Annotated in this window: 105 protein-coding genes (2 of these 105 running past the window's edge); 64 read left to right on the forward strand and 41 right to left on the reverse strand. The window is 57.1% G+C overall.

What is annotated here, in order from left to right; genetic code table 11:
* On the reverse strand, positions 1-488 hold the 5' portion of the coding sequence (queG, locus tag AC007G_RS18140) for a tRNA epoxyqueuosine(34) reductase QueG (protein WP_142630551.1). 652 nt of this gene lie to the left of the window's left edge; only the first 488 of its 1,140 coding nucleotides appear in the window; it begins with the start codon at positions 486-488; the stop codon falls past the left edge of the window.
* Positions 489-501: 13 nt separating this feature from the next.
* Between queG and nnr the strand changes: the two genes are divergently transcribed.
* From nnr to rlmB, 19 genes are all read left to right on the forward strand, one after another.
* On the forward strand, positions 502-2,037 hold the full coding sequence (gene nnr / locus AC007G_RS18145) for a bifunctional ADP-dependent NAD(P)H-hydrate dehydratase/NAD(P)H-hydrate epimerase (protein WP_180888771.1): 1,536 nt from the start codon (positions 502-504) through the stop codon (positions 2,035-2,037).
* Positions 2,006-2,464, forward strand: a complete 459-nt coding sequence (gene tsaE / locus AC007G_RS18150; RefSeq protein ID WP_032689837.1) for a tRNA (adenosine(37)-N6)-threonylcarbamoyltransferase complex ATPase subunit type 1 TsaE — start codon at positions 2,006-2,008, stop codon at positions 2,462-2,464. Before nnr ends, tsaE begins: the two co-directional genes overlap by 32 nt.
* Positions 2,465-2,475: 11 nt before the next feature.
* Positions 2,476-3,807: an N-acetylmuramoyl-L-alanine amidase AmiB gene (amiB, locus tag AC007G_RS18155; protein ID WP_032697148.1), complete on the forward strand. Its 1,332-nt coding sequence runs from the start codon at positions 2,476-2,478 to the stop codon at positions 3,805-3,807.
* Between the two features lie 10 nt (positions 3,808-3,817).
* Complete coding sequence (mutL, locus tag AC007G_RS18160; protein WP_479466634.1) at positions 3,818-5,680, forward strand: DNA mismatch repair endonuclease MutL; 1,863 nt, start codon at positions 3,818-3,820, stop codon at positions 5,678-5,680.
* Positions 5,673-6,623, forward strand: coding sequence for a tRNA (adenosine(37)-N6)-dimethylallyltransferase MiaA (miaA, locus tag AC007G_RS18165; protein WP_032689833.1), 951 nt, complete (start codon positions 5,673-5,675; stop codon positions 6,621-6,623). The genes mutL and miaA overlap by 8 nt, the downstream gene beginning before the upstream one ends.
* 92 nt (positions 6,624-6,715) lie before the next feature.
* A complete protein-coding gene (gene hfq, locus AC007G_RS18170) occupies positions 6,716-7,024 on the forward strand; it encodes an RNA chaperone Hfq (RefSeq protein ID WP_004857035.1) in 309 nt (102 codons plus the stop codon).
* Positions 7,025-7,278: 254 nt separating this feature from the next.
* Complete coding sequence (hflX, locus tag AC007G_RS18175) at positions 7,279-8,559, forward strand: ribosome rescue GTPase HflX (protein WP_004857038.1); 1,281 nt, start codon at positions 7,279-7,281, stop codon at positions 8,557-8,559.
* Between the two features lie 65 nt (positions 8,560-8,624).
* Positions 8,625-9,881: an FtsH protease activity modulator HflK gene (hflK, locus tag AC007G_RS18180; protein ID WP_004857040.1), complete on the forward strand. Its 1,257-nt coding sequence runs from the start codon at positions 8,625-8,627 to the stop codon at positions 9,879-9,881.
* Positions 9,882-9,883: 2 nt separating this feature from the next.
* Complete coding sequence (gene hflC / locus AC007G_RS18185; protein WP_032689832.1) at positions 9,884-10,888, forward strand: protease modulator HflC; 1,005 nt, start codon at positions 9,884-9,886, stop codon at positions 10,886-10,888.
* A 220-nt stretch (positions 10,889-11,108) separates the two neighbouring features.
* Positions 11,109-11,306 (forward strand): DUF2065 domain-containing protein, encoded by a 198-nt coding sequence (locus AC007G_RS18190; protein WP_032689831.1) that lies wholly within the window; start codon positions 11,109-11,111, stop codon positions 11,304-11,306.
* Positions 11,307-11,408: 102 nt separating this feature from the next.
* Complete coding sequence (locus AC007G_RS18195; protein WP_004857049.1) at positions 11,409-12,707, forward strand: adenylosuccinate synthase; 1,299 nt, start codon at positions 11,409-11,411, stop codon at positions 12,705-12,707.
* Positions 12,708-12,934: 227 nt separating this feature from the next.
* Complete coding sequence (gene nsrR / locus AC007G_RS18200) at positions 12,935-13,360, forward strand: nitric oxide-sensing transcriptional repressor NsrR (protein ID WP_032689830.1); 426 nt, start codon at positions 12,935-12,937, stop codon at positions 13,358-13,360.
* A 38-nt stretch (positions 13,361-13,398) separates the two neighbouring features.
* Positions 13,399-15,855, forward strand: a complete 2,457-nt coding sequence (gene rnr / locus AC007G_RS18205; RefSeq protein WP_032689829.1) for a ribonuclease R — start codon at positions 13,399-13,401, stop codon at positions 15,853-15,855.
* Positions 15,856-16,139: 284 nt separating this feature from the next.
* Complete coding sequence (gene cuyA / locus AC007G_RS18210; RefSeq protein ID WP_032698333.1) at positions 16,140-17,156, forward strand: D-cysteate sulfo-lyase; 1,017 nt, start codon at positions 16,140-16,142, stop codon at positions 17,154-17,156.
* Positions 17,149-17,856: a cysteate racemase gene (cuyB, locus tag AC007G_RS18215; protein WP_046853217.1), complete on the forward strand. Its 708-nt coding sequence runs from the start codon at positions 17,149-17,151 to the stop codon at positions 17,854-17,856. The genes cuyA and cuyB overlap by 8 nt, the downstream gene beginning before the upstream one ends.
* 74 nt (positions 17,857-17,930) lie before the next feature.
* Positions 17,931-18,938, forward strand: a complete 1,008-nt coding sequence (locus AC007G_RS18220; RefSeq protein ID WP_032689826.1) for a taurine ABC transporter substrate-binding protein — start codon at positions 17,931-17,933, stop codon at positions 18,936-18,938.
* Positions 18,935-19,705 (forward strand): ABC transporter permease, encoded by a 771-nt coding sequence (locus tag AC007G_RS18225; protein WP_479466635.1) that lies wholly within the window; start codon positions 18,935-18,937, stop codon positions 19,703-19,705. Before AC007G_RS18220 ends, AC007G_RS18225 begins: the two co-directional genes overlap by 4 nt.
* Complete coding sequence (locus AC007G_RS18230; RefSeq protein WP_032697153.1) at positions 19,705-20,481, forward strand: ABC transporter ATP-binding protein; 777 nt, start codon at positions 19,705-19,707, stop codon at positions 20,479-20,481. Before AC007G_RS18225 ends, AC007G_RS18230 begins: the two co-directional genes overlap by 1 nt.
* Before the next feature lie 133 nt (positions 20,482-20,614).
* Positions 20,615-21,346 carry a 23S rRNA (guanosine(2251)-2'-O)-methyltransferase RlmB gene (gene rlmB, locus AC007G_RS18235; RefSeq protein ID WP_004857074.1) on the forward strand — a complete coding sequence of 244 codons (732 nt, stop codon included), beginning with the start codon at positions 20,615-20,617 and terminating at the stop codon, positions 21,344-21,346.
* Between the two features lie 153 nt (positions 21,347-21,499).
* Here rlmB and AC007G_RS18240 read toward each other — a convergent pair whose 3' ends face one another.
* On the reverse strand, positions 21,500-22,792 hold the full coding sequence (locus AC007G_RS18240; RefSeq protein ID WP_099001399.1) for an MFS transporter: 1,293 nt from the start codon (positions 22,790-22,792) through the stop codon (positions 21,500-21,502).
* A 196-nt stretch (positions 22,793-22,988) separates the two neighbouring features.
* On the opposite strand from AC007G_RS18240, the gene AC007G_RS18245 reads away from it, so the two are divergent.
* Positions 22,989-24,626, forward strand: a complete 1,638-nt coding sequence (locus tag AC007G_RS18245; protein ID WP_479466636.1) for an isovaleryl-CoA dehydrogenase — start codon at positions 22,989-22,991, stop codon at positions 24,624-24,626.
* Here AC007G_RS18245 and yjfN read toward each other — a convergent pair.
* Together yjfN and bsmA are read right to left on the reverse strand one after the other, a co-directional pair.
* Entirely contained in the window at positions 24,617-24,892 is a 276-nt protein-coding gene (gene yjfN / locus AC007G_RS18250) for a DUF1471 family protease activator YjfN (protein WP_047663823.1), read from the reverse strand. The genes AC007G_RS18245 and yjfN overlap by 10 nt on opposite strands.
* 138 nt (positions 24,893-25,030) lie before the next feature.
* A complete protein-coding gene (bsmA, locus tag AC007G_RS18255) occupies positions 25,031-25,339 on the reverse strand; it encodes a biofilm peroxide resistance protein BsmA (RefSeq protein WP_032689819.1) in 309 nt (102 codons plus the stop codon).
* 209 nt (positions 25,340-25,548) lie between these two features.
* Between bsmA and yjfP the strand changes: the two genes are divergently transcribed.
* Positions 25,549-26,265, forward strand: coding sequence for an esterase (gene yjfP, locus AC007G_RS18260; RefSeq protein WP_180888768.1), 717 nt, complete (start codon positions 25,549-25,551; stop codon positions 26,263-26,265).
* A 69-nt stretch (positions 26,266-26,334) separates the two neighbouring features.
* Here yjfP and AC007G_RS18265 read toward each other — a convergent pair whose 3' ends face one another.
* Positions 26,335-26,610, reverse strand: a complete 276-nt coding sequence (locus AC007G_RS18265) for a YdgH/BhsA/McbA family protein (protein ID WP_004857116.1) — start codon at positions 26,608-26,610, stop codon at positions 26,335-26,337.
* A gap of 348 nt (positions 26,611-26,958) precedes the next feature.
* On the opposite strand from AC007G_RS18265, the gene rpsF reads away from it, so the two are divergent.
* The 4 genes from rpsF to rplI are packed head-to-tail and all read left to right on the forward strand — an operon-like array spanning position 26,959 to position 28,397.
* Positions 26,959-27,354 (forward strand): 30S ribosomal protein S6, encoded by a 396-nt coding sequence (gene rpsF, locus AC007G_RS18270; protein WP_004098001.1) that lies wholly within the window; start codon positions 26,959-26,961, stop codon positions 27,352-27,354.
* 5 nt (positions 27,355-27,359) lie between these two features.
* Entirely contained in the window at positions 27,360-27,674 is a 315-nt protein-coding gene (gene priB / locus AC007G_RS18275; protein WP_004857121.1) for a primosomal replication protein N, read from the forward strand.
* A gap of 4 nt (positions 27,675-27,678) precedes the next feature.
* Positions 27,679-27,906 carry a 30S ribosomal protein S18 gene (rpsR, locus tag AC007G_RS18280; RefSeq protein ID WP_000135199.1) on the forward strand — a complete coding sequence of 76 codons (228 nt, stop codon included), beginning with the start codon at positions 27,679-27,681 and terminating at the stop codon, positions 27,904-27,906.
* A gap of 41 nt (positions 27,907-27,947) precedes the next feature.
* Positions 27,948-28,397: a 50S ribosomal protein L9 gene (gene rplI / locus AC007G_RS18285; RefSeq protein ID WP_004857125.1), complete on the forward strand. Its 450-nt coding sequence runs from the start codon at positions 27,948-27,950 to the stop codon at positions 28,395-28,397.
* 254 nt (positions 28,398-28,651) lie between these two features.
* On the opposite strand, the gene AC007G_RS18290 is transcribed toward rplI, so the two are convergent.
* The gene (locus AC007G_RS18290; RefSeq protein ID WP_032697163.1) at positions 28,652-29,320 is read right to left on the reverse strand and encodes a LysM-like peptidoglycan-binding domain-containing protein; all 669 of its coding nucleotides are present in this window, start codon (positions 29,318-29,320) and stop codon (positions 28,652-28,654) included.
* Positions 29,321-29,676: 356 nt separating this feature from the next.
* On the opposite strand from AC007G_RS18290, the gene fklB reads away from it, so the two are divergent.
* Both fklB and cycA read left to right on the forward strand, forming a co-directional pair.
* Positions 29,677-30,297: a BamJ family beta-barrel-assembly machinery protein gene (fklB, locus tag AC007G_RS18295; RefSeq protein ID WP_015585317.1), complete on the forward strand. Its 621-nt coding sequence runs from the start codon at positions 29,677-29,679 to the stop codon at positions 30,295-30,297.
* 306 nt (positions 30,298-30,603) lie between these two features.
* Positions 30,604-32,007: a D-serine/D-alanine/glycine transporter gene (gene cycA / locus AC007G_RS18300; protein ID WP_004857136.1), complete on the forward strand. Its 1,404-nt coding sequence runs from the start codon at positions 30,604-30,606 to the stop codon at positions 32,005-32,007.
* 135 nt (positions 32,008-32,142) lie between these two features.
* On the opposite strand, the gene ytfE is transcribed toward cycA, so the two are convergent.
* The 4 genes from ytfE to AC007G_RS18320 all read right to left on the reverse strand — a co-directional run bounded on the left by ytfE (position 32,143) and on the right by AC007G_RS18320 (position 35,691).
* Positions 32,143-32,805 (reverse strand): iron-sulfur cluster repair protein YtfE, encoded by a 663-nt coding sequence (gene ytfE, locus AC007G_RS18305; protein ID WP_032689816.1) that lies wholly within the window; start codon positions 32,803-32,805, stop codon positions 32,143-32,145.
* An 82-nt stretch (positions 32,806-32,887) separates the two neighbouring features.
* Positions 32,888-33,862 carry a DMT family transporter gene (locus AC007G_RS18310; RefSeq protein WP_032689815.1) on the reverse strand — a complete coding sequence of 325 codons (975 nt, stop codon included), beginning with the start codon at positions 33,860-33,862 and terminating at the stop codon, positions 32,888-32,890.
* 75 nt (positions 33,863-33,937) lie between these two features.
* Positions 33,938-34,762 carry an AraC family transcriptional regulator gene (locus AC007G_RS18315; RefSeq protein WP_032689813.1) on the reverse strand — a complete coding sequence of 275 codons (825 nt, stop codon included), beginning with the start codon at positions 34,760-34,762 and terminating at the stop codon, positions 33,938-33,940.
* A gap of 80 nt (positions 34,763-34,842) precedes the next feature.
* Complete coding sequence (locus AC007G_RS18320) at positions 34,843-35,691, reverse strand: SDR family oxidoreductase (RefSeq protein ID WP_032698318.1); 849 nt, start codon at positions 35,689-35,691, stop codon at positions 34,843-34,845.
* 90 nt (positions 35,692-35,781) lie between these two features.
* Between AC007G_RS18320 and AC007G_RS18325 the strand changes: the two genes are divergently transcribed.
* The gene (locus AC007G_RS18325; RefSeq protein ID WP_479466645.1) at positions 35,782-36,162 is read left to right on the forward strand and encodes a winged helix-turn-helix transcriptional regulator; all 381 of its coding nucleotides are present in this window, start codon (positions 35,782-35,784) and stop codon (positions 36,160-36,162) included.
* A 109-nt stretch (positions 36,163-36,271) separates the two neighbouring features.
* Here the strand turns inward: AC007G_RS18325 and AC007G_RS18330 are convergent, their stop codons facing one another.
* Positions 36,272-38,215, reverse strand: coding sequence for a bifunctional 2',3'-cyclic-nucleotide 2'-phosphodiesterase/3'-nucleotidase (locus AC007G_RS18330; RefSeq protein ID WP_064384612.1), 1,944 nt, complete (start codon positions 38,213-38,215; stop codon positions 36,272-36,274).
* A 189-nt stretch (positions 38,216-38,404) separates the two neighbouring features.
* On the opposite strand from AC007G_RS18330, the gene cysQ reads away from it, so the two are divergent.
* Positions 38,405-39,148, forward strand: coding sequence for a 3'(2'),5'-bisphosphate nucleotidase CysQ (gene cysQ / locus AC007G_RS18335; RefSeq protein ID WP_032689810.1), 744 nt, complete (start codon positions 38,405-38,407; stop codon positions 39,146-39,148).
* On the opposite strand, the gene AC007G_RS18340 is transcribed toward cysQ, so the two are convergent.
* Positions 39,138-39,695 carry a YtfJ family protein gene (locus AC007G_RS18340; protein ID WP_180888765.1) on the reverse strand — a complete coding sequence of 186 codons (558 nt, stop codon included), beginning with the start codon at positions 39,693-39,695 and terminating at the stop codon, positions 39,138-39,140. The genes cysQ and AC007G_RS18340 overlap by 11 nt on opposite strands.
* 319 nt (positions 39,696-40,014) lie before the next feature.
* Here AC007G_RS18340 and AC007G_RS18345 point away from each other — a divergent pair, with 319 nt between their 5' ends.
* On the forward strand, positions 40,015-40,221 hold the full coding sequence (locus tag AC007G_RS18345) for a DUF1107 domain-containing protein (protein ID WP_004857160.1): 207 nt from the start codon (positions 40,015-40,017) through the stop codon (positions 40,219-40,221).
* Between the two features lie 65 nt (positions 40,222-40,286).
* Here AC007G_RS18345 and araC read toward each other — a convergent pair whose 3' ends face one another.
* From araC to msrA, 5 genes are all read right to left on the reverse strand, one after another.
* Entirely contained in the window at positions 40,287-41,159 is an 873-nt protein-coding gene (gene araC / locus AC007G_RS18350; RefSeq protein WP_032689808.1) for an arabinose operon transcriptional regulator AraC, read from the reverse strand.
* 30 nt (positions 41,160-41,189) lie between these two features.
* The gene (locus AC007G_RS18355) at positions 41,190-43,199 is read right to left on the reverse strand and encodes a beta-galactosidase (RefSeq protein WP_047663830.1); all 2,010 of its coding nucleotides are present in this window, start codon (positions 43,197-43,199) and stop codon (positions 41,190-41,192) included.
* 18 nt (positions 43,200-43,217) lie between these two features.
* The gene (locus AC007G_RS18360) at positions 43,218-44,450 is read right to left on the reverse strand and encodes an oligosaccharide MFS transporter (protein WP_032689806.1); all 1,233 of its coding nucleotides are present in this window, start codon (positions 44,448-44,450) and stop codon (positions 43,218-43,220) included.
* 198 nt (positions 44,451-44,648) lie between these two features.
* Positions 44,649-45,992 (reverse strand): polyamine export protein PaeA, encoded by a 1,344-nt coding sequence (gene paeA / locus AC007G_RS18365; RefSeq protein ID WP_032689805.1) that lies wholly within the window; start codon positions 45,990-45,992, stop codon positions 44,649-44,651.
* A gap of 172 nt (positions 45,993-46,164) precedes the next feature.
* The gene (gene msrA, locus AC007G_RS18370) at positions 46,165-46,803 is read right to left on the reverse strand and encodes a peptide-methionine (S)-S-oxide reductase MsrA (protein ID WP_032689804.1); all 639 of its coding nucleotides are present in this window, start codon (positions 46,801-46,803) and stop codon (positions 46,165-46,167) included.
* Positions 46,804-47,012: 209 nt separating this feature from the next.
* Between msrA and tamA the strand changes: the two genes are divergently transcribed.
* Genes tamA through AC007G_RS18385 form a run of 3 tightly spaced genes read left to right on the forward strand, consistent with a single transcriptional unit; the run spans position 47,013 to position 52,866 of the window.
* Positions 47,013-48,746, forward strand: coding sequence for an autotransporter assembly complex protein TamA (gene tamA, locus AC007G_RS18375; protein ID WP_192480297.1), 1,734 nt, complete (start codon positions 47,013-47,015; stop codon positions 48,744-48,746).
* Complete coding sequence (gene tamB / locus AC007G_RS18380; protein ID WP_128319691.1) at positions 48,743-52,519, forward strand: autotransporter assembly complex protein TamB; 3,777 nt, start codon at positions 48,743-48,745, stop codon at positions 52,517-52,519. Before tamA ends, tamB begins: the two co-directional genes overlap by 4 nt.
* 2 nt (positions 52,520-52,521) lie before the next feature.
* Entirely contained in the window at positions 52,522-52,866 is a 345-nt protein-coding gene (locus tag AC007G_RS18385) for a gamma-glutamylcyclotransferase family protein (protein ID WP_004857174.1), read from the forward strand.
* Between the two features lie 660 nt (positions 52,867-53,526).
* Here the strand turns inward: AC007G_RS18385 and ppa are convergent.
* Positions 53,527-54,054, reverse strand: a complete 528-nt coding sequence (gene ppa, locus AC007G_RS18390) for an inorganic diphosphatase (protein WP_004857176.1) — start codon at positions 54,052-54,054, stop codon at positions 53,527-53,529.
* Between the two features lie 403 nt (positions 54,055-54,457).
* Between ppa and ytfQ the strand changes: the two genes are divergently transcribed.
* The 4 genes from ytfQ (at position 54,458) to yjfF (ending at position 59,089) form a co-directional block, all read left to right on the forward strand.
* Positions 54,458-55,414, forward strand: a complete 957-nt coding sequence (ytfQ, locus tag AC007G_RS18395) for a galactofuranose ABC transporter, galactofuranose-binding protein YtfQ (protein WP_004857179.1) — start codon at positions 54,458-54,460, stop codon at positions 55,412-55,414.
* 152 nt (positions 55,415-55,566) lie between these two features.
* Positions 55,567-57,069, forward strand: a complete 1,503-nt coding sequence (ytfR, locus tag AC007G_RS18400; RefSeq protein WP_479466638.1) for a galactofuranose ABC transporter, ATP-binding protein YtfR — start codon at positions 55,567-55,569, stop codon at positions 57,067-57,069.
* 9 nt (positions 57,070-57,078) lie between these two features.
* Complete coding sequence (gene ytfT / locus AC007G_RS18405; protein WP_004857188.1) at positions 57,079-58,104, forward strand: galactofuranose ABC transporter, ATP-binding protein YtfT; 1,026 nt, start codon at positions 57,079-57,081, stop codon at positions 58,102-58,104.
* Entirely contained in the window at positions 58,091-59,089 is a 999-nt protein-coding gene (gene yjfF, locus AC007G_RS18410) for a galactofuranose ABC transporter, permease protein YjfF (RefSeq protein WP_032689799.1), read from the forward strand. The genes ytfT and yjfF overlap by 14 nt, the downstream gene beginning before the upstream one ends.
* A 39-nt stretch (positions 59,090-59,128) precedes the next feature.
* Here yjfF and fbp read toward each other — a convergent pair whose 3' ends face one another.
* Positions 59,129-60,127 carry a class 1 fructose-bisphosphatase gene (fbp, locus tag AC007G_RS18415; protein WP_032689798.1) on the reverse strand — a complete coding sequence of 333 codons (999 nt, stop codon included), beginning with the start codon at positions 60,125-60,127 and terminating at the stop codon, positions 59,129-59,131.
* Positions 60,128-60,302: 175 nt separating this feature from the next.
* Here fbp and mpl point away from each other — a divergent pair, with 175 nt between their 5' ends.
* Positions 60,303-61,676 (forward strand): UDP-N-acetylmuramate:L-alanyl-gamma-D-glutamyl-meso-diaminopimelate ligase, encoded by a 1,374-nt coding sequence (gene mpl, locus AC007G_RS18420; RefSeq protein WP_032689797.1) that lies wholly within the window; start codon positions 60,303-60,305, stop codon positions 61,674-61,676.
* Positions 61,677-61,743: 67 nt separating this feature from the next.
* The gene (locus tag AC007G_RS18425) at positions 61,744-62,322 is read left to right on the forward strand and encodes a GNAT family N-acetyltransferase (protein WP_050500288.1); all 579 of its coding nucleotides are present in this window, start codon (positions 61,744-61,746) and stop codon (positions 62,320-62,322) included.
* 1 nt (position 62,323) lies between these two features.
* Here the strand turns inward: AC007G_RS18425 and AC007G_RS18430 are convergent, their stop codons facing one another.
* Both AC007G_RS18430 and yjgA read right to left on the reverse strand, forming a co-directional pair.
* Positions 62,324-63,532: an aldose 1-epimerase family protein gene (locus tag AC007G_RS18430; RefSeq protein WP_142630528.1), complete on the reverse strand. Its 1,209-nt coding sequence runs from the start codon at positions 63,530-63,532 to the stop codon at positions 62,324-62,326.
* A gap of 420 nt (positions 63,533-63,952) precedes the next feature.
* Positions 63,953-64,504, reverse strand: a complete 552-nt coding sequence (yjgA, locus tag AC007G_RS18435) for a ribosome biogenesis factor YjgA (protein ID WP_004857200.1) — start codon at positions 64,502-64,504, stop codon at positions 63,953-63,955.
* Between the two features lie 95 nt (positions 64,505-64,599).
* On the opposite strand from yjgA, the gene pmbA reads away from it, so the two are divergent.
* From pmbA to AC007G_RS18495, 12 genes are all read left to right on the forward strand, one after another.
* A complete protein-coding gene (gene pmbA / locus AC007G_RS18440) occupies positions 64,600-65,952 on the forward strand; it encodes a metalloprotease PmbA (protein ID WP_004857202.1) in 1,353 nt (450 codons plus the stop codon).
* A 106-nt stretch (positions 65,953-66,058) separates the two neighbouring features.
* The gene (cybC, locus tag AC007G_RS18445) at positions 66,059-66,448 is read left to right on the forward strand and encodes a cytochrome b562 (RefSeq protein WP_032689794.1); all 390 of its coding nucleotides are present in this window, start codon (positions 66,059-66,061) and stop codon (positions 66,446-66,448) included.
* A gap of 300 nt (positions 66,449-66,748) precedes the next feature.
* Complete coding sequence (locus AC007G_RS18450) at positions 66,749-67,087, forward strand: hypothetical protein (RefSeq protein ID WP_015585305.1); 339 nt, start codon at positions 66,749-66,751, stop codon at positions 67,085-67,087.
* A 10-nt stretch (positions 67,088-67,097) separates the two neighbouring features.
* A complete protein-coding gene (locus AC007G_RS18455) occupies positions 67,098-67,460 on the forward strand; it encodes an SFCGS family glycine-rich protein (RefSeq protein WP_004098072.1) in 363 nt (120 codons plus the stop codon).
* A gap of 2 nt (positions 67,461-67,462) precedes the next feature.
* Positions 67,463-67,762, forward strand: coding sequence for a DUF4312 family protein (locus tag AC007G_RS18460; RefSeq protein ID WP_032689793.1), 300 nt, complete (start codon positions 67,463-67,465; stop codon positions 67,760-67,762).
* A 21-nt stretch (positions 67,763-67,783) separates the two neighbouring features.
* Positions 67,784-68,560 carry a DUF4311 domain-containing protein gene (locus AC007G_RS18465; RefSeq protein WP_032689792.1) on the forward strand — a complete coding sequence of 259 codons (777 nt, stop codon included), beginning with the start codon at positions 67,784-67,786 and terminating at the stop codon, positions 68,558-68,560.
* Positions 68,561-68,573: 13 nt separating this feature from the next.
* The gene (locus tag AC007G_RS18470; protein WP_032689791.1) at positions 68,574-69,218 is read left to right on the forward strand and encodes a DUF4310 family protein; all 645 of its coding nucleotides are present in this window, start codon (positions 68,574-68,576) and stop codon (positions 69,216-69,218) included.
* Positions 69,219-69,260: 42 nt separating this feature from the next.
* Positions 69,261-70,394: an amidohydrolase/deacetylase family metallohydrolase gene (locus tag AC007G_RS18475; RefSeq protein ID WP_032689790.1), complete on the forward strand. Its 1,134-nt coding sequence runs from the start codon at positions 69,261-69,263 to the stop codon at positions 70,392-70,394.
* On the forward strand, positions 70,378-71,496 hold the full coding sequence (locus tag AC007G_RS18480) for a DgaE family pyridoxal phosphate-dependent ammonia lyase (RefSeq protein ID WP_142630526.1): 1,119 nt from the start codon (positions 70,378-70,380) through the stop codon (positions 71,494-71,496). The genes AC007G_RS18475 and AC007G_RS18480 overlap by 17 nt, the downstream gene beginning before the upstream one ends.
* Positions 71,493-72,233 carry a 2-dehydro-3-deoxy-phosphogluconate aldolase gene (gene dagF / locus AC007G_RS18485; protein WP_032697173.1) on the forward strand — a complete coding sequence of 247 codons (741 nt, stop codon included), beginning with the start codon at positions 71,493-71,495 and terminating at the stop codon, positions 72,231-72,233. Before AC007G_RS18480 ends, dagF begins: the two co-directional genes overlap by 4 nt.
* 77 nt (positions 72,234-72,310) lie before the next feature.
* Positions 72,311-73,462, forward strand: a complete 1,152-nt coding sequence (locus AC007G_RS18490) for a lactonase family protein (protein ID WP_032698310.1) — start codon at positions 72,311-72,313, stop codon at positions 73,460-73,462.
* Positions 73,463-73,484: 22 nt separating this feature from the next.
* The gene (locus AC007G_RS18495; protein ID WP_032689784.1) at positions 73,485-75,395 is read left to right on the forward strand and encodes a BglG family transcription antiterminator; all 1,911 of its coding nucleotides are present in this window, start codon (positions 73,485-73,487) and stop codon (positions 75,393-75,395) included.
* 6 nt (positions 75,396-75,401) lie between these two features.
* Here AC007G_RS18495 and nrdG read toward each other — a convergent pair whose 3' ends face one another.
* The 5 genes from nrdG to treR all read right to left on the reverse strand — a co-directional run bounded on the left by nrdG (position 75,402) and on the right by treR (position 82,854).
* Positions 75,402-75,866, reverse strand: coding sequence for an anaerobic ribonucleoside-triphosphate reductase-activating protein (nrdG, locus tag AC007G_RS18500; RefSeq protein ID WP_032689783.1), 465 nt, complete (start codon positions 75,864-75,866; stop codon positions 75,402-75,404).
* A gap of 159 nt (positions 75,867-76,025) precedes the next feature.
* A complete protein-coding gene (gene nrdD, locus AC007G_RS18505; protein WP_032689781.1) occupies positions 76,026-78,161 on the reverse strand; it encodes an anaerobic ribonucleoside-triphosphate reductase in 2,136 nt (711 codons plus the stop codon).
* 490 nt (positions 78,162-78,651) lie between these two features.
* Positions 78,652-80,307 (reverse strand): alpha,alpha-phosphotrehalase, encoded by a 1,656-nt coding sequence (treC, locus tag AC007G_RS18510; protein ID WP_046853204.1) that lies wholly within the window; start codon positions 80,305-80,307, stop codon positions 78,652-78,654.
* Between the two features lie 51 nt (positions 80,308-80,358).
* On the reverse strand, positions 80,359-81,777 hold the full coding sequence (gene treB, locus AC007G_RS18515; protein ID WP_032689779.1) for a PTS trehalose transporter subunit IIBC: 1,419 nt from the start codon (positions 81,775-81,777) through the stop codon (positions 80,359-80,361).
* Between the two features lie 129 nt (positions 81,778-81,906).
* Positions 81,907-82,854, reverse strand: a complete 948-nt coding sequence (gene treR, locus AC007G_RS18520) for a trehalose operon repressor TreR (RefSeq protein WP_032697178.1) — start codon at positions 82,852-82,854, stop codon at positions 81,907-81,909.
* A gap of 179 nt (positions 82,855-83,033) precedes the next feature.
* Between treR and mgtL the strand changes: the two genes are divergently transcribed.
* The 3 genes from mgtL (at position 83,034) to AC007G_RS18535 (ending at position 88,502) form a co-directional block, all read left to right on the forward strand.
* Positions 83,034-83,087: a mgtA regulatory leader peptide MgtL gene (mgtL, locus tag AC007G_RS18525; protein WP_155417144.1), complete on the forward strand. Its 54-nt coding sequence runs from the start codon at positions 83,034-83,036 to the stop codon at positions 83,085-83,087.
* Between the two features lie 145 nt (positions 83,088-83,232).
* The gene (gene mgtA, locus AC007G_RS18530) at positions 83,233-85,941 is read left to right on the forward strand and encodes a magnesium-translocating P-type ATPase (RefSeq protein WP_131056561.1); all 2,709 of its coding nucleotides are present in this window, start codon (positions 83,233-83,235) and stop codon (positions 85,939-85,941) included.
* A gap of 167 nt (positions 85,942-86,108) precedes the next feature.
* Complete coding sequence (locus AC007G_RS18535) at positions 86,109-88,502, forward strand: beta-N-acetylhexosaminidase (protein WP_142630524.1); 2,394 nt, start codon at positions 86,109-86,111, stop codon at positions 88,500-88,502.
* A 56-nt stretch (positions 88,503-88,558) separates the two neighbouring features.
* On the opposite strand, the gene ridA is transcribed toward AC007G_RS18535, so the two are convergent.
* The 5 genes from ridA to AC007G_RS18560 form a co-directional block, all read right to left on the reverse strand.
* Entirely contained in the window at positions 88,559-88,945 is a 387-nt protein-coding gene (ridA, locus tag AC007G_RS18540; protein ID WP_032689775.1) for a 2-iminobutanoate/2-iminopropanoate deaminase, read from the reverse strand.
* Between the two features lie 168 nt (positions 88,946-89,113).
* Positions 89,114-89,575 (reverse strand): aspartate carbamoyltransferase regulatory subunit, encoded by a 462-nt coding sequence (gene pyrI / locus AC007G_RS18545; RefSeq protein WP_004857283.1) that lies wholly within the window; start codon positions 89,573-89,575, stop codon positions 89,114-89,116.
* 12 nt (positions 89,576-89,587) lie between these two features.
* Positions 89,588-90,523, reverse strand: coding sequence for an aspartate carbamoyltransferase (gene pyrB / locus AC007G_RS18550; protein ID WP_032689773.1), 936 nt, complete (start codon positions 90,521-90,523; stop codon positions 89,588-89,590).
* A 2-nt stretch (positions 90,524-90,525) separates the two neighbouring features.
* Positions 90,526-90,585 carry a pyrBI operon leader peptide gene (locus AC007G_RS18555; RefSeq protein ID WP_112150686.1) on the reverse strand — a complete coding sequence of 20 codons (60 nt, stop codon included), beginning with the start codon at positions 90,583-90,585 and terminating at the stop codon, positions 90,526-90,528.
* A complete protein-coding gene (locus tag AC007G_RS18560; RefSeq protein ID WP_015585298.1) occupies positions 90,560-90,664 on the reverse strand; it encodes a pyrBI operon leader peptide in 105 nt (34 codons plus the stop codon). Before AC007G_RS18560 ends, AC007G_RS18555 begins: the two co-directional genes overlap by 26 nt.
* A gap of 193 nt (positions 90,665-90,857) precedes the next feature.
* Here AC007G_RS18560 and AC007G_RS18565 point away from each other — a divergent pair, with 193 nt between their 5' ends.
* Positions 90,858-91,313, forward strand: a complete 456-nt coding sequence (locus tag AC007G_RS18565) for a YhcH/YjgK/YiaL family protein (RefSeq protein ID WP_032689772.1) — start codon at positions 90,858-90,860, stop codon at positions 91,311-91,313.
* Between the two features lie 110 nt (positions 91,314-91,423).
* Here the strand turns inward: AC007G_RS18565 and argF are convergent, their stop codons facing one another.
* Both argF and argL read right to left on the reverse strand, forming a co-directional pair.
* The gene (gene argF, locus AC007G_RS18570) at positions 91,424-92,428 is read right to left on the reverse strand and encodes an ornithine carbamoyltransferase (RefSeq protein ID WP_479466640.1); all 1,005 of its coding nucleotides are present in this window, start codon (positions 92,426-92,428) and stop codon (positions 91,424-91,426) included.
* Positions 92,398-92,493: a putative translational regulatory protein ArgL gene (argL, locus tag AC007G_RS18575; protein WP_371033352.1), complete on the reverse strand. Its 96-nt coding sequence runs from the start codon at positions 92,491-92,493 to the stop codon at positions 92,398-92,400. Before argL ends, argF begins: the two co-directional genes overlap by 31 nt.
* Positions 92,494-92,591: 98 nt before the next feature.
* Between argL and rraB the strand changes: the two genes are divergently transcribed.
* Positions 92,592-93,017 (forward strand): ribonuclease E inhibitor RraB, encoded by a 426-nt coding sequence (gene rraB, locus AC007G_RS18580; protein ID WP_004857292.1) that lies wholly within the window; start codon positions 92,592-92,594, stop codon positions 93,015-93,017.
* A gap of 173 nt (positions 93,018-93,190) precedes the next feature.
* A complete protein-coding gene (miaE, locus tag AC007G_RS18585) occupies positions 93,191-93,958 on the forward strand; it encodes a tRNA isopentenyl-2-thiomethyl-A-37 hydroxylase MiaE (protein WP_032689770.1) in 768 nt (255 codons plus the stop codon).
* Positions 93,959-94,091: 133 nt separating this feature from the next.
* On the opposite strand, the gene AC007G_RS18590 is transcribed toward miaE, so the two are convergent.
* From AC007G_RS18590 to pepA, 4 genes are all read right to left on the reverse strand, one after another.
* Positions 94,092-94,595 carry a GNAT family N-acetyltransferase gene (locus AC007G_RS18590; RefSeq protein ID WP_032689769.1) on the reverse strand — a complete coding sequence of 168 codons (504 nt, stop codon included), beginning with the start codon at positions 94,593-94,595 and terminating at the stop codon, positions 94,092-94,094.
* 120 nt (positions 94,596-94,715) lie between these two features.
* Positions 94,716-97,571 carry a valine--tRNA ligase gene (locus AC007G_RS18595; RefSeq protein WP_142630522.1) on the reverse strand — a complete coding sequence of 952 codons (2,856 nt, stop codon included), beginning with the start codon at positions 97,569-97,571 and terminating at the stop codon, positions 94,716-94,718.
* Positions 97,571-98,014, reverse strand: coding sequence for a DNA polymerase III subunit chi (gene holC / locus AC007G_RS18600; protein ID WP_142630520.1), 444 nt, complete (start codon positions 98,012-98,014; stop codon positions 97,571-97,573). Before holC ends, AC007G_RS18595 begins: the two co-directional genes overlap by 1 nt.
* Before the next feature lie 122 nt (positions 98,015-98,136).
* Entirely contained in the window at positions 98,137-99,648 is a 1,512-nt protein-coding gene (gene pepA, locus AC007G_RS18605; RefSeq protein WP_004857309.1) for a leucyl aminopeptidase, read from the reverse strand.
* A gap of 267 nt (positions 99,649-99,915) precedes the next feature.
* Between pepA and lptF the strand changes: the two genes are divergently transcribed.
* Together lptF and lptG are read left to right on the forward strand one after the other, a co-directional pair.
* Positions 99,916-101,013 carry an LPS export ABC transporter permease LptF gene (gene lptF, locus AC007G_RS18610; protein ID WP_032697183.1) on the forward strand — a complete coding sequence of 366 codons (1,098 nt, stop codon included), beginning with the start codon at positions 99,916-99,918 and terminating at the stop codon, positions 101,011-101,013.
* The gene (lptG, locus tag AC007G_RS18615; RefSeq protein ID WP_032689765.1) at positions 101,013-102,095 is read left to right on the forward strand and encodes an LPS export ABC transporter permease LptG; all 1,083 of its coding nucleotides are present in this window, start codon (positions 101,013-101,015) and stop codon (positions 102,093-102,095) included. The genes lptF and lptG overlap by 1 nt, the downstream gene beginning before the upstream one ends.
* Before the next feature lie 39 nt (positions 102,096-102,134).
* Here the strand turns inward: lptG and AC007G_RS18620 are convergent, their stop codons facing one another.
* Both AC007G_RS18620 and AC007G_RS18625 read right to left on the reverse strand, forming a co-directional pair.
* Positions 102,135-103,637 carry a helicase HerA-like C-terminal domain-containing protein gene (locus tag AC007G_RS18620; RefSeq protein WP_032689764.1) on the reverse strand — a complete coding sequence of 501 codons (1,503 nt, stop codon included), beginning with the start codon at positions 103,635-103,637 and terminating at the stop codon, positions 102,135-102,137.
* Between the two features lie 98 nt (positions 103,638-103,735).
* Positions 103,736-104,557, reverse strand: coding sequence for a TIM barrel protein (locus AC007G_RS18625; RefSeq protein WP_032698302.1), 822 nt, complete (start codon positions 104,555-104,557; stop codon positions 103,736-103,738).
* A gap of 352 nt (positions 104,558-104,909) precedes the next feature.
* Between AC007G_RS18625 and AC007G_RS18630 the strand changes: the two genes are divergently transcribed.
* Positions 104,910-106,415 (forward strand): CoA-acylating methylmalonate-semialdehyde dehydrogenase, encoded by a 1,506-nt coding sequence (locus AC007G_RS18630; protein ID WP_032689762.1) that lies wholly within the window; start codon positions 104,910-104,912, stop codon positions 106,413-106,415.
* Between the two features lie 18 nt (positions 106,416-106,433).
* Positions 106,434-107,243, forward strand: a complete 810-nt coding sequence (gene iolB, locus AC007G_RS18635) for a 5-deoxy-glucuronate isomerase (RefSeq protein ID WP_032689761.1) — start codon at positions 106,434-106,436, stop codon at positions 107,241-107,243.
* A 374-nt stretch (positions 107,244-107,617) separates the two neighbouring features.
* On the opposite strand, the gene AC007G_RS18640 is transcribed toward iolB, so the two are convergent.
* Complete coding sequence (locus tag AC007G_RS18640) at positions 107,618-108,478, reverse strand: MurR/RpiR family transcriptional regulator (RefSeq protein ID WP_032689755.1); 861 nt, start codon at positions 108,476-108,478, stop codon at positions 107,618-107,620.
* Positions 108,479-108,628: 150 nt separating this feature from the next.
* On the reverse strand, positions 108,629-110,542 hold the full coding sequence (locus tag AC007G_RS18645; RefSeq protein WP_064384585.1) for a bifunctional 5-dehydro-2-deoxygluconokinase/5-dehydro-2-deoxyphosphogluconate aldolase: 1,914 nt from the start codon (positions 110,540-110,542) through the stop codon (positions 108,629-108,631).
* 528 nt (positions 110,543-111,070) lie between these two features.
* Between AC007G_RS18645 and iolD the strand changes: the two genes are divergently transcribed.
* The 3 genes in view from iolD to AC007G_RS18660 are tightly spaced (at most 47 nt apart) and all read left to right on the forward strand, a layout consistent with a single transcriptional unit that may run on beyond the window.
* Positions 111,071-113,011 (forward strand): 3D-(3,5/4)-trihydroxycyclohexane-1,2-dione acylhydrolase (decyclizing), encoded by a 1,941-nt coding sequence (gene iolD, locus AC007G_RS18650; RefSeq protein ID WP_131066576.1) that lies wholly within the window; start codon positions 111,071-111,073, stop codon positions 113,009-113,011.
* Positions 113,012-113,058: 47 nt separating this feature from the next.
* Entirely contained in the window at positions 113,059-114,072 is a 1,014-nt protein-coding gene (gene iolG, locus AC007G_RS18655; RefSeq protein ID WP_032697187.1) for a bifunctional inositol 2-dehydrogenase/D-chiro-inositol 1-dehydrogenase, read from the forward strand.
* A 42-nt stretch (positions 114,073-114,114) separates the two neighbouring features.
* Positions 114,115-114,979, forward strand: the 5' portion of a protein-coding gene (locus AC007G_RS18660; protein ID WP_032689751.1) for a sugar phosphate isomerase/epimerase family protein. It continues 20 nt past the right edge of the window; the window shows 865 of its 885 coding nt (coding positions 1-865); the start codon lies at positions 114,115-114,117; the stop codon falls past the right edge of the window.

Here is a 114,979-nt window from a genome sequence, read left to right on the forward strand (position 1 = left end):
ATCAGCGAGTGCTTGCCGGTCCAGCCAAGTCCGGCTTTTTCCGCCAAAGGGCGCTCCAGAATGGGCGCAGAATCGACAAACGGTCTAAAATTGAGCGAAGTACACTGTTCCTGAATCATCTCTCCGAGTTTTTTCAGGCGGTTACGCAACAGTTTATGATAATCACGCCCAAGGGCATAACGGCTGACGTAACCCAGCGTGGGATCTTTCAGGGTGCGGGCAAAAGCGGCGTTGGCGGGAAGATAGTTCATCCGCACGCTGATCACGCGTAACGTACCGGGCTGAAGCTCATGGGGACGGGCGCGCATCATTCCGTGGCGCGCCATCCATTCCATCTCGCCGTGGTATTGTTTATCCAGCCATGCCTGCAGTTTAGGTTCGCTGGCGCTGAGATCGGTATCGGTAATCCCGACCTGCTGGAACCCCAGTTCAGTGCCCCATTGCTTGATTTGCTGCGCTAACTTATTGAGATCGAGGGGCTGAGACATGATGGACCATACGATGACGAAAAACCCTGTGAGTATACCACACTTCATCTGGCCTGCAGATGCGCTGCGGCGCGCGGAAAAAGCGGCGGCGGACAGTCTGGGCCTGACGCTGTTTGAACTGATGATGCGGGCCGGGGAAGCGGCTTTTCAGCGAGCGCGAGCCGACTACCCTGCCAGCAAGCACTGGCTGATCCTCTGCGGTCATGGCAATAACGGTGGTGATGGCTACGTGGTGGCGCGCCTGGCGCAGGCCGACGGCATCGCCGTCACGCTGCTGGCACTCGAGAGCGAGAAAGCGCTGCCGGAAGAAGCCAGCGCCGCGCGTGATGCGTGGTTGAACGCCGGTGGAACCATTCACGCCGCAGATATCCCCTGGCCACAGGATATTTCTCTCATTATCGATGGGCTTCTTGGCACCGGGCTGCATAGCGCTCCGCGGGAGAACATCGCGACCTTAATCCAGCGTGCGAATGCGCATCCTGCGCCGGTTGTGGCGCTGGATATTCCCTCGGGACTCAATGCGCAAACCGGGAGCACCCCTGGGGCGGTGATAGATGCGGCCTGCACGATCACGTTTATTGGCCTCAAGCCCGGGCTGCTGACGGGCAAAGCCCGGGATGTGGTTGGCCGCCTGTACTACCACGCGCTGGGACTCGAAAGTTGGTTGGCTGCGCAGACGGTGCCGCTGCGGCGTTTCGATGCGTCACAGCTGGCCGACTGGCTCCCTCCAAGACGTCCGACATCGCATAAAGGCGATCACGGTAAGCTGGTGATTATTGGTGGCGATCGCGGTACCGCTGGCGCTATCCGCATGGCCGGTGAAGCGGCGTTACGGGCGGGGGCGGGTTTGGTGCGAGTGCTCACTCACAAAGAAAACATTGCCCCTATCGTCGCCGCCAGGCCTGAATTAATGGTCCACGAGCTGACGACGCAGAGTGTTGATGACTGCCTGCAGTGGGCCGATGTGGTGGCGATTGGCCCCGGCCTTGGACAAAACGAATGGGGAGCTCAGGCGCTGCGTCAGGTGTGGGATTGCCGCAAGCCGATGGTATGGGATGCGGATGCGTTGAACCTGCTGGCAATCAATCCCGATAAACGTCACAATCGTGTGCTGACGCCGCACCCCGGTGAAGCCGCCCGTCTGCTGAACTGTAACGTGGCAGAAATTGAAAGCGATCGCTTACTTTCTGCGCAACGTCTGGTAAAACGTTACGGAGGCGTGGTCGTGCTGAAAGGCGCGGGCACGGTGGTGGCCAGCGAAGCAGGCGAGATGGGCATTATCGATGCCGGCAATGCCGGGATGGCCAGCGGCGGAATGGGCGATGTGCTGACCGGTATTATCGCCGCACTGTCAGGACAACGGCTGACGCCGTATGATGCTGCCTGCGCCGGCTGCGTGGCGCATGGCGAAGCCGCTGACCGACTGGCTGCCCGCTATGGCAGCCGCGGGATGCTGGCGACCGATCTCTTTTCCACGCTCAGGCGTGTTGTTAACCCGGATGTGATTGACCTGAACCATGATGAACCGAGTGATTCCTTTAGCCGATGAGCAGGCAACTTTAGACCTTGGTGACCGTATTGCGCAGGCCTGTACTGGCGCGACGGTCATCTATCTGTATGGCGATTTAGGGGCGGGGAAAACGACCTTCAGCCGCGGCTTTTTACACGCGCTCGGCCATCGCGGGAATGTCAAAAGCCCGACCTATACGCTGGTGGAGCCCTATACGCTCGATCATCTGATGGTGTACCACTTTGACCTGTATCGTCTGGCGGACCCTGAAGAGCTCGAGTTTATGGGGATCCGTGATTATTTTGCTAATGATGCCATCTGCCTGGTGGAGTGGCCTCAACAAGGTGCGGGTGTATTGCCTGAGCCGGATGTCGAAATCCATCTTGCATATCAGGCACAAGGGCGTGAGGCGCGCGTTACGGCGGTCTCTGCATTGGGTGAGTCTATATTGACGCGTTTAGCCTGAAGGATAACGGGATGATCTATCGCATAACCAGTTGGCTGGCCGCGACGCTGATGCTGTTTAGCATTCAGGCCACTGCGGCAAGTTTATCCGATATCCAGGTTGCAAATGGAGATCAGCAGGCCCGTATTACGATTAGTTTTATCGGCGATCCCGAATATTCGTTCACTCCACAGGGCAAGCGTACCGTGGCGCTGGATATTAAGCAGAGCGGCGCGCTTCAGGGGCTACCGCTGCTGTTCAGCGGCAACAATCTGGTGAAAAGCATTCGGGCGGGAACGCCGCAGGATACCCAGACTCTGCGACTGCTGGTGGATCTGACGGAAGATGGTAAAACGCGCGCGGTGAAGCAGCAAAATGGCTCAAACTACACCGTGGTTTTCACCATTAACGCCGATGCTCCGCCTCCACCGCCGCCGCCGGTGGTAGCCAAACGGGTAGAAGCCCCTGTCGTGCAGCCTGTACGCCCGGCTGAGCCCGCACGGAATCCGTTCAAATCGTCCGGTAGCGAACGACAAACGGCGATGACCAGCAGCCAGAGCGTGACGCGCCCGGTAAGCCGTGCGGTGGCGTCGGATGATAAGGTGATTATCGCCATTGATGCCGGTCACGGTGGACAGGATCCTGGCGCGATTGGACCGAACGGCACCAAAGAGAAGAATGTCACGATTGCCATCGCTCGCAAACTGCGCGCGCTGTTAAATGCCGATCCGCTATTCAAGCCAGTGTTGACCCGCGATGGGGATTACTTTATTTCGGTGATGGGGCGTTCTGACGTGGCGCGTAAGCAGAATGCTAACTTCCTGGTGTCCATTCACGCCGATGCGGCACCGAATCGCGATGCCACCGGCGCGTCGGTATGGGTGCTGTCCAACCGTCGTGCGAACAGCGAGATGGCGGGCTGGCTCGAGCAGCATGAGAAGCAGTCTGAACTGCTGGGCGGCGCGGGCGATGTGCTGGCGAACAGCCAGTCGGACCCTTACCTGAGCCAGGCGGTGCTGGATTTACAGTTCGGCCATTCACAGCGCGTTGGCTATGATGTGGCGACAAACGTATTGAGCCAGCTGCAGCGGGTGGGCGATCTGCACAAACGCCGCCCTGAGCATGCCAGCCTTGGCGTATTGCGCTCGCCGGATATTCCGTCGATCCTGGTGGAAACCGGCTTCATCAGCAACACCGGAGAAGAGCGCCTGTTAGGCAGCGACAATTATCAGCAGCAGATTGCCGAAGCCATTTATAACGGCCTGCGTAACTACTTTATGCAACATCCGCTTCAGTCGGCACCGCGCGGAGAGACCGCCCAAACCGCCAGCGCCACTTCGCCTGGCAGGACGTTGATCAATTAAGGAGTCAGTCATGCCGATTCAGGTTCTACCGCCGCAGCTCGCCAACCAGATTGCCGCAGGTGAGGTGGTGGAACGTCCGGCGTCGGTGGTGAAGGAGCTGGTAGAAAACAGTCTCGACGCTGGCGCGACGCGAATTGATATTGATATCGAGCGCGGCGGCGCAAAGCTTATCCGCATTCGCGATAACGGCTGCGGGATCAAAAAGGACGAGCTGGCGCTGGCGCTGGCCCGTCATGCCACCAGTAAAATTGCCACGCTCGACGACCTGGAAGCGATTATCAGCCTCGGTTTTCGCGGCGAGGCGCTAGCCAGTATCAGCTCGGTTGCCCGACTGACGCTGACTTCCCGCACTGCGGAACAGCAGGAGGCCTGGCAGGCCTACGCCGAGGGGCGCGATCAGGAGGTGACCGTCAAACCGGCGGCGCATCCGGTTGGGACCACGCTGGAAGTGCTGGATCTGTTTTACAACACCCCGGCGCGGCGCAAGTTTATGCGTACCGAAAAGACCGAGTTTGGCCACATCGATGAAATCGTCAGACGCATTGCGCTGGCGCGTTTTGACGTCACCATTAACCTCAGCCATAACGGCAAAGCGGTGCGCCAGTATCGTGCGGTGCCTGAGGGCGGCCAGCGCGAACGGCGGCTGGGCGCGATCTGCGGCATGCCGTTTCTCGAACATGCCCTGGCGATCGAGTGGCAGCATGGCGATCTGACCCTGCGCGGCTGGGTGGCCGATCCTTTACATACCAACCCGACGCTGGCGGAAATTCAGTATTGCTACGTCAATGGTCGCATGATGCGCGATCGTTTAATTAATCATGCGATTCGTCAGGCCTGCGAAGATAAGCTGGGGGCCGACCAGCAGCCGGCATTTGTGCTTTATCTGGAGATCGATCCGCACCAGGTGGATGTCAACGTCCACCCGGCGAAGCATGAAGTCCGTTTCCACCAGTCGCGTCTGGTGCATGACTTTATCTATCAGGGCGTATTGAGCGTGCTCCAGCAGCAGCTTAACGCCCCGCTGGCAGAAGAACACGAAGCTGAGCCGCTGCGCCCGACGGTTCCGGAAAACCGGGTGGCGGCGGGCGGCAACCACTTTGCCCAGCCGGCGGCGGTTCGTGAGCCCGCGGCACCGCGCTATAGTAGCGAGGCGCCGCGCCCGTCTCCGGGAGCTGCTGCGGGCGCGGCCAGCTGGCCGCATGCGCAGCCCGGCTATCAGAAACAGCAGGGGGCGCTCTATCGCCAGCTGCTGGAAACACCGGCGGTGGAACGCAAAAGCAGCGCACCGGCACCTGCAGCGGAGGGGCTATCCGGGCACAGCCAAAGCTTTGGCCGCGTACTGACTATCGTTGCTGGTGATTGCGCGCTGCTGGAGCGAGACGGCAAGCTGGCGCTGCTGTCGTTGCCGGTTGCCGAACGCTGGCTGCGGCAGGCGCAGCTGACGCCGGAGGTAGAGCCGGTGTGCGCTCAGCCGCTGCTGATCCCGCTGCGGCTGAAAGCGTCCGCTGCGGAGAAAGCGGCGCTGGATAAAGCGCAGTCGGCGCTGGCGTTACTGGGTATCGATCTGCAGTCTGACGCGCAACATTTAACGGTTCGCGCCGTGCCTTTACCCTTAAGACAACAAAATTTACAAATCTTGATTCCTGAACTGATAGGCTACCTGGCGCAGCAAAAGGCATTCGACGTCGGCAACATCGCGCAGTGGATCGCGCGTAATCTGGCGAGCGAACATGCGCAGTGGAATATGGCGCAGGCGATTACCGTGCTGGCCGACGTTGAACGTTTGTGCCCGCAGCTGGTAAAAGCGCCGCCGGGTGGTCTGTTACAACCTGTTGATTTACATTCGGTGATGACTGCCCTGAAAGATGAGTGATACCACCACGGCGAGCCTGCCTAAGGCAATATTTTTAATGGGCCCGACGGCCTCCGGTAAAACCGCCTTAGCGATTGCGTTGCGTAAAATTTTACCGGTAGAGTTGATTAGTGTTGATTCCGCCCTTATCTATCGAGGAATGGATATTGGCACTGCCAAGCCAGATGCCGCGGAGCTGAGCGCTGCGCCGCATCGGCTGCTGGACATTCGCGATCCGGCAGAGGCTTATTCCGCGGCGGATTTTCGCCGCGATGCGCTGGCTGAAATGGCGGAGATCGTCGCAGCCGGGCGTATTCCGCTACTGGTTGGCGGAACGATGTTGTATTTCAAAGCGTTGCTGGAAGGATTGTCGCCGTTACCGTCGGCGGATCCACAGGTCAGGGCTAAAATTGAGCAGCAGGCAGCAGAGCAGGGGTGGCACGCATTGCACCGGCAGCTACAGGAGATCGATCCCGTTGCCGCCGCGCGTATTCATCCAAATGATCCGCAAAGACTTTCCCGGGCACTGGAAGTTTTTTTCATTTCGGGTAAAACTTTAACGGAACTGACGCAAACGTCAGGAGACGCTCTGCCGTACCAGGTGCATCAGTTCGCCATCGCCCCGGCGAGCCGTGAACTGCTCCATCAACGCATAGAGCAGCGTTTTCATCAGATGTTGGCTTCGGGTTTTGAAGCAGAAGTACGGGCGCTTTTTGCCCGCGGAGATTTGCATACGGATATGCCTTCCATTCGTTGTGTCGGATACCGCCAGATGTGGTCATATCTTGATGGCGAGATCCCGTATGATGAAATGGTTTATCGAGGTGTTTGCGCCACGAGACAGTTAGCGAAACGTCAGATTACCTGGTTACGCGGCTGGGAAGATATTCACTGGTTAGATAGTGAACATCCTGAACAGGCGCTCAACAAAGTATTACAGGTAGTTGGTGCGAGCCAGGACTGAACGTGTACAATTAAACGGTATCGTGCGTAATTTTTTTTAAGAATCGTAAGGTTCTGAGTACAAAACAAGCATACATATAAGGAAAAGAGAGAATGGCTAAGGGGCAATCTTTACAAGATCCGTTCCTGAACGCTTTGCGTCGGGAACGCGTTCCGGTTTCTATTTATTTGGTGAATGGTATTAAGCTGCAAGGGCAAATTGAGTCTTTCGATCAGTTCGTGATCCTGTTGAAAAACACGGTCAGCCAGATGGTCTACAAGCACGCAATTTCTACTGTTGTCCCGTCTCGCCCGGTGTCTCACCACAGCAATAATGCTGGCGGCGGTACAAGCAACTATCACCACGGTGGTAGCGCGCAGGGTTCATCTGCGCCGCAGCAAGACAGCGAAGACACCGAATAAGGTTGATGCTGTTTTTCCATGCCGGGGAGCCAGGTTTATTCGATGCGTTTCAGGTTGCAGAAAGGCGGCGCGTAGTGACTCCCCAGCCATTTGCGTAAGTAAATGACTGGGGTGAATAACAAATTTGCCAGGGGCAGATTTGAACGACGCGTGTGGCGGCCCGGCCAGAGTCGGGCAAGAAAGCCAACGTCCATGCGACCTGAAAGACAACGGGTAACTGTGTTCCCCGCTGGTATTTTATAAGGGGTTTACGCTTGTTTGACCGTTATGATGCCGGTGAGCAGGCGGTGCTGGTACACATCTATTTTTCGCAAGACAAAGATATGGAAGACCTTCAGGAGTTTGAATCCCTGGTCTCCTCTGCCGGTGTCGAAGCAATGCAGGTGATTACCGGTAGCCGTAAAGCACCGCACCCAAAATATTTTGTTGGTGAAGGTAAGGCTGTCGAAATTGCGGAAGCCGTAAAAGCGACCGGCGCGTCAGTCGTGCTGTTCGATCATGCCCTGAGCCCGGCTCAGGAACGAAATCTGGAGCGCTTATGCGAATGCCGGGTTATCGATCGCACAGGTCTTATCTTAGATATTTTTGCCCAGCGCGCGCGTACCCATGAAGGGAAACTGCAGGTTGAGCTGGCACAGCTGCGCCATATGGCCACGCGCCTGGTTCGCGGCTGGACCCACCTTGAAAGACAGAAAGGCGGGATTGGTTTGCGCGGCCCGGGTGAAACCCAGCTCGAAACTGACCGTCGACTCCTGCGCAATCGGATCATGCAGATCCTGTCGCGGCTGGAGAAAGTGTCAAAACAGCGTGAGCAAGGACGGCGGTCACGAGCCAAAGCCGATATTCCAACCGTCTCGCTGGTGGGATACACCAACGCCGGAAAATCAACGCTGTTCAACCAGATAACGGAAGCCGAGGTCTACGCTGCGAACCAGCTGTTCGCGACGCTGGATCCGACGCTGCGCCGCATTGATGTTACCGATGTGGGCGAGACCGTGCTGGCGGATACCGTTGGCTTTATTCGCCATCTGCCGCACGATCTGGTCGCGGCGTTTAAAGCCACTTTGCAGGAGACGCGTCAGGCGACGCTGCTGCTGCACGTGATTGATGCAGCCGATGTTCGGGTGCAGGAAAACATTGATGCAGTAAATACGGTCCTGGCGGAAATTGAGGCCGATGAGATCCCGATGCTGCTGGTGATGAACAAAATCGACATGCTGGATGATTTTGAACCGCGTATCGATAGAGATGAAGAGAATAAACCGATTCGGGTCTGGCTCTCCGCCCAGACCGGGGTTGGCGTACCACTGCTTTTTCAGGCTTTGACGGAACGGCTTTCCGGTGAAGTAGCGCAGCACACGTTGCGTCTACCGCCACAGGAAGGGCGACTGAGAAGTCGGTTCTATCAGCTTCAGGCGATAGAAAAAGAGTGGCTGGAGGATGACGGCAGCGTGGGTCTGCAGGTGCGCATGCCGATCGTTGACTGGCGTCGCCTCTGTAAACAAGAGCCAGCGCTGGTTGATTACGTGATTTGACCTTGCAGCTTGCCTGAAGATATTAACCCCTGTGGGGATATCAAAAACAAATATGGAGCATATACATGGCGTGGAATCAGCCCGGTAATAACGGACAGGACCGCGACCCGTGGGGGAGCAGCAATAACCAAGGCGGCAACTCCGGGGGAAATGGCAATAAAGGTGGTCGCGAGCAGGGGCCGCCCGATCTGGATGATATCTTCCGCAAGTTAAGTAAAAAACTTGGCGGTCTCGGTGGCGGTAAAGGGGGCCAGGGGAGCGGTAGCAGCTCTCAGGGACCACGCGGCCCGATGGGCGGACGCATTGTCGGCATCGTGGCGGCGGCTGCGGTTATTATCTGGGCTGCCAGCGGTTTCTATACCATCAAGGAAGCTGAACGTGGTGTGGTCACTCGCTTTGGTAAATTCAGCCATCTGGTTGAGCCAGGTCTTAACTGGAAGCCAACCTTTATCGATAACGTTCAGGCCGTTAACGTTGAGTCGGTACGTGAACTGGCGGCTTCTGGCGTCATGCTGACGTCCGATGAAAACGTCGTGCGCGTTGAGATGAACGTCCAGTATCGTGTGACCGATCCTGAGCGCTACCTGTTTAGCGTGGCCAGCGCGGACGATAGCCTGCGTCAGGCAACCGACAGCGCCCTGCGCGGCGTAATCGGCAAGTACACCATGGACCGCATTTTGACCGAAGGTCGTACCGTTATTCGTAGCGATACCCAGCGTGAGCTGGAAGAGACGATTCGCCCGTACAACATGGGGATCACCCTGCTGGACGTCAACTTCCAGACGGCGCGTCCGCCGGAAGAAGTGAAGGCGGCATTTGATGATGCGATTGCGGCGCGTGAGAACGAGCAGCAATACATCCGTGAAGCCGAAGCTTATACCAACGAAGTTCAGCCGCGAGCCAATGGTCAGGCGCAGCGTATCCTTGAAGAGGCGCGTGCGTACAAAACTCAGACCGTTCTCGAAGCACAGGGTGAAGTTGCGCGCTTTGCGAAGATCCTGCCTGAGTATAAAGCTGCGCCGGAAATCACCCGCGAACGTCTGTATATCGAAAGCATGGAAAAAGTGCTGAGCCATACCCGTAAAGTGCTGGTGAACGATAAGGGCGGCAATCTGATGGTTCTGCCTCTGGACCAGATGCTGAAAGGCGCCGGTGCTCCGGCGGCAAAGAGCGGTAGCAGTGGCGCGAGCGATCTGCTGCGTCTGCCGCCTGCATCCAGCTCAAGCAGTGCCAGCACCACGCCGACCACCACGGACGGCAACATTATGGACCAACGCCGCGCTAACGCGCAGCGTAACGACTACCAGCGTCAGGGGGAATAACGATGCGTAAATCTGTTATTGCGATAATTGTCATCGTGCTGGTAGTGCTTTACATGTCGATCTTTGTCGTCAAAGAAGGCGAGCGTGGGATTACGCTGCGCTTTGGTAAAGTTCTCCGCGATAGTGAAAACAAACCGCTGGTCTATTCTCCGGGTCTGCACTTCAAGCTCCCGTTTATTGAATCAGTGAAAATGCTGGATGCGCGCATTCAGACCATGGACAACCAGGCCGATCGCTTTGTTACCAAAGAGAAGAAAGACCTGATCGTTGACTCCTACATCAAATGGCGTATCAGCGACTTCAGCCGCTACTACCTGGCAACCGGCGGCGGCGACGTCTCCCAGGCCGAAGTGCTGCTGAAGCGTAAGTTCTCTGACCGTCTGCGTTCCGAAATTGGTCGCCTGGACGTGAAGGATATCGTCACCGATTCCCGCGGTCGTCTGACGCTGGAAGTGCGTGATGCGTTGAACTCCGGTTCAGCGGGGACAGAAGATGAAGTCAGTACGCCGGCGGCCGACGATGCTATCGCTAAAGCGGCAGAGCGCGTATCGGCAGAAACCAACGGTAAGGTGCCGGTTATTAACCCGAACAGTATGGCGGCGCTGGGTATTGAAGTTGTCGACGTACGTATCAAGCAGATCAACCTGCCGGCTGAAGTGTCCGAAGCGATTTACAACCGTATGCGCGCCGAGCGTGAAGCGGTAGCGCGTCGTCATCGTTCACAGGGCCAGGAAGAGGCTGAGAAGCTGCGCGCAACGGCGGACTATGAAGTCACCAAGACGCTGGCTGAAGCGGAACGTCAGGGCCGTATCATGCGTGGTGAAGGTGATGCGGATGCCGCGAAGCTGTTTGCCGATGCATTTAGCCAGGATCCGGGCTTCTATGCCTTTATCCGTAGCCTGCGCGCCTATGAGAATAGCTTCCAGAGCAATCAGGACGTGATGGTTCTCAGCCCGGACAGCGATTTCTTCCGCTATATGAAATCGCCGGACTCAGTTCGCAAGTAAGTGATATTGTGAGTAAAAAGGCGCCTTGAGAAAGGCGCCTTTTTTATAGGTGCAGTTTTATAAATAACTTTTAACACAATAAGTTATGGGCATTTTTGTGCGATACCAGTTCATAATGAACGTGAAATACCGGACAATGCCGCAAAAGGTCTGTTTCCGCATTGCTCTCCCGTCAATGCCTCTTGTGGGCGGGGACGAGCTTTCTTTCTAAGGGTCAATAATGAACGCAACAATCTGGCTGGCACTGGCGCTGGTTTTAGTACTCGAAGGGCTCGGGCCACTGCTTTATCCGCGCGCCTGGCGTCGGATGGTCGCGACAATGAGCCAGCTGCCGGATAATTTATTACGCCGTTTTGGCGGTGGTCTTGTGGTTGCCGGGTTTGTCATCTACTACATGTTGACGAAATCGCTGGCTTGATCAAAAAGTGGTCAGACTTGCCTGGAATTGCCTGCAAAAAGTGCTGTAACTCTGAAAAAGCGATGGTAGAATCCATTTTTAAGCAAACGGTGATTTTGAAAAATGGGTAACAACGTCGTCGTACTGGGCACCCAATGGGGTGACGAAGGTAAAGGGAAGATCGTCGATCTCCTGACTGAACGGGCTAAATATGTTGTGCGCTACCAGGGTGGCCACAACGCAGGCCATACTCTCGTAATCAACGGTGAAAAAACCGTCCTCCATCTTATTCCATCAGGTATTCTTCGCGAGAATGTCACCAGCATCATCGGTAACGGTGTCGTGCTGTCTCCGGCTGCGCTGATGAAAGAGATGAAAGGTCTGGAAGACCGTGGTATCCCTGTTCGTGAGCGTCTGCTGCTGTCCGAAGCCTGTCCGCTTATCCTCGATTATCATGTCGCGCTGGACGTTGCGCGTGAGAAAGCACGTGGTGCGAAAGCTATCGGTACCACCGGTCGCGGCATCGGCCCGGCTTACGAAGATAAAGTCGCACGCCGCGGTCTGCGCGTTGGTGACCTGTTTGATAAAGCAACCTTCGCTGTCAAACTGAAAGAAGTGATGGAATATCACAACTTCCAGCTGGTGAACTTCTACAAAGCAGAAGCGGTTGACTATCAGAAAGTGCTGGATGATGTCATGGCGATTGCCGACATTCTGACGGCGATGGTTGTCGATGTTTCCGATCTGCTGGACCAGGCGCGTAAGCGCGGCGACTTCGTGATGTTCGAAGGCGCGCAGGGGACTCTGCTGGATATCGACCACGGTACCTATCCGTACGTGACTTCGTCTAACACCACCGCAGGTGGCGTGGCGACCGGTTCCGGCCTGGGTCCGCGTTACGTGGATTACGTTCTGGGAATCATCAAAGCCTACTCGACTCGCGTCGGCGCAGGTCCGTTCCCGACTGAGCTGTTTGATGATATCGGCGAGTTCCTGTGCAAGCAGGGTAACGAGTTCGGCGCCACTACCGGCCGTCGTCGTCGTACCGGCTGGCTGGATATCGTTGCGATCCGTCGCGCGGTGCAGATCAACTCCCTGTCTGGCTTCTGCCTGACCAAGCTGGACGTTCTGGACGGCCTGAAAGAAGTGAAGCTCTGCGTTGCCTATCGTCTGCCGGACGGCCGCGAAGTGACGACCACTCCGCTGGCTGCTGACAACTGGGAAGGCATTGAGCCGATTTATGAAACCATGCCGGGCTGGTCTGAAACCACCTTCGGTGTGAAAACGCGCAGCGGTCTGCCGCAGGCAGCGCTGAACTATATCGCGCGTATTGAAGAGCTGACCGGCGTGCCGGTTGATATCATCTCTACCGGTCCCGACCGTTCTGAGACGATGATTCTGCGCGATCCGTTTGACGCATAATCATCTCCTGGGGCGCCGCTAAGGCGCCCCTTGTTTTTGCTGTTCACCCGCCCCATTTCAAATAAATTAGCGGCCTGAGCGCTGGCTGGTTTATCATCAATACAGTATCAATACGGTCTTACCCGAGGATTAATACACACCAGCTTTCAGGATGCGGCCGATCGCACAACGCAGCAGTGACCTGAATGATGAGTGTATGCCGCTTTCCCCCTTACCCTGAGGTTGATGTGCAGTTAACGAGTTTCACGGATTACGGATTACGGGCGCTGATTTATATGGCCTCGTTGCCGGAAGGAAGAATGACGAGTATCTCCGAAGTGACGGAGGTTTACGGCGTTTCCCGTAATCATATGGTAAAAATAATCAATCAGTTAAGTCGTGCTGGCTATGTAATGGCCGTGCGGGGTAAGAACGGGGGGATTCGCCTGGGTAAGCCGGCGAAAACCATTCGGGTTGGCGATGTCGTCCGCGATCTGGAACCGCTGTCGCTGGTCAACTGCAGCAGCGAATTTTGCCATATTACCCCCGCCTGTCGCCTGAAAAAGGCGCTGGCTGAAGCTGCGCAAAGTTTTCTCAAGGAACTAGATAACTACACGCTGGCTGATTTGGTTGAAGAAAATCAACCGCTTTATAAATTATTACTGGTGGAGTGACATAAACTCTCATCAGAGATGACAACGGAGGAACCGACATGTCACAAGATCCTTTCCAGGAACGCGAAGCTGAAAAGTATGCGAATCCAATCCCAAGCCGGGAATTTATCCTCGATCATTTAGCAAAACGTGAAAAACCGGCCAGTCGCGACGAGCTGGCGACAGAACTGAATATCGAAGGAGAAGAACAACTCGAGGGGCTGCGACGCCGCCTGCGCGCCATGGAGCGTGACGGGCAGCTGGTCTTTACCCGCCGCCAGTGCTACGCATTGCCTGAGCGTCTCGACCTGCTCAAAGGCACCGTTATCGGCCACCGCGACGGCTATGGCTTCCTGCGCGTCGAAGGGCGTAAAGATGACCTTTATCTCTCTTCCGAGCAGATGAAAATGTGCATCCATGGCGATCAGATCCTTGCGCAGCCGCTGGGCGCGGACCGTAAAGGCCGCCGCGAAGCGCGCGTAGTGCGCATTCTGGTGCCAAAAACCAGCCAGATTGTCGGCCGCTATTTCACCGACGCCGGCGTGGGCTTTGTCGTACCGGATGACAGCCGTCTGAGCTTTGACATCCTGATCCCGCCGGAAGAGGTGATGGGCGCGCGCATGGGCTTCGTGGTGGTCGTGGAGCTGACCCAGCGTCCGACCCGACGTACTAAAGCGATCGGTAAAATCGTCGAAGTGCTGGGTGATAATATGGGCACCGGCATGGCGGTTGACATGGCGCTGCGTACCCATGAAATCCCTTACACCTGGCCGCCGGCGGTAGAGAAACAGGTTTCGGTGCTGAAAGAGCAGGTGCCGGAAGAGGCGAAAGCGGGCCGCGTGGATTTACGCGACCTGCCGCTGGTGACTATCGATGGCGAAGATGCCCGCGACTTTGATGACGCCGTTTACTGCGAGAAAAAACGCGGCGGCGGCTGGCGCCTGTGGGTGGCGATTGCCGACGTCAGCTACTATGTGCGTCCCGGGACACCGCTGGACGCTGAAGCACGCAGCCGCGGTACTTCGGTCTACTTCCCGTCCCAGGTCGTACCGATGCTGCCGGAAGTCCTCTCCAACGGCTTATGTTCCCTGAACCCGCAGGTCGATCGCCTGTGCATGGTTTGCGAGATGACCATTTCGTCCAAGGGACGCCTGACCGGCTACAAGTTCTATGAAGCGGTGATGAGCTCACACGCGCGGCTGACCTACACCAAGGTGTGGCATATGCTGCAGGGTGACCAGGAGCTGCGTGAGCACTATGCGCCGCTGGTGAAACATATCGAAGAGCTGCATGCGCTTTATAAAGTGCTGGATAGCGCCCGTGAAGAACGCGGCGGGATCTCCTTCGAGAGCGAAGAAGCGAAGTTTATCTTTAACGCTGAACGCCGCATTGAGCGCATTGAGCAGACGCAGCGTAACGATGCGCACAAACTGATCGAAGAGTGCATGATTCTGGCGAACATCTCCGCCGCACGCTTTGTTGAGAAGGCGCTGGAGCCGGCGCTGTTCCGTATCCACGATAAGCCGAGCACTGAAGCGATTACCGCATTCCGTTCCGTACTGGCGGAGCTGGGGCTGGAGCTGCCTGGCGGCAATAAACCAGAGCCGCGTGATTACGCTGAGCTGCTGACCTCAATTGCCGATCGTCCGGATCATGAAATGCTGCAAACCATGCTGCTGCGTTCGATGAAGCAGGCGATATACGACCCGGAGAACCGCGGCCACTTTGGCCTGGCGCTGCAGTCCTACGCGCACTTCACTTCACCGATTCGTCGTTACCCGGACCTGTCGCTGCACCGTGCTATTAAGTATCTGCTGGCGAAAGAGCAGGGCCATAAAGGCAACAGCACCGAAACCGGCGGCTGGCACTACAGCATGGATGAGATGCTGCAGCTGGGCGCGCACTGTTCGATGACCGAACGGCGTGCCGATGAAGCCACCCGCGAAGTTTCTGACTGGCTGAAGTGTGACTTTATGCTCGATCAGGTGGGTAACGTCTTTAAAGGGGTGATTGCCAGCGTTACCGGTTTTGGTTTCTTCGTGCGTCTGGATGAGCTGTTTATCGATGGTCTGGTGCACGTCTCCTCGCTGGATAACGACTACTATCGTTTCGATCAGGTCGGGCAGCGTCTGATCGGTGAATCCGGCGGCCAGACGTATCGTCTGGGCGATCGCGTGGAAGTCCGCGTCGAAGCGGTCAACATGGACGAACGTAAAATCGACTTCTCGCTGATCTCCAGCGAGCGTGGACCGCGCAACGTCGGCAAGACCGCCCGGGAGAAGACGAAGAAGGCCAATGGTGCCAGCAATAATGCAGGCAAACCGTCCGGCCGTCGCCGTCAGGCGGGCAAGCAGGTGAACTTCGAGCCAGACAGCGCTTTCCGTGGTGATAAGGGCAAACCGAAACCGGCGAAAGCGAAGAAAGAGAAGGGCGCGAAAAAGCCGTCGGCCAAGACGCAAAAAATAGCGGCGGCGACGAAGGCGAAGCGCGCGGCGAAGAAAAAAGTCGCGGAGTAAGCGCCTTCGGCCCCTCAATCATTTGGGTAGCAGGGGAAACGCGCATCGCAGCGTACCGGCAACCCGAAGTATGACGGATAAATAACCCCTTCCAGCCGGAGGGGGTTATTCTTTTTTGCCTTAAGTCATTCCACAACAGAATAGATATTGCTCCCTTCCCCGCGTATTTCCTGCTTAGTCTGTTTTCAGCAATCGTTATTTATTCTTTTTGATTAGCCATATTTTTCCCCTGTGTATAGTGGATTTTACTTTTGATCCCCCCCTTTTATGTGCAAGGAGCATATATGCATCTGGCCCGTTTTCCCCGTGTGTCACTTGGTCATTTTCCGACCCCGCTTGAGCCGCTGGATAATTTGTCGAAATTATTAGGCGGGCCAAAAATATGGATAAAACGCGATGATGCGACCGGCCTGGCGAGCGGGGGGAATAAAACCCGCAAGCTGGAGTTTTTACTGGCGGATGCGCTGGCGAAAAACGCGGACGTGGTGATTACCCAGGGGGCCACGCAGTCTAACCATGTTCGTCAGACCATTGCCGGCGCCGCACGTCTTGGCCTGCAGGCCAAAGCGCTGCTGGAGCAGCGGGTGACGGATTTTGGCGAGGATTATCAACGCTCCGGCAATGTGCTGCTGGATGAACTGCTGGGCGGGGAGATCGTGGCCCATCTGCCGGGCGGCACGGATATGCAGCAGGCGATGGAGGAGTATGCCGCCACGCTGCGTGAACAAGGACACAATCCGTACATCATTCCCGGCGGCGGCTCTAACCCCATCGGCGCGCTGGGCTACGTCGCCTGCGCCGAAGAGCTGTTGTATCAGTCATCTCAGCTACGTCTGCGCATCGACCATGTGGTCCACGCCACGGGCAGCACCGGTACTCAGGCGGGGCTGGTGGCGGGCTTTACGGCGACCAACAGCCACGTTCCGGTGCTGGGCATCAGCGTGCGCGCGCCGAAGGCGAAGCAGGAAGAGAACGTCTGGAACCTGGCGTCGAGAACCCTCAATCTGCTGGGCGTGGCGGGCGAGTTGCCGCGCAGCGCCGTGGTGGCCAATAGCGATTACGTCGGCGAGGGCTACGGTCTGCCCACCGCGGGAACGCTGGAAGCGCTGACGCTGCTGGCGCGCCACGAGGGTATTCTGCTGGATCCGGTCTACTCCGCGAAAGGAATGGCCGGGCTTATCGATCTGATTCGTCAGGGCCACTTCCGTCAGGATGAGAACGTGGTCTTTATCCATACCGGCGGCTCTGCCGGACTGTTCGGCTACCGCCAGCTGCTGGAGGCGCAGACCCGCCATGACTAAGCCGTTTCTGCTCGGTGTGCTGGGAGGGATGGGGCCGCTCGCCACGCTGGATTTTCAGCGGCGCCTGCTTGATGCCACGCCGGCGCAGAACGATCAGCAGCAGATCCCTTCGGTGGTGTGGAACGTCCCGCAGATCGCGGACCGACAAAAGGCGCTGGCGGGAAGCGGGCCGTCGCCGCTGCCGCAGCTTATCCATGGTATTGAGCAGCTCAATCAGGCGGGGGCCAGCCATATCGCCATCCCCTGTAATACGGCGCATCACTGGTATGACGCCCTCAGTCAGGTGAGCGAAGCCCCGATTCTGCACATCGTTGACGCGACGCTGGCCGCGCTGGCGCAGCAGGCGGAACAACCTCAGCGGGTAGGGATTATCGCCACACAAGGCACGCTGGAGGCGGGCTGGTATCAGCACAAGCTGGCGGCGCAGGGGATGTCGGTTATTGAGCCGACGGCGGAGGAGCTGGCCAGGTGGTTTGTCCCCGGCTGTTACGCGGTCAAACGCGGCGCGCTGGAAGAAGGGGGCGAGCTGCTGGTGCGTCAGGCCAACGCGCTGTTTGCACGCGGCGCGCAAAAGCTGATTCTGGCCTGCACCGAGGTTCCCGTGGCGCTGGCGGCGGTGAAGGCGCCGTTTGCTGATCTGACGTTCGACCCGGCCCAGGCGCTGGCCGAGCGATGTTCGCAATTATGGCAGGCCCGTTAAGAGATCACTGAATACGATTGCGTCCGGTTATTGATCCGGGCGTGAAATGTCCGAATTTTCGAAGGGTAAATATAATGAAAAAAATTCTCTGCTTATTCCTTGCAGCGGGTAGTTTATGGGCCAACGCCAGCTTTGCGGAGACGCCGGCCGAAGTCCGGGTGGCTTATAGCGGCGGCTCCCAGGTATTAATGCTGGCGAAGGCCGACGGCTCTCTGGATAAAGCGTTAAACAGTAAAGTGAAGTGGGTGCAGTTTGCCTCCGGCGCCGATGCGTTAAATTATTTCGCCAGCAATGCGATTGATATTGCTAACTTCGGATCCAGCCCGGCGGCGGCGGGGATCGTCAGAAAACTGCCGGTAGAGATTATTGGCGTCTCCGGCGTTATTGCCAGCTATGAACGACTGATTGGCAAAGAGGGCATCAGCAGCATTAAAGATATCGAAGGCAAGCGCGTGGCCTATCCGCCCAATTCGACGGCGCAATACGCCCTTGAAGCCGCCATCGACGTCAACAAACTGGACCGCAGCAAGATCACCCTCCTGCCGCTGCGCCCGGCAGATATGGTCGCCGCCTGGAAGCGCGGTGATATCGATGCCGGCTACGTCTGGGCGCCGTTTGCCCAGGAGCTGGAGTCCTCCGGCGGACATCAGGTCTTCGCCACCAAAGATCTGCAAAAAGATGGCTACCTGATTTACAACAACTACGTGGTGCGTAAAGCCTTTGCCGAGCAATATCCGCAGGTGGTGACCGCTTTCCTGCGCGTTCACCAGCAAAAGGTTGACGAATTTAAGCAAGACCCGGAGCGCGCGGCGGCTATCGTGGCGAAAGAAGTCGGCGCCCCGGTGACCACCGCGGCGAATACGCTTGGTGGCCTGGAATACCCCACGCTGAGCCAGCAGGGGACGGCGGCATGGCTGGGTAACGGGACGCAAACTTCCGACAGCGGTATCGGCAAAGCGCTGAGCAAAACCTCCGGCTTCCTCGCGGGGATTGGCGAAATCCGCAAACGCGACATTCCGGCTAACTGGGATGCGGCGATTGATTCACGCTATATCCGCGATGCGGCGGTAGCCGCGCAATGAGATTGAGCCAGCATATTGCCATCAGCATCGTCTCGGTGGCGGTTTTCTTTATCGTCTGGCAAGTCGCGGCGACGCGGCAGTGGGTCGACCCGCTGCTGCTGCCTTCGCTAACGGATATCGGCCTCACCACCGAAGAGCTGCTGGCGGATGGCTATCGCCAGGTGCCGCTGTGGGAACATATCGCGGTGAGCCTCGCGCGTGCCCTCAGCGCCTTTGCGGTCGCGATTATCATCGGCATTCCGCTGGGGCTGCTGATGGGGCTGTCGGATGGCCTCGCCGCCGTGTTAAACCCGTTCGTGCAGTTCCTGCGCCCACTGCCCAAAATCGCCCTGATCCCGCTGGCCGTGGTCTGGCTGAGGATCGGCGAAGCGTCCAAATTCTTCCTGATCTTTATCGCCACCTTTTTAAGCGTGGTGGTCGGGGCTTCTGCCGCCGTCGAGCGGATTGGCCGATCGCGCATTCGCGTAGCGCAAACCCTCGGCGCCTCGCGTCAGCAGATCTTCCTGCGGGTGGTGTTGCCGGATGCGCTACCCGATCTCTTCACCACCGTCAGGCTGTCGATCGGTATCGGCTGGACTTCGCTGATTGCGGCGGAGATGGTGGCGGCCAGCTCGGGTCTGGGCTGGATGGTGATTAACGCCAGCTCCTATCTGCGTACTGATATCGTCATGCTCGGCATTCTGCTGCTGGGCGGCATTGGCTATCTGCTGGATTTATTGCTGCTGGGGCTGCAACGGCTGTTTGTGCCCTGGGCGGGGAAAGAATAATGAGTGCCATCACGCTGGAAAACGTCTCGCTCTCCTTTGCGGCTAAGCCGCAGCCGTTCACGGTGCTCGAGGATATCAGCCTGTCGCTGAATAAAGGGGAATTTGTCGTCCTGTTAGGCCCTTCGGGCTGCGGGAAATCCACCATTCTCAATCTGGTGGCCGGGTTTACCCAACCGGACCGGGGACGTGTGGCGGCGGGCGGTAAACCGGTACGCGCGCCGGGGCCGGATCGCGGCATGATTTTCCAGCAGCCGAATCTGTTCCCGTGGCTGTCGGTGCTGGAGAACGTCACCTTTGGCCCGCGGCTGGGCAAATACCGCAAACAAGAGACCAACGCGCGGGCGCTGGACTGGCTGGGGCGCGTGGGCCTGAAAGGGTTTGAGCATCACGCTCCCTGGCAGCTCTCCGGCGGCATGAAACAGCGGGTGGCGCTGGCGCGCGCCTGGCTGCCCGGCCCGGAGGTGCTGCTGCTGGATGAGCCGTTCGGCGCGCTGGATGCGCAAACCCGGCTGATGATGCAAGAGCTGCTGCGCGAGGCCTGGCTTTCGACCGGTACCACGCTGCTGTTCGTGACGCACGATGTCGAAGAAGCGCTGTTCCTCGCCGACCGTATTCTGATTATGTCAGCGAAGCCGGGGAAGATCGTCGAAGAGATTGTCCTGCCCTTCGGCCGTGAACGAGATATCGAAACCCTGGCGGAACACCCGCGCTACAGCGAGATTAAGCATCACGTTTTGCACCGCGTGCGCCAGGAGGCAAAACGGCATTTAGGTTAAACGCGATTCCCGGCGGCGGGCAGTTTAATCGGACAAGAGTCGATTTGAACGCTATGTCGGTTATAATAGGCGCAAGTGAAGTGGTTCACGGCCCAATTAACCCGGCGCATACCGCCCCAGATGAGTACCTTTAATGAGTGAAATGATTTACGGCATCCACGCGGTGCAGGCCCTGCTCGAGCGCGCTCCAGAGCGTTTTCAGGAAGTTTATATTCTGAAAGGCCGCGAGGATAAACGCCTGCTGCCGCTGATCCATGCACTGGAAGCGCAGGGCGTGGTGATTCAGGTGGCTAACCGTCAGTTTCTTGACGAGAAAAGCGAAGGTGCCGTGCATCAGGGGATTATTGCCCGGGTGAAGCCGGGACGTCAGTATCAGGAGAACGATCTCCCGGACCTGCTGGCCTCGCTTGAGCAGCCGTTTCTGCTGATCCTCGATGGCGTCACCGATCCGCACAACCTTGGCGCCTGCCTGCGTAGCGCCGACGCGGCCGGAGTACACGCGGTGATTGTACCGCGCGACCGTTCCGCTCAGCTTAACGCGACGGCGAAAAAAGTGGCCTGCGGCGCGGCGGAAAATGTTCCGCTGATCCGCGTCACCAACCTCGCGCGCACCATGCGCCTGCTGCAGGAAGAGAATGTCTGGATCGTCGGTACCGCAGGTGAAGCGGACCACACCCTGTTCCAGAGCAAAATGACCGGCCCGATGGCGCTGGTCATGGGGGCGGAAGGTGAAGGGATGCGTCGTCTGACCCGTGAACACTGCGATGAGTTAATCAGTATCCCGATGGCTGGCAGCGTCTCTTCATTGAACGTCTCTGTCGCTACCGGGATTTGCCTGTTTGAAGCGGTGCGCCAGCGTAGCTGATATGTTTGCCGGGTGGCGGCTGCGCCTTACCCGGCCTACCGAACCGTAGGCCCGGCTGTGCTTTTCCCGTTCTACCGAACCGTAGGCCCGGCTGTGCCTTACCCGTTCTACCGAACCGTAGGCCCGGCAAGCTTGCGCCGCCGGGCAATTTTGTCACTCATCCAGCGACCGCAGATGGTCGTTTTTCTTCAGCGTCATCAGCGCGAAAATACTCACCACCGCCGTTGCCATCACGTAATAAGCCGGAATATCGAGGTTCCCCGTCTGCTTAATCAGACCGGTGATAATCAGCCCTGCACATCCCGAGAAAATCGCGTTCGACAGTGAATACGCCAGCCCAAGCCCGGTATAACGTACTTTGGTCGGGAACATCTCTGACAGCATCGCGGGTCCTGGGCCCGCCAGCATGCCGACTAATCCCCCGGCTACCAACACGACCAGTGCTTTTACCAGCAGCGTGCTGGATTCCGCCTGCAGAATTTTCAGCAGCGGGAGCGCCAGAATGAGCAGCAGCACGGCGGCAATCACCATCACGTTGCGGCGTCCCCATTTATCGCTGAGTATCCCGGCGGGCAGAATGGTGATGGCGAAGCCGATATTGGAGATTACCGCAATCAACAGCGCCTGATTAAACCCGGTATGCAGCGAGGATTGCAGATAGGCGGGCATGATAACCAGATAGGTATACCCGGCGGCGGACCAGACCATCAGGCGGCCAATGCCGGTCATAATGGCTTTTAGCGTATGGCTGAGGTTTGCGCTGGCCTGCGGTTGTTGCTGCTTCTGCTGGCGCAGGAACCCCGGCGTCTCTTCCATCTTCACCCGTAGCCAGAGCGCCACTCCCCCCATCGGTATGGCGAGGAAGAAGGGGAGGCGCCAGCCCCAGGCGTACAGCTCCTCCGGGCTCAGAACGGCTGAAATCAGAGCCACAATGCCCGCTCCTGCCAGCAGCCCTAATGCCACGGTAAAGGATTGCCAGGCGCCATACAGCCCGCGTTTTCCGCGTGGGGCGAACTCGGTCATCAGCGATACCGCGCCGCCATATTCACCGCCGGCAAACAGGCCCTGAAGAATGCGCAGTCCCGTCAGCATCAGCGGCGCGGCAATGCCGATACTGGCATAAACCGGCACCAGACCAATGGCCGTCGTCGCCAGAGTCATCATCACCAGCACGATAATCAGCGTGGGTTTACGGCCAATACGATCGCCGATCCGACCAAAAATAATGGCGCCTAACGGGCGGAAGAAGAAAGCGATAGCGAACGAAGCGTAGGTCAGGATCAGGCCGGTCAGCGGCGCTTCCCCTGCAAGCTGAAAGAAGTTGCGGGCGATAACCGTCGCCAGAAAGCCATATACCGCGAATTCGTACCATTCAATAAAGTTGCCGATAGAGCCGGCGATCAGCGCGCGCTTATGCGCGCCCATTGTCGTTGTTACGGTCTGCATAAATCATCCTGACATGAGCAAAAAAGTCACAATTGAATAAACTATTCCATACATTTTCTATTATGAAATTTAAAATTCCTGTGGCTGTGATGGGCTTCACGAAGGGGCAGATGGTTTATTTGTGACCGGACTCGCGGGCGATGTCCGGCGAGGGTAGCCATACTGAATAATCATGCCAATGACGCAAGGAGACAGTATGGCCTGGCAAACGCATACCGTGTTCAATCAGCCTGCGCCGCTGATGAACAGCAATTTATTTCTGTCGGATAGTGCGCTGCGTGAAGCCGTAATGCGCGAAGGGGCTGGATGGGACAGTGATTTACTGGCCAGTATCGGCCAGCAGCTGGGGGCGGCGGAGTCGCTGGAGCTCGGGAGACTGGCGAACAGTAATCCGCCGGAGCTGCTGCGCTACGATGCGACCGGTACCCGGCTTGATGATGTCCGGTTTCACCCTGCCTGGCACTTGTTGATGCAGGGGCTGTGTGCAAACCGGGTGCATAACCTTGCCTGGCAGGAGGATGCCCGCGCAGGCGCCTTTGTCGCGCGCGCCGCCCGCTTTATGCTGCATGCGCAGGTGGAAGCGGGGACGCTGTGTCCGATAACCATGACTTTTGCGGCTACGCCACTGTTACAGCAGGCGCTACCCAAACCTTTTAGCGACTGGCTGTCCCCTTTACTGAGCGACCGCTACGATCCGCATCTGGCGCCGGGCGCTCAGAAACGTGGTGTCTTAATTGGTATGGGGATGACGGAAAAGCAGGGGGGATCTGATGTACTGATCAATACCACCCGGACGGAAAAAACCGCCGAAGGCTTTTATCATCTGGTCGGTCATAAATGGTTTTTCTCGGTTCCGCAAAGCGATGCGCATCTGGTTCTCGCTCAGGCGTCGGAGGGGCTCTCCTGCTTTTTCGTGCCCCGTTTGCTTCCCGACGGTCAGCGCAATGCGCTGCATCTGGAGCGGCTGAAAGATAAGCTCGGCAACCGCTCGAATGCCAGCAGCGAAGTCGAGTTCTTTGAAGCCTGCGGCTGGCTGGTGGGCGAAGAGGGCGATGGCGTTCGGCAAATCCTCAAAATGGGCGGGCTCACCCGTTTCGACTGTGCGCTCGGCAGCCACGCATTAATGCGTCGGGCCTATTCGGTGGCGCTCTATCATGCGCTGCAGCGTCAGGCGTTCGGTAAGAATCTGGTCGATCAGCCGATGATGCGGCAGGTGCTGGGCCAGATGGCGCTGCGCCTTGAGGGGCAGACCGCCTTTCTATTCCGTCTGGCGCGGGCGTGGGATAGCCGTGATGACGCCAGAGAGGTACTCTGGGCCCGCTTATTTACGCCGGCGGCGAAGTTTGCGATCTGCAAATCCGGGATCCCATTTGTCGCTGAGGCGATGGAGGTGCTGGGCGGGATTGGCTACTGTGAAGAGAGCGAGCTGCCGCGCCTGTATCGTGAGATGCCGGTCAATAGCATCTGGGAAGGCTCAGGCAATATCATGTGCCTGGACGTGATGCGAGTACTGGGTAAACATCCGGCGGCGCTGGAGCTGCTGGCCGCGGAGTGCGCAGAGGTGAAAGGGCAAAACCGCCATTTCGACCGTACGTGGCGGCAGTTGCAACAGCTGCTACGGCGGCCTGCGGAAGAGCAGGGCAGAGAGATAGCCCGCCGGGTTTATATGCTCGGCGTCGGTGCGCAGATGCTACGCTACGCCTCGCCGCCGCTGGCGGAGGCCTGGTGTCGCATGATGCTCGACACGCGCGGCGGTATGCGGCTGGATGAGCCGACGCTGGAGGATTTACTGCTACGTGCGATGGGGCGTGGACGTCAGGCGCCTCAGGCGTAAAGAATGGCCTGGACTCGCCAGTTATCCGGCTGCTGATCCTCGTACATCTGGACGATGCGATACCACGATGCGCCTTGTTCATCGGCCTTTACGGCGATGGCATGCTCAACGTCCTGCTGGCTGCCGGCAATATTATTGACCGAGATCAGGCCAATTTCATTGAGGCCGGTGACGCAGTCCGCGCTGGCGAATTCCGCTGACTGTGCGGAGGTGTTTGCTGTTGCTGTGGTCAGCAGCAGCGCAGGTAGGGTAAAAGATCGTTTCATCGTCAGCTCCATTTCACGTAGTCCCGAGGGCAGTCCGTTGCTAACGTCCTGCCAGGTTGGCTGGCCGAACGTTATTATGCACAGGAGAACGTGAATGGACGCAAAGCAGTGTAAAACTGGCTAAAAGACGGTGTACCGCTATTTACGGTACAGAATCGCTTGCGAATACCACTGGCCGGGAACCATGGTGTCATCAATCATGATGATGACGTAGTAATCCGCTTTAGCCGTTTCTGCTTTCGTTTTCAACGCCGCTTCGACATCCATCGGCGAACCGTACATCAACACGCTCACCGTCCCCATTTTCTGTAGCCCTGTCGTCTGGTTACGGTGAATCTCTTGCGGATGGTCGGTTGCGGGTGGCGGGGCTTCTGGCGTCCCCTGCAGGGCACTACAACCGCTCAGTGCGATAGCCAGAAACCACGGTGTTAACCTGCGCATAACCATATCTCGTTTCCTGATAGTCATAGTGTAGTGGTAGCCTGAATGTCATTTCCGGGGAATGTTCCCGAAGTGTTATCTCTGACGCGATTTTCGAATGAAAATATCGTGAAAGCGTAACCGAGTTCTCAACATTATGAATCATGGCGAACCTGGTTTCTTGCTGAATATATCAGCCCATGACACACCGCGACCTGAGTGAAAGGAGATGGTCAATGATTGCTCTCGAAATACGTCGTCTGGCGGGAGGCGAAGTGCTACATGCCTGCCCGCAATATGCGCTGGATAAGCCGTTGCCCTGTATCATCTTTTATCACGGTTTTACCTCGTCGAAGCTGGTATATAGCTACTTCGCCGTGGCGCTGGCGGAAGCCGGGTTTCGGGTCATTATGCCCGATGCACCGGAACATGGTGCACGTTACGAGGGCGATGAACGCGGGCGGATGCAGCGCTTCTGGCCGATTTTACTGCAAAATTTTGCCGAATTTCCGGCCTTGCGCGAGGCGGTTATCGGGCAGGGGTGGGTTGAAGGGGAGAGGCTGGCGGTCGCCGGGGCATCGATGGGCGGTATGACGGCGTTGGGGATAATGACCCATCATCCGGATATAAAAAGCGTCGCCTGCCTGATGGGCTCCGGTTATTTTACGCAGCTGTCACAGCGTCTGTTTCCTTCGCCCGCCGTCAGTGCCGAACAGCTGGCGGAATGGGACGTCTCCCGTCAGCTCGACACCCTGGCTAACCGACCGCTATTGCTCTGGCACGGTGATGAAGACGATGTGGTTCCGCCCGATGGCACGTTCCGGCTTCAGCAGGCGCTGCAGCAAAACAATCTGGACGCTCACCTGACGTGCGTCTGGCAAAACGGGGTTCGCCACCGGATAACGCCGGAGGCGTTAGCGGCGACGGTGGCGTTCTTCCAGCAGAATCTTTAAGCGCGAGGTTGACGCCGGCCCTAAGGCAGGGGGAGCGCCTCCGCCCGGGAGGCGCAGGGAAACCTGGGATTAGCGATAAATGGCTGCGCTGGCATGAATCACGCCGTTGCTTTCCGGTTCGTGAATCAGGATTGGCTGAAAATATTTTGCGCCTTGCGCATCGCTCAGCTGATTAAGTGCCCGATCGGCCTCTTGCTCAGTCGCCATATTATGGTTGATATAGATAACGCCCAGGCTCTGCACATCGTCCATGTTGCGTGCCTGGCGCCCATCGATCTTGATGGCTGCGAGCGCGTTGGCGCTCAGTAAAAGCGCAGCCATAGCGGCAATGATGATGTATTTCATACTCTACGCTCCTGACGTTCTGTCGACCATGCTGGCGTTAAATCCGGGATCCTCCTGGGTTAGCGATAGCTCTGATATAAGTGTAATCTCTGGCTACCGCGGGTATCGCGACCATTTCTGATGAAGTTGTTCAAAAAAGTGTCGCTGGTGCCGTTGATTAATTTTAAATCACTGACTTAGCGCGGCTTAGCGGTTAGTGCGAATTATTTGCGCAATTCGCTTGTCTTCCCAGGGCTGCGAAAGTAGAATGACGCGTCAATTTTTCGGCCGCCCTTTAACACGTTCCTTGCCTCCATGGGCCGCGGCTGACCCAGACAGGAGGCTGAATAATCCGTAAGGAGCAATTCGATGCGTCATTACGAAATCGTTTTTATGGTCCATCCTGACCAGAGCGAACAGGTTCCGGGTATGATCGAACGTTACACTGGTGCAATCACTGCAGCAGAAGGTACGATCCACCGTCTGGAAGACTGGGGCCGCCGTCAGCTGGCTTACCCGATCAACAAACTGCACAAAGCTCACTACGTTCTGCTGAACGTTGAAGCTCCGCAGGAAGCGATCGATGAGCTGGAAACTAACTTCCGCTTCAACGACGCCGTTATCCGCAGCATGGTAATGCGTACTAAGCACGCTGTTACCGAAGCATCTCCGATGGTTAAAGCGAAAGACGAGCGCCGTGAGCGTCGCGAAGATTTCGCAAACGAAACCGCAGATGATTCTGAAGCTGGGGATTCTGAAGAGTAATCCTGATGACCAATCGTCTGGAGTTGTCCGGCATTGTTTGCAGGACGCCACTTCGTAAGGTCAGCCCGTCAGGAATTCCACACTGCCAGTTCGTGCTTGAGCATCGTTCAGTGCAGGAGGAAGCCGGTTTTCACCGGCAGGCATGGTGTCAAATGCCCGTGATTATTAGCGGACACGAGAACCAGGCCATTACTCACAGTATAACGGTCGGTAGCGCAGTGACCGTTCAGGGGTTCATCTCTTGCCACAAGGCAAAGAACGGCCTGAGCAAAATGGTTCTGCATGCCGAGCAGATTGAATTGATAGATTCTGGAGACTAGCCAAATGGCACGTTATTTCCGTCGTCGCAAGTTCTGCCGTTTCACCGCGGAAGGCGTTCAAGAGATCGACTATAAAGATATCGCAACGCTGAAAAACTACATCACCGAAAGCGGTAAGATTGTCCCAAGCCGTATCACCGGTACCCGTGCAAAATATCAGCGTCAGCTGGCTCGCGCTATCAAACGCGCACGCTACCTGTCCCTGCTGCCGTACACTGATCGTCATCAGTAATCGGTCACGGTCCATTAATACGACTTTGAGAGGATAAGGTAATGCAAGTTATTCTGCTTGATAAAGTAGCAAACCTCGGTAGCCTGGGTGATCAGGTTAACGTTAAAGCGGGCTATGCTCGTAACTTCCTGGTACCACAGGGCAAAGCTGTTCCTGCTACCAAGAAAAACGTTGAATTCTTCGAAGCGCGCCGCGCTGAACTGGAAGCCAAACTGGCTGACGTTCTGGCCGCTGCTAACGCACGTGCTGAAGCAATCAACGCACTGGGCACCGTTACCATCGCGTCTAAATCTGGCGACGAAGGTAAACTGTTCGGTTCCATCGGTACCCGCGACATCGCTGACGCTGTAACTGCAGCTGGCGTTGCCGTTGCTAAGAGCGAAGTTCGTCTGCCGAACGGCGTTCTGCGCACCACCGGTGAGCACGAAGTGGACTTCCAGGTTCACAGCGAAGTCTTCGCGAAACTGGTTGTTAACGTTGTAGCTGAGTAATTTTTTACTCAGTTCGCGTCGAGACGCCGGCCTTGTGCCGGCGTTTTGCTTTTCTGCATTCCCCTTCTGTTGTTCCCTCCTGACACAATTGCAATATCAGGCCGTCAATGACCCATCCTTTGATCGGGAGGCGTTGATATGAGCGGACGCGACGCGGTACCAAATAAAGCGGGAAGAAGGAGACGGGAGTGAGAGGGCGCTTTTGCGCAGGCCGGGCATGATACCCGGCATGACCAGTGGATTCCTGGCGGCGATTAGCGCGCGCGAATAAAACTGCCGTTCGCCTGACGGGTGAACAGCACCTGCTGTCCGCCGCCGGTATCAATTGTCAGACCGGTCACGACGCCATTCGCATTCTGACGAATTTGCACCGTCTGCCCGGTTTGCAGCGAACTGAGCGGTTTGCCCGGACCTTCTACCTGCGCCATCGCATAGACGTCGGTTGGCGGCAGATTATGATCGCGGAACAGCTGGGCCAGGGTTTTACCCGCTTCTATGCGGTAGGTACGCCACTGCTGCTCAATTCCCGGGGCAGACTGCGGCTGTTGCTGTTGCTGCTGCGGCTGAGAGTAGGCCTGGCTCTGTCCCTGATCCACCGGTTCGTCCTGAACCGGCTCCGGCGCCACCGGCGCCATCTGATCGGCGTCATTCACCGTCGGCGTGGTGGTAATCGGCGGCAGCGGCATGGCCTGTTGGGAAGATTGCGGCTGGGACTGCGATTGCAGGTCGATATTGGCTTCGCGGCCACTTTGTACCGGGCTGCTGCTCTCCTCTGACGGGAGCAGTATGCCGATAATCACCAGCAATGCGCCGGCAATGATGCCTCGGCGGTGCATGGGCGGCAGCGGATCCATAATGCGAATATGATCCGGGGCGTGCCAGATCTTCGCCAGGGTAGGTGTGATGTCAAAGCGCCCGGGCATGGCTTTCCTCCTGCTCCGCATATTTTTATCCTGCTCTCCGTAGAGTATAGATGGCTAACTTCCTGATGGCCGAGACAAAGATATGTTTCGTGAGGTTAACCTGATATCTCCTATTGTTTCTGTTTCCCTCAGATTTGTCATCATCTCCGCGACAAAGTTTTACCCATCGGACGATGGCTGATATGCTGCCCACCACTTTACGCTCGTCGTCTTTCGAGTTGCTGATGCGCTGGCTGCGCCTGCCTGCACTGGCCACACTGTGGCCTGTCCTGCCGGTGAATCATCTGCATGCCGCCTTTTTGCTATCTGGAATCCGTCGAGTATGAAATTTTCCCCCCGAAAAATAAGGAAAGAAGATGGCAACCCCGACTTTTGACACTATTGAAGCGCAGGCAAGTTACGGTATCGGCTTGCAGGTTGGACAACAGCTGAGCGAATCCGGCCTGCAGGGGCTGCTGCCTGAAGCACTGGTTGCCGGCATTGCCGATGCGCTGGAAGGCAATCAGCCGCAGGTGCCGGTGGAAGCCGTTCACCGCGCGCTGCGTGAAATCCATGAACGTGCTGACGCGGTACGTCGCGAACGTTTCCAGGAGATGGCGGCCGATGGCCAGAAATACCTGGATGAAAACCGCGAGCGTGAAGGCGTGAACAGCACCGAATCCGGTCTGCAGTTCCGCGTTCTGACCCAGGGTGAAGGCGCGATCCCGGCGCGTACCGACCGCGTCCGCGTGCATTACACCGGTAAACTGATCGACGGTACCGTATTTGACAGCTCCGTGGCTCGCGGTGAACCGGCTGAGTTCCCGGTGACCGGCGTGATCGGCGGCTGGATTGAAGCGCTGACCCTGATGCCGGTGGGTTCCAAATGGGAACTGACTATTCCGCACAACCTGGCCTATGGTGAGCGCGGCGCAGGTGCTTCTATTCCTCCGTTCAGCACCCTGATCTTTGAAGTTGAACTGCTGGATATTATCTAATCAGCAGGTGCTTCCTCTCCCTTCAGGGGGAGGGAGCGACTAAAAATAGCGCAAAATACTTAAGTTAGGAGTTTGCTGGAATTTTATGTTGCGCTCAGCCTTTTTAGGTGTATTTTTGTGAGCTGTTTCGCGCTGCAGGAGTGATATAACACTCACTTTAAACATAAAATTAACATTATATCTAAATCATAGTATTCATCCCTCCGATTCTTACCTAATATCGATAAACCCTTTTTCAGGGTAATGACAAATGACGGGCCATCAGAGCCTGAACAACACAGACAGGTACAACAGGAAGAAAATCACATGGTAGATCAGGTTAAAGTCGCTGCCGAAGAGCAGGCTCCGACTGAACAATCGCTACGGCGAAATCTCACGAATCGACATATTCAGCTTATTGCTATTGGTGGCGCCATCGGGACGGGGCTGTTTATGGGGTCCGGCAAAACCATCAGCCTCGCCGGGCCATCCATTATTTTTGTTTATATGATCATCGGGTTTATGCTGTTTTTCGTGATGCGCGCGATGGGCGAATTACTGCTGTCGAATCTGGAATATAAATCGTTCAGTGATTTTGCCGCCGACCTTCTGGGGCCGTGGGCAGGCTATTTTACCGGCTGGACCTACTGGTTCTGCTGGGTGGTGACCGGGATGGCCGACGTGGTGGCGATTACCGCCTACGCCCAGTTCTGGTTCCCTGGACTTTCCGACTGGGTCGCCTCGCTGGCGGTTATCCTGCTGCTGCTGAGCCTGAACCTTGCCACCGTGAAAATGTTCGGTGAGATGGAGTTCTGGTTCGCGATGATCAAAATCGTCGCCATTGTGGCGCTGATTGTTGTCGGCCTGGTGATGGTGATGATGCATTTCAAATCGCCGACCGGCGTGGAGGCTTCTTTTGCCCATCTGTGGAATGACGGCGGCTGGTTCCCGAAAGGGATCAGCGGATTCTTTGCCGGCTTCCAGATCGCGGTCTTCGCATTCGTCGGTATTGAGCTGGTAGGGACTACTGCGGCAGAAACCAAAGATCCGGAAAAATCCCTGCCGCGCGCGATTAACTCCATCCCGCTGCGTATTATTATGTTCTACGTCTTCGCACTGATCGTGATTATGTCGGTGACGCCGTGGAGCTCCGTGGTGCCGACCAAGAGCCCGTTCGTCGAACTGTTTGTCCTGGTGGGTCTGCCGGCGGCGGCCAGCCTGATTAACTTTGTGGTGCTGACTTCGGCCGCCTCTTCGGCTAACAGCGGTGTGTTCTCAACCAGCCGTATGCTGTTCGGCCTGGCGCAGGATGGTCAGGCGCCGTCGATGTTCGCCAAGCTGTCGAAACGTGCGGTACCGGCGAAAGGGCTGACCTTCTCCTGCATGTGCCTGCTGGGCGGCGTGGTGATGCTGATGGTGAACCCGAGCGTGATTGCCGCCTTCACCATGATTACCACGGTATCTGCGATCCTGTTTATGTTCGTCTGGACCATTATTCTGTGCTCATACCTGGTCTACCGCAAAAAGCGTCCGCATCTGCATGAGCAGTCCAAATATAAGATGCCGCTGGGTAAACTGATGTGCTGGGTCTGTATGGCGTTCTTCGTCTTCGTGCTGGTGCTGTTGACGCTGGAAGCCGACACGCGTGAAGCGCTGATCGTCACCCCGCTGTGGTTCGTGCTGCTGGCGGCGGGTTGGTTCTTCGCCGGTAAGAAACGTCTGGCGAAATAAAAAAATCTTCGGGAGAGATTTTTAACGTTGCTTGCAACGGCCCGAAGGGGGACGGACAGGACGTCCGTCATAAAAAAAGGCCACCGGGGTGGCCAATAAGACTGACAATGTCGAGGGCGCCTGCGGGCGCCTTTTTTATTTTCCGGCGAGGGCACGCGGAAACAGAACGTTGTTCTCCAGGCTGATATGTTCCATCAGATCGTCGATCAGTTGGTTAATGCCGTTGTACATCGCTTTCCACGTGGTGCAGGCTTCCGGCGGCGGGGTGACATTGTTGGTGACGTGCTTAATCACTTCCAGCAGCTCGCCCGCTTCGTCGTGTTCGCTTTCCATGACGCTGATGGGACCCGCGGCCTGAGTCCCCATGCCCTGTTTGATCATCGGGAACAGGATCTGCTCCTCTTTCATCATGTGGCTGGAGAGCTCCTGGTGCAGCATGGTCAGGTATTTGGCTAAGCCGTTCGGCACGTTGGGCTTATCGGCATGCACCCGTTCAACTTTGCTGGCCTGCAGGATAAGCTCCGGCAGCTGTTCGCGATGGCGATCGTGGTAGCGAGCGATGATATGGTCGATGATTTCGGCATACGGTGCGGTACGCCAGTCTTTCTCTACCGGCTCTTCCGCCAGTCTGGCCAGCTCGGCTTCGATAGCCGCGACGTCCAGCTCCTTACGCGCTGCGGCGCGTTCCAGCGTCTGTTTGCCGCCGCAGCAGTAGTCCATATCGTATTTACGGAACAGCGCGGAGGCGCGCGGAATCGTCAGCGCCAGCTCGCCTAAAGGTTGGTCACGAAAAGCCATAGCGAATACCTCGTCTTTAAAAATATAAGATGCATATTAAATGCATCTTATTGGCAAGGAAATACCCCTTTCGGATACCAGGCTATTTTTTATTCTCGCAGACCCGTGCCACAACCACTGGTTTTTGTGGTCGCGAACAGACCGCGTAGACCACGCCAACAACCAGTAGCAGGATGCCGCTGAGCGTCAGCAGCGGCGGCATGCTTTGTCGTAACAGGAAGGTATACAGCAGGCCCGCCAGCGTTTCGAAGACGATGAGCGGCCCGAGAATGACCGTTGGCAGCTTCTGGCTGGCGATATTCCAGCACAATGCGCCGACCCAGGAGCAGAGGACCGCGATGGCCAGCATCAGCGTCACGAAGATCAGGGGACGTGGGCCAAAGGGCAGCGGGAAGTCGACCTGCTGGGCATGCAGCCATCCGCAGGCAATCAGATAACCGGCCAGCGAGACCGGTAGCGTCACCAGCGCCTGCGCCGTCGCCCACATCATCGGATGCTTATCCGGGTTTTCCCGCAGCCAGCGTGCATTGCGCAACGCGTACCAGGCCCAGCAGGCCACCGATATCAGCGCCAGACCAATACCGGAACCGTAGCGCCAGATACTGAAATTGGGTAGTCCCTGGCGCAGTTCGGCAATATTGACGCACACCAGGCCGACAGCGATACAGGAGAGCGCCGGAAAGAGACGTCGCCACGGTAGCTTACCGTCGCGCTGGCTGTAGAGCAGGTTAGCCATCACCGGCAGCACCACCGGCAGGGTGCCGATAATCATCGTCGATACCGGCGCACCGGTGCGCTGAATGGCGCTGGCGAGACAAACGTAATAGATCAGATTGCCCATCATGGTCAGCCCCAGCGCCGTCCACCAGTCTCGTCCGGAAAGCTGTCGCAGTCGCGCGCGACCGAGCCATGCCAGCGGCAGGGCAATCAGCCCCAGCGCCAGATAGCGTCCCATGGATTGCAGCACCGCCGGGTATTCCGGTACCAGCACCGGGCCGACGAATATTAACCCCCACATCATCCCCGCCAGCAGGGCATACAACACACCACTAATCATCACGCCATCCGTACCGGTTTCAGTTGGCTAAAGTGTAGAAGAGGCCGCGTCGGGAATATTGTATGAGATTGCGCATTAGCGCCGGGCGACCTGCTTTTGATAGCGCACCGGGGTGATGCCGTAGCGGCGGGTAAAGGCGCGGGTCAGGTGTGACTGATCGGTCAGACCGGTGGCGGCGGCCACTTCGGCAGCGGGCATGCCGTGGGTGAGGAAGGCTTTGGCGCGCCACAGGCGAATGGCCATCAGCATCTGATGGGGCGTGACGTGGAAATGCGCCTTAAACTGGCGCTGAAAGTGGTACGGGCTCAGGGCGGCAACCTGCGCCAGCTCATCAAGGGAAACGGCGTGCATATAGTTGTCATGCAGATAATCGCGTACGCGCTCGAAACGGTGGGCGGCTTCCGCGATAACCGGGGCGTGATGGGCCAGCGGGCGGAAGGTATCGATCACGTCGAGCAACAGACCCTGCTGAGCCAGCGGATCGTCGGTATGCCATAAGCCATAAATAAGCTGACAGAGCCGCTGCGAGCGCTGCGGATCCTGACGAACCACCTCACTGAACCACCAGTGGCGCACGCCGGTGACCTCTTCCAGCATCTGCGGCTCCAGATAGACCATACGGTAGCGCCAGCCGTCGGCGGTGGCCGCTTCTCCGGTGTGCAGTTCGTCAGGGTTCATGGTAATGATGGAGTTAACCGGAGCGACATGCTGGCTGCCGCGATAGCGAAAACGCTCGGCGCCGAGCTCTATCGCACCGATGCCGAAGGCTTCATGGGTATGGGGTTCGAAAGCGTAGCGGGAGATATGGGCATGGTACAGCTCAACGCCGGGCAGCTGCGCCGGATGGCGAAAGCGCGCGCTGTCTCTCTCATCGTTGAACTGTTCCGGTACGCCCTGCATTGCGTTTCTCCCGACGGATATCCTTTTATTATTGGGGATGACCCGCCGGGAAGCTACAAAAATTAACCTTTTTGTAACCGTTACAGAATGCCTTTGATGCTCTCAGCCAGCGGCGTCGTCGGGCGACCAATCAACGCGCTCAGGGTACGGCTGTCGTCAAACAGACCGCCTTTAGACGCGCCGATATCGGAGTCGGCGAGCATATCCGCCAGCCCTGCCGGCAGGCCGACGCTCTTCAGCGCAGCGGCGAAATCGGCTTCGCTCAGGTTCTGATACACCACGTTTTTACCGCTCTGCTTGCTCAGTGCGGCAGCCAGTTCGCTCAGGGTCCAGGCTTCATCGCCGGCCAGCTCGTACACTTTCCCGGCATGTCCCTCTTGCGCGATAACGCGTGCGGCGGCTTCGGCATAATCGGCGCGGGTCGCCGAGGCGATTTTGCCGTCACCAGCAGCACCGATAAACACGCCATGCTCAAGAGCCGGCGGCGCGCTGGCGAGATAGTTCTCGGTGTACCAGCCGTTGCGCAGCAGAGCATAAGGGATACCGGATTCGGCGAGCATTTTCTCGGTTTCAACATGCTCAACGTGCAGGCCAAGCGGGGATTTATCGGCATGCAGCAGGCTGGTGTAAGCGATAAATTTTACCCCGGCGGCTTTGGCGGCATGAATGACGTTACGGTGCTGCGGGGTACGCTGACCGACTTCGCTGGAGGAGATCAGCAGCAGTTTATCCACGCCCTGCAGCGCGGCGGTCAATGCCGCTTCGTCGGTATAATCGGCCTGGCGAACCACAATACCCTGCTGGCTCAGCGCTTCGGCTTTTGCCGGGTTACGCACAATGGCCACAATCTGGCTGGCGGCCGTGGTTTTTAACAGATTTTGTAGGACGAGGTGGCCAAGCTGGCCGGTGGCGCCGGTAATCGCGATCATCAGTATTCTCCTTCGTGTTGCGTGACAGTTGTGATAAGCTAACACCTTAACTTACTTTTAGTAAGTACGTACAAAAAGGTAAGTATGAAAATGGCGAATCCGACGCTAAGCGAACAGATGCGCGACGGTAATCTGTTTGTGGAAGAGTGCCCGTCACGTGACGTGCTGAAACATGTGACCAGCCGCTGGGGAGTGTTAATCCTGATCGCGCTGCGTACGGGAACCCATCGCTTCAGCGATTTACGCCGCAAGATGGGCGGCGTCAGTGAAAAGATGCTGGCACAGTCGCTGCAGGCGCTGGAGCAGGATGGCTTTATCAACCGGGTTTCGTATCCGGTGGTACCGCCGCACGTAGAGTATAGTCTGACCCCGCTCGGTGAGCAGGTCAGTGAGAAAGTGGTGGCGCTGGCCGACTGGATTGAGCTGAATCTGCCCGTGATTCTGGCAAACCACGAGCAGGACGTTGCCTGACCGGAGAAGCCCGGATCGCGGCGGCAGTCGCTGATCCGGCCTGTCGCCGCGCGTTGTATTCCTGCTTTGTCGCCCCGCTAAGCGCAGCGCGAGCGGGAAGTGCAATTCGTTATTGACTCAAATCCAGCTGGTAAATCGCAAAACCGATATCGTCGGTAGCGACCTGATGCATCGGGTACTGCGCTTTCTCTTTAATAAATGCCGCGGCTTTTGCACCCGGAGAGGTTTCAAAGCGGATATCCAGCGGCGCTGGGCTATGAATCGGGGCCAGCCGCCAGTTGTTGTCGGCGGCCGGGTGGATAGCGCCCGCTTTTTTCGACTCTGCGCCGATCCATGCCGCCAGTACCGAACGGTTCTCGTCCGGGGAGGCAAAAGCAATGTGGCTATCGCCGGTTCCGGCAAATTTACCGCCGTAGGCGCGGTAGTTATTGGTGGCGACGAGGAAGGTGGCTTTGGGGTCAACAGGTTTACCGTTAAAGGTCAGATCCTTAATTCGTTCTGCCTGCGGGTGAATCATCTGACACTCGCCGTCGTAGCGCGCCGGCTGGGTGATGTCAATCTGGTAGTTTACGCCGTCAATCACATCAAAGTTGTAGGTACGGAAACCGTCCCAGTTGATTAACGACTGCGGTTTGCTGCTGCTGGGGTCAATCTGATTAAACTGCCCGGCGGAGCACTCCAGCCACTCTTTCACCTCTTTACCGCTCACCTTCATCACCACCAGGGTATTGGGATAGAGATACAGGTCGGCGGCATTGCGGAAGGTGAGCTGGCCTTTTTCCACCTCAACGAAGCTGGCAGGGTCGTTTTTACGGCCGCCGACTTTAAACGGCGCGGCGGCGGAAAGCACCGGCAGCTTCGCCAGATCCGGGTCGCCCTGGATAAAGTGTTCAACATAGGCCTTCTGCGCCATGTTCACGACCTGCACGGTGGGGTCGTCCTGGACTAGCGCCAGGTAGCTGTACATGTTGTCTGAAGACTGGCCGATGGGCTGGCTGACGAACTCGCGGGTGGCGTCATGATCGGCCTTCAGTACCTGCACCATCCGCGTATCTTCCGCCGCCAGGGATTTTTTCGCCACGGCGTCATAGACAGGGCGCGCCTCGGCTTTGGCCTGAGCGACCCGCCATTGACCGGCATCGTTATTCAGCACCAGATCGACAACGCCAAGGTGGTCACCCCACATACCGGGCATCACGGCCGGGATGCCGTTCAGGGTGCCTTTGTCGATATCCGCACCCTGAATGCCGGCAAAATCTTTCCCCGGGAACACCGCATGGGCGTGGCCGAACATAATGGCATCCACGCCGGGTACCTGGCTGAGGTAGTACACCGAATTTTCCGCCATCGCGTGGTAAGGATCGGCAGATAGTCCCGAATGTGCGACCACCACCACCACATCTGCGCCTTTTTCACGCATTTCCGGCACATACTGACGCGCGGTTTCAGTGATATCGTTGACGGTCACTTTGCCGCTGAGATTGGCTTTATCCCAGGTCATGATTTGCGGCGGCACAAAACCGATATAGCCGATACGCAGCGTCTGCGTTTTGCCGTCGCGATCCTGCACCGTCGTCTCTTTAATCAGATACGGCGTAAACATCGGTTTACCGGTTTTGGTGTCGATAATATTGGCGTTTACGTAGGGAAATTTCGCCCCGGCGAGCGCCTTGTGCAGGAACTCAAGGCCGTAGTTGAACTCGTGATTGCCGAGGTTACCTACCGCGTAATCCAGCGTATTCATCGCCTTATACACCGGGTGGACATCACCGCTGTTGAGCCCTTTGGCAGCCATATAGTCACCCAGCGGACTTCCCTGAATGACATCGCCGTTATCGACCAGCACGCTGTTTTTGACTTCCTGGCGAGCTTTTTCAATCAGCGTAGCGGTGCGCACGAGGCCAAATTTTTCCGTTGCGGCGTCTTTGTAGTAGTCGAAATCCATCATATTGCTGTGCAAATCGGTGGTTTCCATAATTCGCAAATCGACCGTCGCGGCGTTCACGCTGGCGGCAATCAGCGTGGCCAGTAACGTTGCGCTAAACTTAATCATCAGAGGCGTCCTTTTTATGAGCAATGACACAGAAGAAAATGTATGTACATCCTGTTGCTTACAGAAATGTGAATCATGCCGAAAACTGGCTCATGAAACCGCCATCGTTATCACAGATAGCGGAACTCGCAGCGATGCGATATAACTAAAACAACGAGTTAACGCCACTGTAACCAGATGAGGTGGAGAATGTTAGAACAAGTATGTCAACTTGCACGGATTGCAGGTGATGCCATCATGGAAGTCTATGATGGAAAGCAGCCGATGGACGTTGCCAGCAAGAAGGATGATTCTCCGGTCACCGCGGCAGACCTCGCCGCGCACAAGGTGATTATGCACGGCCTGCTGGCGCTGACGCCCGATATCCCGGTGCTCTCTGAAGAAGATCCCCCCGGATGGGAGGTGCGGCAGCACTGGCAACGCTACTGGCTGGTGGATCCGCTGGACGGCACCAAAGAATTTATTAAACGTAACGGTGAATTTACCGTCAATATTGCCTTGATTGAAAAAGGAAAACCGGTCCTTGGCGTGGTTTACGCGCCGGTCTTAAAGGTGCTGTATAGCGCAGAAGGCGGAAAGGCGTGGAAAGAGGAATGCGGCATGCGCAAGCAGATTCAGGTGCGGGATGCCCGACCGCCGCTGGTGGTTATCAGTCGCTCCCACGGCAACGATCCGGAACTGCAGGAGTACCTGGAACATATTGGCGAGCATCAGACCACCTCGATCGGTTCGTCGCTGAAATTCTGCCTGGTGGCGGAAGGTCAGGCCCAGCTTTATCCGCGCTTTGGGCCGACCAGCACCTGGGATACCGCCGCTGGCCATGCCGTTGCGGTAGCTGCCGGGGCGCACGTTCACGACTGGCAGGGGCGTACTCTGGACTATACCCCGCGTGAATCTTTCCTGAACCCCGGCTTCCGGGTCTCTATTTACTAAGCAGTTTGTGCAGCAGGGCGACCACCTGCTGCACTTCATCCTGCGTGAGCGCGCCATCTTTGGCCCACTGAACGCGACCGTCTTTATCCAGCACCACAATCGCTGAACTCTCCTCCTGCAGCTGCCAGGCTTTACGGGCCAGGCCGTTGCTGTCGACAATAAACTGCGACCAGGGGTAGAGCTGTTTGTTGCTCTCAATGCTGCTACGTACGAACATGCCGGAACCCGGAATGGCGTCATCGGTATTCACGATGGTGGTGGTCTGGTAACGGTCGTGCGGGAATTTAGCGGCCTTAATTGCCTCTATCAGAGTGGCATTTTTCTCTTTTGCCGACGTGCGTCCGGCGATGTGCTGCACCACGCGAACTTTTCCTGCCAGCTGCGAGCTATTCCAGTTTTTATAGCTAAACTTATCATTATCCAGAATTAATTCTCCCCGGTCGGCAATGCCAACCGGCGCGACGCGCTGGCCATCGACAAAATTATGCGCTGAGGCCATCAGCGGGAACAGGAGGCAGGAAACCGCCAGTAGCTTACTTAGGGTCATGATGAGTCCTTATTTTTATGCAGGTGATCCGACCACTTGGTCTCGTTTAAGCATAAGTGCGATTCCCCGGCATTACACGCAATCAGGGTGCCAGTTTGCGTGTTAACGCACATATTCGAAGGAAATCGGCGACTTATACTAACTTCTACGTATGTTTGAAAAGAAAGTTCTTAATTATTGTCATCAAAAGGTAAATAAACTTATGCATGCTGGGTATTACAGAAGTTCTGGACTATAGTTTCAGGGCATTAAAATTTGCGCTCCCGAATCGTGGGCCAAGTGTGGCACCACAAGAGCGTAACCCTGGCAGGAGACAACAATGAAAATTTTCCAACGCTACAATCCGCTACAAGTGGCGAAGTACGTGAAGATCCTGTTCCGTGGACGGTTATACATCAAGGATGTTGGCGCTTTTGAGTTTGATAAGGGCAAAATCCTTATCCCGAAGGTTAAAGACAAGCAGCATTTGTCTGTGATGTCTGAAGTCAATCGTCAGGTTCTGCGTCTGCAAACAGAGATGGCTTAACCTGAATAACGATATAGCTATGCGGTAAAAAAACGGCTCCTGATGGAGCCGTTGATGTTTCTGGCCTATCCCTTCATTTCCGCATAGCGTTTACGGTACTCGCCCGGCGGAATGCCGTTGTGTTTGCGGAAAATACGCGTGAAATAGACCGGGTCTGCGTAACCGACCGACAGGGCGATTTTGTTAAGCGGCAGGGAAGTACTCTGGATCAGCCATCGCGCGCGGTTAATGCGTTGCGCCTCGCGCCAGGCGTATACCGTTTGCCCCAGCTCATTTTTGAACAGATGCGCCAGCCGTGAAGGCGAGATAAAAACCATCGCTGCCAGGTTTTCAATTTTAATCTCCTGAGCAATATGCTCGTTAAGATAGTCACATATGGCGTTAATCCGCGGATCGTGAGCGTGGCGATTGCTGATCGGCTGTCGCTGAAAGCAGCTCAGGATCAGGCGCTCCAGCGCATTCATCGCCAGCGCTTCAGAAAGCGGGGCGGAAGCGGAATGATGGCGGATGACTTCATAGAAAAGATCGCGCAGATTTTGCAACTGTTCAGGATCGTTGACCGTTGTTTTGCCAATGCCGTGGCTCGTTTGATCCCATTTCAGCCAGTCTATCCAGTAGGGGCGGGGGATAAAGTAGATCCATAAATGATCCCAGTGCTCGCTGTGTTCATCCCGCCCGTAATGATGGGGAACGCCGGGCGGGAAGAGCAGCAGATCGTTTGCACGAAACAGAAGGGAGCCATCGCCCGCTTTCGCGCGCGCCTGGCCGCGCAGAGTCAGATTGATGATGTAACCTTTCATCCCCTGCGGGCGGTTAATGTAGTAGTCCAGCTTTGACCCGCGGGTGATGGGGGTAAAGCCGGCGACGACCCAGGCGTTGAAGGTAAAGGTCTTCATCAATGGCGAGAAGTTCAGTAGCTCATTGATATCCAGTTCCATCGTTTCTCCCGCCTGAACGCCGCTGTCCGGTTAACTTTCGATGATACTAAATTCCCATGCCTTGAGACGCAACGGCTGGCCGCAGCTTACCTTATCCCCGCTCAACAGCGCGTTGCCTGATGTCTCGCTGATGAACTCCAGCGGTTCGCCGGAGTAGTTGAACAGGAAGTGGATGCGGTTGCCGTCACGGTTGCGCATCTGTTTAACCACCAGCGGATAGCGGTACGCCGACGTGCGCGAGCGCAGATCCAGGCCAGAGGTGAGGACGTCAAATAGCTGACTAACCAGCGTTTTCTGCGGCAGGAAGCCTACGTAAATCGCCCGCCCCTGGCCGTAATCTGCGTCGGTAGCGGCGGCATATTCGCTCCATGCCGGATGCTGATAGCGCAGCAGCGTGCGGGTAGTGGAGTCCGGCGTCAGCAGCTCCATCCACAGTTCGGCCTGATTGTCTTTACTGCAATCAATGTCTGCGCGGCATGAACTTACCGTGGTCTCCTCCGGCAGGGTGAACTGGCTGTAGCTCACGCCGCAGCTCTCGCGCAAAATCCCCGGCTGGGCGCCGGTTCGCACCTTGACGTTTTCATCGCTAAAGCCCGATTTAAAGCCGATCAGCGCTCTGCCGCCTTGTTCAATATAGCGATTGATGCGCGTAAGCAGGCCATCATCAGCGGCGTAAAGTCCGGGCACGATCAGCGCGCGGTAGCGCGAGGTTTCCTCATTAACATCATGGATAATATCGACACTGATATTGTGGTCGTACAGCGCATCGTGGAAGCGGCGAAAAATATCGTTATAAATATTGCCCTGCGTATCGCCGGGGCGGAACTGATTGAGGGCGTCCATTGCTTCATTGCTCACCAGCAGCGCGACGTCGTTTTCTGCTTTCAGCTCCGCCAGCTGCGGCGACAGGCGGGCGAAGTCAGCCCCGATAGTGGTCGCCTCCTGCCAGGTCGCATTGCGCGAGAAGTCGTGGCTTAACAGCCCCTTCCAGTAGGTCTCGAACGAGTTATGAATCGAATGCCAGTGCCAGTAGGAGACCATCGCCGCACCTGAGGCCACGTGGCTAAAGGCCTGCAGACGCAGCTGTCCCGGGAAAGGCGTCCACTGGGCGAAGCCCTGCGCCTGGGTTTCCAGTACGAAGTAGTTCTTACCCTGCCTGAGCGAACGGGTAATGGCGCCGCCAAAGGCGATTTCCCGCCCGGTCAGGTGCTTCTGACTCGGGTGATAGATATCGACACCGGCAATATCCAGCGCCTGCGCCGCCGCAAAATGGTCGACTCGCGGCTGCACGCCATAGGAGTAGCCGCGCCATTCAAAATCGAAGTTGTGGGTGACGAACTGATGCGGCTGGGCATATTCACGCACGATGTCCGCCTGCCAGGCGAGGTACTCGGTCACCTGCTGGCGCTGGTAGCGGGAGAACGCGCAGGCGAGGCTGGCGTTAATGGTATTTTCGACCGGCGGAAAATCCTGCCAGCTATCGATGCGGTTGCTCCAGTAGTCCAGACCAAAATCTTTATTCAACCGGGCGAGATCGGGATATTGTTCCCGCAGGCTGCGCACAAAACCTTCCTGCATATAGCGGCCGATATTATCGTAATGCTTGGTTTCGTTATCCAGCTGCCAGCCAATAATCGCCGGATGGTGCTGCACGTGCGCCATCAGAGTGCGGATAATCTTTTCGGCGTAGCGGCGAAAGGTCGGGTTGACGATATCCATGATTTGCCGCGGACCATATTTTTGCTGTCCGTCGACGGTGGTGACCAGAATGTCCGGATGTTTAGCCGCCAGCCAGGCCGGGACGGCGTAAGTCGGCGTGCCGATAATCACCGCGATCCCCGCTTCATGCATAGCGTCCAGCACCCGGTCGATATGGTAGAAGTTATACTCGCCTTCCTGAGGCTCCAGCGTACTCCAGGTCGATTCGGCAATCCGCACCACGTTAATGCCCGTTTCGCGCATTAAGGCGATATCTTTCGCTAACCGGTCTTCCGGCATATATTCATCGTAATACGCCACGCCATAAAATAAATCAGACATACAGGTTACCTCCTTGAATTAATGCACGGGTGCCGGCTGCGGGGAAAAAGTGCGCGCTTTGTCCAGCGTAATAAATGAAATCAGCGTAAAGCACAGGGCGATACTGCCGAGAACGATATAGCTGCTGGTAAAGCCCATGCTCTGGTACATATGGCCGATGCCGGTAGAAAGAAAAATAGAGCTAAAGCTTTTAGAGAACTGGAAGCCAATTAAGTAAACGGTGGCGGAAAGCATCGGGTTGAAATTGGCGAAGATATATTTTAATGCTGCAACCAGCAGCACCGAGCTTTCAAAACCGTGCAGTAGTTTAATCAGGCTAATGGATACCGGCCCCACTGCCCAGGCAGAACCGATAATGCGCAGGCTCATAATCATCCCGCAGTACAGCAGAGCATTTTTCGGGCCGATTTTATTCACGAACCATGGGGCAAAAAACATCACGACCGCATCAAGGAAAATCTGACCAGTGGTTAAATAGCCGAAGACCTCCGCGCCGCGCGCTTTGCTCTCAAAGAAGTGGCTGTAATAGATAGCGAACTGCTGGTCGTAGGTTTCATATACCGCGCCGACGCCAATCATATAGATGGCGAAGAACCAGAATTTCTTCATTTTCAGCAGCGATGTGGCGTCGCTTAAGGTGACCGGCGAAGCTTTCCCGCCCGGCATCGCGCCCTGTTTATCCGCGCTAATCTGCATTTTCCAGACAATCACCAGCAGGCAAGCTCCCGCGCAGCTGGCCAACCAGAAAATCATATTCTGATCGATCCCGTAGAGCTTACCTGCCGCAAAGGTACCGATAGCCGCGCCAATACCGCCAAACATTCTGGCGCGACCAAACTCAAACCCGGAAGCGCGGCTGACTTTATCAATATAGGCTTCGCAAATACCGCAACCAGCGCCATAGGCCATACCAATATAGATGCCGCCGGCCAGCGCCCCGAGAAAAACGTTAATTTTTAATAATGGCGCAAAGACGTAAATCCAGTAGGGGGCAAATAAAGTGATAATAATTGCCAGCAGCCACATGAGGTTTTTACGATAGACCAGTTTGTCGGAGATGAAACCGAATAATGGCTGAACGCAAACGGCAATAATCGCAGTAAAGGAATAAACCAGGCCGACATCAGTGTAATTAATGCCGATGGTTTCCGTTAACCACAGTGATAAATAAGGATAGCAGCATCCCCAGCCAATAAAGAAGAACAGGAAGAACAGACAGCTTATATAGTAATTCTTATTTGATTCAATCATGGTAATCCTCGCTCCCGTTGAACAGGAATATGATCGTGTAGACGCGAGCAAAGTTACCTTTTTGCGCGGAGGGGAGTCATGAAAGTTTCGCTATGGAACAGTAAAAATCTGCTATCGCCTGAGGGGCGTGAGCCGCCTCACATTCGGACAATAAAAAAGGCGGAGTTTTCATCCGCCTTTTATGTTCAACCCAATACTTTACGCCGGCTCTTTATCGCTATTCACGGCGTCCGGCTGTTTCGGTACCAGCACGGTCGGTTTGTTGTCGATGCGGGTTACCAGCAGCTGGTCAATCCGGTAGTTGTCGATATCCACCACCTCGAATTTATAGCCGGAGAATTTCACCGCATCGGTGCGTTTCGGGATCTTACGCAGCATAAACATCATAAAGCCGCCGATGGTCTCGTAGTTGCCGGACTGCGGGAATTCGTCGATATCCAGCACGCGCATGACGTCGTCAATCGGCGTACCGCCATCAATCAGCCATGAGTTCTCATCGCGAGCGACAATTTGCTCCTCCAGTCCCTGACCGACCAGATCGCCCATCAGAGTAGTCATGACGTCGTTGAGGGTGATAATCCCCACCACCAGCGCATATTCGTTCATGATCACCGCGAAGTCTTCCCCGGCGGTTTTAAAGCTTTCCAGCGCTTCAGAGAGCGTCAGCGTATCCGGAACAATCAACGTATTGCGAATCTGTACGCCGCCGGTCAGCACCAGGCTTTGGTTCGCCAGCACGCGATTAAGCAGATCTTTAGAGTCCACGTAGCCGATGATGTGGTCGATATCTTCGTTACAGACCAGGAATTTGGAGTGCGGGTGTTCCGCCACCTTGTTCTTCAGGCTCTGCTCGTCTTCGTGCAGATCGAACCAGATGATATTTTCACGCGAGGTCATAGACGACGGAACGGTACGCGACTCCAGCTCGAAAACGTTCTCAATCAGCTCATGTTCCTGCTTACGCAGCACCCCGGCCAGCGCGCCGGCTTCTACCACGGCGTAAATGTCGTCGGAAGTAATGTCGTCTTTACGCACCATCGGTATTTTGAACAGGCGGAAGATGTTGTTAGCCATGCCGTTGAACAGCCACACCAGCGGGCGGAAGACCAGCAGGCAGAAGCGCATCGGGTTGATGATACGCAAAGCAACGGCTTCTGGCGCAATCATACCGATGCGTTTCGGGGTCAGGTCAGCGAACAGAATGAACAGGCTGGTGACCAGGGTAAAGGAGATGATAAAGCTCAATTGCTCTGAAAGCTCAGCTGACATGTACTGGCTCAGCAGGCTGTGAAACGCCGGCGAGAATGCCGCATCACCGACGATACCACCAAGAATGGCGACGGCGTTGAGGCCGATCTGTACGACGGTAAAGAATGTGCCCGGGTTTTCCTGCATTTTGAGAACGCGTTGAGCGTTCACGTTGCCGTCATCGGCCAGCAGTTTGAGTTTGATCTTACGTGAAGCTGCCAGCGAGATCTCCGATATCGAAAAAAACGCACTGACAGCGATCAGACAAAGAATAACTAAAATACTATTTAACATAGTTTATCCAGCCGTTGAGGCCAGATCCTCGGAAGGGAAGTTGATAACTCTATAGTGGAATACATAAAAAACCGGTCCGAAGGCTCTGGACCGGCTATAACACAGGGTAGTATAGCGTAAGCGACTGTAAAGCCGCCAGAGCGTTAATTATTCACCTCAGTGATAAACGCTATTATGCCTGTGGGGGCAGACAGACGCCAATGCCTCCGATACCGCAGTAGCCGTACGGATTTTTGTGCAGGTACTGCTGATGATCGTCCTCGGCGTAGTAAAACGGCTTCGCCGGAGCAATTTCCGTGGTAATTGCGCGGGTGTCGTTGGCGTCGCGCATTGCGGCCTGGAAACGTGCCAGACTGGCCTTCGCCGCCTCATCCTGCTCTGGAGTCAGCGGATAGATGGCGGAGCGATACTGGGTGCCATGGTCATTGCCCTGCTGCATACCCTGGGCCGGATCGTGGTTCTCCCAGAAAACCTGCAGCAGCTGCGCGTAGCTGATGACCTGCGGATCGTACACAATGCGTACGGCTTCGGCATGGCCGGTGTCACCGGTACAGACTTCACGGTAGGTCGGGTTCGGCGTATAGCCGCCGGTATAGCCCGCCGCGGTGCTGTAGACGCCAGGCAACTGCCAGAACAGACGCTCAACGCCCCAGAAACAGCCCATCGCGAACAGGGCAACTTCCATCCCGTCCGGGACATTGGTCATGGAGTGGCCATTGACAGCGTGGAGTGTTGCCACTGGCATAGGGGTGTTGCGTCCTGGCAGCGCATCCGCCTGGGCGACAAGATGCGTTTTATCAAATAGACTCACGGTTGGCCTCTCAAAACATAAGTCGTGGTTAAGGTTGTAACGAAGCGTGTCTTTTTACACAATAAACATGCCCGATACGTCTAGATTTAAACATAAGAATTATTTGGTTTAGCGTTTCTTTTTCAACCCTAAGTTGTTGGGGTTTTATTAAGCCGTGGAACGGCGCTTTCGTTTCCTTCGGGGGGAAACAAGGATATTCAGGAGAAAACGTGCTACAAATCCGCCAGTTATGTATCACCAGCCTTTTGCTGGTCAGCGGGGTCGCTAGCGCCGCGAGCGTGCGTTTGCAGGTTGAGGGGTTATCCGGAGAGCTGGAAAAAAACGTCCGAGCTCAACTTTCTACGATCCAGAGCGACGAAGTGACGCCGGATCGCCGCTTTCGTGCGCGCGTCGATGATGCGATTCGCGAAGGGTTGAAGGCCCTGGGATACTACGAACCGACAATCGTTTTCGACCTCCGTCCGCCGCCGAAAAAAGGCCGGCAGGTGCTGATTGCCAAAGTCACGCCAGGTGAACCGGTACGTATTGGCGGCACGGAAGTCATCCTGCGAGGCGGTGCGCGCACCGACCGTGACTATCTGGATTTGTTAAAAAAGCGCCCGGCTATCGGCACCGTCCTGGATCATGGCGATTATGACAGCTTCAAGAGCTCGCTCACCCACGTTGCGCTGCGTAAGGGCTACTTTGACAGCGAATTCATCAAAAGCCAACTTGGGGTTTCTCTCGAGCGTCATCAGGCCTTCTGGGATATCGACTACAACAGCGGCGAGCGCTACCGCTTTGGTCCGGTCACTTTTGAAGGCTCGCAAATTCGCGATGAATATCTGCAAAACCTGGTACCGTTCAAGCAGGGCGACTACTACACCTCGCAGGATCTCGCCGAACTTAACCGCCGCCTGGCGGCAACCGGCTGGTTCAGCTCCGTCGTAGTGGCGCCGCAGTTTGAAAAGTCCCGCCAGACCAAAGTTCTGCCTTTGCAGGGCGTGGTCTCCCCGCGTAAAGAGAATACCGTGGAAACCGGGGTCGGCTACTCAACCGATGTCGGGCCGCGCGTCAAAGGGACGTGGAAAAAGCCGTGGATGAACTCCTACGGGCATAGCCTGACTTCCAGCCTCAGCCTCTCCGCCCCTGAACAGCAGCTTGATTTCAGCTATAAGGTGCCGCTGTTAAAAAGCCCGCTGGAGCAATACTACCTGATGCAGGGCGGTTTTAAGCGTACGGACCTCAATGATACGAAAGCCGACTCAACGACCCTTGCGGTATCACGTTTTTGGGAAATGTCGAGCGGCTGGCAGCGCGCGCTGAATCTGCGCTGGAGCCTTGACCACTTTACCCAGGCCAACGTCACTAACACCACGATGCTTATCTATCCCGGGGTGTCGGTAAACCGTACCCGCTCCCGGGGGGGGCTGATGCCGACCTGGGGCGACTCCCAGCGCTATTCGCTGGACTACTCCAACACCATGTGGGGCTCGGATATTAACTTCATCGTCGCCCAGGCGCAGGATGTATGGATCCGCACGCTCTACGACCGCCATCGCTTTGTGGTGCGCGGCAACCTCGGCTGGATTGAAGCCGATGACTTCAACAAAGTCCCGCCGGATCTGCGTTTCTTCGCCGGTGGCGACCGCAGTATTCGCGGCTATAAATACAAATCGATCTCACCGAAGGATGACGATGGCAAACTGATAGGGGCCTCGAAGCTGGCGACAGGTTCGCTGGAGTATCAGTACAACGTCAGCGGAAAATGGTGGGGCGCAGTCTTCGTCGACAGCGGCGAAGCGGTGAGCGACATCCGCAAAAGCGATTTTAAAACCGGCGCCGGCGTCGGCGTGCGCTGGCAGTCGCCGGTTGGCCCGATCAAGCTGGATATTGCCGCGCCGGTCGGCGATAAAGACGAACACGGTTTACAGTTTTACATCGGTCTGGGGCCTGAATTATGAGTTTATGGAAGAAGATAAGCCTCGGGGTACTGATCTTTTTGGCTCTGCTACTGGGGACGGTCGCGTTCCTGGTCGGCACGACCAGCGGCCTGCATCTGGTACTGAAGGCGGCGGACCGCTGGGTCCCGGGTCTGGAAATCGGCAAGGTGACCGGCGGCTGGCGTGACCTGACGCTGCAAAACGTGCGCTTTGCCCAGCCGGGCGTCGCGGTTACGGCCGGTCAGTTCCATCTGGCGGTCAAGCTACAGTGCCTGTGGGATAGCAGCCTGTGCGTGAACGATATTTCGCTGCGCGATATCTACGTGGCGATCGACACCAGTAAGATGCCGCCTTCTGCGCCGGTAGAAGAAGAGGACACGGGGCCGCTGAATCTTTCGACGCCGTACCCTGTTACGCTGAGCCGCATCGCGCTGCAAAACGTGAATGTCAAAATTGATAATACCGCCGTTTCGGTGCGGGACTTCTCCACCGGCCTGAACTGGCAGGAGAAGAATCTGACCCTGACGCCAACCTCGCTGCAGGGGCTGCTTATCGCGTTGCCGAAAGTGGCGAAAGTGGCGCAGGAGCAGGTGGTTGAACCGAAGATAGACCATCCGAAGCCGGAAGAAAAACCGCTCGGCGAGACGATGAAAGCGTTGTTCTCCCAGCCGGTGCTGCCGGAGATGACCGACGTTCATCTGCCGTTAAACCTGAATATCCAGTCGTTCCGCGGCGAGCAGCTGCGCGTCACTGGCGATACCGACATGACCGTCTACAGCATGCTGCTGAAAGTCAGCAGCATCGACGGGCACATGAAGCTGGATACGCTGGATATCGATTCCGATCAGGGCAAGATCAATGCCGCAGGCACCGCGCAACTGCAGGATAACTGGCCGGTAGACATCACCCTCAACAGTACGCTGAACATCGATCCGCTGAAAGGCGAAAAGGTGAAGCTGACCGTCGGCGGCGAAATGCGTAAAAAGCTGCAGATCGGCGTGGATTTAGCCGGTTCCGTGGCGATGACGCTGCGTGCCGATGCCCAGTTGGCGGAAGCCGGACTGCCGCTGAATATGGAACTGAAGAGTAAACAGCTGTACTGGCCGTTCAGCGGCGAAAAACAGTTCCAGGCCGACGATGTACTGCTGAAATTTAATGGCAAGATGACCGACTACACCATGGCGTTCAGTACCGCGGTGAAGGGGCAATCGCTGCCGCCGGCGAAAATCACCCTCAATGCTAAAGGGAACGAACGGCAGGTGAACCTCGATAAGCTGACCGTTGCGGCGCTGGAGGGGAAAACCGAACTGAAAGCGCTGCTGGACTGGCAGCAGGCTATCAGCTGGCGCGGCGAGCTAACGCTCGACGGCATCAACACCGCCAAAGAGGTACCGGACTGGCCGTCGAAGCTAAACGGGATGATTAAAACTCAGGGTAGCCTGTACGGCGGGAGCTGGCAGATGTCGGTACCGGAGCTGAAAATCACCGGTAACGTTAAGCAGAACAAGGTTGATGTCAGCGGCTCACTGCAGGGTAACAGCTACATGCAGTGGAAAATCCCCGGTCTGCACCTGGCGTTGGGTAAGAACAGCGCCGAGGTGAAGGGAGAACTGGGGGTTAAAGACCTGAACCTGGACGCCACCATCGATGCCCCCAATCTGGACAATGCGTTGCCGGGGCTGGGCGGCACGGCGAAAGGGCTGTTGAAGGTGCGTGGCACCGTTGATGCGCCGCAGCTGCTGGCGGATATCACCGCGCGTGCGCTGCGCTGGCAGGAGTTGACCGTCGCTCAGGTCAACGTCAAGGGTGACGTGAAGTCCAGCGACCAGATCGGCGGCAATCTTGATGTGCGCGTCGACCGAATCAGCCAGCCGGGCGTCAATATCAGCCTGGTGCAGCTGAATGCCAAAGGGAACGAGAAGCAACACGACCTGCAGCTGAAAGTGCAGGGCGATCCGGTTTCCGGACAGCTGTCGCTGGCGGGGAGCTTCGATCGTAAAGAGGAACGCTGGAAAGGGACGCTGAGCAATACCCGCTTCCAGACGCCGGTAGGGCCGGTTTCCCTGACGCGTAACATTGCGCTGGATTACCGTAATCGCGAACAAAAAATCAGTATCGGGCCACACTGCTGGACTAACCCGAACGCCGAGCTGTGCGTGCCGCAGACCATCGATGCCGGCGCCAGCGGACGGGCAGTGGTGAATCTGAACCGCTTTGATCTGGCGATGCTGAAGCCGTTTATGCCGGAGGCGACCCAGGCCAGCGGCGTATTCAGCGGCAATGCGGATGTCAGCTGGGACACCACCAAAGAGGGGCTGCCGCAGGGTAAAGTGACGCTGAACGGTCGCAATGTCAAAGTCACCCAGATGGTCAACGATGCGCCGCTGCCGGTGGCCTTCGATACGTTGAACCTGACGGCGGAGCTGCATAACAACCGTGCGCAGCTCGGTTGGCTGATTCGCCTGACCAACAACGGTCAGCTGGACGGGCAGGTGCAGATTACCGACCCGCAGGGGCGCCGCAACCTCGGCGGTAATGTGAATATCAACAACTTCTCGCTGGCGATGATTAACCCGATCTTCGCCCGCGGCGAGAAGGCGGAAGGGAAGCTCAATGCGAACCTGCGCCTCGGCGGCGATCTGCAAAGCCCGCAGCTGTTTGGCCAGATGCAGTTGGGCGGTATCGATATTGACGGTAACTTTATGCCGTTTGATATGCAGCCGAGCCAGCTGGTGATGAACTTCAACGGCACCCGCTCAACGCTGCAGGGCACCGTGAATACCAAACAGGGCCAAATCAGTCTGAGCGGTAACGCCGACTGGACCCAGATTGACAACTGGCGCGCGCAGGTGGCGGCCAAAGGCAGCCGGGTTCGTATTACCGTGCCGCCGATGGTAAGGCTGGATGTTTCGCCGGATGTGGTCTTTACCGCTACCCCGAGCTTGTTTAGCCTTGATGGCAGCGTTGACGTTCCGTGGGCGCGTATCGTCGTCAACGATGTGCCGGAAAGTGCCGTTGGGGTCTCGTCTGACGAAGTGATGCTGGATAAAAATCTGCAGCCGATTAAGCAGCAGAGCGCCGGTATTCCCATCAACAGCAACCTGACGATTCACGTTGGTAACAACGTTCGTCTGAGCGCCTTCGGCCTGAAAGCGCGTCTGACCGGCGATTTGAAAGTGGCTCAGGATAAACAGGGGCTGGGACTGAACGGGCAGATTAATATCCCGGAAGGTCGCTTCCATGCCTACGGTCAGGACCTGATCGTACGTAAAGGCGAGCTGCTGTTCTCCGGTCCGCCGGATCAGCCGTTGTTGAATATCGAAGCAATTCGCAACCCGGATGCGACAGAAGACGACGTGATCGCTGGCGTTCGCGTCACCGGCTCGGCCGATCAGCCGAAAGCGGAGATTTTCTCTGACCCGGTCATGTCGCAGCAAGAAGCGCTTTCTTACCTGCTGCGAGGGCAGGGTTTAAGCAGCGGACAGAGCGATAGTGCCGCAATGACGTCAATGCTTATTGGTATGGGGGTTGCACAAAGTGGTCAGGTTGTGGGTAAAATCGGCGAGACGTTTGGCGTAAGCAATCTGGCGCTGGATACCGAGGGAGTGGGCGACTCCTCCCAGGTGGTGGTCAGCGGCTATGTACTGCCAGGTCTGCAGGTAAAATATGGGGTAGGGATCTTTGATTCCCTGGCGACGTTGACGTTACGCTATCGCCTGATGCCTAAGCTATATATGGAAGCGGTGTCTGGCGTAGACCAGGCTCTCGATTTGCTCTATCAGTTTGAGTTTTAGCAATGCGAATATTTGTTTACGGCAGTTTACGACGCAAACAAGGCAACAGCCACTGGATGACCAACGCTCAGTGGCTGGGCGATCATAGTGTCAACGATTATCAGCTGTACAGCCTGGGCCACTATCCAGGCGCGGTGCCTGGCGAAGGCACAGTACATGGTGAAGTGTATCGTATTGACGCATCAACGCTGGCCGAACTGGACGCGCTGCGCACCAAGGGCGGTGAGTACGCACGTCACCTGATCCAGACGCCTTATGGCAGCGCATGGATGTATGTCTATCAGCGCCCCGTAGAGGGCTTTACGCTGATAGAGAACGGCAACTGGTTAGACAGAGACCAGTATTAACCACGGCAACGCCACCTTCGGGTGGCGTTGTTTTTTTATGTCTGCCATTCACCCGGCACAGGTCAATGGCAGACATAAAAAACCTTTGATCGGACGACCGGCGGTCAGGTCTGCGGCACTGGCAGCGTTTGTCCCCCGGTGGCGCGTCGCTGACCGGGGCTACGGGCAAGTGCGGTATTTGGTTTTGCCGCCCGGAGCGATGCCTTGGAAGGCTGATGGCCGGTCTGCGGCACTGGCACCGTTTGTCCCCCGGTGGCGCGTCGCTGACCGGGGCTACGGCGGGTGCGGTGTTTGGGTTCTGCCGCCCGGAGCGATGCCTTGGGGGGCTGATGGCCGGTCTGCGGCACTGGCAGCGTTTGTCCCCCGGTGGCGCGTTGCTGACCGGGGCTACGGCGGGTGCGGTGTTTGGGTTCTGCCGCCCGGAGCGATGCCTTGGGAGGCTGATGGCCGGTCTGCGGCACTGGCAGCGCTTGTCCCCCGGTGGCGCGTTGCTGACCGGGGCTACGGGCAAGTGCGGTATTTGGTTTTGCCGCCCGGAGCGATGCCTTTGAGCATTTGTAGCCCGGGTAAGGCGTGAGCCGCCACCCGGGAAATAGCTCTGCGCCAGAAACAAAAACACCGCCCTGAGGCGGTGTTTTCGACAATCTGAGTGCGGCGGAATTACTTCTTAGCGCGCTCGAAGGAAGCAATGATTTCAGCTTTAGCCGCTTCAGCATTGTCCCAACCGTCAACTTTCACCCATTTGCCTTTTTCCAGGTCTTTGTAGTGCTCGAAGAAGTGGGTGATCTGTGCTTTCAGCAGTTCCGGCAGGTCGTTCACATCTTTGATGTGATCGTACTCTTTGCTCAGCTTGGTGTGCGGTACGGCAACCAGTTTCGCATCTTCACCGGATTCGTCGGTCATCTTCAGTACGCCAACCGGACGGCAGCGGATCACAGAGCCTGGCTCCAGCGGGTACGGCGTCGGGACCAGTACGTCAACCGGGTCGCCGTCCAGAGACAGGGTATGGTTGATATAGCCGTAGTTGCACGGATAGAACATCGCAGTGGACATGAAGCGATCAACGAACAGCGCGCCGCTCTCTTTGTCGACTTCGTATTTGATTGGGTCTGCGTTAGCCGGGATCTCGATCACGACGTAGATGTCTTCCGGCAGATCTTTACCCGCAGGTACGTTGAGTAAGCTCATGTCTGTTTCCTTTAAAATGTATGGCAAACAAGTGCCTGGTATTATAGCCAACTCACATCGAATGTCTTGGCTTCTTTTTATTTTGCCCACCGGTAATCAGTCTGAATTTCCCCCTGAAAAACAACCTGAAAATCCATAAACATAGCCGCATCCTGAATAAAACAATGTAACCGTTTACATTGCATCTGTTTGATTTCTCAACGTGCGTAAAATATCACCTTATACGTCGGCAGATGCGAGCTGCGGGAAGCCTTATCCGCTCTCAGCTGGATTAAATCACGGTAATTAACATTTAATTTACTTTTTCGAAGTGTGATGTAACGCATTCAGTTACATCACGAGTTGTCTATAGTTTGTCCGCAGATGACGATTTAACCCAAAGTAACCCGATGAGGACCGTTTTATGTGGAAGCGCTTACTTCTTGTCACAGCAGTTTCCGCAGCTATGTCGTCTATGGCAATGGCTGCCCCTCTGACCGTAGGATTTTCGCAGGTCGGATCTGAATCCGGCTGGCGTGCGGCCGAAACCAACGTTGCGAAGGAGGAGGCCGCCAAACGCGGAATCACTCTGAAGATTGCCGACGGCCAGCAAAAACAGGAAAACCAGATTAAAGCCGTCCGCTCCTTTATCGCCCAGGGCGTCGACGCCATCTTTATCGCGCCGGTGGTGGCGACCGGCTGGGAACCGGTGTTGAAAGAGGCCAAAGAGGCCAAAATTCCGGTATTCCTGCTCGACCGCTCGATTGATGTCAAAGATAAAGATCTCTACATGACTACCGTTACCGCCAATAACGTTCTTGAAGGTCAGCTGATTGGTGACTGGCTGGTGAAAACGGTCGACGGCAAGCCGTGTAACGTGGTTGAGCTGCAGGGCACCGTTGGCGCCAGCGTGGCTATCGATCGTAAGAAAGGGTTTGCTGACGTTATCGCGAAAACGCCAAACATCAAAATTATCCGCTCTCAGTCCGGCGACTTTACCCGCAGCAAAGGCAAAGAGGTGATGGAGAGCTTTATTAAAGCGGAAAATAACGGCAAGAACATCTGCATGGTTTTTGCCCATAACGATGACATGGTTATTGGTGCTATCCAGGCCATTAAAGAAGCCGGGCTGAAACCGGGTAAAGATATCCTCACCGGCTCAATTGACGGCGTGCCGGATATTTATAAAGCGATGATGGCAGGGGAAGCGAACGCCAGCGTCGAGCTGACGCCGAATATGGCCGGCCCCGCATTTGATGCGCTGGAGAAATATAAAAAGGACGGCACGCTGCCAGAGAAGTTGACCATCACCAAATCGACGCTTTACCTCCCGGATACGGCGAAAGAAGAGCTCGAGAAGAAGAAAAACATGGGCTACTGAGGACGTCGGGAGAAGCAATAACCAGGCGATGTGGCGCATCGCCTGAATGGCTCCCCGGCCAGTACTGGCGGTCCATCGATCCACTCCTGTCGGTCGCCCGGTTAGCGTTGTGATCGGGAACCGTCTTTCATCCCCTGAAGGTGAGACTGAATATGAACGCCGAGGTAAGCCAGGAAATCCTTCGCACGGAAGGGCTTAGCAAGTTTTTCCCCGGCGTCAAAGCGCTGGATAACGTCAATTTTAGTCTGCGGCGCGGTGAAATCATGGCGCTGCTGGGCGAAAACGGGGCGGGTAAATCCACATTGATTAAAGCCCTCACCGGCGTGTACCACGCCGATCGCGGGGCGATCTGGCTGGAGGGGCAGGAAATATCGCCGAAGAATACCGCTCATGCCCAGCAACTGGGTATCGGCACGGTTTACCAGGAGGTTAACCTGCTGCCGAACATGTCGGTGGCGGACAATCTGTTTCTCGGGCGTGAACCCCGTCGTTTTGGCCTGCTGCGGCGCAAAGAGATGGAACAGCGCGCCACCGCGCTGATGGCCTCCTACGGTTTTTCCCTCGACGTCCGCGAACCGCTGAACCGCTTTTCGGTGGCGATGCAGCAGATCGTCGCGATTTGTCGGGCCATTGACCTGTCGGCCAGAGTGCTGATCCTCGATGAACCGACTGCCAGTCTGGACACTCAGGAAGTGGAGATGCTCTTCACTCTGATGCGCCAGCTGCGCGATGATGGCGTCAGCCTGATTTTTGTCACCCACTTCCTCGATCAGGTGTATGCCGTCAGCGACCGGATTACCGTTCTGCGCAACGGCGGTTTTGTTGGCTGCCGGGAAACCCGCGAATTGCCGCAGATCGAGCTGGTGAAGATGATGCTTGGCCGTGAGCTTGAGCACGATGCTCTGCATCGCGCGGGTCGTACTTTACTGAGCGACAAACCGGTCGCCGCCTTTGAGGGCTTTGGCAAGAAAGGCGTTATTGCGCCGTTTGACCTCCAGGTTCGTCCCGGCGAGATCGTCGGCCTGGCGGGGCTGCTCGGCTCGGGGCGCACGGAAACCGCCGAGGTCATTTTCGGCATCAAACCGACAGACAGCGGCACCGCGTGGATCAAAGGTAAAGCGCAGGGGCTGCGTTCGCCGCACCAGGCGTCAAGCCTGGGCATCGGCTTCTGTCCTGAGGATCGTAAAACCGACGGGATTATCGCCGCGGCATCGGTGCGGGAAAATATCGTCCTGGCACTGCAGGCCCAGCGTGGCTGGCTGCGGCCGATTCCGCGACGCGAGCAAAATGACATTGCCGATCGCTTTATCCGCCAGCTCGGTATTCGCACCCCCAGCGCCGAACAGCCGATCGAATTTCTCTCCGGCGGCAATCAGCAGAAGGTGCTGCTTTCTCGTTGGCTGCTGACCAAACCGCAGTTCCTGATCCTCGATGAACCGACGCGCGGGATCGATGTTGGCGCCCATGCGGAGATCATCCGTCTGATTGAAACTCTGTGCGCCGATGGTCTGGCGCTGCTGGTGATCTCCTCGGAGCTGGAAGAGCTGGTGGGCTATGCCGATCGGGTGATTATCATGCGCGATCGTAAGCAGGTCGCGGAGATCCCGCTAGCCGAGCTTTCTGTCCCGGCGATCATGAACGCTATTGCGGCATAAGGAGTAACCATGATGCCTCGATCAGTTCCCCAAACCGGCCAGCCAAAGCGGCGCTTCAGTTGGCCAAAAGGTATGCCGCAAATTATCGCCCTGATCCTCGTGCTGGTGGTGGATAGCTTCGTGGCGCCGCACTTCTTTCAGATTGTGTTACAGGACGGGCGTCTGTTCGGCAGTCCGATTGATATTCTCAACCGCGCGGCGCCGGTGGCGCTGCTGGCGATAGGCATGACGCTGGTGATTGCCACCGGCGGAATCGATCTGTCGGTTGGCGCGGTGATGGCGATTGCCGGCGCGACAGCGGCCTCGATGACCGTTGCCGGACACAGTCTGCCGGTGGTGCTGTTGGCCTCCCTGGCGGCGGGGGCGCTGGCGGGATTATGGAACGGTATTCTGGTCGCGATCCTGAAGATCCAGCCTTTTGTGGCCACGCTGATTCTGATGGTAGCCGGACGCGGCGTCGCGCAGCTGATTACCTCCGGACAGATCGTGACCTTCGATTCACCGCACCTGGCCTGGCTCGGGAGCGGTTCGCTGTTGCTGCTGCCGACGCCGGTGCTGATCGCGGCCGCGACGTTGCTGCTGTTTTGGCTGTTCACCCGTAAAACGGCGCTGGGGATGTTTATCGAAGCGGTGGGGATCAACATTCGGGCGGCGAAAAACGCCGGAGTGAATACCCGGATTGTGGTGATGCTGGCCTACGTGCTGAGCGGTATCTGTGCGGCGATTGCCGGGATCATCGTGGCGGCAGACATTCGCGGTGCCGATGCCAATAACGCCGGGCTGTGGCTGGAGCTGGATGCCATCCTGGCGGTGGTGATCGGCGGTGGATCGCTGATGGGCGGGCGCTTTAACCTGCTACTGTCGGTGGTCGGGGCCCTGATTATCCAGGGAATGAATACCGGGATCCTGCTGTCGGGCTTCCCGCCGGAGATGAATCAGGTGGTGAAGGCGGTGGTGGTTCTGTGCGTATTGATCGTCCAGTCGCCGCGCTTTATTGGCTTACTGAAAGGGGTTCGCGGCCATGATAAAACGTAATTTACCGTTGATGATCACCCTGGCCGTCTTTGTGCTGGGCTATCTGTACTGCCTGACCCAGTTTCCCGGCTTTGCTTCGACGCGGGTTATCTGCAACATTCTGACTGACAACGCCTTTCTTGGCATCATTGCCGTCGGGATGACCTTCGTGATCCTCTCCGGCGGGATCGATCTTTCGGTCGGGTCGGTTATCGCCTTCACCGGCGTGTTTCTGGCGAAGGCGATAGGGGCCTGGGGCATTGAGCCGCTGCTGGCGTTCCCGCTGGTGCTGGCGATGGGCTGCGCGTTTGGCGCGCTGATGGGCTGGCTAATTGATGCGCTAAAAATCCCGGCGTTTATTATTACCCTCGCCGGGATGTTTTTTCTGCGTGGCGTCAGCTATCTGGTGTCCGAAGAGTCGATTCCTATCGATCATCCGCTGTATGACACCCTCTCCGGGCTGGCGTGGACGATTCCCGGCGGCGGGCGTCTGAGCGCAATGGGGCTGCTGATGCTGCTGGTGGTGGTGGCGGGTATCTTGATGGCCCATCGCACCCGCTTTGGCAACCAGGTGTACGCCATCGGCGGCAGCGCGGTTTCGGCGAACCTGATGGGCATTTCGACCCGCAGTACGACCATTCGAATTTATATGCTCTCCACCGGGCTGGCGACGCTGGCGGGGATCGTGTTTTCTGTCTATACCCAGGCCGGGTATGCCCTCGCCGGCGTTGGCGTTGAGCTGGATGCGATTGCATCGGTGGTGATTGGCGGCACGCTGTTGAGCGGCGGCGTCGGGACGGTGCTGGGAACGCTGTTCGGGGTGGCGATTCAGGGGCTGATTCAGACCTACATTAACTTCGACGGCACCCTGAGCTCATGGTGGACAAAAATTGCCATCGGGATTTTGCTGTTTGTTTTTATCGCATTGCAGCGAGGTCTGACGGTGTTGTGGGAAAACCGGCAGAACTCCCCGGTTACCCGGGTGAGCGGAACGGCGCATCGTTAGCGGAAAATTCCCCTCCCGGGCGGGAGGGGAAGGGAAGCGTTACGCGTCCGGGAACTCTTTAATGAAGTTCTCGACGTCTTCAACCATATGGTTGTTGCCGACGAAGAAAGAACGACGCTGGTGCAGGCTGGTTGGAATGATATCGAGAATACGCTCTTTACCATCGCTGGCTTTACCGCCCGCCTGTTCCGCGAGGAACGCCATCGGGTTGCATTCGTACAGCAGGCGCAGCTTACCGTCCGGGTGGCTGGCGGTGCTCGGATACAGATAGATGCCGCCTTTCAGCAGGTTGCGGTGAAAATCCGCCACCAGCGAGCCGATATAGCGCGAGGTGTATGGGCGCTGGGTTGCGGTATCTTCTTCCTGGCAGAACTTGATGTACTTCTTCACCCCCATCGGGAACTTGATGTAGTTACCTTCGTTAATGGAGTAGGTGTTGCCTTTCTCCGGGAAGCGCATGCGCTCCTGAGAGAGGCAGAAAACGCCAAGAGAAGGATCGTAGGTGAAGGCATGTACGCCGCAGCCGGTTGTATAGACCAGCATGGTGGAAGAGCCGTAAACCACATAGCCTGCCGCGACTTGCTTGCTGCCCGGCTGCAGGAAATCTTCAACGGTGACCGGTGTTCCAACCGGAGTTATGCGACGGTAGATGGAGAAGATAGTCCCGACGGAGACGTTAACGTCGATGTTAGAGGAGCCATCCAGAGGGTCCATGAGGACCACGTACTTCGCGTGTTCACAGCCTTCAAAGACGACGATCTCATCTTCTTCTTCGGAGGCAATCCCTGCCACGATATCGCGCGCTCGCAGTGCAGCTTTCAATTTTTCATTGGCGAACAGGTCGAGTTTTTGCTGTACCTCACCCTGGACGTTTTCAGCACCGCTGGCACCCAGGATATCGACCAGACCGGCCTTGTTGATATCGCGGTGGATGATCTTGGCGCCTAACTTTATCGCCGACAACAAAGCAGTAAGCTCGCCGGTTGCGTGGGAGAACTCGTGTTGCTTTTCGACAATAAATTCACCTAACGTTTTCATAACCCGTTCCCTGCATGTTTATGTGAAGTAAAACGAACGCAACAATCTTAACAAAGAATAAAAAAAATACGCACAGGTGAATCGCGCCAGCAAAAAACGGATTCGCCTGAAATGCATTTCTCTGATGCCGTACATATGGGTAAAATGTGCCCCAGATTAAAAAGGGAAACGACGAATGCGCATTCATATTTTAGGTATCTGTGGCACGTTTATGGGAGGACTGGCGATGCTGGCTCGTTCTCTCGGTCATGAGGTAACGGGGTCGGATGCTAACGTCTATCCGCCAATGAGTACCCTGCTGGAAAACCAGGGCATCGATTTAATTCAAGGCTATGATGCCAGCCAGCTGGAACCCCGGCCGGACCTGGTTATCATCGGTAATGCGATGACTCGCGGCAATCCGTGCGTCGAAGCGGTACTGGAAAATAACATTCCGTATATGTCCGGCCCGCAGTGGCTGCATGATTTCGTCCTGCGCGATCGCTGGGTTCTGGCGGTTGCCGGCACCCACGGGAAAACCACCACCGCGGGAATGGCGACATGGATCCTTGAAGCCTGCGGCTATAAGCCAGGCTTCGTGATCGGCGGCGTACCGGGTAACTTCGAGGTTTCCGCTCGCCTGGGCGACAGCCCGTTCTTCGTTATCGAAGCCGACGAGTACGACTGTGCCTTCTTCGATAAACGTTCCAAATTTGTCCACTACTGCCCGCGTACGCTGATCCTCAATAACCTTGAGTTCGATCATGCGGATATCTTTGACGACCTGAAAGCGATTCAGAAACAGTTCCATCATTTGGTACGTATTGTGCCGGGCAAAGGCAAAATTATCCTGCCGGAAAACGACATCAATCTGAAACAGACGATGGCGATGGGCTGCTGGAGCGAGCAGGAGCTGGTGGGTGAGCAGGGCCACTGGCAGGCGAAGAAGCTGAACGCCGATGCCTCGCAGTGGGAAGTCTGGCTGGACGGCGAGAAAGCCGGGGAAGTGAAGTGGGATCTGGTCGGCGAACACAACATGCATAACGGCCTGATGGCGATTGCCGCGGCGCGTCATGTTGGCGTGCTGCCAGCCGATGCCGCCAACGCGCTGGGTGGTTTTATCAACGCCCGCCGCCGCCTTGAGCTGCGCGGCGAAGCCAACGGCGTGACCGTGTATGACGATTTCGCCCATCATCCGACGGCGATCCTGGCGACGCTGCAGGCGCTGCGCGGGAAAGTCGGCGGAACCGCGCGGATCCTCGCGGTACTGGAACCGCGCTCCAACACCATGAAAATGGGGGTGTGCAAAGACGATCTGGCGCCGTCCCTGGGCCGTGCCGACGAAGTGTTCCTGCTGCAGCCGCAGCACATTCCGTGGCAGGTTGCTGAAGTGGCGGACGCCTGCGTGCAGCCTGCGCACTGGAGCGCCGATGTCGATGTCCTGGCCGATATGGTGGTCAAAACCGCACACCCGGGCGATCATATCCTGGTGATGAGCAACGGCGGCTTTGGCGGTATTCACCAGAAGCTGCTCGATAAGTTGGCCAGCAAAGCCGCCGCAGCGGAATAACTGCGCGGCCTGTTCCGTTCTGCCCTCCGCACGAGGGCAGATCTCCTTTTGTGACTCTGGATTTGTCATGCTCACAGCGAAAAAAATCACCGCTATCGACTCGGTTTATTTTTCTGCCGTGGATGCGCTCTACGTCAAAGCGTTTCCGTGGCATGAACAGCGAGAACTGGCGGCAAAGCAGCAGGCGCTGCGCGATCCGCACTATGCGCTGGAAGCGTGGTTTGACGGGGACCTCTTTATTGGCCTGAGCGGTTGCTGGCAGTTTACCGGCTACAGCTATATTGAACATCTGGCGATTGACGATACGCTGCGCTCTCGCGGCTATGGTAAACGCCTGCTGGCCGGGATCCTTGAACGCGCGCCGTTGACCATTCTGGAAATCGATCCGTTAACCAGCGACATTGCCCATAAGCGGCTGCGTTTTTATGAAACGATGGGCTTTCACGCCAGTTCATGGCCGCATACTCATCCTACCTATCATGCCGGCATCGCCGATCATGAATTGCTGGTGCTGGGCTACCCCCAGGCGGTTGATGAAGCGCAGTATCGGCGCTTTGCTGAGGATTTACGTCAGGTGGTGATGGCACAGGCAGGTTGCCCGGGTCCGACGCGTTGGCCGCAACCCGGGGCAGGCTTAAGACGCTAAATTACTCCTTCGCGATAGGCGTTTCGTCCTCTGTCACTTTAGTATCACCCTGAATTGCGGCAATTTTCTTCTCAACGTCGGCAACCTGTTCGCTGCTGTGCAGCAGTGTATAGGTCAGGTCAAACTGCGTGCTGGCTCCTGGCTGAAGCTGTTTCACGCGTTTCTGTTCGCGCTCAATGGTGACCGGATAGGCGTAGCTGGTGCCCGGCTCAATACCGGTGACATAGCCCTGTTTTTCCGTATCGGTATTTTTCCACAGCGTCAGCACCGGTAGCTGGCGGGTATCGAACTGGATGGATGCTCCTTTATCTCCCGCCTTGTTGACCACTGCGGCCAGGGTCTGGTGGTTGTCATCCGCCAGCGGTTGAATATTGAATACCATCTCGTCGAAGCCTTTGGTCGGGCCGGCGTAGGTTTGCCAGGTTTTCAAACCCGCTTTGGCATAGTCGTTGAACGGACTGATGCTGGATATCGGCGCCAGGAAGCGGGCGCCCTCTTCGAGGATCGGCTTGCCAAAGTTGCTGTGATAGATAATTTGATAGTCATGCGGGTAATCCGCATGGTTGGTTAAGACATCATGCAGGCTGAAGCTGTTGCTACCGGGGACATAGCGCAACTCGGTCATGGTCTGCAAATCGGCTTTTTTGAAGGTGCTCTCTTTCACCAGCCCGCGAATACGGATCTCATACGGGGCGGTATCCGCCACTTCGACTTCCACCTGCGATGCCGGCGTATTCCCGGCTTTACCGTGCAGAGTATACATTTGCCCGTCAGCAGTGACCGGGTGGCCGGTCCACTCATAGCCGCAGCGCACCATCATCTCATTGAAACCTTCCAGCCAGCCCAGTCCATTCCGGCTTTCGAGGTTGATAAAGGCCGGGTTGACGACCTCTTTCACCGGTGAATCCCAGCCCATTCGCGTGCCGAAACCTTCGATTTTCAGCAGGTTCATGCCGCGGGTCGGGCTGAGGGCGATAGTCAGGCCATCTTTACTGCGGATAACGAGAATTTTACTGCCTTCCTGTTTGCCGCCGTGGAGGACTTTTTGCTCAATGCTGAAATCGAGATCTTTTATCTTCAGCTGATCGCTCGTTATCTGCCAGTTTCCTTTGTCAGTGCCGCTTTCAGCGCTTGTCAGCACCCATGTTTTCGCCGCTACCTGACCGGAAATAAGCATGGAAATGGCCGTCAAAATCAGAGTTTTTTTCATTTTTTATCCCTTTTGCTGAATCGATTGTGTTTCCGATGAAGGGAATCTAATTGCAAGTGGCTGATTAAAACGTGAAGTGCCTCACCTGGTGAGTAAATGCGCATTTTTAAACTTTTAAATGCGAGAAAGATCGCTTTTTATAAGCAACAGACAATTAATTAGACTTTAAATATGTGAAATTAAACACTATTAGCTTTAACGATTCAGCTTTTGGCTGGTAAAGACCGACCGACTGACCGGCAGAGCAGAGCAGGAATCCGGGATCCGGGATCGGGAATCGGCAGTGAAGGTGGGGAGTGCGTAGAGAGCGGATATTCCCGGCGAGGCTATCGCTTGCCGGGCTACAGGTACAGCGTTATCCGGTAGCCCGGACAGGCGCAAAGCGCCGCCTCCGGGAAAATCTGGCGGGTAAACGCGGAGTTAGCTTTCGCCTTCAGCCAGTTCACGCAGATACTGGAAGATCAGGCGCGCGGATTTCGGCGGCTTGTTGCCTTCTTTCTCTTTTTTGGCGTTACGGATAAGCGAACGCAGCTGCTGACGATCGGCGTCAGGCCACAGGTTTAACACTTCCGGTACCGCATCATCGCCTTCTTCAATCAGACGATCGCGAATCATTTCCAGCTTATGAAACAGCGCAACCTGCTGGTTGTGACGGTTCTTCAGCTTGTCTAACGCCTGGCGAATCGGATCGACATCGCGGCTGCGCAGCATTTTACCAATCAGCTGCATCTGGCGGCGGCGACCTTCTTTCTTGATACGCTGGGCGAGTTCAATGGCGTCGCGCAGGTCGCTATCGAGCGGGATTTTATCCAGCGCGTTTTTTCCCAGCTCAACCATTTCGGCGCCAAGACGCTTCAGTTCTTCCGCGTCACGTTTAATTTCACTTTTACTGACCCAGATAATTTCATCGTCTTCATCTTCAACGTCATCACCGGGCACGTCGTCGAGCCAGTCATCGGGCTGCTTAGTCATCTCAGGCTCCTTAAAAAAAGAGGCTAATGTTACCAGTTAAGGCGCGCACTGAAAAACGGTTCTCTGTTAGACTTCACTTAACACCTTCCTACATTATGGCATTAGCGATGAAAGTCATCTCTCAAGTTGCACAACAGCGCAAGACGCTGGAAGAGGCCGTGACCACGGCGCTGGAACTGGCGGCAGGCAAATCAGACGGTGCGGAAGTCTCCGTCAGCAAAACCACTGGCATCAGCGTCAGCACCCGCTACGGCGAGGTGGAGAACGTAGAATTTAATAGCGATGGTGCGTTAGGCATCACCGTTTATCATCAGAACCGCAAGGGAAGCGCCTCTTCAACCGATCTGAGCCCGCAGGCGATTGCCCGCACGGTGCAGGCGGCGTTGGATATTGCCCGCTACACCTCCCCGGATCCGTTTGCCGGGGTGGCGGATAAAGAGCTGCTGGCCTTTGACGCCCCGGATCTTGACCTGTTCCATCCGGCGGAAGTGACCCCGGATCAGGCAATCGAACTGGCCGCCCGCGCGGAACAGGTCGCCCTGCAGGCGGATAAACGCATTACCAATACCGAAGGCGGCAGCTTCAATAGCCACTACGGCATTAAAGTGTTCGGCAACAGCCACGGCATGTTGCAGAGCTACTGCTCAACCCGCCATTCGCTCTCCAGCTGCGTTATCGCGGAAGAGAACGGCGATATGGAGCGCGATTACGCTTACACCATTGGCCGTGCGCTCGAGGATTTGCATACCCCGGAGTGGGTCGGTGACGAATGTGCCCGCCGCACCCTGTCGCGCCTGGCGCCGCGTAAACTCTCGACGATGAAAGCGCCGGTTATCTTTGCCAACGAAGTCGCCACCGGGCTGTTTGGTCACCTGGTCGGCGCTATCGCCGGCGGCGCGGTCTATCGCAAATCGACTTTCCTGCTCGACTCCCTCGGCCAGCAGATTCTGCCGGAGTGGCTGACGATTGAAGAGCATCCGCATCTGCTGAAAGGGCTGGCCTCGACGCCGTTCGACAGCGAAGGCGTGCGCACAGAACGTCGTGACATTATTAAAGACGGCGTGCTGACGCAGTGGCTGCTGACCAACTACTCGGCGCGCAAGCTGGGGATGAAGAGCACCGGGCACGCGGGCGGCATCCATAACTGGCGGATTAACGGCCGCGGTCTGAGTTTTGAAAAGTTGCTTAAAGAGATGGGCACCGGACTTGTCGTCACCGAATTGATGGGGCAGGGTGTCAGTGGCGTGACCGGCGATTATTCGCGCGGCGCTTCTGGCTTCTGGGTTGAGAATGGTGAAATTCAGTATCCGGTAAGCGAAATTACCATCGCAGGCAATTTGAAAGATATGTGGCGTAATATCGTGACCGTGGGTGACGATATCGAAACGCGCAGCAATATTCAGTGCGGTTCCGTGCTGTTGCCTGAGATGAAAATCGCCGGACAGTAATAGCGGATTATCCCCACTATTCAAGATGCAGTTTGCAGAATAACCTGTACAGAAGGGCGCTCCCTGCGGCGCCCGTTTGCTTAAATAATAAAAAAGGATGTGAGCAATGCGTAAAAAACTGTTAGCAATGCTGGCCGTCTCCGCCCTTACGATGGGGTCTGTTTCGGCGTTCGCCGCTGAACTGGGCGAAGATATGGACACTATCGCGCAAAACCTGCAGGTGGTGCAGAAGACCTCCGATGCGGGCGAACTGAAAGCGGCATTGACCAAGATGCGCGGTGCCGCCGTGGATGCGCAGAAAGCTACCCCGCAGAAGCTGGAAGGCAAAGCGGCGGACAGTGCGGAAATGAAAGACTATCGTCACGGTCTGGATATTCTGATTGGTCAGATTGACGGTGCGCTGAAGCTGGCGGAGGAAGGTAAAGTGAAAGAGGCGCAGGCTGCCGCTGAAGGGTTCAAAACAACCCGTAATACCTACCATCAGAAATACCGTTAAGCCCCGTTTCAGGAGGTATCAACCGATGCCTCCTGCTCGTTTCCTGTCATAAAACCCCGTCGACATCACACTTTTCCTTTTTTCTTCTACGGTTATTCGACCCCTTCTTCCCGCTGGAACCACGATTGACCTGTGATGCACATCACGTAATTCCGCCGAAAATGCCACTTGCACGGCAATTATGTGCATTGGATCACGCAGCCCGTCCGCCTTTCCACTTCGAAGTGGAAAACAACTCGCTACAAACTCCTTTCCCCCGGCGCTAGTTTTATCCCCAGAGACATCAACGGGGTAACACAAGTGAATAACGGAGCGGTAATAAACGACGTAGGGGAACAGGCAAAGCAAACGGAGCAGCTGGCTGAGAAGATGCTGCCACGGGTTTATGCACTGTTAAGCCGTCGCAATATCATCCCCAACGCCGTCCAGGAGCAGATGCTGACTTCCCACGTGCGGGCAATGGCCCACCGGTCGATTAGCGGCGAGCCGCTGCCGGAAGTGGATGCCAGCCTGTTTGAAGAAATTTCAGAAGATTCAATGATGCTTGCCCGCGAAGTGGTCGCGGAATTCGGCAACCTGCCAGAAGAAGAGTCCTGGCTGCTGTCCGTCCACTTCGAAGTAGCAAAAGACAACCTGTAAGGAGTAACAAATGGAACAGATTACCGTAGTGATTGGCGACCGCCTGGGTAAAGGGCAAAAAGTGGCCGCTGGCGCGGAAAAAGCCGGTGCTCGTGCTGTTGTTGTACCGGGTGTTGCCGCCGATATGAAGCTGGGCGACATGATGAAAGCAGAAAACGCCACCTTCGGCATCTCCTTCTGCGGCAGCGGCGGCGCAGGCGCCATCACTGCGCAGAACAAGCACGGCTACAAGGCTAAATATGGCATGCGCTCCGTTGACGAAGGCGTGACCGCTATCAACGAAGGCTACAACGTTCTGGGTTTCGGCTTTATGGATAAAGAAGAGCTGGGCGAGCGCCTGGTGGAAGCCTGGAAAAAGAAATACGGCGCGTGAGCATGAAAGAGCAATTCACCACGACGGTGAGCGTGAAGGGGAAAGGCGAAAGCAAAACACGGGCCTTCGCCGACGCCCTGAACCATGTACAGGCCGCGGTGATGAAAACTTCACCGCATATCTTACTGCGTATTGAGCCACAGGATGTGAAGGTTGTTCGTGCGCATGAAGCGACGCGCAAAGAAGCGTTTCTGTTCTTCTTTTTGCGTCGTGAACGACGGACCTACAGCGTGGAGCTGGATGTCACCGTCAACGTGACCGCCATCAATGTCGATAAAGTGGATTTCGTCACGCAAACCTGAATTTCATCATAGGGTTAAACTATGTTCCTGATAATTTTAATAAAATCGCTCATTATCGGCGGCCTGGTCGGCGTCGGAGTGGGCGCCGGAGCGGCACGCATGTTTCATGCGCCTACCACCCAGGGGATGGGGGCGTTTCGTACTCTGGGCGAGCTGAATTCCTGCGAAGGCGATCCGGCTTCCCACTTCTCCTTTGGTCTGGGCTTCTTCTTTAACGCCTGGGCCTCTTCCGTTGCAGCTGGTTCATTCACCCAGGATGTCGATCACCGCATTATCCCGAACTGGGGCGCCGCGGCATTGATGTTGAAAAACCGTAACGTCGGCGAAACGCTGCACGATCCGAAGAAGATGGCGATTGCCTGCGGCATCATCGGCATGCTGGTGGTCTCCTTCTTAAACCTGACCGCCTCTTCCGTACCGGAAGCGCTGCAGGTCACCGCGGTGAAGGTGCTGGTCCCGGCGGCTAACCTGCTGGTTAACACCGTGATGCCGGTAATCTTCTGGCTGGCGGCCATCGACGCCGGTAAAAAATCGGGCTTTTGGGCCACTATTTTCGGCGGCGCGGCGCAGCTGATTATGGGTAACGCCGTGCCGGGTCTGGTACTGGGCATTCTGATCGGTAAGGGCGTTGAAGAGAGCGGCTGGAACCGCGTCACCAAAGTGATGATGTCCGCCATTGTTGCGCTGTTTGTCCTGAGCGCCTTCTTCCGCGGCTTTGATATCAAGACGCTGGAATCCTTCCATCTGACCGTGCCGAACTGGCTGGATCTGATCCACAACTCGCTCAGCGGCAAATAACAGGAGCCTCGAAATGGAACAGAATAAAGGTTTTTGGTATGCCGACTGGTCGTTTCCGATCTTTGTTGGTCTGCTCTCCTCCGGTGTTTTCGCCGGGACCCATATGTACTACCTCTACGGCATCGGCGCGTTTAACGAAGTGGCCTTCGTGGCCATGCTGAAAGCGGGCATTGATACCGGGGCTTATGGCGCGGTGGCCGCGTTCGGCGCCAGCTTCCTCTTCGCCCGTATTATCGAAGGCTCGCTGGTGGGGATCCTCGATATCGGCGGCGCGATTCAGACCGGTATCGGCCTTGGCGTGCCGGCGCTGCTGCTCGGGGCCGGTTTTGTCTTCCCGGTGGCGAACTTTGCCGCTTCGCTGGCGACCGGCCTCGCGCTGGGGCTGGCGGTGGGTTACATCATCATTCTGGCGCGTAAGTTCACCATCAATCAGAGCGACTCCACCTACGGCGCCGACGTGATGATGGGGGCCGGTAACGCCTCCGGCCGCTTCCTCGGGCCGTTGATTATCCTCAGCGCCATGACCGCCTCGATTCCTATCGGTATCGGTTCTCTGGTTGGAGCACTGCTGTTTTACATCTGGCAGAAGCCGATCACCGGCGGCGCCATTCTTGGCGCGATGATTCTGGGATCCCTTTTCCCGATTGCTATTGGTTAAGTCCTGCGGGCGCTCAGGCGCCCGCTTTACCAGGAGAGACCCATGTTTGATTTACTCCTGCGCGGTGCGCGCCTCGTCGACGATACCCTGACCGATATCGCCATCCAGGACGGCAAAATTGCCGCGCTGGGCGAGATTAGCGCGTCAGCGCGTAAAACAGTAGCGCTGGACGGGCGTTATTACGTGAGCGCCGGCTGGATTGATTCCCACGTTCACTGCTACCCGAAGTCACCGATTTATCATGACCAGCCGGACAGCATCGGTATCGCCACCGGCGTCACTACCGTGATTGATGCCGGCAGCACCGGTGCGGACGACATCGATGATTTTTATCAGCTGACTCGCGCAGCGGCCACCGACGTTTATGCGCTGCTCAATATCTCCCGCGTCGGGCTGATCGCCCAGAACGAACTGGCCAACATGGCCAACATTGACGCGGATGCGGTGAAGCAGGCGGTCACACGCCACCCGGATTTTATCGTCGGCCTGAAGGCGCGCATGAGCAGCAGCGTGGTTGGCGAGAACGGGATTACGCCGCTGGAGCGGGCGAAGGCCATTCAGCAGGAAAACGGCGATCTGCCGCTGATGGTACATATCGGCAATAATCCGCCGAACCTCGATGAAATCGCCGAACGGCTCAGCGCAGGCGACATCATTACCCACTGCTATAACGGCAAACCGAATCGCATTCTGACGCCGGAAGGCGAGCTGCGCGCCTCGATTACCCGCGCGCTACAGCGTGGCGTGCGCCTTGATGTTGGCCACGGTACCGCCAGCTTCAGTTTCGAAGTGGCGCGACGGGCCATCGCGCTGGGCATTCTGCCGCACAGCATCAGTTCCGATATTTACTGCCGCAACCGCATCGACGGGCCGGTTCGCTCGCTGGCGCTGGTGATGTCAAAGTTCCTCGCCATCGGCATGACGCTGCCGCAGGTCATTGACTGTGTCACCGTGAATGCCGCCCTGGGGCTGCGCCTGAAGAGCAAAGGGCAGCTGACCGTGGGCTATGATGCCGATTTAACGCTGTTTACCGTGCAGCATGCGCCGACGTTACTGGTCGACGCGGAAAAAGAGAGCCTGCAGGCTGACAATATTCTGGTGCCGCTTGCCGCGATTCGCGCGGGCAAGGGCTATCTGACCGAACAAGGGAGCGCGGAAAATGCCTTCGATTTTTGAAAAATACCACCTCAAGCAAGTCATCAATACCTCCGGCCGCATGACGGCGTTGGGGGTCTCCACTCCACGTCCGGAAGTGGTGGAGGCGGTGATGAGCGGCATGAATTACTACTTCGAAATCAAAGACCTGGTGAATAAAACCGGCGAATACATTGCGCAGCTGCTGGACGTGGAAGGGGCGACCGTCGTCTCCTGCGCCTCGGCGGGGATCGCCCAGTCGGTGGCGGCGGTGCTGGTAAAAGACAGCAGCTGGCTGCTGGAAAACCTGCACGTTACGCCGATTGAAAACAATGAGATCGTGCTGCCGAAAGGCCACAACGTTAACTTTGGCGCGCCGGTGGGCTCGATGGTCGCGCTGGGCGGTGGCAAGCTGGTGGAAGCGGGCTATGCCAACGAATGTTCCGCTGACCAGCTGGCAGCGGCGATCACTCCGCGTACGGCGGCGATTCTGTATATCAAATCCCACCACTGCGTGCAGAAAAGCATGCTCAGCGTCGAGCAGGCGGTGGTGGTGGCGCGTAAACATAACCTGCCGCTGATCGTCGATGCGGCGGCGGAAGAAGACCTGCAATGCTACTACCGTGCCGGTGCTGACCTGGTGATTTACAGCGGTGCGAAAGCGATTGAAGGGCCAACCAGCGGTCTGGTGGTGGGGAAAACTCAGTACGTTGAGTGGGTGAAACGCCAGTCGGCGGGGATTGGCCGGGCGATGAAGGTGGGTAAAGAGGGGATCCTCGGTCTGACCTGCGCGATTGAACACTATCTGCTGGCGCGTAAAGAGAGCGGCGATGAGATGGTCGCTAAAATGACGCCGTTCATTAACCAGCTCAATACCCTCAACGGCGTTACCGCCCGGGTGGTCTGGGACAGCGCCGGCCGCGACATCGCCCGTGCGGAAATCAAATTCGATGAAACCGTCACCGGTATCGCCACCGGCGAACTGGTCGACGCGCTGAAACAGGGCGAATACGCCATCTACTTCCGCGGCTACAAGGCCAACGAAGGCATTATTGAAGCCGATGTTCGCAGCGTGAACGCGCAACAGCTGGAGATTGTCTCTCGTCGCATCGCCGAGGTTCTGAACAAGGAGAAAAACGCATGAAACTGACCCCTAATTTTTACCGTGACCGCGTCTGCCTGAACGTCCTGGCGGGCAGCAAAGACAACGCCCGCGAAATCTATGAGGCGGCGGAAGGTCACGTCCTGGTTGGCGTGCTCTCCAAAAACTATCCGGACGTGGCGAGCGCGGTGGCGGATATGCGTGAATATGCTCAGCTCATCGATAACGCGCTCTCGGTAGGGCTGGGCGCGGGCGATCCGAATCAGTCGGCGATGGTCAGCGAAATCTCGCGTCAGGTACAGCCGCAGCACGTTAATCAGGTGTTTACCGGCGTCGGCGCCAGCCGTGCGCTGCTTGGGCAGAACCAGACCGTGGTCAACGGTCTGGTGTCGCCGACCGGCACGCCGGGGATGGTTAAGATCTCGACCGGCCCGCTGAGCAGCGGCGCAGCGGACGGAATTGTGCCGCTGGAAACCGCCATTGCCCTGCTGAAGGATATGGGCGGCAGTTCAATCAAATACTTCCCGATGGGCGGCCTGAAACACCGCGATGAGTTCGTTGCGGTGGCGCAGGCCTGCGCCCGCCATGATTTCTGGCTGGAGCCGACCGGCGGCATCGATCTGGACAACTACAGCGAAATCCTGCAGATCGCGCTGGACGCGGGGGTCAGCAAAATTATTCCGCACATTTATAGCTCGATTATTGATAAAGCCAGCGGCAATACCCGCCCGGCGGACGTTCGCCAGCTGCTGGAGATGACCAAAGCGCTCGTCAAATAGGTTTGCTGTCCCCGCCGCACGCGTTGCTCTGCGAGAGACGCGTGCGGAACCCCCCATCGAACCATCAAGGAGTCACTATGCCCACCGCTCGTCACCTGCTTGCTGCTTCACTTTCTCTGCTGGCCGCTACCGCCTGCGCGCAAACGCATTATGCCTGGGTCGGAACCTACAACCCGAATGGCGAAGGTCTCTACCGGTTTACCGTCGACGCTAAAACCGGCGCGCTGCGCGATAAGGCCCTGGTCAGCTCGTTGCCGAACGTGGCCCAACTCACCGTGTCGCGGGACGGTAAAACTCTGTATGCCGCCAGCGAAGTCGAAAAGGGGGTGGTGCAGGCGTGGCGGATTGAAGCCAACGGTGAGCTGACCGATCTCAATCAGGTCTCTTCTCTGGGGGCCGGGCCGGTCTATCTGTCGCTGACGCCGGACGGTCGTCATCTGCTAGTGGCGAATTATGTCAGCGGAACGGTGGCGGTGCTGCCGATCAAAGACGATGGCAGCCTCGGCGAGGCGGTCGATAGCCATCAGGATCAGGGCCCTGCCGGCGCAGAGCGGCCGGCCGCGGCGGTCGAGGGGAGCTTTGCCATCAGCGATCATAACGGCCCGCATGCCCATATGATCGCCGCCGATCCGAGCGGGAAATATGTTTATTCTACCGATCTGGGGCTGGATCGGATCTATCAGTACCGGATCGACAATAGCAGCGGCAAGCTCACGCCGAACGATCCGCCGTTTATCGCCGCCTCTTCTGCCGGCGCCGGGCCGCGTCATTTTGTCTTTACGCCGAAAGGGGATGGCCTGTGGCTGATTAATGAAGAATCCTCGACGCTGACGTTCTATCATATTGATAAGAAAAGCGGGCTGCTGCGCGAAGGCAAAACGGTTTCCGCACTGCCGAAGGGCTACAAAGGCACCAGCTTTGCCGCCGGGCTGGTCCTCAGCGCCGATGGTAAACAGCTGTATGTCGCCAATCGCCTGCATAACAGCATCGCGCATTTTAGCGTGCTGGCCGACGGCAGCCTGAGCCATCAGGAGGATATCTGGACCCGCGGCGACTACCCGCGGACGTTGACGCTGGATAATCAGGGGCAGTGGCTGTACGTCATGAACCAGCGTAGCGATAATATCACCCGTTTTAGCGTGGCGCCGCAGAGCGGCAAGCTGACTTTTGCCCCGGACTACACTCCGGTAGGCAGTCCATCACAGATGGTGATATCCGCTCAACCTTGAGCCGTAAGATGAAGGAACTGACATGCGATTTCCCAACCACCGTTTAGCGCAACTGTTTACTTTGCTGCAAAACGAAACGCTGCCGCAGGATGAGCTGGCGCAGCGGCTGTCGGTTTCTACTCGTACCGTGCGCGCCGACATTACCGCGCTTAACGCGTTGTTAGTGGAGTATGGCGCGCAATTCATGCTCACTCGCGGCAGCGGCTATCAGCTGAAAATCGACGACCCGGCGCGCTACCAGACCCTGCAAGAGCATGCGCCGAAGCCGCAGCAGATCCCGCGTACGGCGGCGGATCGCATCAACTTTCTGCTGGTGCGCTTTTTGACCTCCGCGTTCTCCATCAAGCTCGAAGATCTGGCGGACGAGTGGTTTGTCAGCCGGGCGACGTTACAAAGCGATATGGCCGAGGTCCGCGAGCGCTTTCAGCGCTATCAACTGACTCTCGAGACTCGCCCACGGCACGGTATGAGGCTGTTTGGTAGCGAAGTATCGATTCGCGCGTGCCTGACCGATCTGTTATGGCAACAGGCGCAGCAGGGGGGAATAAACCCGCTGATCGATGAGCAAGCGCTGAATACGGATGTGCAGGAACAGCTTGCGGACGTGCTGCAGGAGATCCTGACCCGGCACCACGTGCGCCTCACCGATGAAGGCGAGCGCTTTATCCGACTGTACAGCGCAGTGACGGTGCGTCGCGTCAGCCAGGGCTATCCGCTGGCGGAATTCAGCGCGGAGGATGTCGCGCAAAACGTGCGTGATGCCGCGCGGGATCTGGCAGCCGTACTGCAGCAGCTGGCGGGAAAGGCCCTCTCTCCGGCAGAAGAAGCGTGGCTGTGCGTCCATCTTGCCGCCCGTCAGGTTCAGGACGTCGATCCGGGCACCATCAGCGCCGACGATGGCGAAGCGCTGGTAAACTACATCCTGCGCTACATCAACAGCCAGTATAATTACAACCTGCTGGACGACGCTCAGCTACATGCCGATCTGCTGACCCACGTTAAGACCATGATCACCCGGGTTCGCTACCAGATCATGATCCCCAATCCTCTGCTCGATAATATTAAGCAGCACTACCCGATGGCGTGGGACATGACTCTCGCGGCGGTGACCAGCTGGGGGAAATACACGCCCTATGCCATCAGTGAAAACGAGATTGGTTTCCTGGTATTGCATATTGGCGTCGGACTGGAACGTCATTACAACATTGGCTATCAGCGGCAGCCGCGGGTGTTATTGGTATGCGATACCAGTAATGCGATGGTGCGGATGATCGAAGCCATTTTGCAGCGTAAATATCCGCAGTTAGAAATCGCCGCCACCCTGTCGCAGCGGGAGTATGAGCAGCTGGCGGCGGTCGCGGAAGATTTTGTTATCTCGACCGTGCGGATTGGTGAAAAAGATAAGCCGGTGGTGACCATTGCGCCATTCCCGACCGATTATCAGCTGGATCAAATCGGCAAGCTGGTGCTGGTGGACAGGACCCGTCCGTGGGTGCTGAATAAATATTTCGATGCGGCCCATTTCCAGGTGATCGATACGCCTGTCGATCGGCAGACGCTGTTTGCCGGGCTGTGCCAGCAGCTGCAGCAGGAAGGGTTTGTCGATGCCGGGTTCCATGACTCGGTTGTCGAACGCGAGGCCATCGTCAGCACGATGCTGGGCGACGGGATTGCGCTGCCTCACGCCCTTGGTTTGCTGGCGCAAAAAACCGTGGTCTATACCGTCATTGCGCCGAACGGTATCGCCTGGGGCGATGAAACTGCCCATATCATCTTCCTGCTGGCGATCAGCAAAAGCGAGTATGAAGAGGCGATGGCGATCTACGATATTTTTGTCACTTTCCTGCGCGAGCGAGCGATGACCCGGCTTGCCGAGACGCGCAGTTTCGATGAGTTCAAAGCGGTGGCGGTGGAGTGCGTCAGCCGTTTTTGAGCGTCACTATCTTAAGCGGTGGACGACCTGATTGCTGCTGCCGCGCCAGATCAGCGCCGGATCTTTTAAATCCTCGACAAACTTGCCGTCGACCAGCACGTTAATCAGATCAACCACTTCCCGCTGTGCGTCGTTCAGCTCGTCGAGCTTATAACCGGTCCAGACCCAGATATCCTTGCCGGGACATTCGGCGAGGATGCGGCGCACCAGGGCGAGGATCTCCGGCACGTTCTGCGGATGCAGGGGATCGCCGCCGGAAAGGGAGATCCCCTGGCGTATGATCCGCGTGTCGTTGAGGTCGGCGATGATACGATCGGCCATCCCGGTGGTGAATGGCAACCCGGAGTTGAGCCGCCAGGTGCTCTTGTTATAACAGCCGGGGCATTCGTGGACGCAGCCTGAGACGAACAGGGTGCAGCGGGTGCCGGGGCCGTTGACGATGTCTACCGGATAGTATTGATGGTAATTCATTTTCGCTTCTCAATTGACGCCATTACTGCATTGGCTGCGCTCGCTTACCCGGGTCACTTACTGATGTAAGCTCCCCGGGATTCGCTTGCTTGCCGCCTTGTCCTGGCGCCAATTGCTGTGCGAAAAGCGTCGCATTGCCGGGCAATAATACTGTCGAAATTAACCGATTTGCCCGTTACCCAAATGCTTAACGCGGCGTTTAACCTCTTCCTGCTTGCCGGCGTTGAACGGACGAGCGTCCGGGCTGCCGAGATAGCCGCAGACCCGTCGGGTGACCGACACCCGGGCGGCATCGTGGTTGCCACATTTCGGGCAGGTAAAGCCTTTACTGGTACATTCGAACTCGCCGGTAAAGCCGCACTCATAGCACTCATCGATCGGCGTGTTGGTACCGTAATAGGGGACATGCTGGTAGCTGTAATCCCAGACATCTTCCAGCGCTTTCAGGTTGTGCTGGATATTCGGGTATTCGCCGTAGCAAATGAAGCCCCCGTTGGCCAGCGGCGGATACGGCGCTTCGAAGTCGATCTTGTCGTACGGGTTAACCTTTTTTTCGACATCGAGGTGGAAGCTGTTGGTGTAGTAGCCCTTATCGGTCACGCCCTCAATGACGCCAAATTCGGCGGTATCAAGACGGCAGAAGCGATCGCAGAGGTTTTCGCTCGGCGTGCTGTACAGGCTGAAGCCGTAGCCGGTCTCTTCTTTCCAGCGGTCGACGGCGTCACGCAGACGTCGGACGATGGCGACGCCTTTTTCACGCAGCGCGTCGCTATCGTACATATGCTGATTACCCGACAGCGCGTTGATGGTTTCGTGGATGCCGATATAGCCCAGCGAAATGGAGGCGCGACCGTTTTTAAAGATCTCTGATACATCGTCGTCGGCCTTCAGGCGTACGCCGCAGGCGCCTTCCATGTACAATATCGGTGCCACGCGCGCTTTCACCCCTTCGAGGCGAGCAATACGCGTCATCAGCGCTTTGTAAGCCAGCTCCAGACGGTTATCCAGCAGCTTCCAGAACGTCGCTTCATCCCCTTTCGCTTCCAGCGCAATGCGCGGCAGGTTCAGGCTGATCACGCCGATATTGTTGCGGCCGTCGTGGATCTGCTCGCCATTTTCTTCATAGACGCCGAGGAAGCTGCGGCAGCCCATTGGCGTTTTAAACGAACCGGTGACTTTCACCACCTGATCGTAGTTGAGAATGTCCGGGTACATACGCTTGCTCGCGCACTCCAGCGCCAGCTGCTTGATGTCGTAGTTCGCGTCGCCGAACCTGTGGTTCAGGCCGTCGCGAATGGCGAACACCAGTTTCGGGAATACCGCAGTTTTGCGGTTTTTGCCCAGCCCGGCGATGCGGTTACGCAGGATAGACTGCTGAATCAGACGGGATTCCCAGCTGGTGCCGAGACCAAAGCCAAAGGTGACGAACGGCGTCTGCCCGTTGGCGGTATGTAGCGTATTGACTTCGTATTCCAGCGACTGGAAGGCGTCGTAGCACTCTTTCTCGGTGCGCGAGCGGGCATAGCCTTCCGCATCAGGGATCTGCCACTCTTCGGCGATTTTACGGTGCTTTTTGAAGCTTTCGGTGACGAACGGCGCCAGCACTTCATCGATGCGGTTAATGGTGGTGCCGCCATAAATGTGGCTGGCGACCTGGGCGATAATCTGCGCCGTTACCGCCGTGGCGGTAGAGATCGATTTTGGTGGTTCAATCTCCGCGTTGCCCATTTTAAACCCGTGCGTCAGCATACCTTTCAGATCGATCAGCATGCAGTTGAACATCGGGAAGAACGGCGAATAGTCGAGATCGTGGTAGTGAATCTCACCGCGCTCGTGGGCAAGCACCACATCGCGCGGCAGCAGGTGCTGACGGGCGTAATGTTTGGCGACGATACCGGCCAGCAGGTCGCGCTGGGTCGGGATGACTTTACTGTCTTTGTTGGCATTTTCGTTAAGCAGGGACGAGTTGGTTTGTTCAACCAGACCGCGAATTTCCTGGTTCAGGCGGCCGCGTTTTTCACGCTCGATATCGCGGTCGTGGCGATATTCGATATAGGCCCGGGCCAGCTGTTTCCACGGCCCTGACATCAGCTGGTTCTCAACGGCAGTCTGAATCTCGTTGATATCAACCTGGCTACGGCCCTGCATTTGCTGGCTAACGACTTCTGCGACGGTGGCGCAATAGTCTGCGTCATCGACTCCCGCTGCTTTAGCTGCACGCAGAATTGCTTCTTTAATGCGCTCAGATTTGAACGGCACTTTACAGCCATCACGTTTCATCACATGCGGTGTCATGATCACTCCATACTTTATAAAACAGGTTATCCACAGAGGCGGAAGTATCGCCGGCGTCGCGGGGGCTTTACCTGCCGCCGTTTTGCGTCGGTTCCGGCCCTTTTTATCCACATCCCACCACCGCCACAGAACGATGGGATGTGCTGACATAATAGACGATTAATACAAGATGTAGGGCCGGGATGCATTCTAAGTTCTATATGTAGTGATTTGCATCAAAGATGTTTGCGATTTTATTGACGCAGAACAAAGTAAAAAGACGAGAGTACGGATGGTGGGCGCTGGCAGTTATGTAAATTTATCTGACTATAAAATAAGCAAAAATTGGCCTGAAGGGGGAAGTATTCAGGCCGGAAATGCCATGCGTCAGGCCATCAGGGGGTCATGGCGCAGATCGACGCGCAGCAGCAGGGCATAGCGTGCCAGCTGCGGGCTATGGACTCGCCTAAGTTTGCGAACCCGTAGCCCGGTATAGGCAGCGTTCCAGGGGTTACGCCTGCAGCCACCAGACTGCTTCAAACGGCCGCAGGGTCATGGCGGCAGGGCGATTTGCCGCTTCCGCGTAATTGCTCATCAATACCTGCCAGTCGCCGTCCACCTCCTCCGGCTGCCAGCTCTGGAACTCGCGGCTCAGGTTCGCCGCGACGATCAGCGTTTTCCCCTGCCACTGGCGGCGATAACACCACAGCGACGGATGCTCAGGCAGCAGGTCCAGGTAATCGCCCCAGGTCAGAACCGGCGTGGTTTTACGCAGCGCAATCAGCCGCTGGTAGGTGTAAAAGACCGAATCCGCATCCGCCAGCGCCGCCTCGACGTTAATCGTCCGATAGTTATCGCACAGCGCAATCCACGGTTCACCGGCGGTAAATCCGCCCTGGTCGCGAGCGTCCCACTGCATCGGCGTGCGGCTGTTGTCGCGCGATTTACTCGCCAGAATCGCCAGCAGCTCATCGGGCGCCTGCCCCTGCACCGAGCGCTCAATAAACATGTTGTGACTCTCGACGTCGCGATAATCGCCGATCTGCGAGAAGTGCGGATTGGTCATGCCAATCTCTTCGCCCTGATAAATGTAGGGAGTGCCCTGCATGCCGTGCAGGACCATCGCCAGCATTTTCGCCGCCGGTACCCGGTATTCCCCTTCATCGCCAAAACGCGACACGATGCGCGGCTGATCGTGGTTACACCAGAACAGCGCATTCCACGCCCGGTTGTGCATGCCCTGCTGCCAGTGGCTGAACAGCGCTTTCAGCGCCACGTAGTCCGGGCGCGCAAGGGTCCATTTTTCGCCGCCGGGATAGTCCACCTTCAGATGGTGGAAGTTAAAGGTCATCGACAGCTCGCGGCCGTCCTGGGCGGCATATTGCTGGCAATGTTCCAGCGAGGTGGAGGACATCTCGCCGACCGTCATCAGGTTGCGCGGCGTAAAGATATCGCGGCTCATCTCCTGCAGGAACTCGTGGACCCGCGGACCGTCGGTATAAAAACGGCGGCCATCGCCCTGGGTATCCGACGGGAAGGTTTGATCTTTCGAAATCAGGTTGACCACATCGAGGCGCAGGCCGTCGACGCCGCGGTCGGCCCAGAACTCGCACACCTTTTTGAGTTCCGCACGGACCGCCGGGTTTTCCCAGTTGAGATCCGCCTGCTCTGCGGCGAACAGATGCAGGTAGTACTGTCCGCTCTCCGCGTGCCACTGCCAGGCGTTGCCGCCAAACTTCGAACGCCAGTTATTGGGCGGCGTTGTCGGTTCGCCATCGCGCCAGATATAAAACTGGCGGTACGGGCTCGCTTTATTCAACGACTCGCGGAACCAGGCGTGGGCGGTAGAGGTATGGTTGAAAACCATATCCAGCACGATACGGATCCCGCGGGCTTTCGCCTGAGCGACCAGTTCGTCGAAATCATCCAGCGTGCCGTAAGTGGGGTCGATGGCGGTATAGTTCGCGACATCGTAGCCGTTATCGACCTGCGGAGAGACGTAGAAAGGCGTCAGCCAGATGGCGTCCACGCCAAGTTTTTGCAGATAGTCGAGGCGCGAGGTGACCCCACGCAGATCGCCGGTACCGCTGCCGGTCGTGTCCTGGAAACTCTTCGGATAAATTTGATAAATAACGCCGTTTTGCCACCAGTGGGGGAGGGTATTCATATCGCTTTCCTGCTACAACGAAGGGGCGCCAGCGCGCCCCGGAAGAAAAAATCAGACAATCTGTAATGTGCCCTGACGGAACTTACGCTGATAAACGACGGTGGTGAGCACAATCGGCACCACTACCGCGATGACCATTGCTAAACCGTACACCTGCCAGTAAGTCGGTTGAATGGAGAGGATGCCCGGCAGCCCACCGACGCCGATCCCGTTCGCCATGACGCCATTCAGGCCGCACAGCAAGCCGGCAAGACCCGAGCCGATCATCGCGCAGAGCATCGGGAAGCGGTATTTCAGGTTGATCCCGTACATCGCCGGTTCGGTTACCCCGAGGTAGGCCGAGATAGCGGCCGGCACCGAGATCTCACGTTCGTTCTGTTTGCGGCTGGCGATAATAATCCCGACCACTGCCGAAGCCTGAGCGATGTTGGACAGCGCAATCAGCGGCCATACCGGCGTACCGCCCATGCTTTGAATCATCTGCATATCGATAGCCAGCGTGGTCTGATGGACCCCGGTAATGACCAATGGAGCGTAGAGGAAGCCGAACAGCGCGGCGCCAATCGGCGCGAAGCTACCGGTCATCAGGTGGCGCACGGCAAAGGCGACGCCATCGCCGATCATGCGGCCAAACGGACCGATAAAGGCGTGGGCGAGGAACACCGCCAGAATCAGGGAGCAGACCGGCACCACCACCAGATAGAGGTAGTCAGGCACGATGCGTTTCAGGCGTGTTTCGATAAAGCCGAGCGCCAGACCCGCCAGCAGCGCCGGGATGACCTGCGCCTGGTAGCCGACCTTCGCAATCGTAAACAGGCCGAAGTTCCATACTTCCGGCACCTGCTGGCCCAGCATATAAGCGTTCATCAGCTGTGGAGAGACCAGCGTGACGCCGAGCACGATGCCGAGGATCGGCGTGCCGCCCATTTTCTTCACCGCTGACCAGCAGATACCCACCGGCAGGTAGAAGAAGATGGCTTCGCCAATCAGCCACAGGAAGTCATAAATGGTTTTCAGCGACGGGTGCATTTGCGCCAGCGTTTGCCCGTTGCTCATCGGCAGATCGCCGATCACGTTACGGAAACCGAGGATCAGACCGCCGCTGATCAGCGCCGGCAGCAGCGGGAAGAAGATCTCGGCAAAATGCGAGATCAGCTGCTCGTGCCACTTCATATTTTGCCGCGCCGCCTGCTTGGCCTGTTCCTTATCGGCAGACGCTTTGCCGGTGGTCGCCAGCAGGGCTTTGTAGTAATCGCCGACTTCTGTGCCGATCACCACCTGGAACTGCCCGGCGTTGGTAAAGCAGCCTTTCACCATGCGAAGCTGCTCAATTTCTTTTGGTTTGGCGATGGCCGGATTGTTCAGCACAAAGCGTAGACGGGTAATACAGTGACTGACGGTCGCAATGTTATCGCGCCCGCCGACCAGTTCGATTAATTTATCGATGTCCTGCTGATTTACTTTGCTCATTATGAGGCCTCAAAACAGAGGGAAGAGATTGCGTAATGACCTGAGACGAATCCTAACCGCTCCGTTCAACTTTCAAAATGGGAACGTTCCCGAAACGCAGCAACGATCACATAAATCCAACAAACGAGCTTAAATCAGCGCGGCGGGAATGACGATTTGACGTGGTTCTGCCTGGCCGCCGATCTGGGCGATCAGCTGTTGGGCCGCCTGGCGACCGGCCTCGGCGTAACCGGGATTCACGGTCAGGATTTCCGGATGGAGGAACTTCATCAGCGGCGTACTGCCGACGCTGGCGACCTGCAGATGTCCAATACGTTGCTCTTGCAAATACTTGCTGGCGCCGAGGGCGAGGGTATCGGTCGCGCACAGCAGCGCGCTGGTATCGGGGGTCAGCACGCTGGCGACATTTTCATAGCCCTGTTTCATGGCCAGTCCCGGCAGGGCGGCAGACGGGGTCAACTGGTGCTGCTCGCAAAAATTGAGGTAGGCCTGATGGCGGCGTTGCCCGGTGGTGACGTCGCTATGCGGTACCCCGAGGAAGCTGATATGCCGATGGCCGCCATCGTACAGACGCTGCATCAGCATGTTCACCGCGCCGTTGTCGTCGTAGCAGACGGAGGCGAATCCCGGCGCGTCGCGGGCCAGCAGCACCATCGATTCCCGCCACGGCGTCAACATCTCTTCGGTAATGCCGGTAAAGCCGAACAGCACCACGCCGTCGATATTGCGGCGGGCGAGGATCCCAAGGTGCTCGCCGACCAGCGCGGGAGAGAACTGACTTTCCATCATAATCGGATCGTAACCCTGCTCGTAAAAGGCGGGCAGCATCGTCTGTACGGCAAGGTTTTCCGACAGCGAGTCAAGACGGGTGACGATAATCGCGACCACTTTATCGCTTTGACCACGCATCGCCCGCGCTGAGCGGGAGGGCGAGAAGCCGTGCTGCTGCATCACCGCCTCGACCCGTTCACGGGTGCGCTCATTGACGCCGCTTTCATTATTAAGCACGCGGGATACCGTCGATTTCCCGACGCCGCTTAAGCGCGCGATATCTTTGATGGTCAGCCGGTTTTGCATGCAGAGGTCTCGTCGTGGTCCGATAAAAGTGAGCCTAATGCTACTCAACCAAACCGCAATGAGCAAAGTCTGGTTTACGTCTTGTTTAGTTACGCGGGGTTATCATTAAGACAGTGGCTATAAATTGCCTGTTGTTCGCGGTACTCTCGCGCCGCTTTTACTCACTTACCGGAGATTATATGGACCCCGATCCCACTCCTCATCCTCGATGGAGTTATATCCTTTTCCGGTAAGCCTGCTTAGCACTGCTTTACCGGAAGCGTAAAGCAGTGACGTCCTTGATGTCCCTGCCATAAAAAAATAATACCGGACAGGTAAGGTTGTATCGTGCCTGTCTGTTTTGCCGCGTTCTTTTGTAAGAGCGTGGAGGGACTGTTTATGCTGAAAAATATCACCCGGCAGCTGTTTGCACAGCTCAGCCGCCATTTGCCGCGCCGACTGGTTCAGCGCGATCCGTTACCTGATGCCCGCAATCTGGCCACCGCGCCGATTCCGGATTCGCTGGGTAAGCACTGCCTGAACGTGGCGGCGATGGACGAAAATGAAATCTGGCGCGCCTTCGAAAGCCACCCGGAAGGGCTTAACGATGCCGAGGTTGCGCAGAAAATTGCCCGCCACGGCGATAACCAAATTCCGGCGCAAAAACCGGCGCCGTGGTGGGTGCACCTCTGGACCTGCTATCGCAACCCGTTCAACCTGCTGCTGACCGTGCTGGGTATTGTCTCGTATGCGACGGAAGACCTGTTTGCTGCCGGCGTGATTGCGCTGATGGTGGGGATCTCCACGCTGCTCAATTTCATTCAGGAAGCCCGCTCGACCAAAGCGGCGGATGCGCTGAAGGCGATGGTCAGCAACACCGCGACGGTGCTGCGGGTGGTCAATGAACAGGGCGAAAGCCGCTGGTGCGAACTGCCGATTGACCGCCTGGTGCCGGGCGATATCGTGAAGCTGTCGGCCGGGGATATGATCCCGGCGGACCTGCGTATTCTTCAGGCGCGGGATCTGTTCGTGGCCCAGGCATCGCTGACCGGTGAATCGCTGCCGGTGGAAAAAGTGGCCCGCAGCCGCGACCCGCAGCAGAACAACCCGCTTGAGTGCGATACCCTGTGCTTTATGGGCACCAACGTGGTGAGCGGGTCGGCGCAGGCGATGGTCTTCGCCACCGGCGGCAACACCTGGTTTGGTCAGTTGGCCGGGCGGGTTAGCGAGCAGGAGAGCGAACCCAATGCTTTCCAGAAAGGTATCAGCCGCGTCAGCATGCTGTTGATCCGCTTTATGCTGGTGATGGCGCCGGTGGTGCTGCTGATTAACGGCTACACCAAAGGCGACTGGTGGGAAGCGGCGCTGTTTGCCCTTTCGGTGGCGGTAGGCCTGACGCCGGAGATGTTGCCGATGATTGTCACCTCGACCCTGGCGCGCGGGGCGGTGAAGCTGTCGAAACAGAAAGTCATTGTGAAGCACCTCGACGCGATTCAGAACTTTGGCGCGATGGACATCCTGTGCACGGATAAAACCGGCACCCTGACTCAGGATAAAATCGTGCTGGAAAACCATACTGATATTTCCGGTAAGGTCAGCGAGCGGGTTCTGCATTGCGCATGGCTGAACAGCCACTATCAGACCGGGTTGAAAAACCTGCTCGATAAGGCGGTGCTGGAAGGCGTGGATCTGGATGCGGCGCGCCAGCTTTCTGAACGCTGGCAGAAAGTCGATGAAATTCCGTTCGACTTCGAACGTCGCCGTATGTCGGTGGTGGTGAGTGAACAGGATGGCGTGCATCAGCTGATCTGCAAAGGCGCGCTACAGGAGATCCTGAACGTCTCGACTCAGGTACGGCATAACGGTGAAATCGTGCCGCTGGACGATACCATGCTGCGCCGTATCAAACGCGTCACCGATACCCTGAATCGCCAGGGGCTGCGCGTGGTGGCGGTGGCGACCAAATATCTGCCCGCCCGCGAAGGCGACTATCAGCGCATTGACGAGTCCGATCTGATCCTTGAAGGCTACATCGCCTTCCTCGACCCGCCGAAAGAGACCACCGCCCCGGCGCTGAAAGCGCTGAAGGCCAGCGGGATTACCGTCAAAATTCTCACCGGCGATAGCGAGCTGGTGGCGGCGAAAGTGTGCCATGAAGTGGGTCTGGACGCCGGCGAGGTCGTCACCGGTAGCCAGATTGAAGGTATGAGCGATGACGAGCTGGCGGCGCTGGCCAAACGCACGACCCTGTTTGCCCGTCTTGCGCCGTTACATAAAGAGCGTATCGTCACGCTGCTTAAACGCGAAGGCCATGTGGTCGGCTTTATGGGCGACGGCATCAACGATGCGCCGGCGCTGCGCGCGGCGGATATCGGTATCTCCGTGGATGGCGCGGTGGATATTGCGCGTGAAGCGGCGGATATTATTCTGCTGGAAAAAAGCCTGATGGTGCTGGAAGAGGGGGTGATCGAAGGACGCCGCACTTTCGCCAACATGCTGAAGTACATCAAAATGACCGCCAGTTCGAACTTTGGTAACGTCTTCAGCGTGCTGGTGGCGAGCGCCTTTCTGCCGTTCCTGCCGATGCTGCCGCTGCACTTGCTGATCCAGAACCTGCTGTACGATGTATCCCAGGTGGCGATCCCGTTTGATAACGTCGACGACGAGCAGATTCAAAAACCGCAGCGCTGGAACCCCTCGGAACTGGGGCGCTTTATGGTCTTCTTTGGCCCGATAAGCTCGATTTTCGATATCCTGACCTTCTGCCTGATGTGGTGGGTGTTCCAGGCCAATGTGCCGGAAGCCCAGACGCTGTTCCAGTCGGGCTGGTTTATTGAAGGGCTGCTGTCGCAAACGCTGATTGTGCATATGATCCGTACGCGACGCATTCCGTTTGTTCAGAGCCGCGCCGCGTGGCCGCTGTTTGCCATGACGCTGGTGGTGATGCTGGTTGGTATCGCGCTGCCGTTCTCGCCGCTGGCGGGCTATCTGCAGCTGCAGGCCCTGCCGCTGAGCTACTTCCCGTGGCTGATTGCTATTCTGGCAGGCTACATGACGCTGACGCAGATGGTAAAAGGCTTCTACAGCCGTCGCTACGGCTGGCAATAACCCCTCTTTGTGCCGACCGTTCTCCCTCAAGGGAGGACGGTCTTTTTGGCATTTCTCTTAAATCTCAGAAAGTTGTGAACCCCGTCATCCCCTTTGCTTGACGCTCTTTTGCGCGCATGTTAACCCAATGTTTTGCTTTTTTTGGCCCGTCATCACAAGGAAAACTCATGCTTAACTCTGTGCGTTATGGCCTGCTGACCAGCGGATTATTATTTGGCGCGATGGCACATGCCGCTCCGGCCGGCGATCTGCCGCTGATGCCGTGGCCGGCTCACGTCGAACGCCCGCAATCGCCGGGCGCGTTGGTGTTGAATCATCAGCTGACGCTGAACGTGACCGGCGACGTGCCCGGCGACGCCGTAGGCCGCTGGCGCGAGCGCATTGCCCGCCAGACCGGCTGGACGCTACAACCGCAAATGGCGCCGGTTAACACGCCGACAATTCACGTGGTGGTGGCCAAAAAAGTGCCGGCGATTCCTCGCCCTGACAGTGATGAAAGCTACCAGCTGAAGGTGACCGCCGAGGGCGTTACCCTCAAGGCGAATACCCGGTTTGGCGCGCTGCGCGGGATGGAAACGCTGCTCCAGCTGATGCACAACGGCGCTGAAAATACGGCGATTCCTTACGTCACGATTGATGATGCGCCGCGCTTCCCGTGGCGCGGGCTGCTGCTGGATTCCGCTCGCCACTTCATACCGCTGGAGGCTATTAAACGCCAGATTGACGGCATGGCGGCGGCTAAACTGAACGTTTTCCACTGGCATCTGACCGACGATCAGGGCTGGCGCTTCGCTTCCACGCGGTATCCGAAACTGCAACAGAAGGCCAGCGACGGGCTGTTTTATACTCAGGCGCAGATGAAAGAGGTGGTGCGCTACGCGGCGGACCGTGGCATTCGCGTGGTGCCGGAAATCGATATGCCCGGCCACGCGTCTGCGATTGCGGTGGCCTACCCGGAGCTGATGAGCGCTCCGGGGCCCTACGACATGGAGCGTCATTGGGGCGTACTGAAACCCGTGCTCGATCCCAGCAAAGAGACCACCTACGCCTTTGCCGAGGCGATAATCGGCGAGCTGGCGGCTATTTTCCCGGACCCGTATCTGCATATCGGCGGCGATGAGGTTGACGACAGTCAGTGGAAAGCGAATCCGACTATCCAGGCATTTATGCGCGAGAAGGGGCTGGCCGATAGCCACGCGCTGCAGGCGTACTTCAACCGCAGGCTGGAGGCGATCCTCGAAAAATACCATCGGCAGATGGTGGGCTGGGACGAAATTTATCACCCGGACCTGCCGAAAAGCATTCTGATTCAGTCCTGGCAGGGGCAGGATGCGCTGGGCGAGGTGGCAAAACAGGGCTATCGCGGGATCCTCTCCACCGGTTTCTATCTCGACCAGCCGCAGTACACCGCCTATCACTATCGCAATGAAATTGTGCCTCAGGGGCTGAACGGCGTGGATACGATAAGTGATAACGACAGCGCGCAGAGCTGGAGCTTCTCGATGCCGCGGCTGAAGGGCAGCGCGGTTGAGGGGAGCTTTACACTGGTTAAAGGCGAGGGCGGCTGGCGCGGTTTTATTGATTTCAAAGGCAAATCTCGTCGTGCGGTGCAGGATATTGAATGGGGCGACGACGATCGGCTGACCTTTCGGGTCGACACCTGGATGGGGGAAACCCGACCGGTGCTGCGCGTGAACGACGATAAGCTGGGCGGCTATTTCCTGCTGGGCAACACCCGCTATCCGGTCAGCGGGCAAAAGCTGGAAGCGGTGCCCCAGGGCACGCCGCCGGTGGTCCCGGATACGGACCAGCAGAAAAACCTGCTCGGCGGTGAGGCGGCGCTGTGGGCGGAAAACGTGGCGGCGCCGGTGCTGGATATTAAACTCTGGCCGCGGGCCTTTGCGGTGGCGGAGCGGCTGTGGTCGGCGCAGGATGTCAACGACAGCGATAACATGTATCAGCGGCTCCAGGCGATGGACAGCTGGTCTACGGTGTCGGTTGGCCTGCAGCAACATACCCAGCAGCTGGTGCAGTTCACGCGCTTAGCCAACGGCAGCAGCACCCTGCCGCTGCAAATTCTCGCTCAGGCGCTGGAGCCGGCACACTACTACACCCGCCAGCATCTGAAATATCAGGCTAATCATTATCATCTGTTTGAGCCGCTGAACCGTCTGGCCGATGCGCTACCGGCGGAAAGCGCCACCGTGCGCAGCCTCGATCGTTGGGCGGCGCGCTTGATCAGCGATGCTGAAGACAGCGAAAGCGCGGATGCGCTGCGCCATATTTTTACCCTCTGGCAAAATAATATCGCCGATGCGCAGGCGCTGACGGAAAACAGCTATCAGCTGGCGGCGATAAAGCCGGTGGTGGCGCAGGTGGATAAGCTGGCGACGCTGGGGATACGGTTGACCGATCTGGTGGCGCGTCAGGGAACGCTGGATGATAAAGAGTATGCGTCGGTTCAGGCGCAGCTCGACGAGGCGGCGAAAACCCAGGATGAGCTGGTGATTGCGGCGGTCTATCCGCTGGAGAAACTGCTGCGGGCGACGAAGGTCGAGTAGTGAAACTCCCTCACCCGGCGCAGCGATAAAGGCGCATGGGTGAGGGGATGCGAGGCTTAGCGACGAATCGCGATCGCTTCGATCTCGATTTTCACATCTTTCGGCAGGCGAGCCACTTCCACACAGGAACGTGCCGGGAAGGTCGCATTATGCTCGCTGAAAAACGCTTCATAAGCGGCATTCACGGTGGCGAAGTCGTTGAGATCTTTAACGAATACGGTGGTTTTAACAATGTCGCCGACTTTCAGGCCTGCGGCTTCAACGATAGCTTTGACGTTGTCCAGAGACTGACGCGCCTGCGCGGCGACATCTTCCGGCACGCTACCGGTTTTCGGATCGACGGGGATCTGGCCGGAAGTGATGATCATGCTGCCCAGATCAACACCCTGAACATACGGGCCGATTGCTGCTGGTGCATTTTCCGTCGCGATAGTTTTAGACATGAGTTCTCCTGAATAACAGCATTATTAAGTAGTGACGCAAAATCCTTCGAGTTGCATCGACGCGGCACGGGGCGAACCGCCCGCACGGCCGACAAAGAAGCAGCTTGAAGGATAGCGCGTAGGGAACCCGGCCATTATAGGGAGCCGGGTTGCCAATACCAACCTCAATTAGTTGGCCAGAACCACATAATGCGAAAACTCTTTTTCACAATATTTGCACTTCAACGCGATATCGTTTTCCCGCTTTTTCACTGCAAAGCTGGAGGAAACCGGCTCAGCGTGGCTGATACAGTTGCTGTTCGGGCAGACCAGCACGCTGTTAATCCGATCCGGCAGATTCGGGCGTGACTTACCGACCACTTCATAATCATCGATGCGGTTGACCGTGGCATGCGGGGCATACAGCGCCAGCTGGTTCACCTGCTCGTCGGTGAGGAAGGTATTCTCAATTTTTACCAGGTCCTTGCGGCCCATTTCACCTGACGGCAGGTTCAGGCCGATGGTGATACGCTGATCCGTTTCGGTCAGTTTGAACAACGTCAGCAGTTTAAAGCCCACCTGCGCAGGGATGTGGTCGATAACGGTGCCACGTTTAATGGCTTCTACCTGCAGTTTATTATCGTGTGTCATGGTCGTTTCCCCTTACAGAGCCAGCTCGCTATTCAGTACCAGTGCCAGTAACGCCTGGCGTGCGAAGATGCCGTTGCCGGCCTGCTGGAAGTACCAGGCGTGCGGCGTTTTATCGACATCGGTGGTGATTTCATCAATGCGCGGCAGCGGGTGCAGCACTTTCATATTGTGACGGGCGCCTTCGAGGTCGGCGGCGCGCAGGACAAACTGCGCTTTGACGTTGGCGTATTCCGACGGGTCAAGACGCTCTTTCTGGACGCGGGTCATGTACAGAATATCCAGCTCCCCCATCACTTCATCAATGGCGCTGTGCACGCTCCAGGCAATCCCTTTCTCATCCAGCATATCGAGGATGTACTGCGGCATCGCCAGCGCATCCGGGGCGATAAAGTAGAAGCGGTTGCCGTTAAATTTCGCCAGCGCCTGGGTCAGCGAATGGACGGTGCGGCCATATTTGAGGTCACCGACCATCGCGACGTTGAGGTTTTCCAGACGGCCCTGAGTTTCCTGGATGGTGAAGAGATCCAGCAGGGTCTGCGTCGGGTGCTGGTTAGCGCCATCGCCGGCGTTGAGGACCGGAATACCGCCGGAAAACTCGGTCGCCAGACGCGAAGCCCCTTCCTGCGGGTGACGCATCACGATGGCGTCGACGTAGGTGCTGATGACCGAAATGGTGTCGGCCAGGGTTTCGCCTTTTTTGCCCAGCGAGGTGTTGCTGCTGTCGGAGAAGCCCACCACGCTGGCGCCGAGGCGGTGCATCGAGGTTTCAAACGACAGACGGGTACGGGTGGAGGCTTCAAAGAAACAGCTGGCGATAACCTTATGCTTCAGCAGTTCCGGCTGTGGGTTCGCTTTCAGTTTTGCAGCGGTCGCCAGGACCAGTTCGAGGTCTTCTCGGCTGAGATCGTTTATGGAAATGATATGTTTTTGATATAGCGGGTTAGCCATGTTTATCTCCTGACGCCTGGGCAAAAAAAAAGCCCCTTAAATAAGGGGCTTCGAGAATTCATTGAGCAACGGAAAGAAAAACGCTACGCCAGCGCCTGTGTTCAGACGCGGTAAGACAGAATGTCGTACGCAGTAGACCATGCTTCCTCCCGGCAAATCGACCGGCATTATACGCAGCTCAAATTTCGGATCAAGCGATTAGTACACAAACAAGAAAACGATTGCTTCGATAAGGCTGCGCCAGCGCAAAAAACCGTAAAAAAGAGGTGGTATGGCAGTGTGAAGGGGCGTATAAAAACAAAAATGAAAAGCTGTTTTATCTTTGAGAGGTTCTATGATCGTTGGTCACATTCACCATCTGCAGGCCTGGCTGCCGGACGCGTTGCGTCAGGCGATTGAGCACGTTAAAGCCCACGTGAGCGAAGAGACGCCGCCCGGCAAATACGATATTGACGGTAGCAACGTGTTTTATATGATTTCGGAAGATACGACCGAACCTCTTGCCGCCCGCCGCGCGGAATACCATGCGCGCTATCTGGATATCCAGATTGTGCTGCGCGGCCAGGAGGCCATGACCTTCAGCACCCGCCCTGCCGCTGGCACCCCGGACATCGACTGGCTGGCGGAGAGAGATATTGCGTTTCTGTCGGCCGGCGAACAGGAGCAAACCGTCATTCTGAACGAGGGCGATTTTGTGGTCTTTTACCCGGGAGAAGTGCATAAGCCGCTGTGTGCCGTAGGCGAACCGGCCAAAGTGCGTAAGGCGGTAGTGAAGATCCTGATGGCGTAAAAAATCCCCGGGTGGCGCGACGCTTACCGGGGCTACGGGGAGGTAGCCCGGATAAGTCTGGTTGCCCGGATAAGCGTCGCGCAATCCGGGAACATCCCGCGAGAGAACGACTATTTACTCAGCGTCGCCACCATCACCGCTTTGATGGTGTGCATCCGGTTTTCCGCCTGATCGAAGACGATGCTTGCCGGCGACTCAAAGACCTCGTCAGTCACTTCCATGCCGCCATGCAGGCCGTATTCCGCCGCCATCTGTTGACCAAGGGTCGTTTGATCGTCATGGAACGCGGGCAGACAGTGCAGAAATTTCACCTGCGGATTACCGGTCAGCGCCATCATGTCGCTATTCACCTGATAAGCGCGCAGTAACGCAATGCGCTCCGCCCATTTCTCTTTGGCTTCGCCCATCGAGACCCACACGTCGGTGTAGATAAAGTCGGCCCCTTTCACGCCCGCCGCGATATCTTCGGTCAGCGTGATGTTGCCGCCGCGTTTCTGCGCCAGCGCCCGGCATTCCGCCACCAGATTCTCTTCGGGCCAGCAGGCCTTCGGAGCCACCAGGCGCAGATCCAGGCCGGTCAAGGCCGCGGCTTCGAGCATGGAGTTGCCCATGTTGTTGCGGGCGTCGCCTGCATACACCAGGGTCATTTCGTTAAAGGCTTTCCCCGGCAGATGCTCCTGCATGGTCAAGAGATCCGCCAGCAGCTGGGTAGGATGAAACTCGTTGGTCAGGCCGTTCCATACCGGAACACCGGCATATTCGGCAAGGGTTTCGACCACTTCCTGACCATGGCCGCGGTACTGAATACCGTCATACATCCGGCCCAGCACACGGGCGGTATCTTTAATGGATTCTTTATGGCCGATCTGGCTGCCGCTTGGCCCGAGATAAGTGACGCGGGCACCCTGATCAAATGCGGCAACTTCGAAAGAGCATCGTGTCCGGGTAGAGTCTTTTTCGAAGATGAGCGCGATGTTTTTTCCAGCCAGATGCTGGATTTCAATACCGTTTTTTTTATCGGTTTTTAGTCTGGCCGCCAGCTTCAGCAGGGCGGTGATTTCCGCAGGGGTAAAATCGAGTAACTTTAAAAAATGCTTCTGGTAAAACGCGGACATGATTCCCTCACATGGCTTAAGCCCCTTATTGAATTAAAATTCAATTTATATGTATGAATATTCATTTGCAACCCCGTGACACAAATCTTTCGCACAAAGGTGGAGGCAATCACGGCGGTATGTGACAATAGAAGTATCTGCCGCACATTATGAGGAACGAGCCATGGCAAACCCGGAACTACTGGAAGAACAGCGTGAAGAAACGCGTCTGATTATCGAAGAGCTGCTCGAAGACGGCAGCGATCCGGACGCGCTGTACACCATTGAACACCATCTCTCTGCCGACGACTTTGAAACGCTGGAGAAAGTGGCTGTCGAGGCCTTCAAGCTGGGTTACGAAGTGACCGAGCCGGAAGAGCTGGAAGTGGAAGAAGGCGAAGTGGTTATCTGCTGTGACATCCTGAGCGAAAGCGCCCTGAAGGTGGAGCTGATTGATGCCCAGGTTGAGCAACTGATGACGCTGGCGGAAAAATTCGGCGTCGAATATGACGGTTGGGGCACTTACTATGAAGACCCGAACGGTGAAGAGGGCGATGAAGAAGATGACGACGATCTCGTCGATGAAGACGATGACGGCGTTCGCCACTAAGTAAATCTGCACGTCATCCTTCAGGCCGCGTCTTTGCTGGCTGCGCACAGGAACCCCGGCGACATCGTTCTCTATGTTGTCGGGGTTTTCGTCTCGTTATACCCTGAACAATAATTGTGTCTGTTTGGATGCGATAACGGCCGGCAGCCGTTACCGTATAGCAAGGAACCTCAATGGACTACCCGCAAATACTCGCCCCCGTACGTCACTTCCTGCACTGCCCAACGCCACAGGCGTGGATCGATGAAGCCCGTAAGCCGGAAAATCTCCCGCTGCTGCTGACTGATCATATGGTCTGCGAGCTAAAAGCGGCGCAAAACGCGCTGCTGCTGGTGCGTAAATATGTTGCTGATAAACAAGGGGCCGACGAGCTGCTGGCCTGCCTGAAGCCGTATGAGGACTTTACCTACCGCTGGGGGCCCGAGCCGGATTTCATCGCGCTGCATAAACGAATTAATAAAAGCGCCATGCCGCAAACCGACGATCCCTGGAGCCGTCAGCTGGTGGACAGCATGGTACTGCTGATTAAAGAAGAGCTGCACCATTTCTGGCAGGTGCGGGAAATGATGCAGGCCCACGACATCCCGTACGTCAAAATCACCGCCAGTAATTATGCCCGCGGGTTGCGCAGAGAGGTGCGCTCCCACGAACCGGTGATGCTGATCGATAAGCTGATTTGCGGCGCCTACATTGAAGCGCGATCCTGCGAGCGCTTTGCCGCGCTGGCGCCGTGGCTGAATGACGATCTGCAAAAGTTCTATCTGTCGCTGCTGCGCTCCGAAGCGCGGCACTATCAGGACTATCTGGATTTGGCGCAGCAGATTGCCGAAGAGGATATCAGCGAACGTATTCACCAGCTTGGCGAGGCGGAGGCGGCGCTGATTAACGCCCCGGAGGCCGAATTCCGTTTCCACAGCGGCGTGCCGATGGTCGCGGCGTAAAGAGCCTTTCCCCGAAGGCGGAGCGTTCCGCGCCTGTCCGGGCTACCAAACCGCCGGGTAACCTGAGGGGGGAGAGCCGTCGCCCCGGTAACTATCGCGTGACCGGGGAACCGCGGCTGACGGCGACGAGCCGTTACAGCGTTTTCAGCATCCGCACTTCGCAATCGACATGACCGGTGCAGCCAAGCGGCCCGTCGATATGTTCGAAGCCCAGGCGCTCATACAGCCCGACGGCTTCTTTCAGGAAGGCGGTGGTTTCCAGATAGCAGCGTTTGAAACCCTGCTCGCGGGCATAATCTAACGCCAGCAGCGCCAGCTTTTTCGCCAGCCCCTGGCCACGGGCAGAGGTCATAAAATACATTTTCTGTAGTTCGCAGATATCCGGTTCGCTATGCGCCAGCGGGGCAATGCCGCCGCCGCCGACCACCTGACCCTCCTGTTCAACCACCCAATAGGCGGAGCCCGGCTGGCTGTAGAGCTCAAAAAGCTCATCGAGGTTAGGGTCGGCGACCGTATAGCCTTTATCGGCCGTCAGGCCGTATTCCGCAGAAACCTGGCGGATAACGTTGGCGATAGCTGCATTATCTTCAGCGGTGATGCGGCGCAGCGACGCCGTAATGGTCGCGCTCGTATTCATACGATGACTCATAGCAAAAAATGACGGATGGTGTTGTTAATAACATCGCGAGCGGGGGAAGCGCAAGCGGGTATCGCGGATAAAAACGCCCCTTGCCTGAGCCGGCAAGGGGCGGGAGGGTTACAGCGCGGCGATGACCGCCTGCTGTTCGATCAGTTTGCTTTTCGCTTCGGCATAACCGTCCAGCTTCTCACGCTCTTTGGCGATCACCGCTTCCGGTGCGCGAGCGACAAAGCCTTCGTTGGCCAGTTTGCTTTCGATGCGGCTGATTTCACCGTCGATCTTCGCCACTTCTTTCGCCAGACGCGCCAGCTCATCTTCTTTGTTGATGAGACCCGCCATCGGGATCAGCAGCTCGGCGCCGTCGATGATTTTGGTGACGGAAACCGGACCTTTGTCATCGGCTGGCAGTACGGTAATGCTTTCCAGACGCGCCATGGACTGCAGGAAGCTCTGGTTGTCGGTCACGCGACGCTGAGCGTCAGCGCTGCAACCGCGCAGCAGCAGTTCGAGCGGTTTGCCCGGGGCGATGTTCATTTCCGCACGGATATTACGCACCGCGACGATCGCCTGCTTCAGCCATTCGGTATCGGCCAGCGCCGCTTCATCAACCTGCGCCGCATCGTAAGCCGGGAACGGCTGCAGCATGATGGTGTCCGCATCGATACCGACGATGGTTTTCACCCGCTGCCAGATGGTTTCAGTGATGAACGGAATGATCGGGTGCGCCAGACGCAGCAGACCTTCCAGCACGGTCACCAGGGTATGGCGCGTACCGCGCAGCTCAGCTTCAGAGCCGCCGGTCATCACCGGTTTGGTCAGCTCCAGATACCAGTCGCAGAACTGGTTCCAGGTGAACTCATACAGGATGCCCGCGGCGATGTCGAAGCGGAAGTTATCCAGCGCTTCACGGTACGCTTTCACGGTCTGGTTGAATTCGGCAAGGATCCAACGGTCCGCCAGCGACAGCACTTTCTCGCCGCCGTTGAAGCCGCAGTCCTGACCTTCGGTATTCATCAGCACGAAGCGGCTGGCGTTCCACAGCTTGTTACAGAAGTTACGGTAACCTTCCAGACGCTTCATATCCCAGTTGATGTCGCGGCCGGTAGAGGCCAGCGCCGCCAGGGTGAAGCGCAGGGCGTCGGTGCCGTGCGGCTCAATACCGTTCGGGAACTGTTTCTCGGTGCGTTTGGCAATTTTCTCCGCCAGCTGCGGCTGCATCATGTTGCCGGTGCGTTTCTCCAGCAGCTCTGGCAGGGAGATGCCGTCAACCATATCCAGCGGGTCAATGACGTTGCCCTTGGATTTGGACATCTTCTGCCCTTCGTCGTCACGAATCAGACCGGTCATGTAGACGGTATGGAACGGTACCTGCGGCTTGCCGTTTTCATCTTTGATAAAGTGCATGGTCATCATGATCATGCGGGCAATCCAGAAGAAGATGATGTCGAAACCGGAGACCATCACGCTGGTTGGGTGGAACTGACGCAGCGCGTCGGTGTTTTCCGGCCAGCCGAGGGTGGAGAAGGTCCACAGCGCGGAGGAGAACCAGGTATCCAGAACGTCTTCGTCCTGACGCAGCGCAACGTCGGCGGAGAGGTTATTCTCCTGACGCACTTCGTCTTCGGTACGGCCAACATAAACGTTGCCTTCGTTGTCATACCACGCCGGGATACGGTGACCCCACCACAGCTGACGGGAGATACACCAGTCCTGAATATCGCGCATCCAGGAGAAGTACATGTTTTCGTACTGCTTCGGCACGAACTGAATGTCGCCGTTTTCAACCGCTTCTACGGCAGGCTTCGCCAGTACGTCGGCACGCACGTACCACTGGTCGGTCAGCATCGGCTCGATCACCACGCCGCCACGGTCGCCGTACGGCACGGTCAGATCGTGAGGTTTGATCTCTTCGAGCAGGCCGAGCGCATCGATGGCCGCCACAACGGCTTTACGCGCAGCGAAACGCTCCAGATTCTGGAATTCAGCCGGGATCTCTGCGGAGTAAACCCCGGACTCTTCGCCTTTGGTGTCGTACACCTGCGCGCTTTCGCGGATGTCGCCGTCAAAGGTCAGGATATTGATCATCGGCAGGGCGTGACGTTTCCCGACTTCATAGTCGTTAAAGTCGTGCGCCGGGGTGATTTTCACGCAGCCGGTGCCTTTTTCCATGTCGGCGTGTTCGTCGCCGACGATCGGAATGCGGCGGTCAACCAGCGGCAGAATCACGAATTTGCCGATCAGGTCTTTGTAACGCGGGTCTTCCGGGTTAACGGCCACGCCGGTGTCGCCCAGCAGGGTTTCCGGACGGGTGGTCGCGACAACCAGGTAATTTTTCCCGTCGGCGGTTTTTGCGCCGTCGGCCAGCGGGTAGCGGATGTGCCACATGGAGCCTTTAGACTCGCGGTTTTCCACTTCCAGATCGGAGATAGCGGTACGCAGTTTCGGGTCCCAGTTAACCAGGCGCTTGCCGCGGTAAATCAGGTCTTCTTTGTACAGACGAACAAAGACTTCTTTTACGGCGTTGGAGAGGCCTTCATCCATGGTGAAGCGCTCGCGCTCCCAGTCCACGGAGTTGCCCAGGCGACGCATCTGACGGGTAATGGTACCGCCGGATTCCGCTTTCCACTGCCAGATTTTATCGATAAAGGCATCGCGACCGTAGTCGTGGCGAGTTTTCCCTTCTTCTGCGGCAATCTTACGCTCAACCACCATCTGGGTCGCGATACCCGCGTGGTCGGTACCGGCCTGCCACAGAGTATTTTTACCCTGCATGCGCTGGTAGCGAATCATGGTATCCATGATGGTTTGCTGGAAGGCATGACCCATATGCAAACTGCCGGTGACGTTCGGCGGCGGGATCATGATGCAGAAGCTCTCCTGGCTTTCATCACCATTCGGTTTGAAATAGCCCTGCTTTTCCCAATGCTCGTAGAGCGGCTGTTCGATATCTTGTGGGTTGTATGTCTTTTCCATTATTTCCAGGTTGCCGTATTCAGGTTGAAACCAGCCATGCGGTACGCTTTGTAGCGTTCGCGCGCCAGTTGTTTCAGAGAATCTTCGTAAGGGACAAAGTCTATCACTTCTGTGAAAGCGGTGGCAAAATCTGCAAAGTTTAGCCGCAGACTGATCAGAATATCCCGCGGGCTGCTGTTGCGCTTTTGCGGCCAGGCGATCTCCACCGGCGCTCCGCCTCTGGGACCTTCTCCCGCCAGATTATGCGGGACAAAGCTTTCCGAAGGGCGGGCCCACAGCGCTTCATCCAGACGGATGGCCTGCTGTTCGTCTTCACAGGCGATAAGCACGCGTTTGCCGCTACGCCAACGTTCTGCGGCAATGTCACACACCAGTTGTTCAACGGCGCTTAAACCGTCTTGTTGTGTGTCGTTGTCCAGAAGGTAGAACGTTGCGTTTTTCATATATGGGGCTTCTTGTGGTGACTTTAAATGCTTAAGCCGGGCGGCGCTGCGCTGACCCGGCCTACAAACGGCATCTTTGCGTAGGCCCGGCAAGCGTAGCGCCGCCGGGCATCAGACGGCAATTACTCTTCGCCGGTAAACCCGGCGCGATTGAGCAGGAACTGCGACAGCAGAGCGACCGGACGGCCGGTGGCGCCTTTCGCTTTCCCGGAACGCCAGGCGGTGCCGGCGATATCCAGGTGTGCCCAGTTGTACTTACGGGCAAAGCGCGACAGGAAGCAGCCGGCGGTGATCGCGCCGCCAGGACGCCCGCCGATGTTGGCCATATCCGCGAAGTTTGACTCCAGCTGATCCTGGAATTCGTCGCCCAGCGGTAAGCGCCATGCGCGGTCGCCCGCCAGTTCGGATGCGCCGATCAGCTCGTGAGCCAGCGGATTGTGGTTAGACATCAGGCCGGTGATGTGATGGCCCAGGGCAATCACGCAGGCGCCGGTCAGCGTGGCGACGTCAATCACCGCTTCCGGTTCGAAACGCTCAACATAGGTCAGTACATCGCACAGCACCAGACGGCCTTCGGCGTCGGTATTCAGCACTTCAACGGTTTGACCGGACATGGTGGTCAGGACGTCGCCCGGACGATAGGCGCGGCCGCCAGGCATGTTTTCACAGCCGGCGAGGACGCCGATCACGTTCAGCGGCAGCTGCAGTTCAGCAACCATGCGCATCACGCCGTAGACCGCCGCCGCGCCGCACATGTCGTACTTCATCTCGTCCATGCCTTCGGCAGGCTTGATGGAGATGCCGCCGGAGTCAAAGGTCAGCCCTTTGCCGACCAGAACGATCGGGCGCGCGTCTTCCGCCGGGTTGCCTTTGTATTCAATCACCGACATCAGCGACTCATTCTGCGAACCGTTGCCAACCGCCAGGTAAGAGTTCATACCCAGCTCTTTCATCTGCTGTTCGCCGATGACGCGGGTGATCACATTCTTACTGTAGGTATCGGCCAGCTGACGGGCCTGAGAGGCCAGATAGGCGGCGTTACAGATGTTGGGCGGCATATTGCCGAGATCTTTCGCCGCTTTGATACCGGCGGCAATGGCCAGTCCGTGCTGGATGGCGCGTTCGCCGCTGGTCAGCTCGCGACGGGTCGGGACGTTGAAGACCATTTTACGCAGCGGGCGACGCGGCTCGCTTTTGTTGGTTTTCAACTGATCGAAGCTGTACAGCGTCTCTTTGGCGGTCTCAACGGCCTGGCGAACTTTCCAGTAGTTGTTACGGCCTTTCACGTGCAGTTCGGTCAGGAAGCAGACGGCTTCCATTGAACCGGTATCATTCAAAGTATTAATGGTTTTCTGAATGACCTGCTTGTACTGACGCTCGTCCAGCTCACGCTCTTTGCCACAGCCAATCAGCAGAATACGTTCTGACAGAATGTTGGGCACATGGTGCAGCAGCAGCGTCTGGCCAGGCTTACCTTCCAGTTCACCGCGACGCAGCAGCGCGCTGATATAGCCGTCACTGATTTTATCGAGTTGTTCGGCAATCGGGGAGAGGCGACGCGGTTCAAAGACGCCGACTACGATACAGGCACTCCGCTGTTTCTCCGGGCTACCGCTTTTTACACTGAACTCCATGCACTACGCTCCTGAATCTTAAAGACAACGACGGTGGCTACGGATAGAATTGCAAGCTTTCGTAACTCATGTCCGCTGTTGCGGTGACTTCGTGTTAATCTTAACGTTATTACGGCTTTGGTTCGTCAGAAAAAAACCTGATACGCGGAACCAGTGAGTCATTTAATCTTAGCGATGATTTCGAAGACCAAAGAGAATAAATGACGTTTAAGCCATGAAACAAGCAATTTTCCTGCAATAAGACGGGTTTTTACGGGCGTATTTATAGTGATAATCATAAGATATCTGGTTCGTGAGACGCTGAAAAGCCAGTTGGCGATCCTGTTCATCCTGTTACTGATTTTCTTTTGCCAGAAACTGGTCAGGATCCTTGGCGCCGCGGTGGATGGCGATATCCCGACAAATCTGGTGCTCTCGCTGTTAGGGCTGGGCGTACCGGAAATGGCGCAGCTCATTCTGCCCCTGAGTTTATTCCTCGGGCTGCTGATGACGCTGGGCAAACTGTATACCGAAAGTGAAATCACGGTGATGCATGCCTGCGGCCTGAGTAAGGCCGTACTGGTGAAAGCGGCGATGATCCTCGCGCTGTTTACCGGCGCGGTGGCGGCGGTCAACGTGATGTGGGCCGGCCCCTGGTCGTCCCGCCATCAGGACGAAGTGCTGGCGGAAGCGAAAGCCAACCCCGGGATGGCGGCGCTGGCCCAGGGGCAGTTTCAGCAGGCCAGCGATGGCAGCGCCGTGCTGTTTATTGAAAACGTCAACGGCAAGCGCTTCCATGATGTCTTCCTGGCGCAGCTGAAGCCGAAAGGTAACGCGCGACCTTCCGTCGTGGTGGCCGATTCCGGCGAACTGACGCAGAAGAAAGACGGTTCGCAGGTGGTGACCATGAATCAGGGTACCCGCTTTGAAGGTACGGCGATGCTACGCGATTTCCGCATCACCGATTTTAAAAATTACCAGGCCATTATTGGCCATCAGGCGGTGGCCTCGGACCCTGACGACACCGAACAGATGGGCATGCGCACGCTGTGGCGCACCGATACTGACCGCGCGCGCGCCGAGCTGCACTGGCGCTTCACGCTGGTGGCGACGGTGTTCATTATGGCGTTGATGGTGGTTCCGCTGAGCGTGGTGAACCCGCGTCAGGGCCGCGTGCTGTCGATGCTGCCGGCGATGCTGCTGTATCTGGTCTTCTTCCTGCTGCAAACCTCGATTAAGTCAAACGGCGGTAAAGGTAAAATCGACCCGATGATCTGGATGTGGGGGATTAACCTGCTCTACTTCGCGCTGGCCGTGCTGCTGAACCTGTGGGATACGGTGCCGATGCGCCGCTTCCGTGCCCGTTTTAACAAAGGAGCGGTGTGATGCAGGCGTTTGGCGTACTCGACCGTTATATCGGTAGGACGATTTTCAACACCATCATGATGACGCTGTTCATGCTGGTTTCGCTCTCGGGCATTATCAAGTTTGTCGACCAGTTGAAAAAAGCCGGCCAGGGCAGCTACGACGCGCTCGGTGCCGGGCTCTATACCCTCCTCAGCGTGCCAAAAGATGTGCAGATTTTCTTCCCGATGGCGGCGCTGCTTGGCGCCCTGCTTGGCCTGGGGATGCTGGCGCAGCGCAGCGAACTGGTGGTGATGCAGGCCTCCGGCTTCACCCGATTACAGGTGGCGCTGGCGGTGATGAAAACCGCGATTCCGCTGGTGCTGCTGACCATGGCGATCGGTGAATGGGTGGCGCCGCAGGGCGAGCAGATGGCGCGTAATTATCGCGCCCAGCAGATGTACGGCGGTTCGCTGCTGTCGACCCAGCAGGGGCTGTGGGCGAAAGACGGCCATAACTTCGTTTATATCGAACGGGTGAAAGGCAACGATGAGCTGGGCGGCGTGAGTATTTACGCGTTTAACGACCAGCGCCGTTTGCAGACCGTGCGCTACGCCGCTTCGGCGAAATTTGATAACGAGACGAAAGTCTGGCGCCTGTCGCAGGTCGATGAGTCTGACCTGACCGATCCGAAACAGATCACCGGCTCGCAGATGGTCAGCGGCACCTGGAAAACCAGGCTGACGCCCGACAAGCTGGGCGTGGTGGCGCTGGACCCGGATGCGTTGTCGATCAGCGGCCTGCATAACTACGTGACCTATCTGAAATCCAGCGGACAGGACCCGGGACGCTACCAGCTCAACATGTGGAGCAAAATCTTCCAGCCGCTGTCGGTGGCGGTGATGATGCTGATGGCGCTGTCGTTTATCTTCGGCCCGCTGCGCAGCGTGGCGATGGGGGTAAGGGTGGTCACCGGGATCAGCTTTGGCTTTATCTTCTACGTGCTGGACCAGATTTTTGGCCCACTGACGCTGGTCTACGGCATCCCGCCGATTATCGGCGCGCTGCTGCCAAGCGCCAGCTTCTTCCTGATAAGCCTCTGGCTGATGATGAAAAGAAACTAGCCGCCGGTCCCCCTCCCGCCTGCCGGGAGGGGGATGAGACTACCGTTTTCGCCCGCCGAGTAAACTCCCCAGCATGCCCCTGACTATCTGATTGGTCACCTGCCGAACCGCGCTTTTAGCGGCCGTTTGTACCAGACCATCATGTTTGCCGCCGCGTGGACCGGTGGTGCCGAACAAAATATCTTTCAGCCCGCCCAGCAGACCGTCGTCAGCGCTGCCCGTCTGGCCTTTTGCCGGCGGAGCCGCCTGTTGTTCTGGGGTTGCCTGTACCCCTTTTTGCAACATTTCAAATGCGGACTCGCGATCGACCTCTTCTTCATACTTGCCGTACAGCGCGGAGTGGTTAATCAGGCCATTACGCTCGTCGTCCGTCACCGGTCCCATGCGTGAGCAGGGGGCGATCACCATCGCGCGCTCGACCACCGACGGGCTGCCTTTTTCATCGAGGAAGGAGATCAGCGCTTCGCCGGTACCCAGCTCCTGGATAGCCTGTTCGGTGCTGAAAGCCGGGTTGGCGCGCATGGTCTGGGCCGCGGTTTTCACCGCTTTTTGATCTTTCGGCGTAAAGGCGCGCAGGGCGTGCTGAACCCGGTTGCCCAGCTGGCCGAGAACCGCATCGGGAATATCCGACGGGTTCTGTGAGACGAAGTAAACCCCCACGGCTTTGGAGCGAATCAGGCGGATAACCTGCTCGATTTTATCCAGCAGCACCTGAGGCGCATCGTTAAACAGCAGATGCGCTTCATCGAAGAAAAAGACCAGCTTCGGCTTTTCCCGATCTCCGGCTTCCGGCAGGCGCTCGTAGAGCTCCGAGAGCATCCACAGCAGGCTGGCGGCGTAGAGTTTCGGCATCTGATACAGTTTTTCGGCGCTGAGGATATTAATCACCCCTTTGCCGTTCTCGTCGAGGCGCATCCAGTCCTCGATGTCGAGCATCGGCTCGCCGAAAAAGTGCTCCGCCCCTTGCTGCTCCAGGGTCAGCAGGCCGCGCTGGATAGCGCCGACCGAGGCGCTGCTGATGTTGCCATACTGGTTTTGAAAAGCTTTGGCGTTGTCACCGATATACTGGGTGATGGCGCGCAGATCTTTAAAGTCGAGCAGCAGCAGGCCGCGATCGTCGGCGATGCGGAAGATAATATTCAGTACGCCGGACTGGACCTCGTTGAGATTCAATAATCGCGCCAGCAGCAGCGGCCCGAGATCGGACACCGTCGCCCGGACCGGGTGGCCTTTCTCGCCGAAAATATCCCACACCACCGCCGGGTTAGCGTGGGGCTGCCAGTCGGTGACGCCGATTTTTTCCAGCCGCGCCTGCAGTTTCTCCGAGCTTTGGCCCGCTGCGGCAATCCCGGTCAGATCGCCTTTTACATCGGCCATAAACACCGGTACGCCGATTTCGGAAAAGGACTCCGCCAGTTTTTGCAGGGTGACGGTTTTACCGGTGCCGGTCGCACCGGTAATCAGGCCGTGGCGGTTGGCCATTCCCGGTAGCAAATGCAGCTGTTTTTCCCGCGTGCGGGCAATCAGCAGGGGTGCGCTCATGATCGATTCCTCCATTTATCCTGCGTCGATTATAGGCAAACTGGCCGCAAACCGACGTGAGAAATCGCTGCATTCGCCTGGCGTGGCGTTGATTTCTCTCAGGCGCAATGGCGTTGAATGAGCGCGATGCTCCGTTCCGTCTCGCGGCGGATATCCTCTTCGCTCCAGGATGCCAGCTCCGGCGCAAACGGTTCGAACGCATACACCCCCTGATAACCCCGGGCTTCGAGGTGTTTGATTTGCTCACAGGTATGCAGCCGATCTTTTTCCGTCAGCATGATACGTTCGTCGTCGGTCAGGTTTTCCCGTGGACGGGCATCTTCCACGCCGGAGAGGTGCACCAGACCAATGTCAGCGATATCCACCTGGCTAAACTCGGCATCCGCCTGCGGATAGAGATGGTGGTGGAAGGTATCAATCAGTAGCTTAAACGGGACTTTCGCATCGCGGATGAGCGTCTGCGCCTGCGCGGCAGAGCGCAGTGAGCTCTGCGGGAAACCCAGCGGTTCAACCAGGCCCCGCACGCCGTAAAACGAGAACAGCGGCGACAGATCGCGCAGCGCGCTCAGCGTTTCGCTGGCCGGTACTTCGCTGCCATCGTTGAGCGGACACAGGACCAGCGATTTAGCGCCAATGGCTCTGGCCTCCTGCAACAACGATTCGGCCAGGCCGCGAACCTGCTCCGTGCGGCGGTTAAACGGGTACACCGCATTGATGGTCAAAATCTCAATATGGTAGCGGTCGGCCAGCTCGCGCACCTGCTGATGGCTGAGATCGTCGGTCACTTTGCCTGCGGGCAAATCGTTACGCAACTCGACCTTATTCAGCCCAAGACTGTTCACCAGACGGAAAAAGGCCTCGATGCTCAGCGATGGGGCGATCTTGCGATTAAGACAGAAACGTTGCAGTGCGATAGCCATGTGGCTCTCCTGAATGACGATAGGTTGGGTTTATTCGATCGACTGTAAGTCAAAACATTTATTTCATAATTAGCAATGACTGAAATGGTGGATCTTTGAGCTGCTTCGCAAATAATCGTACTTTACCGCTCTAAGTTACATCGGGCACAGATGGCGTGGCAGCTGAATCTTATCGCTGGCGCTTTCTGGACGAAACTCGAGCGCTGCAGTCGGGAAATGCGACGGTCATCACCAAAATAGAATTTCATTCTACATCAACATTGAAATATAAGTTTCATTTTACTACGGTTATAGCACAGCAAAATCGGAAAGGGGCCGCAGCGTTGGCCTTCCCACATCATGAGGCGAGAAGATGACGATCACAGGAAACTTTATTGGCGGGAAAACCGTCACCAGCAGCAGCAATGAAACGATGCCGGTGTACGACCCGGCGACGGGCAAGGTGGTGCGCGAAGTCACTTTGTCGACCGCTCAGGAAGTCTCTGATGCCATTCAGGTTGCCCGTGATGCCTTTGAAAGCTGGTCGCGCACCACGCCGCTACGCCGCGCCCGCGTGCTGTTCAACTTTAAAATGCTGCTTGAGCAACATGCTGAGGAGCTGGCGGGAATCATCGTTAGCGAGCACGGTAAGGTCTGGTCAGATGCACTGGGTGAACTGACCCGTGGTCTGGAAGTGGTTGAATTTGCTTGCGGTATTCCGCATCTGATTAAAGGTGAATACTCATCTGACGTCGGCACCGGCGTGGACAGCTATTCGCTGATGCAGCCGCTGGGTGTGGTGGCGGGGATTACGCCGTTTAACTTCCCGGCGATGGTTCCGATGTGGATGTTCCCGCTGGCGCTGGCCTGCGGCAACAGCTTCATCCTCAAGCCGCCGGCGCTGGCCCCGACGGCCGCGGTACGCCTGGCTGAACTGCTGAAGGAAGCAGGCCTGCCGGATGGCGTCTTTAACGTTGTGCACTGCAGCAACGATGATGCCGAGCAGCTGTATACCGATCCGCGTATTGCGGCGGTCAGCTTCGTCGGCTCCTCCGGCGTTGCCGAATATATCTACAAAACCGCCAGCGCCCACGGTAAACGCGTGCAGGCCTTTGGCGCGGCGAAAAACCATGCGATTGTGATGCCGGATGCGGATCTGGATGCGACGGTAAATGCGATTATGGGCGGTGCGTTTGGTTCTGCGGGCGAGCGCTGCATGGCGTTGCCGGTCGTAGTCGCGGTGGGTGATGAAACGGCGGATAAGCTGATTGCGCGTCTGAAGCCGCTGGTGGAAGCGCTGAAAGTCGGGCCGGGATGCATGCGCGGCAAAGAAGAGAACGAAATGGGCCCGGTGGTTTCCGATACCCATCAGAAGAAAGTGCTGGGCTATATCGATAAAGGCGCCAGCGAAGGGGCGAAACTGGTCGTCGACGGGCGTAAGCTGCGCGTGTCAGGCTATGATGACGGGTACTATGTCGGCGGTACGCTGTTCGACCACGTGACGCCGGATATGACCATCTGGCGGGAAGAGATTTTTGGACCGGTACTGGGCATTGTCCGCGTGGCGGACTATCACAGCGCGCTGGAGCTGGTGAACAGCCACGAATTTGGCAACGGCAGCGCCGTCTTCACCAGCAATGGACACACCGCCCGTGAATTCGTGCATGATGTCCAGGCCGGAATGGTCGGGGTGAACGTGCCGGTTCCGGTACCAATGGCCTTCCACAGCTTCGGCGGCTGGAAACGCTCGGTATTTGGCGCCCTCAACGTCCATGGACCTGACGGCGTGCGCTTCTACACCCGGATGAAAACCGCCACCGTGCGTTGGCCGGAAGGGCAGCAAACCGTATCTGAATTCAGCATGCCGACATTAGGTTAATCGGCGAAGGAGAACGCCATGTCGTTACTGGCTAAATCACGAAAAGAGGGGCAGATCCAGCACATCACGCCGCAAAGCGCCGGCTGGCGCTATATCGGTTTTGATGTGTGGATGCTGAAAAAAGGGCAGAGCATTACGCTGGAAAGCGGCGAGCGCGAGCTGTGTCTGGTGCTGGTTGCCGGGCTGGCGTCGGTTAAAACGACGAAGGCCGACTTCCCCGGGCTGGGACAGCGAATGTCGCCGTTTGAACGTACGCCGCCGTGGGCGGTGTATGTCCCGACGCAGGACAAGGTGGAGGTGACGGCGGATTCTGACCTTGAACTGGCGGTGTGTAGCGCGCCAGGTAAGGGTACGCTGCCGGCGCGGGTGATTCGTCCGCAGGATGTGGGCGTTGAACATCGTGGCAAAGGGCGTAATCAGCGTCTGGTGCACAATATCCTGCCGGATAATGCGCAGGCCGACTGTCTGCTGGTGGTGGAGGTGTATACCGACGAAGGCGCCACCAGCTCCTGGCCGTCGCATAAACACGATACCGCGCAGCCGGGTAAAGAGACCCAGCTGGAAGAGACCTACTATCACCGTTTCGATCCGCCGCAGGGCTTCGCACTCCAGCGGGTATATACCGATGACCGCAGCCTGGATGCCTGCATGGCGCCTTACAACCACGATGTGGTGATGGTGCCGCGCGGCTATCACCCGGTCGCGGCGATTGCCGGGTATGACAGCTATTATCTGAACGTGATGGCCGGGCCGGAGCGCAAGTGGTTGTTTACCTGGGAAGAGGACCACGCGTGGATCAACAGTCCTGACTATCCTCGTCACGACTGACGGATCGCAAGCGTTAAAAGGGCCGCTAAGTTTTTGCTTAGCGGCCCTTTTTGTCTGCTCCTGTTCCCCGGTGGCTGCCCGATAGTATTCCCCCGGTGGCGCTGCGCTGACCGGGGCTACGGGGGGATGGTCGCCCGGATAAGGCGCTGGCGCGGCAATCCGGGAGGTTTCCTGAAGGTCGGAGATATTCCCCCGGTGGCGCTGCGCTGACCGGGGCTACAGGGGGATGGTCGCCCGGGTAAGGCGCTGGCGCGGAATCCGGGAGGTTTCCTGATGGGCGGAGATATTCCCCCGGTGGCGCTGCGCTGACCGGGGCTACAGGGGATGGTCGCCCGGATAAGGCGCTGGCGCGGAATCCGGGAGAGGGGGCAGGGTCAGGCGAGGTTCTGCTGGGTTTGCGGTTCTTTGCTGCTGTTCAGCGCCAGTGACACGGCCAGCGTCTGAGCCAGGCACAGAGAGGCCACCTGGGAGCGGAAACCGTCAACCTGTGCTTCACGTACCACAAAGCAGACATCGCTGAAGGCCGCGAGCGGGCTGACCTGGCTGTCGGTAATCGCAATCTGTCGCGCCTTGCGCTGGGCGCCAAGTTCAACCAGCTCGACAACTTCACGCGCGTAGGGCGAGAAGCTTACGGCGACCACCACATCTTTCGGTCCCACCAGGCTCAGCTGCTCGGTGAACATTCCGCCGAGGCCATCGATCAGAAACGCTTTACGGTCAAGATGACGCAGCGCATAGGTCAAATAGGAGGCGACGCTAAACGAGCGGCGCAGGCCAATCACATAGATATTCTCCGCCTCCGCCAGCAGGGCGACCGCGCGCTCGAGATCATCGCCAGAGGTCTGCATCGCCAGCTGCTGCAGCGCCTGGGTATTCACCATGGTGAACATATTGAGAATTTCAGTCGGCGTTTCCGGCGGCGACGTTTCATCGTTGGTGGTCTGGCGGAACAGGCGCGCGCGTTCGGTATAGTTGGCGGTCTCTTCCATCAGATGCTGTCTGAACATCTGCTTCATTTCGTTAAAGCCGCTAAAACCGAACGCATTAGCGAAACGGATCAACGTCGATGGCGGGACATCCGCCTGCTGGGCGATGGAGGCGACGGTATCGAAAGCGACGCTATTACTGTTATCCAGAATATAGCGTGCCACCTGTTTTAAGCGTTTGCTTAATGTATCGTAGCGACGCCGGATTTCATCCTGCAGGATGGTCAGTTGGGTCGGATTATTGGCCATAGATTGCGCTCTGAGAAAATGAAAGGAATATAACTTCCAGTGTACCAAATGAAGCGAATTTTTCATTTTTTGCGATGAAATACGCGATTCATTTCACGAAGAAACAGAAAAAAAACCCGCACCGGGAGGCGCGGGCGGGTTTTATCGCGGTTAACCGCGGGCTTCACGCCAGTAGTCGATGAGCGTCAGGTAGTTGCGTTTCACCTCGCCAATCAGCGCCTCATCGCTCAGTTCGCCCGCCATCCAGCGCCGTGAAGGCTGGCCAAAAATGGTACGTCCGACGGCGAAGCCTTTGATGATCGGGTGGCCGGCGGCCTCGGCAAACCCGGCGCGCAGCCGATCTGACGGCGCATCGAGGCCAAGGAGCAGGATCCCGCGACACCAGGGATCTTCGCGCGCGATCAGACCCGCGATCTTTTCCCAGCTGGCGCTGGAGAGCGGCGGCAGCTTCCACCAGTCCGGCTGAATGCCGAGCTGGTAAAAATGTTCCAGCATCGTGTGGTAGTGACGCTCGTCTTTATCCGGGCCATTTTCCGGCTGGATCACTTCCAGCAGCAGCTCGTGTCCGGACTTGTTGCAGGCCTGCCAGACTTCCAGCAGCAGCGCATCCTGCTCAGCCCGCAGCGGTGCCGGATCTGCCGGATGATAGAAGACCAGGCATTTCACCACATGCTCCAGCGGCCAGTCGATCAGCTGGGAACCAATGTTGCCGTGTTCCAGACGCAGCGGGCGCGAACCCGGCAGCTCGATAGGGCGACCAATCCACCAGCCTTTACCGGTAATGGCATTCAGCGAGCTCTGACCGTAGGTGCCGTCGGCGAGAATCCCGCTGCGCTGTTCCAGCCCCGCCTCTTTGGCGGCCGCTTCGGCGGCTGCCAGCAGCAGCAGCTTGAGCCGGGGAATAGAGGCCGGATCGCATCCGGTTTCATGGGCCAGATCCGCCAACTGTTTACGATGATCAAAAGCGAAAATGCACAGCTCCGGCCACTGCTGACGGCGGCTGGTGACGCGGTGTAAATGGTTTAATCGCGCGTCGATATCCGGACGTGGCACGGATTCCGCCCGCAGCAGATAATCATCCAGCTCGACTTTGGTCGGCATCGCCGGCGCGCAGCCGTGGCGCGAGACCACCAGCGCGCCGCAGGCGTTGGCGTAGCGACACGCCTGTTCCCAGCCTTCATCATTCAGCCAGCCGCGCAGCAGACCGGACATAAAGGCATCGCCCGCGCCCAGCACGTTGAGTACCTCAACCCGTACGCCCTGCTGGAGCGGAATGCTGTCCCAGCTATCGGGAATGTCGCCTTCCAGCACCACGCAGCCCATCGGGCCCCGTTTGCAGACCAGCGTCGCTTTGGTCGCATGGCGGACATTTTTCAGCGCGGTCAGCGTATCGGTGCTGCCGCCGGCAATATGGAACTCCTCTTCTGTACCGACCACTAAATCGAACAGATGTAGCACTTCCTGAAGCTGACTGGTGACCGGACCGGATTCGATGAAACGCGTTTCACCGTCACCCAGCGAGGTCAATCCCCACAGCACCGGACGGTAATCGATATCCAGCGCGGTGCGCAGGCCGTGACGGCGGGCGTACTCCAGCGCTTTCAGTACCGCCGCGCGGGTGTTGGGATGAGAGAGGTGCGTGCCCGTTACCGCCAGCGCACGGGAAGAGGCGATGTACTCCTCGTTAATATCCTCAGGCACCAGCGCCATATCGGCACAATTATCACGGTAAAAAATGAGCGGGAAGGTCTCCTGATCTTTAATGCCCAGCATCACCAGCGCGGTGAGACGCTGTTTATCCGTGATCAGGTATTCGGTATCGACCCCGACCCGGCCGAGCGTTTCGCGTAGAAAACGGCCATTGTGCTCATCGCCGACGCGCGCCAGCATGGCTGATTTTAATCCCTGAATGGCGGTACCAAAGGCTACGTTGCCGGAAGAGCCGCCCAGATATTTAGAGAAACTGGCAACATCTTCTAGCCTTGCACCAATCTGCTGGGCATAGAGGTCGACAGCCACCCGGCCAATACAGATGACGTCGAGCCGCTTTACTGCTGCATTCATAGCTAGGTTTTCCTTTTACATATCTGCTGTACGGAAGGGTCGGAATGCCGACAAGGACTCCACACACAGCCTGAGGGTGAACGGATATCCCTAGTTTGAGAAATAAATATTTCATTTGCAAATGAGATCGAAATTAAAAAACCAAAAGTGTGAGGGATCTACCACTCTGCCGCGCCAGGCCCCATTCTGCAAAGGATCGAAGGCGCGGATGACGCCTGCTGCGGCATGGTTCGGTAAGAGAGTGCTTTATGCATGATTTTTAAAGGGATATTTAAGCGGCGGCGCGCCTTGAGCGGCCGAAGGCGGTGTGGCCGGCATGGGTGAAACGGGTGAAACAGAGAGAGAGTTTGATCCCTCTCGCAAAATGAAATATTTTTTCTGTATTTCTATTTAATGAAAAAAATGTTTGCCTATAATCCAAAAGTATTCCAGTGGACGTTAACGATTTCCCGCGGCTGTGACAAGCGTGTAGTACGGGGAAAACGCGCTAACCCACACACAAATACTGAACAATAAGGATTGTGCAAGATGGGCAAACTGAGACTGACAATGGCACAGGCGCTGGTGAAGTTCCTTGATAACCAGTTTCTCGACGTGGATGGCGAAGAGCATAAATTCGTAAAAGGTATTTTCGCCATCTTTGGCCACGGCAACGTGCTGGGGCTGGGCCAGGCGCTGGAACAAGACAGCGGCGAAATGCGGGTCTTCCAGGGGCGTAACGAACAAGGTATGGCGCACGCCGCCACCGGTTTCGCCCGCCAGTCTCTGCGCCGCCAGATCATTGCCTGCACTTCTTCCGTCGGACCGGGGGCGGCCAATATGATTACCGCCGCCGCGACGGCCACCGCCAACCGCATTCCTCTGCTGCTGCTGCCCGGCGATGTGTTTGCTAGCCGTCAGCCGGATCCGGTGCTGCAGCAGGTTGAGCAAAGCTATGACCTCAGCATCAGCACCAACGATGCCTTCCGGGCCGTCAGCAAATACTGGGATCGCATTACGCGCCCGGAACAGCTGATGAGCGCCTGCATTAACGCGATGCGCGTCCTGACCGATCCGGCGGAAACCGGCGCCGTCACTCTCTGTCTGCCGCAGGATGTGCAGGGCGAAGCCTGGGATTACCCGGAGTCGTTCTTTGTTCGCCGCGTGCATCGTCTCGATCGCCGTCCGGCCAGCGCCGCCCAGCTGGCGGATGCGGTGGCGGCCATTAAGGCCAGCCGTAAACCGCTGATTATTTGCGGCGGCGGGGTGAAATATGCCGGTGCCGGGGAAGCCCTGTCCCGCTTCGCGGAACGCTACGGCATTCCGTTCGCAGAAACTCAGGCCGGGAAAGGGACGGTGGTCTCCTCCCATCCGCTGAACGTCGGCGGCGTCGGCGAAACCGGCTGCCTGGCCGCCAACCTGCTGGCGAAAGAAGCCGATTTGGTTATCGGTATCGGCACCCGCTTTAGCGATTTCACCACCTCATCAAAATGGTTGTTCCAGCACCCCGGCGTGCGCTTTCTGAATGTCAACGTCAGCAACTTCGATGCCTGGAAACTTGACGGCATTCCGCTGCTGGCTGATGCCCGCGAAGCCCTGACCTCACTGGACAGCGCGCTGGCCGGCGAAGGCTGGCAGGCGAACTGGGGCGCGCAGATTGACAGCGTCCAGAGCCGCCAGCTGAAAGAGACCCAGCGCGTCTATCAGTCCGTCTGGCAGGAAGAGGCTTTTGTCCCGGAAGTCGATGATGCTCTCGATCGCGAGTCGGTATATCGGGAATTTCGCCAGATCACCGACTCCACGCTGACCCAGAGCAGCGTGCTGGGGGTACTCAATGAAACGCTTGCGGCGGATGCGGTAATTGTGGCGGCAGCGGGCAGCTTGCCCGGGGATCTGCAGCGCGTCTGGCGCAACCGGGCCCCCAACACCTATCACGTAGAGTACGGCTACTCCTGCATGGGCTATGAAGTGAATGCCGCGCTGGGGGTGAAGCTGGCGCAGCCGCAAACCGAAGTCTATTCCCTGGTCGGAGACGGCTCTTTCATGATGCTGCACTCTGAGCTGGTGACCTCGTTGCAGGAGCGGGCGAAGATCAACGTGGTACTGCTCGACAATATGGCCAACGGTTGCATCAACAACCTGCAGATTGGCCACGGTATGGGCAGCTTCGGCACCGAGTTTCGCTATCGCTCAGCGGAGAACGGGCAGCTGCAGGGCGGCCTGGTGCCGGTCGATTTCGCCACTATTGCGGCGGGCTACGGTTGCAAAACCTGGCGTGTCACCACCCTGAATGAGCTGCGTCAGGCGCTGGATGCCGCGCGTCGCGAGACGATCAGCACGCTGATTGATATTAAAGTGCTGCCGAAGACCATGGTGCATTCCTACGGCAGCTGGTGGAACGTCGGCGTCGCCCAAACGGCCTTGTCAGAACGTATTCGCAAAGTTGCTGAAATGATTAATGAAAAACGCGCCGAAGCGCGGGATTACTAGAACAGAACGCTCACCTTGAACCCTACAGAATCACGGAGAAAACCACTATGTCACTCAAATTAGGTGTCATCGGCGCTGGCGCCATCGGGAAAGAACATATCCGTCGTTGTACCCAGGTCTTACAGGGAGCCACCGTGGTGGCGGTGTCGGATATCAATGCGGAGAGCGCACGTGCGGCGGTAGCGCTGCCGGGCGTGCAGGCGGAAATCTACACCGACGGCCACGATGTTATCCAGTCCAGCGATGTCGACGCTATCCTTGTCACCTCGTGGGATCCGACGCACGAAGAGTATACCCTTGCGGCGATCGCCGCCGGCAAACCGGTGTTCTGCGAGAAGCCGCTGGCGATGAGCGCGGAAGGCTGCCGCCGCATAGTCGATGCGGAAATGAAAGCGGGCCGCCGCCTGGTGCAGGTGGGCTTTATGCGTCCTTACGATGAAGGCTACCTGGCGCTGAAAAAAGTCATTGATGATGGTGATATCGGCGCGCCGCTGATGCTGCGCTGCGCGCACCGTAACCAGTCGGTCGGTGAGAACTACACCACCGACATGGCGATCACCAACACCCTGATCCACGAGCTGGACGTGCTGCGCTGGCTGCTCAACGATGACTACTGTTCGGTACAGGTGCGCTTCCCGCGCTCTACTTCCCATACCCACGCGCGTCTGAAAGACCCACAGATTGTGTCGTTTGAAACCAAAAAAGGCACGTTGATCGACGTGGAAGTCTTCGTCAACTGCCAGTACGGCTACGACATTCAGTGCGAAGTGGTGGGCGAAACCGGTATTGCCCGCCTGCCTGAGCCGTCAGCAGTACAGATGCGCAAAGCCGCTAACCTGTCGACCGCCATCCTGACCGACTGGAAAGATCGCTTTATCAAAGCCTACGACGTGGAGCTGCAGGCCTTCATCAATGATGTTCAGGCAGGTCAGCTGCAGGGCCCATCGGCATGGGACGGCTATGCGGCATCCGTGGCTGCTGACGCCTGTATTAAAGCTCAGGGAACCAGCGAGCCGGTTGAGGTGACGCTGCCTGAGTGCCCGGCATTCTACAAACGCTAATCCGCCTCTCGCTTACGGAACTTCTTTGAACAGGTAACGACGATGAAAATTGCTTTCGACGTTGATGTGATTCGCGATCTCGGGATTACCCGGATGGTCCACCAGGTTGCGGAATGGGGTTACAAGTACATTGAGCAATCGCCCCATCCGCAGATTAACCCGTTCTACAAACATCCGCGCGCCGGTCGGGAAGTGATTGCCGAGTACAAACAGGCGCTGCGTGAGACCGGCGTGGAGATCTCCTCGTTTATCTGCGTTTACCGCTGGTCCGGCCCGGATGAACTGCGCCGTCAGGCGGCGGTAAAAAACTGGAAACGGCTGATCGAAGTGGCGGTAGAAATGGGTGTGCAGGTGATCAACACCGAGTTTTCCGGCGATCCGAATCAGCCGGAAATCTGCGAAGAGATGTTCTATCGCTCGATGGATGAGCTGCTGCCCATTTTCGAGCGCGAAGGTATTCGCGTGGAGATTCAGGCGCATCCGTGGGACTTCTGCGAAGAGAACAACGAAACCGTCGATATCGTGAAGTCGTTCCGTAGCGAGAATGTGAAGTACGTATACAGCGTTCCGCACACTTTCTTTTATGACAAAGGGAAAGGTGAGGTCGAGAAAATGCTGCGCTATGCGGGAAGCGATCTCTCCCATGTGCTGATCGCCGATACCCGCAACCATACCAAGCACTGCCGCTATATCGTTAATCCGCCGGGCGTGGATGCCGCGGTCCACCAGCATGTGGGCGTTGGCGAGGGGGATGTGGATTTCGACGCGCTGTTCCGCACCCTGCGCGAAATGAAATTTGCCGAGCAGACCTTCAAGGTCGGCGGCGCGCCGATTGTGGCCGCCTCGTTATTTGGCTACCCGGAAAAAATGAAATACCAGGCAGTGGAAACCCGTGAACTCATCGAAC

The sequence above is a fragment of the Klebsiella sp. CSG-1 genome, from assembly GCF_056521145.1.

Coding starts and splice junctions, on each gene's coding strand:
- AC007G_RS18330 (WP_064384612.1), bottom strand. CDS start 38,215: ATGATTAAGTTTAGCGCAACGTTACTGGCCACGCTGATTGCCGCCAGC.
- AC007G_RS18325 (WP_479466645.1), top strand. CDS start 35,782: ATGGCGAATCCGACGCTAAGCGAACAGATGCGCGACGGTAATCTGTTT.
- AC007G_RS18645 (WP_064384585.1), bottom strand. CDS start 110,542: ATGAATGCAGCAGTAAAGCGGCTCGACGTCATCTGTATTGGCCGGGTG.
- rplI (WP_004857125.1), top strand. CDS start 27,948: ATGCAAGTTATTCTGCTTGATAAAGTAGCAAACCTCGGTAGCCTGGGT.
- cybC (WP_032689794.1), top strand. CDS start 66,059: ATGCGTAAAAAACTGTTAGCAATGCTGGCCGTCTCCGCCCTTACGATG.
- miaA (WP_032689833.1), top strand. CDS start 5,673: ATGAGTGATACCACCACGGCGAGCCTGCCTAAGGCAATATTTTTAATG.
- AC007G_RS18345 (WP_004857160.1), top strand. CDS start 40,015: ATGAAAATTTTCCAACGCTACAATCCGCTACAAGTGGCGAAGTACGTG.
- AC007G_RS18290 (WP_032697163.1), bottom strand. CDS start 29,320: ATGCCCGGGCGCTTTGACATCACACCTACCCTGGCGAAGATCTGGCAC.
- AC007G_RS18225 (WP_479466635.1), top strand. CDS start 18,935: ATGAGATTGAGCCAGCATATTGCCATCAGCATCGTCTCGGTGGCGGTT.
- AC007G_RS18595 (WP_142630522.1), bottom strand. CDS start 97,571: ATGGAAAAGACATACAACCCACAAGATATCGAACAGCCGCTCTACGAG.
- fklB (WP_015585317.1), top strand. CDS start 29,677: ATGGCAACCCCGACTTTTGACACTATTGAAGCGCAGGCAAGTTACGGT.
- AC007G_RS18430 (WP_142630528.1), bottom strand. CDS start 63,532: ATGAAAAAAACTCTGATTTTGACGGCCATTTCCATGCTTATTTCCGGT.
- AC007G_RS18230 (WP_032697153.1), top strand. CDS start 19,705: ATGAGTGCCATCACGCTGGAAAACGTCTCGCTCTCCTTTGCGGCTAAG.
- mgtA (WP_131056561.1), top strand. CDS start 83,233: ATGCTGAAAAATATCACCCGGCAGCTGTTTGCACAGCTCAGCCGCCAT.
- ytfE (WP_032689816.1), bottom strand. CDS start 32,805: ATGGCTTTTCGTGACCAACCTTTAGGCGAGCTGGCGCTGACGATTCCG.
- lptG (WP_032689765.1), top strand. CDS start 101,013: ATGCAGGCGTTTGGCGTACTCGACCGTTATATCGGTAGGACGATTTTC.
- ytfT (WP_004857188.1), top strand. CDS start 57,079: ATGATGCCTCGATCAGTTCCCCAAACCGGCCAGCCAAAGCGGCGCTTC.
- pyrB (WP_032689773.1), bottom strand. CDS start 90,523: ATGGCTAACCCGCTATATCAAAAACATATCATTTCCATAAACGATCTC.
- AC007G_RS18425 (WP_050500288.1), top strand. CDS start 61,744: ATGCTCACAGCGAAAAAAATCACCGCTATCGACTCGGTTTATTTTTCT.
- pyrI (WP_004857283.1), bottom strand. CDS start 89,575: ATGACACACGATAATAAACTGCAGGTAGAAGCCATTAAACGTGGCACC.
- rlmB (WP_004857074.1), top strand. CDS start 20,615: ATGAGTGAAATGATTTACGGCATCCACGCGGTGCAGGCCCTGCTCGAG.
- pmbA (WP_004857202.1), top strand. CDS start 64,600: ATGGCATTAGCGATGAAAGTCATCTCTCAAGTTGCACAACAGCGCAAG.
- ytfR (WP_479466638.1), top strand. CDS start 55,567: ATGAACGCCGAGGTAAGCCAGGAAATCCTTCGCACGGAAGGGCTTAGC.
- rpsR (WP_000135199.1), top strand. CDS start 27,679: ATGGCACGTTATTTCCGTCGTCGCAAGTTCTGCCGTTTCACCGCGGAA.
- AC007G_RS18475 (WP_032689790.1), top strand. CDS start 69,261: ATGTTTGATTTACTCCTGCGCGGTGCGCGCCTCGTCGACGATACCCTG.
- ridA (WP_032689775.1), bottom strand. CDS start 88,945: ATGTCTAAAACTATCGCGACGGAAAATGCACCAGCAGCAATCGGCCCG.
- holC (WP_142630520.1), bottom strand. CDS start 98,014: ATGAAAAACGCAACGTTCTACCTTCTGGACAACGACACACAACAAGAC.
- AC007G_RS18385 (WP_004857174.1), top strand. CDS start 52,522: ATGCGAATATTTGTTTACGGCAGTTTACGACGCAAACAAGGCAACAGC.
- AC007G_RS18470 (WP_032689791.1), top strand. CDS start 68,574: ATGGAACAGAATAAAGGTTTTTGGTATGCCGACTGGTCGTTTCCGATC.
- mutL (WP_479466634.1), top strand. CDS start 3,818: ATGCCGATTCAGGTTCTACCGCCGCAGCTCGCCAACCAGATTGCCGCA.
- nrdD (WP_032689781.1), bottom strand. CDS start 78,161: ATGACACCGCATGTGATGAAACGTGATGGCTGTAAAGTGCCGTTCAAA.
- tsaE (WP_032689837.1), top strand. CDS start 2,006: ATGATGAACCGAGTGATTCCTTTAGCCGATGAGCAGGCAACTTTAGAC.
- fbp (WP_032689798.1), bottom strand. CDS start 60,127: ATGAAAACGTTAGGTGAATTTATTGTCGAAAAGCAACACGAGTTCTCC.
- yjgA (WP_004857200.1), bottom strand. CDS start 64,504: ATGACTAAGCAGCCCGATGACTGGCTCGACGACGTGCCCGGTGATGAC.
- argF (WP_479466640.1), bottom strand. CDS start 92,428: ATGTCCGCGTTTTACCAGAAGCATTTTTTAAAGTTACTCGATTTTACC.
- AC007G_RS18465 (WP_032689792.1), top strand. CDS start 67,784: ATGTTCCTGATAATTTTAATAAAATCGCTCATTATCGGCGGCCTGGTC.
- nrdG (WP_032689783.1), bottom strand. CDS start 75,866: ATGAATTACCATCAATACTATCCGGTAGACATCGTCAACGGCCCCGGC.
- rnr (WP_032689829.1), top strand. CDS start 13,399: ATGTCACAAGATCCTTTCCAGGAACGCGAAGCTGAAAAGTATGCGAAT.
- AC007G_RS18195 (WP_004857049.1), top strand. CDS start 11,409: ATGGGTAACAACGTCGTCGTACTGGGCACCCAATGGGGTGACGAAGGT.
- AC007G_RS18265 (WP_004857116.1), bottom strand. CDS start 26,610: ATGAAATACATCATCATTGCCGCTATGGCTGCGCTTTTACTGAGCGCC.
- bsmA (WP_032689819.1), bottom strand. CDS start 25,339: ATGGTTATGCGCAGGTTAACACCGTGGTTTCTGGCTATCGCACTGAGC.
- treB (WP_032689779.1), bottom strand. CDS start 81,777: ATGAGCAAAGTAAATCAGCAGGACATCGATAAATTAATCGAACTGGTC.
- yjfF (WP_032689799.1), top strand. CDS start 58,091: ATGATAAAACGTAATTTACCGTTGATGATCACCCTGGCCGTCTTTGTG.
- AC007G_RS18460 (WP_032689793.1), top strand. CDS start 67,463: ATGAAAGAGCAATTCACCACGACGGTGAGCGTGAAGGGGAAAGGCGAA.
- hflC (WP_032689832.1), top strand. CDS start 9,884: ATGCGTAAATCTGTTATTGCGATAATTGTCATCGTGCTGGTAGTGCTT.
- treC (WP_046853204.1), bottom strand. CDS start 80,307: ATGAATACCCTCCCCCACTGGTGGCAAAACGGCGTTATTTATCAAATT.
- cycA (WP_004857136.1), top strand. CDS start 30,604: ATGGTAGATCAGGTTAAAGTCGCTGCCGAAGAGCAGGCTCCGACTGAA.
- AC007G_RS18625 (WP_032698302.1), bottom strand. CDS start 104,557: ATGGCTATCGCACTGCAACGTTTCTGTCTTAATCGCAAGATCGCCCCA.
- AC007G_RS18245 (WP_479466636.1), top strand. CDS start 22,989: ATGGCCTGGCAAACGCATACCGTGTTCAATCAGCCTGCGCCGCTGATG.
- AC007G_RS18565 (WP_032689772.1), top strand. CDS start 90,858: ATGATCGTTGGTCACATTCACCATCTGCAGGCCTGGCTGCCGGACGCG.
- paeA (WP_032689805.1), bottom strand. CDS start 45,992: ATGTTAAATAGTATTTTAGTTATTCTTTGTCTGATCGCTGTCAGTGCG.
- AC007G_RS18630 (WP_032689762.1), top strand. CDS start 104,910: ATGACGATCACAGGAAACTTTATTGGCGGGAAAACCGTCACCAGCAGC.
- treR (WP_032697178.1), bottom strand. CDS start 82,854: ATGCAAAACCGGCTGACCATCAAAGATATCGCGCGCTTAAGCGGCGTC.
- AC007G_RS18590 (WP_032689769.1), bottom strand. CDS start 94,595: ATGAATACGAGCGCGACCATTACGGCGTCGCTGCGCCGCATCACCGCT.
- AC007G_RS18220 (WP_032689826.1), top strand. CDS start 17,931: ATGAAAAAAATTCTCTGCTTATTCCTTGCAGCGGGTAGTTTATGGGCC.
- mpl (WP_032689797.1), top strand. CDS start 60,303: ATGCGCATTCATATTTTAGGTATCTGTGGCACGTTTATGGGAGGACTG.
- AC007G_RS18560 (WP_015585298.1), bottom strand. CDS start 90,664: ATGGTCTACTGCGTACGACATTCTGTCTTACCGCGTCTGAACACAGGC.
- AC007G_RS18620 (WP_032689764.1), bottom strand. CDS start 103,637: ATGAGCGCACCCCTGCTGATTGCCCGCACGCGGGAAAAACAGCTGCAT.
- priB (WP_004857121.1), top strand. CDS start 27,360: ATGACCAATCGTCTGGAGTTGTCCGGCATTGTTTGCAGGACGCCACTT.
- hfq (WP_004857035.1), top strand. CDS start 6,716: ATGGCTAAGGGGCAATCTTTACAAGATCCGTTCCTGAACGCTTTGCGT.
- iolG (WP_032697187.1), top strand. CDS start 113,059: ATGTCACTCAAATTAGGTGTCATCGGCGCTGGCGCCATCGGGAAAGAA.
- AC007G_RS18240 (WP_099001399.1), bottom strand. CDS start 22,792: ATGCAGACCGTAACAACGACAATGGGCGCGCATAAGCGCGCGCTGATC.
- AC007G_RS18190 (WP_032689831.1), top strand. CDS start 11,109: ATGAACGCAACAATCTGGCTGGCACTGGCGCTGGTTTTAGTACTCGAA.
- AC007G_RS18480 (WP_142630526.1), top strand. CDS start 70,378: ATGCCTTCGATTTTTGAAAAATACCACCTCAAGCAAGTCATCAATACC.
- hflK (WP_004857040.1), top strand. CDS start 8,625: ATGGCGTGGAATCAGCCCGGTAATAACGGACAGGACCGCGACCCGTGG.
- AC007G_RS18320 (WP_032698318.1), bottom strand. CDS start 35,691: ATGATCGCGATTACCGGCGCCACCGGCCAGCTTGGCCACCTCGTCCTA.
- cuyB (WP_046853217.1), top strand. CDS start 17,149: ATGACTAAGCCGTTTCTGCTCGGTGTGCTGGGAGGGATGGGGCCGCTC.
- iolD (WP_131066576.1), top strand. CDS start 111,071: ATGGGCAAACTGAGACTGACAATGGCACAGGCGCTGGTGAAGTTCCTT.
- ppa (WP_004857176.1), bottom strand. CDS start 54,054: ATGAGCTTACTCAACGTACCTGCGGGTAAAGATCTGCCGGAAGACATC.
- argL (WP_371033352.1), bottom strand. CDS start 92,493: ATGAATATTCATACATATAAATTGAATTTTAATTCAATAAGGGGCTTA.
- amiB (WP_032697148.1), top strand. CDS start 2,476: ATGATCTATCGCATAACCAGTTGGCTGGCCGCGACGCTGATGCTGTTT.
- AC007G_RS18315 (WP_032689813.1), bottom strand. CDS start 34,762: ATGCAGGGCGTACCGGAACAGTTCAACGATGAGAGAGACAGCGCGCGC.
- yjfP (WP_180888768.1), top strand. CDS start 25,549: ATGATTGCTCTCGAAATACGTCGTCTGGCGGGAGGCGAAGTGCTACAT.
- iolB (WP_032689761.1), top strand. CDS start 106,434: ATGTCGTTACTGGCTAAATCACGAAAAGAGGGGCAGATCCAGCACATC.
- dagF (WP_032697173.1), top strand. CDS start 71,493: ATGAAACTGACCCCTAATTTTTACCGTGACCGCGTCTGCCTGAACGTC.
- AC007G_RS18495 (WP_032689784.1), top strand. CDS start 73,485: ATGCGATTTCCCAACCACCGTTTAGCGCAACTGTTTACTTTGCTGCAA.
- AC007G_RS18310 (WP_032689815.1), bottom strand. CDS start 33,862: ATGATTAGTGGTGTGTTGTATGCCCTGCTGGCGGGGATGATGTGGGGG.
- pepA (WP_004857309.1), bottom strand. CDS start 99,648: ATGGAGTTCAGTGTAAAAAGCGGTAGCCCGGAGAAACAGCGGAGTGCC.
- cysQ (WP_032689810.1), top strand. CDS start 38,405: ATGTTAGAACAAGTATGTCAACTTGCACGGATTGCAGGTGATGCCATC.
- AC007G_RS18360 (WP_032689806.1), bottom strand. CDS start 44,450: ATGATTGAATCAAATAAGAATTACTATATAAGCTGTCTGTTCTTCCTG.
- yjfN (WP_047663823.1), bottom strand. CDS start 24,892: ATGAAACGATCTTTTACCCTACCTGCGCTGCTGCTGACCACAGCAACA.
- nnr (WP_180888771.1), top strand. CDS start 502: ATGACGAAAAACCCTGTGAGTATACCACACTTCATCTGGCCTGCAGAT.
- cuyA (WP_032698333.1), top strand. CDS start 16,140: ATGCATCTGGCCCGTTTTCCCCGTGTGTCACTTGGTCATTTTCCGACC.
- AC007G_RS18535 (WP_142630524.1), top strand. CDS start 86,109: ATGCTTAACTCTGTGCGTTATGGCCTGCTGACCAGCGGATTATTATTT.
- miaE (WP_032689770.1), top strand. CDS start 93,191: ATGGACTACCCGCAAATACTCGCCCCCGTACGTCACTTCCTGCACTGC.
- tamB (WP_128319691.1), top strand. CDS start 48,743: ATGAGTTTATGGAAGAAGATAAGCCTCGGGGTACTGATCTTTTTGGCT.
- AC007G_RS18355 (WP_047663830.1), bottom strand. CDS start 43,199: ATGTCTGATTTATTTTATGGCGTGGCGTATTACGATGAATATATGCCG.
- AC007G_RS18640 (WP_032689755.1), bottom strand. CDS start 108,478: ATGGCCAATAATCCGACCCAACTGACCATCCTGCAGGATGAAATCCGG.
- rraB (WP_004857292.1), top strand. CDS start 92,592: ATGGCAAACCCGGAACTACTGGAAGAACAGCGTGAAGAAACGCGTCTG.
- AC007G_RS18490 (WP_032698310.1), top strand. CDS start 72,311: ATGCCCACCGCTCGTCACCTGCTTGCTGCTTCACTTTCTCTGCTGGCC.
- ytfQ (WP_004857179.1), top strand. CDS start 54,458: ATGTGGAAGCGCTTACTTCTTGTCACAGCAGTTTCCGCAGCTATGTCG.
- rpsF (WP_004098001.1), top strand. CDS start 26,959: ATGCGTCATTACGAAATCGTTTTTATGGTCCATCCTGACCAGAGCGAA.
- AC007G_RS18340 (WP_180888765.1), bottom strand. CDS start 39,695: ATGACCCTAAGTAAGCTACTGGCGGTTTCCTGCCTCCTGTTCCCGCTG.
- araC (WP_032689808.1), bottom strand. CDS start 41,159: ATGGAACTGGATATCAATGAGCTACTGAACTTCTCGCCATTGATGAAG.
- AC007G_RS18455 (WP_004098072.1), top strand. CDS start 67,098: ATGGAACAGATTACCGTAGTGATTGGCGACCGCCTGGGTAAAGGGCAA.